At 69.0% G+C, this 115343-nt stretch carries 98 protein-coding genes, 1 tRNA gene and 8 pseudogenes (1 of these 107 running past the window's edge); 49 read left to right on the plus strand and 58 right to left on the minus strand.

The annotated features are described in order from the left end of the window. The 4 genes and pseudogenes from ACFYPD_RS25195 to ACFYPD_RS25210 form a co-directional block, all read left to right on the plus strand. Positions 1-358 (plus strand): annotated as a pseudogene (locus tag ACFYPD_RS25195) (short-chain dehydrogenase); the annotation flags it as partial. A gap of 536 nt (positions 359-894) precedes the next feature. Continuing rightward, a pseudogene (locus tag ACFYPD_RS25200) lies at positions 895-1610 on the plus strand (low temperature requirement protein A); the annotation flags it as partial. 13 nt (positions 1611-1623) lie between these two features. Beyond that, the gene (locus ACFYPD_RS25205; RefSeq protein WP_387118156.1) at positions 1624-2070 is read left to right on the plus strand and encodes a low temperature requirement protein A; all 447 of its coding nucleotides are present in this window, start codon (positions 1624-1626) and stop codon (positions 2068-2070) included. A gap of 251 nt (positions 2071-2321) precedes the next feature. After that, the gene (locus tag ACFYPD_RS25210; RefSeq protein WP_387118159.1) at positions 2322-3485 is read left to right on the plus strand and encodes an aromatic acid exporter family protein; all 1164 of its coding nucleotides are present in this window, start codon (positions 2322-2324) and stop codon (positions 3483-3485) included. A 38-nt stretch (positions 3486-3523) separates the two neighbouring features. Here the strand turns inward: ACFYPD_RS25210 and ACFYPD_RS25215 are convergent, their stop codons facing one another. Beyond that, positions 3524-4171: a TetR/AcrR family transcriptional regulator gene (locus ACFYPD_RS25215; RefSeq protein WP_387118162.1), complete on the minus strand. Its 648-nt coding sequence runs from the start codon at positions 4169-4171 to the stop codon at positions 3524-3526. A gap of 141 nt (positions 4172-4312) precedes the next feature. Between ACFYPD_RS25215 and ACFYPD_RS25220 the strand changes: the two genes are divergently transcribed. From ACFYPD_RS25220 to ACFYPD_RS25240, 5 genes are read left to right on the plus strand one after another with little or no spacing between them, the layout of a single operon-like run. After that, positions 4313-5446: a VOC family protein gene (locus ACFYPD_RS25220; RefSeq protein WP_387118165.1), complete on the plus strand. Its 1134-nt coding sequence runs from the start codon at positions 4313-4315 to the stop codon at positions 5444-5446. Further along, positions 5443-6381 (plus strand): fumarylacetoacetate hydrolase family protein, encoded by a 939-nt coding sequence (locus ACFYPD_RS25225; protein WP_387118168.1) that lies wholly within the window; start codon positions 5443-5445, stop codon positions 6379-6381. Before ACFYPD_RS25220 ends, ACFYPD_RS25225 begins: the two co-directional genes overlap by 4 nt. Beyond that, positions 6378-8261, plus strand: coding sequence for an acyl-CoA synthetase (locus ACFYPD_RS25230; RefSeq protein WP_387118171.1), 1884 nt, complete (start codon positions 6378-6380; stop codon positions 8259-8261). The genes ACFYPD_RS25225 and ACFYPD_RS25230 overlap by 4 nt, the downstream gene beginning before the upstream one ends. Further along, positions 8258-8605, plus strand: a complete 348-nt coding sequence (locus ACFYPD_RS25235; protein WP_387118173.1) for a DoxX family protein — start codon at positions 8258-8260, stop codon at positions 8603-8605. The genes ACFYPD_RS25230 and ACFYPD_RS25235 overlap by 4 nt, the downstream gene beginning before the upstream one ends. Before the next feature lie 4 nt (positions 8606-8609). Continuing rightward, positions 8610-10091 (plus strand): bifunctional 3-(3-hydroxy-phenyl)propionate/3-hydroxycinnamic acid hydroxylase, encoded by a 1482-nt coding sequence (locus ACFYPD_RS25240; protein ID WP_387118176.1) that lies wholly within the window; start codon positions 8610-8612, stop codon positions 10089-10091. Between the two features lie 148 nt (positions 10092-10239). Here the strand turns inward: ACFYPD_RS25240 and ACFYPD_RS25245 are convergent, their stop codons facing one another. The 3 genes from ACFYPD_RS25245 to ACFYPD_RS25255 form a co-directional block, all read right to left on the minus strand. Beyond that, positions 10240-10635 carry an MmcQ/YjbR family DNA-binding protein gene (locus ACFYPD_RS25245; protein ID WP_387118179.1) on the minus strand — a complete coding sequence of 132 codons (396 nt, stop codon included), beginning with the start codon at positions 10633-10635 and terminating at the stop codon, positions 10240-10242. 123 nt (positions 10636-10758) lie between these two features. After that, complete coding sequence (locus tag ACFYPD_RS25250; RefSeq protein ID WP_387118182.1) at positions 10759-11412, minus strand: nitroreductase family protein; 654 nt, start codon at positions 11410-11412, stop codon at positions 10759-10761. Between the two features lie 39 nt (positions 11413-11451). Beyond that, complete coding sequence (locus tag ACFYPD_RS25255) at positions 11452-11994, minus strand: carboxymuconolactone decarboxylase family protein (protein WP_387118185.1); 543 nt, start codon at positions 11992-11994, stop codon at positions 11452-11454. A 284-nt stretch (positions 11995-12278) separates the two neighbouring features. Between ACFYPD_RS25255 and ACFYPD_RS25260 the strand changes: the two genes are divergently transcribed. Then, positions 12279-12923 (plus strand): TetR/AcrR family transcriptional regulator, encoded by a 645-nt coding sequence (locus ACFYPD_RS25260; protein WP_387118188.1) that lies wholly within the window; start codon positions 12279-12281, stop codon positions 12921-12923. A 686-nt stretch (positions 12924-13609) separates the two neighbouring features. Here ACFYPD_RS25260 and ACFYPD_RS25265 read toward each other — a convergent pair. Together ACFYPD_RS25265 and ACFYPD_RS25270 are read right to left on the minus strand one after the other, a co-directional pair. Further along, positions 13610-13987 (minus strand): hypothetical protein, encoded by a 378-nt coding sequence (locus ACFYPD_RS25265; protein ID WP_387118191.1) that lies wholly within the window; start codon positions 13985-13987, stop codon positions 13610-13612. Continuing rightward, positions 13984-14763 carry a class I SAM-dependent methyltransferase gene (locus tag ACFYPD_RS25270; protein WP_387118193.1) on the minus strand — a complete coding sequence of 260 codons (780 nt, stop codon included), beginning with the start codon at positions 14761-14763 and terminating at the stop codon, positions 13984-13986. The genes ACFYPD_RS25265 and ACFYPD_RS25270 overlap by 4 nt, the downstream gene beginning before the upstream one ends. A gap of 412 nt (positions 14764-15175) precedes the next feature. Between ACFYPD_RS25270 and ACFYPD_RS25275 the strand changes: the two genes are divergently transcribed. Further along, positions 15176-15691: a DUF488 family protein gene (locus tag ACFYPD_RS25275; protein WP_387118196.1), complete on the plus strand. Its 516-nt coding sequence runs from the start codon at positions 15176-15178 to the stop codon at positions 15689-15691. Here the strand turns inward: ACFYPD_RS25275 and ACFYPD_RS25280 are convergent. Beyond that, positions 15657-16499 carry a hypothetical protein gene (locus ACFYPD_RS25280; RefSeq protein ID WP_387118199.1) on the minus strand — a complete coding sequence of 281 codons (843 nt, stop codon included), beginning with the start codon at positions 16497-16499 and terminating at the stop codon, positions 15657-15659. The two genes, ACFYPD_RS25275 and ACFYPD_RS25280, sit on opposite strands and share 35 nt — an antisense overlap. A gap of 208 nt (positions 16500-16707) precedes the next feature. Here ACFYPD_RS25280 and ACFYPD_RS25285 point away from each other — a divergent pair, with 208 nt between their 5' ends. After that, the gene (locus ACFYPD_RS25285) at positions 16708-17748 is read left to right on the plus strand and encodes a DUF3644 domain-containing protein (RefSeq protein WP_387118203.1); all 1041 of its coding nucleotides are present in this window, start codon (positions 16708-16710) and stop codon (positions 17746-17748) included. 121 nt (positions 17749-17869) lie between these two features. After that, the gene (locus ACFYPD_RS25290; RefSeq protein WP_387118206.1) at positions 17870-18328 is read left to right on the plus strand and encodes a hypothetical protein; all 459 of its coding nucleotides are present in this window, start codon (positions 17870-17872) and stop codon (positions 18326-18328) included. A gap of 223 nt (positions 18329-18551) precedes the next feature. Here ACFYPD_RS25290 and ACFYPD_RS25295 read toward each other — a convergent pair whose 3' ends face one another. After that, on the minus strand, positions 18552-20900 hold the full coding sequence (locus ACFYPD_RS25295) for a DEAD/DEAH box helicase family protein (protein ID WP_387118213.1): 2349 nt from the start codon (positions 20898-20900) through the stop codon (positions 18552-18554). Between the two features lie 60 nt (positions 20901-20960). Between ACFYPD_RS25295 and ACFYPD_RS25300 the strand changes: the two genes are divergently transcribed. From ACFYPD_RS25300 to ACFYPD_RS25320, 5 genes are all read left to right on the plus strand, one after another. Then, the gene (locus tag ACFYPD_RS25300) at positions 20961-21272 is read left to right on the plus strand and encodes a hypothetical protein (protein WP_387118216.1); all 312 of its coding nucleotides are present in this window, start codon (positions 20961-20963) and stop codon (positions 21270-21272) included. 5 nt (positions 21273-21277) lie between these two features. Beyond that, entirely contained in the window at positions 21278-22426 is a 1149-nt protein-coding gene (locus tag ACFYPD_RS25305; protein ID WP_387118219.1) for a hypothetical protein, read from the plus strand. Further along, complete coding sequence (locus tag ACFYPD_RS25310) at positions 22419-23726, plus strand: hypothetical protein (protein ID WP_387118222.1); 1308 nt, start codon at positions 22419-22421, stop codon at positions 23724-23726. The genes ACFYPD_RS25305 and ACFYPD_RS25310 overlap by 8 nt, the downstream gene beginning before the upstream one ends. A gap of 416 nt (positions 23727-24142) precedes the next feature. Next, the gene (locus ACFYPD_RS25315) at positions 24143-24496 is read left to right on the plus strand and encodes a hypothetical protein (RefSeq protein WP_387118225.1); all 354 of its coding nucleotides are present in this window, start codon (positions 24143-24145) and stop codon (positions 24494-24496) included. Between the two features lie 2 nt (positions 24497-24498). After that, complete coding sequence (locus tag ACFYPD_RS25320; protein WP_387118229.1) at positions 24499-25152, plus strand: nucleotidyl transferase AbiEii/AbiGii toxin family protein; 654 nt, start codon at positions 24499-24501, stop codon at positions 25150-25152. Positions 25153-25379: 227 nt separating this feature from the next. Here ACFYPD_RS25320 and ACFYPD_RS25325 read toward each other — a convergent pair whose 3' ends face one another. The 10 genes from ACFYPD_RS25325 to ACFYPD_RS25370 form a co-directional block, all read right to left on the minus strand. After that, positions 25380-26591, minus strand: a complete 1212-nt coding sequence (locus ACFYPD_RS25325; protein WP_387118232.1) for a TIGR02679 family protein — start codon at positions 26589-26591, stop codon at positions 25380-25382. A gap of 62 nt (positions 26592-26653) precedes the next feature. Continuing rightward, the gene (locus ACFYPD_RS25330) at positions 26654-30814 is read right to left on the minus strand and encodes a TIGR02680 family protein (protein WP_387118235.1); all 4161 of its coding nucleotides are present in this window, start codon (positions 30812-30814) and stop codon (positions 26654-26656) included. After that, positions 30811-32013 carry a TIGR02678 family protein gene (locus tag ACFYPD_RS25335; RefSeq protein WP_387118238.1) on the minus strand — a complete coding sequence of 401 codons (1203 nt, stop codon included), beginning with the start codon at positions 32011-32013 and terminating at the stop codon, positions 30811-30813. The genes ACFYPD_RS25330 and ACFYPD_RS25335 overlap by 4 nt, the downstream gene beginning before the upstream one ends. Continuing rightward, positions 32010-33557, minus strand: coding sequence for a DUF2397 domain-containing protein (locus tag ACFYPD_RS25340; RefSeq protein WP_387118241.1), 1548 nt, complete (start codon positions 33555-33557; stop codon positions 32010-32012). The genes ACFYPD_RS25335 and ACFYPD_RS25340 overlap by 4 nt, the downstream gene beginning before the upstream one ends. A 135-nt stretch (positions 33558-33692) precedes the next feature. Next, positions 33693-34283 carry a tyrosine-type recombinase/integrase gene (locus ACFYPD_RS25345; protein ID WP_387118757.1) on the minus strand — a complete coding sequence of 197 codons (591 nt, stop codon included), beginning with the start codon at positions 34281-34283 and terminating at the stop codon, positions 33693-33695. After that, positions 34280-34717, minus strand: a complete 438-nt coding sequence (locus ACFYPD_RS25350) for an integrase (protein WP_387118244.1) — start codon at positions 34715-34717, stop codon at positions 34280-34282. Before ACFYPD_RS25350 ends, ACFYPD_RS25345 begins: the two co-directional genes overlap by 4 nt. Further along, complete coding sequence (locus tag ACFYPD_RS25355) at positions 34707-35036, minus strand: hypothetical protein (RefSeq protein WP_387118246.1); 330 nt, start codon at positions 35034-35036, stop codon at positions 34707-34709. The genes ACFYPD_RS25350 and ACFYPD_RS25355 overlap by 11 nt, the downstream gene beginning before the upstream one ends. Positions 35037-35162: 126 nt before the next feature. Then, on the minus strand, positions 35163-35651 hold the full coding sequence (locus ACFYPD_RS25360; protein ID WP_387118249.1) for a hypothetical protein: 489 nt from the start codon (positions 35649-35651) through the stop codon (positions 35163-35165). Between the two features lie 29 nt (positions 35652-35680). Continuing rightward, the gene (locus tag ACFYPD_RS25365; protein WP_387118251.1) at positions 35681-36853 is read right to left on the minus strand and encodes a prenyltransferase; all 1173 of its coding nucleotides are present in this window, start codon (positions 36851-36853) and stop codon (positions 35681-35683) included. Positions 36854-37338: 485 nt separating this feature from the next. Then, positions 37339-38466 carry a ScyD/ScyE family protein gene (locus tag ACFYPD_RS25370; protein WP_387118254.1) on the minus strand — a complete coding sequence of 376 codons (1128 nt, stop codon included), beginning with the start codon at positions 38464-38466 and terminating at the stop codon, positions 37339-37341. Positions 38467-38675: 209 nt separating this feature from the next. On the opposite strand from ACFYPD_RS25370, the gene ACFYPD_RS25375 reads away from it, so the two are divergent. After that, positions 38676-38861 carry a hypothetical protein gene (locus ACFYPD_RS25375; RefSeq protein WP_387118257.1) on the plus strand — a complete coding sequence of 62 codons (186 nt, stop codon included), beginning with the start codon at positions 38676-38678 and terminating at the stop codon, positions 38859-38861. A gap of 281 nt (positions 38862-39142) precedes the next feature. Here the strand turns inward: ACFYPD_RS25375 and ACFYPD_RS25380 are convergent, their stop codons facing one another. From ACFYPD_RS25380 to ACFYPD_RS25390, 3 genes are all read right to left on the minus strand, one after another. Further along, a complete protein-coding gene (locus ACFYPD_RS25380; protein WP_387118260.1) occupies positions 39143-40297 on the minus strand; it encodes an NAD(P)/FAD-dependent oxidoreductase in 1155 nt (384 codons plus the stop codon). A gap of 66 nt (positions 40298-40363) precedes the next feature. Continuing rightward, on the minus strand, positions 40364-41236 hold the full coding sequence (gene sigJ, locus ACFYPD_RS25385; RefSeq protein WP_387118264.1) for an RNA polymerase sigma factor SigJ: 873 nt from the start codon (positions 41234-41236) through the stop codon (positions 40364-40366). A gap of 411 nt (positions 41237-41647) precedes the next feature. Further along, complete coding sequence (locus ACFYPD_RS25390; RefSeq protein ID WP_387118267.1) at positions 41648-41857, minus strand: hypothetical protein; 210 nt, start codon at positions 41855-41857, stop codon at positions 41648-41650. An 891-nt stretch (positions 41858-42748) separates the two neighbouring features. Here ACFYPD_RS25390 and ACFYPD_RS25395 point away from each other — a divergent pair. The 3 genes from ACFYPD_RS25395 (at position 42749) to ACFYPD_RS25405 (ending at position 45664) form a co-directional block, all read left to right on the plus strand. Then, positions 42749-43468, plus strand: a complete 720-nt coding sequence (locus ACFYPD_RS25395; protein WP_387118270.1) for a hypothetical protein — start codon at positions 42749-42751, stop codon at positions 43466-43468. Between the two features lie 269 nt (positions 43469-43737). Continuing rightward, on the plus strand, positions 43738-44145 hold the full coding sequence (locus ACFYPD_RS25400; protein WP_387118273.1) for a 2-keto-4-pentenoate hydratase: 408 nt from the start codon (positions 43738-43740) through the stop codon (positions 44143-44145). A 739-nt stretch (positions 44146-44884) separates the two neighbouring features. Continuing rightward, positions 44885-45664, plus strand: a complete 780-nt coding sequence (locus ACFYPD_RS25405; protein WP_387118276.1) for a restriction endonuclease — start codon at positions 44885-44887, stop codon at positions 45662-45664. Between the two features lie 356 nt (positions 45665-46020). Here the strand turns inward: ACFYPD_RS25405 and ACFYPD_RS25410 are convergent, their stop codons facing one another. After that, positions 46021-46488: a hypothetical protein gene (locus tag ACFYPD_RS25410; RefSeq protein ID WP_387118279.1), complete on the minus strand. Its 468-nt coding sequence runs from the start codon at positions 46486-46488 to the stop codon at positions 46021-46023. A 1159-nt stretch (positions 46489-47647) separates the two neighbouring features. After that, positions 47648-48529, minus strand: a complete 882-nt coding sequence (locus ACFYPD_RS25415) for a TauD/TfdA family dioxygenase (protein ID WP_387118281.1) — start codon at positions 48527-48529, stop codon at positions 47648-47650. Positions 48530-48691: 162 nt separating this feature from the next. On the opposite strand from ACFYPD_RS25415, the gene ACFYPD_RS25420 reads away from it, so the two are divergent. The 3 genes from ACFYPD_RS25420 (at position 48692) to ACFYPD_RS25430 (ending at position 51349) form a co-directional block, all read left to right on the plus strand. Continuing rightward, the gene (locus tag ACFYPD_RS25420) at positions 48692-49105 is read left to right on the plus strand and encodes an NUDIX domain-containing protein (protein WP_387118284.1); all 414 of its coding nucleotides are present in this window, start codon (positions 48692-48694) and stop codon (positions 49103-49105) included. A gap of 10 nt (positions 49106-49115) precedes the next feature. Beyond that, a complete protein-coding gene (locus ACFYPD_RS25425; protein ID WP_387118287.1) occupies positions 49116-50372 on the plus strand; it encodes a helix-turn-helix domain-containing protein in 1257 nt (418 codons plus the stop codon). A gap of 443 nt (positions 50373-50815) precedes the next feature. Continuing rightward, complete coding sequence (locus ACFYPD_RS25430; RefSeq protein WP_387118290.1) at positions 50816-51349, plus strand: hypothetical protein; 534 nt, start codon at positions 50816-50818, stop codon at positions 51347-51349. A gap of 911 nt (positions 51350-52260) precedes the next feature. On the opposite strand, the gene ACFYPD_RS25435 is transcribed toward ACFYPD_RS25430, so the two are convergent. Further along, positions 52261-54639 carry a pyruvate dehydrogenase gene (locus ACFYPD_RS25435; RefSeq protein ID WP_387118293.1) on the minus strand — a complete coding sequence of 793 codons (2379 nt, stop codon included), beginning with the start codon at positions 54637-54639 and terminating at the stop codon, positions 52261-52263. 357 nt (positions 54640-54996) lie between these two features. On the opposite strand from ACFYPD_RS25435, the gene ACFYPD_RS25440 reads away from it, so the two are divergent. After that, a complete protein-coding gene (locus ACFYPD_RS25440) occupies positions 54997-55767 on the plus strand; it encodes a FadR/GntR family transcriptional regulator (protein WP_387118296.1) in 771 nt (256 codons plus the stop codon). Here the strand turns inward: ACFYPD_RS25440 and ACFYPD_RS25445 are convergent. The 17 genes from ACFYPD_RS25445 to ACFYPD_RS25525 all read right to left on the minus strand — a co-directional run bounded on the left by ACFYPD_RS25445 (position 55744) and on the right by ACFYPD_RS25525 (position 71616). Continuing rightward, on the minus strand, positions 55744-56403 hold the full coding sequence (locus tag ACFYPD_RS25445; RefSeq protein ID WP_387118299.1) for an RraA family protein: 660 nt from the start codon (positions 56401-56403) through the stop codon (positions 55744-55746). The genes ACFYPD_RS25440 and ACFYPD_RS25445 overlap by 24 nt on opposite strands. After that, on the minus strand, positions 56400-57587 hold the full coding sequence (locus ACFYPD_RS25450) for an MFS transporter (RefSeq protein WP_387118302.1): 1188 nt from the start codon (positions 57585-57587) through the stop codon (positions 56400-56402). The genes ACFYPD_RS25445 and ACFYPD_RS25450 overlap by 4 nt, the downstream gene beginning before the upstream one ends. 70 nt (positions 57588-57657) lie before the next feature. Then, positions 57658-58155: an OsmC family protein gene (locus tag ACFYPD_RS25455; RefSeq protein ID WP_387118304.1), complete on the minus strand. Its 498-nt coding sequence runs from the start codon at positions 58153-58155 to the stop codon at positions 57658-57660. Then, the gene (locus tag ACFYPD_RS25460) at positions 58155-59054 is read right to left on the minus strand and encodes a fumarylacetoacetate hydrolase family protein (RefSeq protein WP_387118307.1); all 900 of its coding nucleotides are present in this window, start codon (positions 59052-59054) and stop codon (positions 58155-58157) included. The genes ACFYPD_RS25455 and ACFYPD_RS25460 overlap by 1 nt, the downstream gene beginning before the upstream one ends. Beyond that, positions 59051-59392 (minus strand): NifU family protein, encoded by a 342-nt coding sequence (locus ACFYPD_RS25465; protein WP_387118310.1) that lies wholly within the window; start codon positions 59390-59392, stop codon positions 59051-59053. The genes ACFYPD_RS25460 and ACFYPD_RS25465 overlap by 4 nt, the downstream gene beginning before the upstream one ends. Then, positions 59379-60377 (minus strand): amidohydrolase family protein, encoded by a 999-nt coding sequence (locus ACFYPD_RS25470; RefSeq protein WP_387118313.1) that lies wholly within the window; start codon positions 60375-60377, stop codon positions 59379-59381. Before ACFYPD_RS25470 ends, ACFYPD_RS25465 begins: the two co-directional genes overlap by 14 nt. A gap of 97 nt (positions 60378-60474) precedes the next feature. Beyond that, entirely contained in the window at positions 60475-60990 is a 516-nt protein-coding gene (locus ACFYPD_RS25475; RefSeq protein WP_387118316.1) for an FAD-binding protein, read from the minus strand. A 308-nt stretch (positions 60991-61298) separates the two neighbouring features. Further along, positions 61299-61916: an FAD-binding protein gene (locus ACFYPD_RS25480; RefSeq protein ID WP_387118319.1), complete on the minus strand. Its 618-nt coding sequence runs from the start codon at positions 61914-61916 to the stop codon at positions 61299-61301. Further along, on the minus strand, positions 61913-62998 hold the full coding sequence (locus tag ACFYPD_RS25485) for an alpha-hydroxy acid oxidase (RefSeq protein ID WP_387118322.1): 1086 nt from the start codon (positions 62996-62998) through the stop codon (positions 61913-61915). The genes ACFYPD_RS25480 and ACFYPD_RS25485 overlap by 4 nt, the downstream gene beginning before the upstream one ends. Continuing rightward, positions 62995-64503 (minus strand): sodium:solute symporter, encoded by a 1509-nt coding sequence (locus tag ACFYPD_RS25490; protein ID WP_387118325.1) that lies wholly within the window; start codon positions 64501-64503, stop codon positions 62995-62997. The genes ACFYPD_RS25485 and ACFYPD_RS25490 overlap by 4 nt, the downstream gene beginning before the upstream one ends. Beyond that, entirely contained in the window at positions 64500-64721 is a 222-nt protein-coding gene (locus tag ACFYPD_RS25495; protein WP_387118328.1) for a hypothetical protein, read from the minus strand. The genes ACFYPD_RS25490 and ACFYPD_RS25495 overlap by 4 nt, the downstream gene beginning before the upstream one ends. A 148-nt stretch (positions 64722-64869) precedes the next feature. Then, a complete protein-coding gene (locus ACFYPD_RS25500) occupies positions 64870-65859 on the minus strand; it encodes an alpha-ketoacid dehydrogenase subunit beta (RefSeq protein ID WP_387118331.1) in 990 nt (329 codons plus the stop codon). Further along, on the minus strand, positions 65856-66800 hold the full coding sequence (locus tag ACFYPD_RS25505; protein ID WP_387118334.1) for a thiamine pyrophosphate-dependent dehydrogenase E1 component subunit alpha: 945 nt from the start codon (positions 66798-66800) through the stop codon (positions 65856-65858). The genes ACFYPD_RS25500 and ACFYPD_RS25505 overlap by 4 nt, the downstream gene beginning before the upstream one ends. Before the next feature lie 1086 nt (positions 66801-67886). Beyond that, the gene (locus ACFYPD_RS25510) at positions 67887-68483 is read right to left on the minus strand and encodes a hypothetical protein (RefSeq protein ID WP_387118337.1); all 597 of its coding nucleotides are present in this window, start codon (positions 68481-68483) and stop codon (positions 67887-67889) included. Next, on the minus strand, positions 68476-70047 hold the full coding sequence (locus ACFYPD_RS25515; RefSeq protein WP_387118340.1) for a hypothetical protein: 1572 nt from the start codon (positions 70045-70047) through the stop codon (positions 68476-68478). The genes ACFYPD_RS25510 and ACFYPD_RS25515 overlap by 8 nt, the downstream gene beginning before the upstream one ends. Beyond that, on the minus strand, positions 70044-70223 hold the full coding sequence (locus ACFYPD_RS25520; RefSeq protein ID WP_387118343.1) for a hypothetical protein: 180 nt from the start codon (positions 70221-70223) through the stop codon (positions 70044-70046). Before ACFYPD_RS25520 ends, ACFYPD_RS25515 begins: the two co-directional genes overlap by 4 nt. 88 nt (positions 70224-70311) lie before the next feature. Further along, positions 70312-71616: a DUF4041 domain-containing protein gene (locus ACFYPD_RS25525; protein WP_387118346.1), complete on the minus strand. Its 1305-nt coding sequence runs from the start codon at positions 71614-71616 to the stop codon at positions 70312-70314. A gap of 687 nt (positions 71617-72303) precedes the next feature. Here ACFYPD_RS25525 and ACFYPD_RS25530 point away from each other — a divergent pair. Both ACFYPD_RS25530 and ACFYPD_RS25535 read left to right on the plus strand, forming a co-directional pair. After that, positions 72304-73362, plus strand: coding sequence for an IS110 family transposase (locus ACFYPD_RS25530; protein ID WP_387118349.1), 1059 nt, complete (start codon positions 72304-72306; stop codon positions 73360-73362). A gap of 509 nt (positions 73363-73871) precedes the next feature. Further along, entirely contained in the window at positions 73872-74210 is a 339-nt protein-coding gene (locus tag ACFYPD_RS25535) for an Imm51 family immunity protein (protein ID WP_387118352.1), read from the plus strand. A gap of 86 nt (positions 74211-74296) precedes the next feature. On the opposite strand, the gene ACFYPD_RS25540 is transcribed toward ACFYPD_RS25535, so the two are convergent. From ACFYPD_RS25540 to ACFYPD_RS25550, 3 genes are all read right to left on the minus strand, one after another. Beyond that, the gene (locus ACFYPD_RS25540; RefSeq protein ID WP_387118355.1) at positions 74297-74626 is read right to left on the minus strand and encodes a hypothetical protein; all 330 of its coding nucleotides are present in this window, start codon (positions 74624-74626) and stop codon (positions 74297-74299) included. A gap of 239 nt (positions 74627-74865) precedes the next feature. Next, positions 74866-76461, minus strand: coding sequence for an MBL fold metallo-hydrolase (locus ACFYPD_RS25545; RefSeq protein WP_387118358.1), 1596 nt, complete (start codon positions 76459-76461; stop codon positions 74866-74868). Positions 76462-77027: 566 nt separating this feature from the next. Next, positions 77028-78218: a PucR family transcriptional regulator gene (locus ACFYPD_RS25550; RefSeq protein ID WP_387118361.1), complete on the minus strand. Its 1191-nt coding sequence runs from the start codon at positions 78216-78218 to the stop codon at positions 77028-77030. Between the two features lie 133 nt (positions 78219-78351). On the opposite strand from ACFYPD_RS25550, the gene ACFYPD_RS25555 reads away from it, so the two are divergent. The 7 genes and pseudogenes from ACFYPD_RS25555 to ACFYPD_RS25585 all read left to right on the plus strand — a co-directional run bounded on the left by ACFYPD_RS25555 (position 78352) and on the right by ACFYPD_RS25585 (position 86518). Next, positions 78352-79725 (plus strand): purine-cytosine permease family protein, encoded by a 1374-nt coding sequence (locus tag ACFYPD_RS25555; protein ID WP_387118364.1) that lies wholly within the window; start codon positions 78352-78354, stop codon positions 79723-79725. Then, positions 79722-80741, plus strand: a complete 1020-nt coding sequence (locus tag ACFYPD_RS25560; RefSeq protein ID WP_387118367.1) for an LLM class flavin-dependent oxidoreductase — start codon at positions 79722-79724, stop codon at positions 80739-80741. Before ACFYPD_RS25555 ends, ACFYPD_RS25560 begins: the two co-directional genes overlap by 4 nt. Beyond that, entirely contained in the window at positions 80738-81988 is a 1251-nt protein-coding gene (locus ACFYPD_RS25565) for a M24 family metallopeptidase (protein ID WP_387118370.1), read from the plus strand. Before ACFYPD_RS25560 ends, ACFYPD_RS25565 begins: the two co-directional genes overlap by 4 nt. Then, entirely contained in the window at positions 81985-83244 is a 1260-nt protein-coding gene (locus ACFYPD_RS25570) for a pyridoxal-phosphate dependent enzyme (protein WP_387118373.1), read from the plus strand. Before ACFYPD_RS25565 ends, ACFYPD_RS25570 begins: the two co-directional genes overlap by 4 nt. Beyond that, positions 83241-84197, plus strand: coding sequence for an LLM class flavin-dependent oxidoreductase (locus tag ACFYPD_RS25575; protein ID WP_387118376.1), 957 nt, complete (start codon positions 83241-83243; stop codon positions 84195-84197). The genes ACFYPD_RS25570 and ACFYPD_RS25575 overlap by 4 nt, the downstream gene beginning before the upstream one ends. Before the next feature lie 1090 nt (positions 84198-85287). After that, positions 85288-85551: pseudogene (locus ACFYPD_RS25580) on the plus strand (integrase core domain-containing protein); the annotation flags it as partial. A gap of 145 nt (positions 85552-85696) precedes the next feature. After that, on the plus strand, positions 85697-86518 hold the full coding sequence (locus ACFYPD_RS25585) for a CPBP family intramembrane glutamic endopeptidase (RefSeq protein ID WP_387118379.1): 822 nt from the start codon (positions 85697-85699) through the stop codon (positions 86516-86518). A gap of 999 nt (positions 86519-87517) precedes the next feature. On the opposite strand, the gene ACFYPD_RS25590 is transcribed toward ACFYPD_RS25585, so the two are convergent. From ACFYPD_RS25590 to ACFYPD_RS25610, 5 genes are read right to left on the minus strand one after another with little or no spacing between them, the layout of a single operon-like run. Beyond that, complete coding sequence (locus tag ACFYPD_RS25590; protein ID WP_387118382.1) at positions 87518-88312, minus strand: amino acid ABC transporter ATP-binding protein; 795 nt, start codon at positions 88310-88312, stop codon at positions 87518-87520. Beyond that, complete coding sequence (locus ACFYPD_RS25595; protein WP_387118386.1) at positions 88309-89274, minus strand: amino acid ABC transporter permease; 966 nt, start codon at positions 89272-89274, stop codon at positions 88309-88311. The genes ACFYPD_RS25590 and ACFYPD_RS25595 overlap by 4 nt, the downstream gene beginning before the upstream one ends. A 5-nt stretch (positions 89275-89279) precedes the next feature. Further along, positions 89280-90200 (minus strand): ABC transporter substrate-binding protein, encoded by a 921-nt coding sequence (locus tag ACFYPD_RS25600; RefSeq protein ID WP_387118390.1) that lies wholly within the window; start codon positions 90198-90200, stop codon positions 89280-89282. A gap of 34 nt (positions 90201-90234) precedes the next feature. Next, positions 90235-91053, minus strand: coding sequence for a deaminated glutathione amidase (locus tag ACFYPD_RS25605; protein ID WP_387118393.1), 819 nt, complete (start codon positions 91051-91053; stop codon positions 90235-90237). Further along, positions 91054-92043 carry a hypothetical protein gene (locus ACFYPD_RS25610; RefSeq protein ID WP_387118396.1) on the minus strand — a complete coding sequence of 330 codons (990 nt, stop codon included), beginning with the start codon at positions 92041-92043 and terminating at the stop codon, positions 91054-91056. It abuts the gene before it with no gap. An 88-nt stretch (positions 92044-92131) separates the two neighbouring features. On the opposite strand from ACFYPD_RS25610, the gene ACFYPD_RS25615 reads away from it, so the two are divergent. After that, positions 92132-93523, plus strand: coding sequence for a PLP-dependent aminotransferase family protein (locus ACFYPD_RS25615; RefSeq protein WP_387118399.1), 1392 nt, complete (start codon positions 92132-92134; stop codon positions 93521-93523). A gap of 78 nt (positions 93524-93601) precedes the next feature. Beyond that, positions 93602-93751 (plus strand): annotated as a pseudogene (locus ACFYPD_RS25620) (IS6 family transposase); the annotation flags it as partial. Positions 93752-94053: 302 nt separating this feature from the next. On the opposite strand, the pseudogene ACFYPD_RS25625 reads toward ACFYPD_RS25620, so the two are convergent. Further along, positions 94054-95013 (minus strand): annotated as a pseudogene (locus tag ACFYPD_RS25625) (YibE/F family protein); the annotation flags it as partial. A 165-nt stretch (positions 95014-95178) separates the two neighbouring features. Here ACFYPD_RS25625 and ACFYPD_RS25630 point away from each other — a divergent pair. Further along, positions 95179-95745, plus strand: a complete 567-nt coding sequence (locus tag ACFYPD_RS25630) for a helix-turn-helix domain-containing protein (RefSeq protein WP_387118402.1) — start codon at positions 95179-95181, stop codon at positions 95743-95745. Positions 95746-95920: 175 nt separating this feature from the next. On the opposite strand, the gene ACFYPD_RS25635 is transcribed toward ACFYPD_RS25630, so the two are convergent. Then, on the minus strand, positions 95921-96799 hold the full coding sequence (locus tag ACFYPD_RS25635; RefSeq protein WP_387118405.1) for an IS3 family transposase: 879 nt from the start codon (positions 96797-96799) through the stop codon (positions 95921-95923). 19 nt (positions 96800-96818) lie between these two features. On the opposite strand from ACFYPD_RS25635, the pseudogene ACFYPD_RS25640 reads away from it, so the two are divergent. Beyond that, positions 96819-98120: pseudogene (locus ACFYPD_RS25640) on the plus strand (IS30 family transposase); the annotation flags it as partial. 2 nt (positions 98121-98122) lie between these two features. Here ACFYPD_RS25640 and ACFYPD_RS25645 read toward each other — a convergent pair. The 4 genes and pseudogenes from ACFYPD_RS25645 to ACFYPD_RS25660 all read right to left on the minus strand — a co-directional run. Then, positions 98123-98473: pseudogene (locus tag ACFYPD_RS25645) on the minus strand (transposase); the annotation flags it as partial. A gap of 171 nt (positions 98474-98644) precedes the next feature. After that, positions 98645-99040 (minus strand): hypothetical protein, encoded by a 396-nt coding sequence (locus ACFYPD_RS25650; protein WP_387118408.1) that lies wholly within the window; start codon positions 99038-99040, stop codon positions 98645-98647. Between the two features lie 269 nt (positions 99041-99309). Then, positions 99310-99939 (minus strand): VC0807 family protein, encoded by a 630-nt coding sequence (locus ACFYPD_RS25655; protein WP_387118411.1) that lies wholly within the window; start codon positions 99937-99939, stop codon positions 99310-99312. Beyond that, on the minus strand, positions 99936-100463 hold the full coding sequence (locus ACFYPD_RS25660; protein WP_355060480.1) for a TetR/AcrR family transcriptional regulator: 528 nt from the start codon (positions 100461-100463) through the stop codon (positions 99936-99938). Before ACFYPD_RS25660 ends, ACFYPD_RS25655 begins: the two co-directional genes overlap by 4 nt. Before the next feature lie 434 nt (positions 100464-100897). Between ACFYPD_RS25660 and ACFYPD_RS25665 the strand changes: the two genes are divergently transcribed. Then, positions 100898-101467 carry a hypothetical protein gene (locus ACFYPD_RS25665; protein WP_387118414.1) on the plus strand — a complete coding sequence of 190 codons (570 nt, stop codon included), beginning with the start codon at positions 100898-100900 and terminating at the stop codon, positions 101465-101467. 525 nt (positions 101468-101992) lie between these two features. On the opposite strand, the gene ACFYPD_RS25670 is transcribed toward ACFYPD_RS25665, so the two are convergent. Together ACFYPD_RS25670 and ACFYPD_RS25675 are read right to left on the minus strand one after the other, a co-directional pair. Then, complete coding sequence (locus tag ACFYPD_RS25670; protein WP_387118417.1) at positions 101993-102475, minus strand: transposase; 483 nt, start codon at positions 102473-102475, stop codon at positions 101993-101995. Next, a complete protein-coding gene (locus ACFYPD_RS25675; protein WP_387118420.1) occupies positions 102454-103032 on the minus strand; it encodes a transposase in 579 nt (192 codons plus the stop codon). Before ACFYPD_RS25675 ends, ACFYPD_RS25670 begins: the two co-directional genes overlap by 22 nt. A gap of 127 nt (positions 103033-103159) precedes the next feature. Between ACFYPD_RS25675 and ACFYPD_RS25680 the strand changes: the two are divergent. Further along, positions 103160-103234: pseudogene (locus ACFYPD_RS25680) on the plus strand (hypothetical protein); the annotation flags it as partial. 136 nt (positions 103235-103370) lie between these two features. Then, positions 103371-103793, plus strand: a complete 423-nt coding sequence (locus ACFYPD_RS25685) for a hypothetical protein (RefSeq protein WP_387118423.1) — start codon at positions 103371-103373, stop codon at positions 103791-103793. Here ACFYPD_RS25685 and ACFYPD_RS25690 read toward each other — a convergent pair. Next, positions 103775-103858: transfer RNA gene (locus tag ACFYPD_RS25690), tRNA-Leu, on the minus strand. The genes ACFYPD_RS25685 and ACFYPD_RS25690 overlap by 19 nt on opposite strands. Before the next feature lie 232 nt (positions 103859-104090). Here ACFYPD_RS25690 and ACFYPD_RS25695 point away from each other — a divergent pair. The 7 genes from ACFYPD_RS25695 to ACFYPD_RS25725 form a co-directional block, all read left to right on the plus strand. Then, complete coding sequence (locus ACFYPD_RS25695) at positions 104091-107141, plus strand: tetratricopeptide repeat protein (protein ID WP_387118426.1); 3051 nt, start codon at positions 104091-104093, stop codon at positions 107139-107141. Between the two features lie 203 nt (positions 107142-107344). After that, entirely contained in the window at positions 107345-109912 is a 2568-nt protein-coding gene (locus ACFYPD_RS25700; RefSeq protein ID WP_387118759.1) for a fibronectin type III domain-containing protein, read from the plus strand. 28 nt (positions 109913-109940) lie between these two features. Next, positions 109941-110936, plus strand: a complete 996-nt coding sequence (locus ACFYPD_RS25705; protein ID WP_387118429.1) for an AAA family ATPase — start codon at positions 109941-109943, stop codon at positions 110934-110936. A gap of 3 nt (positions 110937-110939) precedes the next feature. Then, entirely contained in the window at positions 110940-112148 is a 1209-nt protein-coding gene (locus ACFYPD_RS25710; protein ID WP_387118431.1) for a DUF58 domain-containing protein, read from the plus strand. Then, positions 112124-114469, plus strand: coding sequence for a DUF3488 and transglutaminase-like domain-containing protein (locus ACFYPD_RS25715; protein WP_387118434.1), 2346 nt, complete (start codon positions 112124-112126; stop codon positions 114467-114469). The genes ACFYPD_RS25710 and ACFYPD_RS25715 overlap by 25 nt, the downstream gene beginning before the upstream one ends. 250 nt (positions 114470-114719) lie before the next feature. Further along, positions 114720-115229, plus strand: coding sequence for a SigE family RNA polymerase sigma factor (locus ACFYPD_RS25720; protein WP_387118438.1), 510 nt, complete (start codon positions 114720-114722; stop codon positions 115227-115229). Further along, positions 115226-115343, plus strand: the beginning of a protein-coding gene (locus ACFYPD_RS25725) for a hypothetical protein (protein WP_387118441.1). The gene runs 758 nt beyond the window's last position; only the first 118 of its 876 coding nucleotides appear in the window; the start codon lies at positions 115226-115228; its stop codon lies off the right edge, out of view. The genes ACFYPD_RS25720 and ACFYPD_RS25725 overlap by 4 nt, the downstream gene beginning before the upstream one ends.

Below are 115343 nucleotides of genomic sequence, written 5' to 3' on the forward strand. Positions count from 1 at the left end.
GACCGCCCGCCGTAAGTACGTGGTGAACGTGTCGGCGATGGAGGGCCAGTTCGCCCGCGGCTACAAGGGGCCGGGGCACCCGCACACCAACATGGGCAAGGCCGCGCTGAACATGCTGACCCGGACCAGCGCCCAGGAGATGCTGGCCGACGGCATCCTGATGACCAGCGTCGACACCGGCTGGATCACCGACGAGCGGCCCCACCCGACGAAGATGCGGCTGGCGGACGCCGGCTTCCACGCCCCGCTGGACCTGGTCGACGGCGCGGCCCGGGTCTACGACCCGATCGTCCGCGGCGAACAGGGCGAAGACCTGTACGGCTGCTTCCTGAAGGACTACGCGCCCTGCGCCTGGTGATCAGCGCGCCCACCCCGCAGCCGGCCGCCCAGGCTCAGGCCGCGAATTCTTCGTCCACCATGAGGACATACGCAGAGCCAACGGTCGCGGCCCCCGAACCAACGAGCCTGCAATGGACGAGGCCCTCTGGCACAACGTCACGCGGGGGCCCGGTTCCTCGCCCGGCGACTGAAGGGCGCGGGACTCGAGCTTCAGTGGGCAGGGACCGCTCAGATCGTTCGAGCACGGCGAGGGCAACCTACTGCCCGCATCGCCGGACCTCCAGGCGAACTGCTGCTCTACCTCTTCGGCCGACAGAGGGCAGCACATGTCGAGGTCAGCGGAACCAACGCGGCGATTGAAGCCGTGCAACGCGCACGATTCGGCATGTGACAGGAATCCCGACCTTGGTCAAGGTGTCGGCGGAGATCGGGAACGGCAGGTTTGTCGCCTCCCGCCGCGGATACTCCGCCTCGTGTTTTCTGGCCCGAGGCGTGGGATGGCCGACGCAGGCGGACGCCGTGCGCGCCTCCGGCGGCGAACCCGACTGATGACGGATGGGTGAGCCAGGCGGCGAGCGGCTCGTACCCGAGGGAACCAGTTGGCGCCGGGCAACCATCCTCGAGCTGTTCTTCGATCTCGTCTTCGTCTTCGCGCTCAATCGGATCAGCTTGCGGCTCCTCGAGAACTTCCACTCCGGGGGGCTCGGGTTCAGTGAGTTCGCTGGGACTCTTTTGCTGTTTCTGGGGCTCTGGTTCATGTGGCAGACCACTGCCGCGTTGACCAGCCGAGTGCATCCGGATTCGCGGCCCGGTCAGTTCATCGTGTTCTCCTCGATGGCCGGTGCCACCGTCATGGCGGTTGCGGTGCCGCAGGGGTTCGAGAGCGGGCTCTGGTCTTCGCCGGCGCCTGGGTTGTGGTCCGGCTCAGCCGTCTGTTGGTTTACCTCTTGGCCAGGCAGGTGCGGACCGGCGAGTCCTCACTGCCGGGGTTGCTGTCGCTCGGCGGGAGCACGGTGCCGTGGATCGCGGGGGCGTTGGTGCACGACCCGCTTCTGCGGGGCGGGCTCTGGGCACTTGCGCTGGCCATCGAGTTTCCCGGGTTCGTGGTCGGCTTCAGCCGATGGGCCGGCAAACAGGTCGCGGGAGAGCACCCGGCCGAACGGTTGCAGCAGATTTTCCTGATCAGCTTGGGTGAGGCCGTCTTCGTGTCCGGCCGAGCGTTCTCCGACAGCGACCTCGCTGTCCCGCACGGAGTGGGGTTCGCGCTGGCCTTCATCGGCATCGTTGCAGCTGTGGCGCATCTACTTCTACCGGGCCGGCCTGGTCCTACCCCTGGCCATCACCGCCGCCCAGGATCCGACTCGGCAGTCCGTGGCGGCCGCCCTGACCCATCTGATCATGATCTCCGGTGTGGTCCTCGCTGGTGCCGGCTTCGAGCTGTACATCATCGAGCCCACCGGCCGGCCGGAACCGAATTGGCTCGTTGCCATCCTCGGTGGTCCCGCGCTCTTCCTGCTTGGGCGGGCACCGTTCGAACTGCAGGTTTTCGGTCGGATCTCCCGCTCGCGGTTGGTCGGTCTCCTCGCCTTCGGTCTGCTGGTCCCGGCCGCGTGGCCAGCGCCTCCGCTGGTCGCCGGTGCCGGTGCCACTGTCGTGCTGGCCGGAATTGCCGTCGCGGATGCGCGGCGCGCCCACGGGCGGGCACCCGCGCCACCCACCCCGCTGATGTGACACCCGAGGTAGGCGCACGAAGCCATTCGTCGGCCTACCCAAGGCAGTCGCCGCGCTGCGGTCGAAGGGGTGAGTCACCGCGAGGGCTTGCGTCCGTTGATATCTGAACGCCTGTCCGGCAGCGACAGCGGTCGGCCCTCGCCGAACGGTCGATGTCAGGCGAGGACCCGAGAGGACGCACCCGGACTCGTTCGCGGGGAGAAGGGGTCGGAGGTTTGTGTGGGGAGGGCGGGGGTGGGGTAACCCCCGCCGTGGCTGCTGACCGAGGAGACCTGTCTCGCCGCGACGCCGCTGCCGAGCATGCCAAGGGCCTGGCGGTCAAGGTTCGGCGCAGCGGTGCTGAGGGGGGCAGGCTCCGGCTGCGGCTGTTCGAGATCATCCTGCTGGTCGCTGTTCAGTGTGGGCTCGCCGCCGCGCTGTCGTGGTGGTTGGCGCATGAGGTCCTGGGTCGCCCTGCGCCGGTCTTCGCGCCCAGCGCGGCCGTGGGCACGATCGTCGGCGCTCTCGGTCAGCGCGCGCGACGTACCGCCGAGCTGTTGCTGGGGGTCGGGCTCGGCCTCCTGGTCAGTGATCTTCTCGTGCGTCTCGTCGGCTTCGGTTTCTGGCAGATCGGCCTGGTGGTGGCGCTGTCCATCGCTGTCGCCCTCACGATGACCGGACGCAGTGGTGCCCTGGTAGCTCAGGCCGGCGGTACCGCTGTGCTGATCGCCACGTTCGCTCAGGCCGAGCAGGGCCTCGAGTGGGCGAGGATCGTCGACGCCGGAGTGGGCGGCCTCGTCGGGCTGGTGGTGGTGGCGTTGCTGCTACCGGTCAACCCCATGCGCATCCTCGACCGCGCCACCGCACCGGTCGTCGCAACGCTCCGTACGCAGCTCAGGGAGGTTGCCCACGCACTCGCGGAGCGTGACCCGGACCGCGCGATGCGCGCGCTGGATCAGTTCGGCGCCATGGAACCCGACCTCGAGCGGATGCACGAGGCCCTGGGCGGTGCCGAGGAGGTGGTGACCATCGCACCGGCGCGCTGGCGGCGCCGGATCGATGTCGAGCACTACCGGCGCGGCATCCAGCACATCGATCGGGTGGCCCTCGGGTGCCTGACGCTGGCCCGCTGGGCCGCGACGACGCTGCAGTACGACGAGCCGGTGCCGGAGGAACTCCCCTGTGCCGTGGAGAGGCTCGCCGAGGCGATTCATCTGCTGGCGCAGGAGGCACGGGCAGGTCGGCCGTTCGAACAGACCCGCAACGCGGTATCGGACGGCGCGTGCCTGGCCGGCCGGGCCTACCACAAGGGCCGCAAGCCGTTCTCAGACGCCATCGTGGTCCAGCTCCGCACGGTGGCGAGCGACCTGCTCCGGGCGACCGGCTGTGAGCCGGAGGCGGCCAACCGGATGGTGCGCGAGGCCGCCATCTCCTAGCGTCGGTCGCCGTTCAACCCGGACGGCCGGACACTGGTCTACGGGCGAACGCCGTCGAGGTCGGGCAGCGGGCGTTGGCAGATCGCGTGGGCGTCCCGTGGCGTCAGGCCGAGCATGCGCAGCAGGTCCTCGGTGACCTGGTCGGTCGCCCCGGCGTCGTCACGCTCCGGGTGGTCGTGCAGCAGTTGCCCGAGGCACAGCGCGGCGCCGGCCACGGTCACCATTGCCAGCTCGGGGTCGCCGACGCTGAACCGGCCGGCGCGGACGCCCTCTTCGATGTCGCGCCGGGCTCGCGGCGCGAGTCCCTTGTCCGAGCCGACAAGCGCCAGGCCGTTGTTGAGCAGGACCCTGCTCAGCTCGGGACTGCGGCGGTGGAGGCGTCCGGTCAGCCGGAAGCTCTGGGCAAAGACATGGGCCGGGTCCTCCAGGCCCACGGTCAGCTCGTCGAGCAGGGCGCCGTAGCGCTCCAGAGCGTCCTCCACCGCGGCCTCGAACAGCTGCTCCCTGCTGTCGAAATGGTTGTAGAACGACCCCATCCCCACGTCCGCGGCCTGAGTGAGCTCAAGGATCGGAACGTTGAGCTTCCCGGCCGCGAGGAAGGTCTGGGCCGCGTGCACGAGCGCGGAGCGGGTGCGCGCCTTGCGCCGTTCCAGGCGGTTCGGGACGTCCCTGATCTGCTGCGCCATGTCTGCTCGATCACCTCTTCCAGGTCGCTCTGCACCCACCTTAACCCGCCGATCTTCAGTCATGACGGATTCGTCATCCCACCTTGACTGACGCTACTCTCGTAAGTGACGATTTCGTCATCACCTTGAAAGGAGCGGGACATGATCGACGGGCAGGACCCGCACACGGGTCTGCACAGCGAGCAGGGCGCTCGGCCGGGCGAGCACCCGGGGCGGGCGCGCAACCCGATCGTCAAGGTGCACGACCTGGCCTGGCTGGAGTTCCACAAGCCCGATCTGGAGCGGGCCGAGGTGTTCGCCCGGGCCTTCGGCTTCACGACCTCGCTGCGTACGCACGACGAGCTGCACCTGCGCGGCACCGACCCCGGTTCGCCCTGCGTGCTCATCCGCCGGGCCCCCCGGTCGCGGTTCATCGGCCCCGCCTTCCGGGCTGCCGACCCGAAGGACGTGCTGCGCCTCGCGGAGGCGAGCGGGAGGACGATCGCCTCCCTGCCGGAGAGCCTCGGCGGGGTGGCGGTGAATCTGGTCGACCCGACCGGGACCCGCGTACGCGTCGTCGCGGACACCGACGAGCTTCGCGCGCTGCCTCCGCAGCAGCCACTGACCTTCAACATCGGGCACGACGTGGCGCGGGTGAACGTCGCCCAGCGGCCGGCGCGGGAGCCGGCCAAGGTCCAGCGCCTCGGCCACGTCGTACTGCAGACGACCCGATACCTGGAGACGCTCGACTGGTACCTCCAGCACCTAGGCCTGATCGTCAGCGATTTCCTCTACCACGAGGGACAGCGCGAACGCGGCCCGGTCATGAGCTTCATCCGCTGCGACCGCGGCAGCACGCCCACCGACCATCACACGCTCGCGATGACCCTCGGCCCGGCCAACCGGTACGTGCACTCGGCCTACCAGGTACCCGACCTCGACTCCCTGGCCGTCGGCGGGGAGCACCTGCTCGACCGGGGCTACCAGCGATCCTGGGGAATCGGCCGGCACATCCAGGGCAGCCAGATCTTCGACTACTGGCGCGACCCCGACGGCTTCCTGGTCGAGCACTTCACCGACGGCGATCTGTTCGACTGCACCCTCGAGCCGGGCTGGGCACCGATGACCGCCTCCGGACTCGCCCAGTGGGGTCCGCCCGCCACCAAGGACTTCCTCGGCATGAAACCCGGCCGGGAAACACTCCGCGAACTGCGCGCGGTCATCGGCGCGCTGCGCGAGGACAACGAATTCGACCTCCACCGCCTGCGCGGCCTGATGAAAGCGTTCAACTCATGAGCACCTCCGTCCTGCGCACCGCCGACGCCTGGTGGGTGCTCACCCCCACCGGCGCGGCCAAGGTGCACACCACCGCCACCACCACCGCCGAACTGCTGGCCGACCAGCCGGCGATCGCCGCGGCCGCGACGAGCAGCGACACCGTCGCGATCGAGGACCTTGCGCTGGTCTCCCCCGTGACGGCGCCCTGCCGCGTCGTCGCCCAGATGACGAACTTCGCCTCCCACGTCAAGGACACCAACGGCAACCCCGAAACCGTCCCCCTGACGTTCTTCCGAAAGACCTCGGGCTCGATCAGCGGGCCGTTCGCCGACGTGGTCCGCCCCGCCCACGTCCGCCTCTTGGACTACGAGGTGGAGATCGGGCTGGTCTTCGGCCGCGAGATGCCGGTCGGCACCGCGGTCACCGAGGACAACCTCGCCGACTACGTCGCGGGCCTCGTGGTCACCAACGACATCTCGGCACGCGACGTCCAGCTCCCCAAGACCCAGTTCTACGAGGCCAAGTCCTACCCGACCTTCACCCCGGTCGGCCCCGCGCTGGTGCTGCTCGACGCCGACGAGCTGAAGCGGTTCACCGACCTGCGGCTGAAGCTGTGGGTCAACGGCGAGCTCCGGCAGAACATGACCGTCGCCGACATGATCTACCGGCCGGTGCAGGCGCTGCAGGCGTTGAGCCGCTTCCAGCGGGTCGATCCGGGTGACCTGCTGCTGACCGGCACGCCCGTCGGGACGGCCCTGAGCGCGCCGCCGAAGCCGATCGCCTTCGTAGCCGCGCTGCTGCCGCCCGCGGTGCGATGGAAGATGTTCTTCAAGGGGCAGGCTCGCAACCCCCGCTACCTCGCCGACGGCGACGTCGTCGAGGCAACGATCGCCACGGACGACGCCGCGATCGATCTCGGTCGGCAGCGCACGGTCGTGCGGTACGCCCGATGACCGGGCCCCTGCTGTGGCCGGACTACGCCACGCCCGATGACCTGGCCGCGATCGAGGCAGTTCCGCTTGCGGCCCGGGGTCTGCCCGAATCGACGTACGCGCTGCTCGCGCGAGCGGCCAGCCGCTGGCCGGACCGAACGGCGCTCACCGTGCTGCCGGACGCCGTGCGCTGGCGCGAGCCGCTGCGCCGTACCTTCGCCGAACTGCTGGCGGACGTCCACCGGTATGCGAACCTCTTCCACGATTTCGGGGTGCGGCGGGGTGAAGCGGTCGCCCTCATGTCACCCAACTGTGTCGAGCTGATCACCGCGACGCTGGCCGCGCAGCTCGCCGGGGTCGCGGCGCCCCTGGGCGCGGGCCTGTCGCTGCCACACCTCGCCGAACTTCTCCGGCGATCCGGTGCCCGCGTGCTGGTCACGGCCGGGCCGGAGCTCGCGCCCGACACCTGGGACACCGCGCAGGCGCTCGCCCGCGGCGGTCTGCTCGACGCGATCCTCGTGCTCCGGCCTACCGGCGCGGCGGGTACGCCGGAGCCGCTGCCCGCGGTCGACGGCGTGCGGATCGGCTACCTCGGCGAGCTTGCGGCCGTCGGGGACCCGTCGGCCTTCTGCGGTGACCTGCCCCAATCCGGTGACCTGGCCGCGATGTTCCACACCGGCGGCACCACCGGGGCCCCCAATCTGGCCGCGCACACGCACGCCAACGAGGTCGCCGACGCGTGGATGCTGGCCGCCAGCGCGCTGTTCGACCAGGAGACGGTGGTCTTCGCGGCGCTTCCGCTGTTCCACGTGAACGCGCTCGTGGTCACCCTGCTCGCGCCAATGTTCAAGGGGCAGCCCGTGGTGTGGGCCGGTCCGCTCGGCTACCGCGACCCTGCCCTGTACGGCCAGTTCTGGAAGATCGTCGAGCACTACCGGATCGGCGCCATGAGCGCCGTACCCACGGTGTACGCAACCTTGGCGCAGTCCCCGGTTGACGCCGACCTCAGCAGCCTGCGGTGTCCGATGGTAGGGGCGGCGCCGCTACCCGCCGCGGTCCGGGACAGCTTCCAGGCCCACACCGGGGCAACCCTGGTCGAGGGCTACGGGCTCACCGAAGGAACCTGTGCGAGCGCGCGGAGCTTTCCCGACCTGGCGCGGCGGGGCTCGGTCGGGCAGCGCCTGCCCTACCAGCGGATGCGGGTGGTCGCGGCGGACGGAACCTGGGCGGAGGTACCCGCCGGGGAGACGGGCCTGCTCGCGATCAGCGGTCCGACGGTGTTCCCCGGCTACGTGACCGACCGCGACGAGAACGGCCCGGTCCTGGACGGCCTGGGCAAGCTGGTCGACGGCTGGCTGGACACCGGCGACCTCGCCCGCATCGACGAGGACGGCTTCGTCTACCTCGCCGGCCGGGCCAAGGACCTCATCATCCGCGGCGGGCACAACATCGACCCCGCCACCGTCGAGGACGCGCTGCTGACCCACCCGCGGGTCACCGCGGCCAGCGCGGTCGGACGCCCCGACGTCCACGCCGGCGAGGTACCCGTCGCCTACGTCACCCTCGCTCCCGGCGCCACGGTCACCGAGGAGGAGCTGAACGCCTGGGCACGCGAGCGGGTTCCCGACCGCGCCGCCGCGCCCAGGACCGTCACGATCCTCGATGAGCTGCCCGTCACCGCCGTGGGCAAACTCTACAAACCCGCCCTGCGGGCGGACGCCGTCCGCAGGGAACTCGCCGCCGCGCTCGATCAGATCGCCGACGTGCACGACATCGAGGCCACGTTCGAGGGCAGCTCCATCGTGGCCACCGTCAACGTTCACTCCTTTACCCAGGAGGCAGCCGTCAGGGCGATCCTGGGCCGTTATGCCATTGAATGGCGATTGGTGGTTATCTCATGACGCTCGCTGCGGCCATCCTCGCGGTGCTGCTCGCGCTGGTCTTCCTCGCCCTGGGCACCGCCAAGATTCGGGCCTTGCAACCGATGCGTGAGCTGGCCGCCGAGGCCGGTTTCTCCGTCGCCGCCTATCGGCGCATCGGCCTGCTCGAGGTCGCCGGCGCGGTCGGACTGCTCATCGGCCTGGTCGAGCCGCTGATCGGTGCCCTCGCCGGTGCCGGGCTGTTGCTGCTGCTCGCCGGGGCTGTCGTCGTACACCTGCGCAAGGGCGACGGCCCGCGCAAGTACGCCCCGGCCGTCATCTGTGGACTCCTCATTGCCGCCTACCTCATCCTTCACCTGTGGTGACACAATGAGCCGACCCGCCGTAGTGATCGTCGGCGCAGGCCCCACGGGGCTGACCGCCGCGACGCTGCTCGCCCAGTACGACATCGAGTGTCTGATACTCGACCGGTGGGGGTCGATCTATCCTCAGCCCCGTGCGGTCGCCCTCGATGACGAGGTCCACCGCATCCTGGCGCGCCTCGGGCTCCGGGACGAGTTCGCCGCCATCTCCCGGCCACACAAGGGGCTGCGCCTCCTCGACCGGAGCATGCGGGTGCTCGCCGAGTTCCAGCGGGACACGGCGCAGGGCCGGCACGGGTACCCCCAGGGGAGCATGTTCGACCAGCCGGAGCTCGAGGGGATCCTTCGCCAGAACCTCAAGCGGTACGGCGCCGTCACCCTACGGGGCAACAGCGAGGTCACCGCGGTGGCGCAGGAGGCCGGCGGCGTGCGGGTCGACTTCACTGACACCGTCACCGACGAGCGTGGGTCCGTCCGCGCCGCGTACGTCCTGGGCTGCGACGGTGCCAAGAGCCTGACCCGAGCGGCGATCGGCGCCAGCATGCGGGACCTGAGGTTCACGCAACGCTGGCTCGTCGTCGACGTGGCCACCGAGGCCGAACTCGGGCAATGGGAGGGCGTGCACCAGCTCGCCGACCCGGCCCGCGCCGGCACCTACATGCGGGTCGGGAGGACTCGCTACCGCTGGGAGTTCCAGCTGGCGCCCGGCGAGACCGCCGATGACTACCACGACATGGCCCGGCTGCATCCGTTGATCTCGCGGTGGACCGGACAGATCCCGGTCGCGGAGCTGGAGATTGTCCGCGCGGCGGAGTACACCTTCCGCGCGCAGGTCACCGACCGGTGGCGCGACCGGCGGGTGTTCCTGCTCGGTGACGCCGCCCACCTCACCCCACCGTTCATCGGCCAAGGCATGGGAGCCGGGCTGCGCGACGCGATGAACCTCGCCTGGAAACTCGCCGGCGTGCTCGACGGGGCCCTGCCCGAAACCGTGCTCGACACCTACGAGATCGAACGGAAACACCACGCCCGAGCCATGATCAGGATGGCAAAGCTGATTGGCGCCGCGATGACAGCCGGCGGTGAGGTGGGCAACCTGGTCCGCCGCGCGGTGGCACCACGGGTTCACCTCGTACCCGGCCTCAACGAACTGGCTACAGACAGCCAGACGCCCCCGCTGCGCCGGTCCGACCTGGTGCTTCGGCCACGGCTGCGCCGCACCCTCGCCGGGCGGCTGTGCCCGAACGCGATCCTCGACGGCGACCGCCGATTCGACGACGTGGCCGCGGGCCGATTCGCAGTCGTCACATCCCACGATCCGTCTGCCGCCGAACGAGCCGACATCGAACGGCGTGGAGCAGTTCTCATCACGGTGGAACCCGGCAGTCAGCTACACCAATGGCTGAAGGCAGGTCGGGCGCGGGTGGCCGTCGTCCGCCCCGACGGCGCCGTCCTCAGTGCCGGCCGCCGGCTGCCCGCCTGTCACTGACACGCACCGCGGTATCGGTCGCAATGGTCGCGAGAGCGACCAGCCGGAGGCCTTCTCTTCCCCGGCCACGTAAGGGCGCCATGCGCCGGTGCGGGCGCTGCTCGGATGAGGGGCAACAGCGCTCTGGGCGCGGTCGGCGTCAGCGTGATCAGTCGGCGGAGGGCGGGACGCCGAACCAAGCGGGATTGACGGGACGGCTCTGCTTCGGCAGGCCGGCAACGACGAGGAGGTACGACTCGGTCACGAGATTGTCGACAAGCACGGGCTCGACGTCCGCACCCGCCCGCACCGTGATCCAGTGCTTCTTGTTCATGTGGTATCCGGGCGAGATGCTCGCGTGAGCTGCGCGGTACGCCTCCGCGTCGGTTGGATCCGCTTTCAGGATCACGACGGGCTCGCCGGGCATGGACGTCTGCAGCATGAACACCTTGCCGCCGACTTTCCATACCTCCCAGTCGCCGGTGAACTGGTGTGTGTGCTCGGAGCCGGGAAGCTCGGCGGCGCGGGCCGCGGCTCGATCCTGCACTGCCTTATCAATCTGCATTTTGACCTCCTCGAGGTCCTTAGGGGGGTCGATTGCCCGGAGTCCGTCGAGGAGGTGCGGACGCCGGTCAACCGAGTCGAAGTGAACGGGGCTGGCACCGCGGTCCGATGTCCGCCCCGTCCGTCACATGTGCGTGAAGATCTTCTCCGCGTCGAACCGCGAGACCGGCTGGCGGGAGACCCGAGCCTCGTCGGGGTAGCCGAGCACCATAAGCAGCGTGGTCGTGTAGTCGGTGTCGGTCAGGTCGAAGGCCGCGTCCACGGTCGTGCGGTCGAAGCCCTCGAGCGGCGTCGCGTCCACCCCGAGGGATGCGGCGGCCATCATCGTGGCGCCGACGACGAGGTAGGTGTTCTTCTCAAGCCAGTGGAGCACGTTCCCGCCATAGTTCTCCGTCTGGATCTCCACGAAGTTGGAGGCGCCCGCCTCCCATCCCTTCTGGATCTCCGGGTCGGCGAAGCGCCCGTCGGCGCGCTCCTTCTCGAAGATCTCCTGCAGGTGCGTGTCGGGGATGTCCTTGCGCGTCGTGAAGACGATGGCGTGCGACGCGTTGCGCACCTTCTCCGCGTTGTCTGCGAAGCGGCCGACCAGTGCGTCCGCGAGCTTGTCCTTGCCATCCTGCGTCTCCAGCACGTGGAAACGGTTCGGCTGGATGTTGATCGTCGTCGGCGAGGTGCGCAGGTAACGCAGCAGCTGCTGGAACGTCTCCTCCGGGATCCTCTTGCTCGGGTCGAAGTAGCGGGTGAGGTGCTTCGTGATCAGCTTGTCGAGGTTCAACATCGTGCTTTCCTTCGTTTGAACGGCGGGTGGAGAGGAAAGTCAGGCCGACTGGTGGTCGGCGCCGGGGACGTCGACGACGGTGTCGCTGACGTTGTTGAGGTAGTTCGTGAGCAGGGTGACGACCACGATCGTGACGATCGCCTGGATCTCCGGGTCGATATACCCGACCTCGCGGATCGCTACGAGGTCCTCGTCGCTGACCTGGCCACGCGTCTCGATCACGCGCTGCGCGAACTTCGCGACGGCGGCGCGCTTCGGGTCGCTGGACGTGCCCATGCGGGCGAGCTCAATCTCCTCCGCCGACATACCGCCGAGGTTCGACGAGATGAAACCGTGGAGTGCCTGGCAGTAGTGGCAGCCGTTCGACTGAGAGACCGCGAGGGCGATCGTGTGGCGCGTCTTCGCGTCCAGGAGCTTCGCGATGCTGCCCTGCAGGCCCATCACGATCTCGAGCACGGTCGGGTTCGCGGCGAGCGTGGTGAACATGCTGGGCGCGAAGCCGAACTGCTTCGCGATGGCGTCGAGCGCGCCCTGCGTCTTCGCGTCGATGTCGGCGCGCGCGGGAGCGGTCAGGCGAGACATGGTGATGAACCTCCGGGTGCCCTTACTGGACTATTTAGTCCACTCGCTTGAGTGAACACCATCAAAAGTGGGTTTCCAAGCCCAGTTTGTGTAACGTTGATTACATGCAGGGAAACAACGGGGCGGAGGCAGCCCAGAAGCTCACTCCCAAGGGCCAAACCACGCGCGAGCGAACACTGGCGCACACGGCCCCCGCATGACGTCACTGGACTATTTCGTCCACTCGCTTGAGTGAACACGATCGAAAATGGGTTTCCAAGCCCAGTTTGTGTAACGTTGATTACATGCAGGGAAACAACGGGGCGGAGGCAGCCCAGAAGCTCACTCCCAAGGGCCAGGCCACGCGCGAGCGAATACTGGAGCACGCGGCGGCGTTGATCTACGACAAAGGGGTCCACGCAACCAACAACGAGCTCGTCCGCCGCGCTGCAGGCGTGAGTGGATCGCAGCTGAGTCACTACTTCCCCACCAAGGAGAGCCTCGTCCTGGCGGTCATTGACTGGCAGGCCGACAGCGTCCTCGGCTTCCATCGCAGCGAACGGTTTGCCAGCTTCGACACCGTCGAGGCGTTCCAGGACTGGGCGGACTTCTACGTCCTCTCGGGGCGTCCGTTCGAGGACGGCTGCAGCCTCGGCTCGCTCGCGAGCCAGATCGTCAAGACCGATCTCGACGTACACGACCGGCTCGCGGAGGTGTTCGCGCAGTGGCGCGAGATCTTCCGCGTCGGGCTCGATCGCATGCGGCGACTCGGCCGCATCGACGCGTCCGCCGACCCCGCGCGGCTCGCCGACATGTTCCTCGCGGCGTATCAAGGCGGCATGCTCCTCGCTCAGGTCGCCCGGGACATCGGACCCCTGCAGGACGCGCTCTCTGCGGCGGTTGACCATCTGCGAACGTTCGTGACGTCTGACGACCAGCACATAGGCTGACCCGGCGCATCCGAGCCTCGGGTTTCGGAGCGCGGAAGTAGGTCTGGCGAACTGGTAAGACGACCATGTCGGGCGACGCGAAAGGGCGTCCGCTCTGTTAGCAGAATGAGACGGCTCGCCGACATCCAGCCTCACGAATTCATGGGCCCGATGGCGTGATGGCTGATTGCCGACCCTGACGTAAAGGAGGTGCCGTCCTACCTGGAATGATCTGGATTGCCTAGATCAAGAATCTTCCAGAAGGGCGGCACCTAGCAGGTAAAGCGCACGACATAGACCAGGTTGCGCATGAAGGGCCGCTGCCGGCCAGCCGGCCACGGTCGGCGTGCCCGGCCGAGCGGTGACCGCCACCATGAAACTTTCCGACGGCACACGCTTCCCCCACCGCTACGGCTGCCTGCACCACGGCCGGGTGGTGCAGTGCGTCGCGGTCTTGACTCGCTCGAAAGAGAACACCGCCGCGTGGTTCGAAAAGGCGATCAGCACAACTGGAGAGGGGCTGCGTGCCTTAGGACCTCCCTGGGGACGGGGCGCGCTGGCGGGCAGCGGCGGCAACCCCGGCCAGCAGTGTCGTCTGCCAAATGTGTTGAGGCATGATCGAGCTCCTGAGCTGGGGTGCCTCTGCTCGCGAGTTGTGACACCAGCGGCTCGTGAGTTTTGACTCCATTGATCGGTTCGGCCGTTGATCAATCTCCGCGAGTTTTGACCGCACTTCCATCCGCTGTCGCGGGTTGGTCCGGGTCGGCGGCGGTTTGCAGGCGCAGTCGGGTGAGCGCGAGCATGTCGATCAGCCAGCCAGGGCCGCCGGTGACACCGTGGACGCGCAGAACTGCATCGAGTTCGCGGTGGACCGCCGGGCTGGCGCTGCCGAACCGGCAAACGGTGGCCGGGTCGAGCTCGGCGTCGAAGACGGTGCGGCAGTCGTTGACCAGCCGGCGCTGGTGCAGCGACAGGCCCCGCACCCGCCCGGCGTCGACGCGCATGGTGGTGAAGTGGCCGTAGTTGTAGAGCGGCAGCCGGGCCAGCTCGTCGGCCGCCACGCTCCTGCCGTCGAGTTCCATCATGGTTTGACGGCGCGGGTCGCGAAGTAGCCGGGCAGCCAGCCCGCGGAGGCGTCCGAGTGGTGCGGTGCCTCCTCGAACCCGGTGATGACGAAGCCCGCGGCGAGCTGGCCACCGAGCTGCTCGGCCATGCTGTGGCTGTATTCCAGCGGCGCGTCCGCGCCGAAGAGCCGCTCGCGTTCCTCGGCCGGTACGTGCGTGACGTCGCTGTACGGCAGCTTGTGCCGGACCACCAGCTCGCCGCGCTGGTCCAGCGCCTCGTGGTCGAACAGGTAGACGTCCGGGTTTAGGAAGCCGCACAGCAGCGCCCCACCCGGTCGCAGCACCCGGAAGGACTCCCGCCACACCGGGGCGAGCTCGGGGATGAACAGGTTCGAGACCGGGTTGAAGACGAGGTCGAACGAGGAGTCGGCGAACGCGGACAGGTCGCGCATGTCGCCGAGCATCGTCCGCAGCGGCAGGTTGTCGCGCTGGGCGACCAGCTCGTCCTGCTCGAGCTGGCGCGGCGAGTTGTCCAGCACGGTGACCCGGGCCCCGGCCGCGGCGAGCGTCGGCCCCTGCTGGCCGCCGCCGGAGGCCAGGCACAGCACGTCCGCGCCGGCCAGGTCGGCGGGGAACCAGGAGCGGTCTACGGGTTGATAGCCGATGAGCACGACCGACCAGTCACCGGCCCGCGCCCTGGCGACCGTCTCCGCGGAGATCGGCCGCGACCACTCGTTGCCCTGGTCGACCTGCCGGTCCCAGGCCACGCGGTTGTGCGCCACTGGATCAACACCCATCCGCCCACGCTATCCCGCGCCCCGGCAGTGCCCGTGCGGGCGCCCTGATCATGATCCTCCTTGATCTAGTAGGGGCAAATTCGGCAACAGGTGATCACTAGTGCTCCGGCCGGCCGTAGCTGCGCGACCCAGCCCCGCCCCGGCCGTCGGCTTTCATGCGGCCACAGAACGCCCGCGGCTTCGCCCTCTGTGTGCGCGGCCGTGACCGTCGTTCAGCGTGCCACACGTTGCCGCGGCTGGCTCTCGCTCGTAGCCCGGCAGCATCTCCCGGTCAGCTCGAACTCCCCTCTTCCCCATCCCTCCCAAGCCTCACGGAGGTGTGGACACGAGCGGCGAGCCGTGCAAGATGAGCCGATGTGAGAGTAAACGCTACTTCCGAGCCTTGCGCGCCTTAGCTCACTGGTGTTCGCTTATGCGCCTGACCTCTTCTGAATTATGGAAGGCTAGGGCCGTGACGCTAGTGCCTGATACCAGGGAAGCAGGACTGGTTGGTGTGGGCTATCAGGGCCTGACAGCGGACGAGCTGGTAGAGGTTCTTGTGGCCATGGGAGTCTCACGGCTCGTCGATGTCCGCCTTAACCCAGTCTCGCGGAAGCCAGGGCTCAGCAAGGCTGCCCTGGGGCGCGCCCTGGCCGAGGTCGGGATTGACTACCAGCATCGGCGCGAGCTTGGCAACCCAAAGGACAACCGCGCCGGCTTCGCCGGCCCCCCGGCCGACCTCGCGGTGGCACGCTCAACTTTTCAGCAGCGACTCAGCTGCCCCGAGGCGGATAAGGCCCTACAAGACCTAGCCTCGGCCGGCCGAACTCACCTAGTTGCATTGTTGTGCTACGAGGCAGATCAGCAACGATGCCACCGAGACGTTGTGCTTCGAGAAGCACACAAACGCGCCCCTACCTCTTGGGCCAGTACACACCAAGAACGCTAAACACGTGCGCCCGCTTCGCTTGGTTGCCCACGTAAAAGGCAACGTCACGGTCCGGAGCGCATAGTTGCCCCAAAAACTTGTCTACTAGGGCTTGCCGTGCTGCTTCTTCAGGCAGAGCGGCTAGTCGGTTCCTTTGGAATGCTACAAACTCCCAGTCAAGCAAGCCTTGCCTGTGTCCGCCGCAGCGGCGATCACCGCACCGATATCGGTAGAATCCCTTGAAGCGTGGTGGCTCTAGTGGAGTTCGTTCCTGGGTGCTGAGCAGGTCGAGCTGACGCACATACATGTCTATCTTGTGCTGCTCGTCGCGGCTCCACCCGGGATGTTCCTCGATCTCAAGCTTGCTTATGTCCTGCGGTCGCACGAGCGCCAGGGATTGAGCGTTTGCGTTAGCGCGTGCATTTCGGTTGAGGCGGCACATCGAGTCTTCAACGAAGGGCTCTAGCCATGTTCGTCGCGGCTCCCAAGGCTTGAGATGCCCCTCGGTCTTTATGGTCGCCATTATGGGCTTCCAGCTTTCCCTACGCTGATCTTCCCTGGCGGGCCTCGCGTCGACGCTGATAACGTCGTATTTCTTGAACTTGCCTTCACTCTCAAGTTCTCTGAAGTTGATCGGATAAAGCCGAAGCCAGCCCCGCCGCTGATAGTCCGTACTTAACCCCGCTACGCACACCGTCTCGCCATACCGTTCCGATGGATTAGGTGCCGCCTTAACCGTGACGATCAGTTTCAGTCGCACGAGCTCATCAGATGCCGGCTTGGGGTCGGGGCCAGCTTCCTTGGGGCCAAAGAAGGACATTTGAGTCATGTGCGCCACCACGCTGGTCGCTCAGAGTTACCGTCTCCTGCATGTGGAGTGACAGCTAACCACGCGAGCGTCCGAATCGGAAGGTCGGCGAGGGTTCGTGACCCTGCAAGCCAGACACATCAAGCATTTCACCCGCGTGCGGTCGTCAGCCTTAGAACGGTTGATCGAATAGGTTCGCTGCACCTAACCCGCGCTGTAGCATGCACTTATGGCTCCTCGTCCACGATGGTGGCACCAACTACAGGCCGCAAGGCAGGAGGCCATCCTTGCTGTCGACCTCTATAACCGGTCTGGTCACGAGCGCCAGCTCGAAGCGTTCATCGTGCACATGTCGATCGCTTGGCTCAAGATGCTTCAAGCCAAGTATGACCGAGACAAGATAGACTTTTATGTGCGCAACTCGAAGGGTCATCGACAGCGCACCCGGGATGGGGACTGGGTTACCAAGCCGCTACATCAAATGATGACTGAACAATTCGACGAACGCGATCCCCGGCGGGTCAACCTCGAATTCTTCATCGGTCTTCGCAACAAGATTGAGCATCGACATGAGCGGGACATTGCTACCCTGATTTCGGGCAGAACCCAAGCGTTCATGTTGAATTTCGAGAAGACACTGGTATCCGAGTTCGGCAACGAGGAATCGCTGGGCGGGTTTCTTCGATTTCCCCTGTTCATTTCGTCGATCACAGACGATGCCGTCGAGGCGTTGAAGGCAGTTCGCAAGAGAGTGCCAAGGGGCATCGCAGAGTACATCCAAGACTTTGACGCCTCATTGGAGCCAGAGCTTAGCGACCATCCAAGCTATGACTTCCGAGTATATCTAGTGCCTAAGACCGGAGGTAAATCCACTGCGGACGCCGCGATGAGCTTCGTTCGGATGGAGGACTTGGACACAGGGCAACTCGCCCTGATGGACAAAGTGCAGACGATTATTCGCGATAAGGAGGTGCCAGTATCAGACCTCAAGGGCCTCCTTCCGCGAGAAGTTGCCAAACAGGTTGCGCAACTGCTGGGCTTCCCGTTTAGCGTGAATGACCACAGCTTGGCTTGGAAGTTCTACCAAGCTCGCCCTCCAGAGGGTGACTCCCATCCGGAACGAACCAAAAGCCAGTTCTGCACGTACAATCGAGCCTTCAAGCGTTACGTCTACAGCGAGGCTTGGGTCAAGTATTTGGCCCGCCACTTGTCTGACGCGGATACTTACAAGAGCGTAATTGGTCGCGAGCAGCCGAGCGCTGGACAGTAGCGAGGAGAAGCCTTCCCTCCCCCACGCGCTGCCGGGTTGCCCTCCGAGTGCCGGTCCTTCCGCGGAAACAGTTAGAACGCTTGTACGATGACGGAGTGGGCAAGGATCTGGTGTCGCGCTGGTGGAACGGCACTGCGACCCGCTCGACACCTGGCTGGCCTCCGCCTTCACACCCCACCGGCTACAACAGACGATCACCGCGATGGCCGACGCCCCGCCCCTGGAGCATCCACCCGCGCTTGCCACGGCAGCCCAGGCGATCATCACGGACTGCGACACCAAGCTGGAGCGGTACCGCGCCGCCCTCGACGCCGGTGCAGACCCCACGGTGGTCACCGGCTGGATCACGCAGACCCAGGCCGAACGCGCTCGAGCCGAAGCTGATCTTCACACGCAGCCGGGCACCGGCCCGCGCCGGATGAGCCGAACGGAGATCTCGAACCTCGTGCGAGCGCTCGGCGCCATCGCCGGAGTGCTTCGCGACGCCGACTCCGCCGACAAGCCGAGGTCTACCGGCGACTCAGCCTGCGACTCACTTACGAGGCTGAAACGCAAACGGTGCGCGCTTCAGTGGAACTAAGCGCGCACCGTGGGGTAAAGGTTTGTGTCCGAGGGGGGAGCTGAACCCCCACGATCCGCATCTATGCGCACTCTGAGTGCGCATGCGCTGATACTACATGCCTTGGCTGCGGTAACGGGGACAGCGTGGCGGTTGCAGGCCGGCCTGTCGCCGCCCGGGCCTACGTCGTGCAGTACGGGCGCGCGGCGGAGGGTGGTGGCGAGGTCGAGGGGGTCCGGTGCGCTCACGCCTTGGAGAAGCCAAGTGCTCGGTATCCGGGCATACGGCGTTGAAGTGAGGCGGCGAGGATGGGGGCGGCCGGGTCGTGGTAGTCGTGGACCTCGGCGGCGTCCTTGCCGGGTGCCGTCCGGATCACGCGCCCGGCGCACTGGATGAGCAGCCCGTCGTACGAGATCGGGCCGGCGAGGAAGAGGGTGTCGAGCGCTGGGGCGTCGAAGCCTTCGCCGATGAACGGTGTCGTGCCGATGACGAGGAGGCCATCACCGGCCTTGGCTTCGCCAAGTCGGTCGACGGCGGTTCGCCGGTCGATGGCGCTCATCGCTCCTTGAAGTACGAGCGCCTGATGTCCACGCGCCGCGAGCATCGCGGTAAGGGCGTCGACGTGAGCGACCCGCCGGGTGAGGACGAGACAGTTGCGCCCGCGCGTGAGGGCTGCGGCGACATCGTCGGCGATCTGGGAGTTGCGCGTCTGGTCGAGGGCCAGGCATCGGTGGATCTCGGCGAGTGCGCCCGGTGCGTTCAGGTCCACGTCGCCGGTACGAAACGCGGTCTCGTGGACGTGCAGCAGTCGTCGTGGTCCGGCATCAACCGCCATCGCGGCCGCGATGGTGCCCTGCTCCTCGTCGGTCATGGTGTGCCGGATAGGGCCGACCTGCCAGATGACGAGCTGGCCGAGCCCGTCACGCCGGACGGGCGTCGCGGTGAGCCCGAGCCAGAACTGCGCGGCGATCCGTTTGACCGAGTGCTCGTACGCCGCGGCCGCGAGGTGGTGGCACTCGTCGACGATGACGTGCCCGTACCCCTGGGTGAGTGTGGCGATGTCGTCGCGCCTGGCGAGGGAGGGCAGCAGCGCGATGTCCACCGCTCCGGTGAGCTTGCGCCGGCCGCCGCCGAGCTGGCCGGGCCGGATGCCGAGGAACTGTTCGAGGCGGGCACGCCACTGGTCGGCCAATGCTTTGCGGTCGACGAGCACCAGGGTGGAGGTGCCGCGCTCGGCGATCACAGCGCAGGCCATGACGGTCTTGCCGGAACCGGGTGGGGCGACGAGCACCCCGTCGTCGTGGGCGAGGAGTGCACCGACTGCGGTGCTCTGCCTGGCGGTGAGTTCGGCGGTGAACGGGGCGTCGATTTCGCGGCCCGGGTTTCGCCCGTCGGTGACGGCCAGCCTCGATCCGGCGTGTTCGACGATCGCGGCGATCGTGTGGCGCAGGCCGCGCGGTAGTACCAGACGATCGTCGAGGGTGAGGTCGTAGCCGCGGATGAATCGTGGGGTGTCCCAGGTCGACTTGCGTAGTCGTTGCAGTTCGTAGAATTTCGGGTTGGCCATGGCGGCGGCGTGCTTGAACGTCGCCAGCGCGGCCGGGGTGAGTTGCGCGGCGTCGAGGCTCAGCCCGGCACCGGCTTCCGCGTGCACCACCGGTGGCAGCGCAGGGTTTACTCGAGTGGCATCGGACCGGCTCATCGCGGCGACGTCCGCGCCGGTGGTGGCACGCTTCGCCTGCCCGGCGATGCGTTCCGCGTCGCTGGGGCTGAGCCGGTCCAGCGTCGACAGGAACGCCCACTGGTCGGCGTACGGCTCGAGCGTGCCGAGATCGAGGAACGTCGTCAGCCCGTCCCTGCGGCGCCGGCCCTGCAACGGCGCGGCGATGAGGTTGCCGAAGCCGCCCTCGGGAAGGACGTCCTGGTTGGGAAACAGCCGATCGTACGACCGCAGGTCCATCGACCCGCGCAGCACCATCGCCTCGTGCAGCAGGGCGGTTCCGACGGCCCGCGCCGTCGTCGCCGGGACCACACCGGCGAAGAAGACCCACACGTGTGCGCCGCGACCGGACTGGGAGATCTCCAATGCCGCCGGCACAGCGGTGGCCCGCGCCGCCTTGACGTAGGCCAGGGCGTCGAGCATCGCCGTCGGCCCGTCAAAGTCCGCCACCAAGAAGTGGCAGGTATTGCCAGGCAGCAGCGGGTACAGCCCCATGAACACGTCTCCGACGAGATGAGCGGCGACGACCTGCCCCGTACGGGGCAGGTAGGTAGCGCCGCGCCGGTCCATCCCCTTACGCCAGCCGCCGGCGACGGCCGGCATCCACCCGGCAGCGCCGGTGCGGGCGTTCTCCCACCGCACGGCATACACGTCGACGCGGGCCCGGAACCGGTCGGCGAACAGCGCCAGCTTGTCCGCCACCGGTGAGGCCATCGTGACCAACCCCGGCGCAGCGACCGGCGCGGACAGCTGCTCCGGCGCCGGAGCCGTGTCCTGACCACGCAGTTCGAGCAGCCGTGACAGCCGGGCGTTCTCCGCCCGTAACCGCTGCAGCTCGCGGCGAAGACCCTCGAACTCGTCCACAGAACCCACCGGCCCATCCTCGGGTATCGGGCTCCGAACACCTCGGCACGGGTCCGTTATCCTGCGCCGATGGCATCGAAGCGGAATGCGGCGCTCGAGGCGATGATCGAAGAGGCCACCGTCGACGCGTACGGCGACGACGAACAGCTCACCGGCCTGTTCACCATGCTCGAAGAGCATCTGGCGGTGCCGTTCACCACCACCGTCCTCGGCATGGAGGTAATCGTGCAGAAGGTCGACCTCACCGTCGACAGCATCGTCGCGGTCTGCTCCCGGGGCCGCCACCGGCAGAAGATCGACCTGCTCGACCTGCCGCTGCCCGCACCTGCACCGGATGGCGCCGACTGGATCGACGCCTACCGGCACTGGGCGGGGCGGTAGCCACGGTGAGCGAGTACCAGTACTACGAGTTCACCGCCGTCGACCGCCCCCTCACCACCCGAGAGCAGGCCGAACTGCGGTCGCTGTCCACCCGGGCCGACATCACCGCCACCAGCTTCGTCAACACCTACCAGTGGGGCGACTTCAAGGGCGACACGCGCAAGCTGATGGAGCGGTACTTCGACGCGCACCTGTACCTGGCGAACTGGGGCACCCGCCAGCTCATGCTGCGGCTACCGACGCGCGCGCTCGACCCCGCCACCGTCGCCGACTACTGCGTGGCTGACAGTGCGTCCGCCTGGACCGCCGGCAGGCACCTCATCGTCCAGCTCCACCGGGAGGACGAGGACGGCACCGACGCGTGGGACCTCGACGGTCACGGCCTGCTCGCCTCGATCATCCCGGTGCGGGCCGGCCTCGCCGCCGGCGACCGGCGCCTGCTCTACCTGGGCTGGCTGCGCTGCGCGCAGTCGCTGGAACTCGCCGACGACGAGCCCGAGCCGCCCGTCCCGGCCGGGCTGGGCACGCTCGACGCCTCGCTCACCGCGGTCGCCGAGTTCCTCTGCATCGAGCCTGATCTGATCGCGGCCGCGGCGGCCGGTTCGGCGCAGACTGCCGTCGAGCCGCCCCCCGCGCAACTGCCCTCGTGGATCGCCAGACTCCCGGTCCGGGAGAAAGACGCCATCCTCGCCGACCTGGTCGCCGGCGGCGACGGTCACCTGCGCGGCCGGCTGCTGCGCCGGTACCGCGACGAACACCATCCAGACACGTCCACCACAACTACTCCACGCACCGCAGGCGAACTACTCGCCACCGCCGCACACCTCCGCGCCGAACGGGAACGCCAGATTGCCGAACAGCGCGAGCGGGACCGGATCCGCCGGGAACGGTCCGCGGCGGCCGCCCGGCAACGGCACCTCGACACCCTCGCAGTCGATCAGCCCGCCGCGTGGCAGCGGGTCAACGAACTCATCGCCACGAAGAAACCCCGCGACTATGACACGGGTGTTCAACTCCTTGTCGACCTGCGCGACGTCAGCGAACGCGACGGCAGCACCACACGTTTCCAGCAACGCCTGGCCGAACTACGGACGGTGCACGCACGTAAGCCCAGCCTGCTGGAACGCCTCGACCTGGCAGGACTCGATGCCTGACACCGTCCGGTCGACCGCCGCACAGGCCGAGGCCAACCTGCACGCCGTGCTGCACCTCGTGGCAGCCGGTCGGTTACGGTGCAGCGAAACGACCCGTCGACCCGCCGCCGCGACCGTCACCGCCGTCGCCGAGGTGCTCGACGGCGGAGACTTCTACCCCGCCGAGCCGATCGCGACGTTCGCGTGGCCGCTGCTGCTGCAGGCCGGCGGCCTCGCCGAACTCGCCGGCGGCCGACTCCAGCTCACCGATCGCGGACGCGCCGCCCTCGGTAAACCGGCCACCGCGACGATCCGGCAGCTCTGGCGGTCCTGGGTCACCACCACCGTGCTCGACGAGTTCAACCGGATCGACCGGATCAAGGGCCAACGCGCCGCGAACGTCCTCACGTCGGTCAAGGCCCGCCGCAAGGCCGTCGCCACCGCCCTCGCCGCCTGCCGACACAACGAGTGGATCGCCGTCGATGAACTGTTCGCCGCCATGCGCCGCCGTCGGGAGACCTCACCAACCGTCGCCCGTAGCGAACGCGGGCTGTGGAAGCTGTACCTCGTAGACCCTCAGTACGGCAGCCTCGGCTACAGCGGATTCGCGGACTGGCCGATCCTCGAGGGCCGGTACACCCTCGCCGTGCTGTTCGAGTACGCCGCGCCCCTCGGCCTCATCGACATCGAGTACACCGACCCGGTTGGCGCCCGCACCGACTACCACGGCAACTGGGGCGCCGACGACCTCGACTACCTCAGCCGCTACGACGGCCTGCGCGCCATCCGACTCAACGCGCTCGGCGCCTACGCACTCGGGCTGACCGGCGACTACCAGCCACCCGCCAGCACCACGGAGCCGGAGCGGACCCTGAAGGTTCTGCCAACCCTGGACATCGTCGCCGTCGGCGACCCCACCGCCGCCGACCGGCTCGTCCTCGACGCCCACGCCGAACAGACCAGCGACCGGGTCTGGACCGTACGCGCCGACACGCTGCTCGCCGCAGCCGAAACCGGACGGCCGCTCGGGCAGTTCGTCACCTTCCTGGCGGATCGTGCAATGCACGACCTGCCAGCAGCGCTCGCCGTCCTCGTCGACGACGTGACCACCCGGGCGGCGAGGATCAGCGACCGCGGCCTCGTCCGCCTCGTCGAATGCGCCGATGCGCCCCTCGCGACCCTCGTCGCCCGCGACCCGAAACTGCGCACCCTGTGCACCCTCGTCGGAGACCGCCACCTCACCGTCCCCGTCGAACACGAAACACAGTTCCGCCGCGCACTGCGCGCCCTCGGATACACCACCACCCCGCCAGGAGGATGAACCAGACCGCGACAGCTCAACAGCCACTTCCTCGCAGGGCAGACCGCGTCGGCTGGGGGCTCGATCATGTCGAGCCCGTCCTCGCCGCGACCATCCCCGCGCTGCTGCGGGTTGCCCGCACTGGCGGTCCTCGGCCTGCTCGCCGCTCTGGGCACCCCTGCTGCTGGTTCAGCTGCACCTGACCCGGGAACGCCGCCGGGAGGTTCGCGAGACCGCCCACGCCGAAAGCCGCGCGCCCGAAGCCGAACCCACCGCGTGACGCCGCCTGTAGTGCGGGATCGGCAGGCGAGTGTTCGCCCTTCCAGCGATGACCATCGGGCCGCAGGGCCCATCGCAGGAGATTTTATGGCAGGCAGGTCGATGTCATGCCAGCCGGCGACGCCGCTCGGACGTACGATCTGGATCAGGAGGTAGACATGTCCAGCGGCAATGGCGCACCGCCTGGTTCACGGTACGTGGACCAGCGGCACTTTGTGGTCGCCGCCGCCCTGTCCGACCTGCAGGGTCCGGTTCGCGGTGTGGTGACACTCGACCGGTCGCTGGACTGGTCCGGCGACAGTACCTACGACCTGGACGACGCCGGCGATCTGCAGCTGATGTACCAGACCGTGCTGAACCAGGCCAATTCGGTCGCGGACCTGTGCCGGTGGTTGCACGGCCCGACGCTGCGCCGCTTGTGGCCCAACTTGTGGCTCCCGGCCCGCCTGCGGGCGTTGTGGCAGGCACGCTTTCCCGAACTGACCACGCCACCCCAAACGCTCGCCGGATAGAAGTGGATGAGGTTCACTTCCGCCTGGCGGAGATCGGACTGCGGGTCGCTGCCCGCTACGGGTTCGCGCTGGCCGGCGGCTATGCCGTACAGGCCCACGGCATCCTGGACCGCCCGAGCGAGGACGTCGACCTGTTCACGGCGTGGGAGCGACGCGGCGAGTTCGCCGCAGCAGTGGATGCCGTGGTCGACGGCTACCGGGTCGGCGGGTATTCCGTCGAGGTGACGCAGCAGTTCGACACCTTCGCCCGACTCGCGGTCATCGATCCCGCTCACCCTGAGCATCCGTACAAGGTCGAGCTGGCGGCCAACTGGCGCGCGTTGCCGCCGGTGATGATGGACGTCGGGCCGGTGCTGCACGCCGACGACGTCGTCGCGGGCAAGATGTCCGCCCTCTACACGCGCGCCGAGCCCCGAGACTTCCTGGACATCGACGCGGCCCTCATGACCGGCCGCTACACCCGGGCGCAGCTGTGCGAGTTGGCCGAACAATCCGACGCGGGGTTCGACCGGCGCATCCTGGCAGACCTGTTCGGAATGCTGGAGCGCTACCCGGACCGCCGTTTCGCCGCCTACGGTGCCGGCCCCGCGCATATCAGCGAGATGCGCAAGCGCTTCGCGCAATGGCGGGAAGAACTCATCGCCAATCTGTCCTAGCGCTCGCCGAGAGCACACCCCCAACCGGTCAGCCGGAAATCCACGTCGACGAACGAGCACACCTGCGATAGGGCGAATCGCGGCACGACTGGCCCCGCTCATGACGACGACAAGCTGCCGTAGGCGGTCGCATCACCTCCTGAGCGAGGGGCGGCCCCGACACCGACGGCAGCCGAAGGAACCTGCCACTCTCCCTGCGGTGATCGGCGTTCAGGGCGTTCTTCGTTTCATCGGAGGTCAGCCAGGAGGTTGGGCAGGACGAATTCTTCGTGGACTGCCACGCCCTGCTCCGCCATGACGGGCCCCAGCCGAGGATCCCAGGGGGTCAGCGACGGATTGCCCGTGAGAGCGACGACATGATCGTCATCGAGCCTTTCAACGGCTGCCAGGTAGTCATCGGCGAACATCTGCCACGGTTCAGCCCCGAGGCCCATAACGCGGGCGGCGATGGCAACCCCAGGCCAGTCGAAGTCGCCGTGGTACCGGAGGGTACTGCCCTGGTGAACCATTGTTCGTATCAGTCGGGTTCCGACGATCGCAGGATTGCCAGACAAGCACAGTAGCGGCATCTCGGAACGCGTACGGGCCGCAGCCTGCAATACCTGCGGATTCTCACAGACGGAGATGACCTGTCCCCGCGGCGCCAGCGATGCGGGACCCGCTACATCGAGTTCATGCAGTGTCAGGTGAGTCACGAGTCCCAGGTCCGCCCGGTCTCGCATCATACGCGACCAACCGTCCGTACCCGGTGGACGGATCTGCCACGCAAGAACTGTTCCGGACAGCGAGTCGGTAGCAACCCGCAGCGCTTTCCAGAGCTCCCTGCGGTCGGCCGCGGTCTCCGGGGCCGGCCGCTCAAGAGCATGAGCCGCGGCTCGCAACAGCACGCCAGCAGCCAGCGTGGTCTCGTCGAAGCCGTGCGCAGTGCCGGTAACCTCACTGGCCAAAGCGCCGAGCTCGCGGATGGACTGCGGTCCCTCAGCTCTGTTCAGCAGGATCCCGAGTCCCGCCACGGCGTGGGAGAGGGCGCGGTCGGCGGCATCTGTCCCGGCTCTGGTGAGAATGCCCGAGCGACGCAGGCTGTCGATCCAGTCCGCGACCCACGGCGCATCAGCCAGCCCGGCCTCGGCCAGGGACGAATCCAGCCGCCGCCACACTTCAGCCCACTCCGCCTGGATGCTGTCGCGGGCGCCAGCGCGGTCGAGGACCGGGCGACCGTCGAGGATCTCGATCACGGAGACCAAGCCTCGGCCACCGTCGGAGCCACGCAGCGCCGCATCCAGGTCGGCCAGACTGATCCGACGCCGGGCTCCCGCGGCGACGGTGCGTCCGAGCAGCCCGGAGAGTCGATCCGCACCGACCTGGTCGAGGTTGACGGAGACGGTACCGGTCGGCTGCAGACGGTTGCGTTCCAAGCGGGCGCGGACGGCCTGCCACATCGGCGCCAAGTGGGGCGTTGCCAGGTACTCGCGCAGCTCAGGCGGGAGCGCACCAGGGCCGTTCATGCGGCGCGTAGGAAGTGTCGGGTACGCCCGTCCCAGTGCACGTGCGCGGTGGCGGCTGGTGTTCCCTCTTCGCGGCAAATCTCGTAAATGTCGAGCGAGGGCACTTGGGGAACGCAGCCCCAGAGCGCGTGCCCTGTCATGGCGAAGTCGACGTCGAGGCGGACGAGCAGGCCTAGCAGCTCCGCGATGGTTTGCTCGTCCACCTTGGCGAACGCGTCATCGAGCAGAATGAGCCGCAGCGCCGTGTCGGTGTTCTCGAGGCCGGACAAGTAGGCGTCGACCGCCGCGAACAGGGTCACGTACGACACGAAACGGGTTTCGCCTTGGGAGAGTTTCGCCCGCCGACTGATCCGTCGTTCCCTGCCCTCTTCTGGACCGGTGATGATGACCTCGACGGTGTGCCAGGCGCGGTAGTCCAAGGCGGCGCGCAGGTGGACCGCGTACCCGGCGGTCGGGTCTTTGGTCGCCTCGGCCGCGACCCTGCTGGACAGCAGATCCGTGAGTTCGGTGTCCTGCGCGGCGGTACGCACAGCGGCGGCGGTGCTGACGAGGGTTTTGATCCGCACGATGTCGCTGCCCGCCTCCTCAGCCAATTTCCAGGTGAGGCGGACGCCGATACCGTGGCTAGTTCGGATGGACTTGAGGCTGGCGTTCATCGCGGTGATGAGAGTGGTCGCCTGGCCGAGTCGACGACGCAGTTCCTCCCCTACTTCGCCGAGGACGAACCGGTGGAAGACCTGGTGCTCGCGTTCGGTGAGGGCGGCGCGACCGACCTCGCACTGCCGCTCGATCTCCATCGCGGCGAGGGCCAGCGGTCGGCGGCCGTCGGCGTCGATCAGCTCGAACAGCCGGATGCCAGCCACCACGGTCGCGGCAACGTCGTAGCTGCCGGAGATCTCGCGTTCGAAGGCCTGCTGGGCGCGGAACAGGGCGTTCTCGTCGGATCGGCCCGCGCGCAGCGCCGCAGCGACGGCGGCGGACTCAGCCGCGACCGCTTCCGGCGCGAGGTCGGTGAAGACGTCACCGGGGGCGGCAGTGAACGCCGTGTCGACGATGCCGGGCTGGTTGAGTTGATCCAGCACCGCGGTCACGCGCCGTCCCAATCCGGTACGGCGTTCGCCGGCTCGCGTCGCCGCTGTCTCGGCTTCCGATCCGGCGGTTCCCGCGTCGCGGCTGAGGTTCTGCAGGGCGACCGTGCCTTCCCGAATGGCGTTCCTGATCTTCCTGAGCTGGGTTTCCGCGTCCATGACCTGGCGCTGCACCTCGGCAGCGGCGATACCGACCGCCTCGGTCAGAGCGCGCAACCGCGTCTCGTCGTTCTGCCAGCTCTGCCAAGCTGCGGCCGCGTGTTTCTCGGCTTCGACCCGCCTGCCGGCCAACTTGGTGACGGCCGTGACCGAGTCCGCGTACCGCTGTATGAATTGCGCGACGTCTTTCGCTTCCTCGGTGACCGTGGCGCAATTGTCCGCGGCGGACCGTGCGGCCTCCTGCAGCGCACGCAACGAGTCTTCGTCGGCCGGAAGGCCGAACTCTGCACAGGCGAGGCGGTGCTCGCGGTCCTTCTCGGCCCAGGCTCGGGAGAGCCGGTCGGCCGTGGCTCGCAACCGTACGGCGTCACCTGCCGTCCGAGTGGCCTGTCGAGCCCTTTCCTGGGCCAGGGTCCGCGCCTGCGTCAGCGCCGCGGACCGGGGGGCGGTGCGGTGGTGATCGCGGAGAGCGGTCCGGCGGGATTGCAGGTCGACGCGTTCGGCCTGCCGAAGCGCGGCTTCGTCGGCGAGCCGTTTCAGGTCGCACTCGATGTCGAACAGCCGTTCGGCGCGCGCTGCTGCCCGTGCCGCCGCCCCGATGTGCCGCGCCGCAGGTATGGTGTGCCGGCCGCGAAGGGCACCGTTCCCCCAGCTACCGTCGCCGCCGATCCAGGTGGTGACGGTGGGGTCGTCCAGCCCGATCCGGTCCAGGACAGCCTGAACCGCCACAGCCGGCAGCGGACTGGCCCGGTCGACGACGAGCACGGTAGACAGCGGTACGGGGACCCGCTCCCGTGCCGTTGTCAGAAGCAGGTGGCCGGTGGTGGCGACCAGCCGGCCGGTGCTGTCCACGGTCGCGGTGAGCAGCCCCGAGGCCAGAAGGCCTGCCTCGAGACCGGCGCGCAGGTCCGCGTCGGCTGCCTCGGCGAAGTCCAGGCATCGCCACAACGGCACGCCGTCGGTGCCGGTAACCCAGGTGGGCGCCTCGGGTTCCGGGTCGTGCTCGGCCAAGAGCCTGGCCTGCTCGGCCGTGAGCGCATCAGCCTGCTGCTGTGCCAGATGGTCGGCGTCGCGGAGGCGCTCCAGTGCTCGGTCCACGTGCGCGGTGGCGTCGGTGACGGCGTCGTCAGCCGCCCCGTCCAGCTCTTGCAGGTCGGCCACGTCCGTTCCCTCACCGCAGAGCGCCGTCCGATCGGTGATGATTCGGCGAAGGGCCGGAACCGATGCCCAGTTGACGGGCCCGAGGAGTTCAGCTGTGGTGTGGCTCTCGATCCAATTCCGCCACCGGTCGACGAGGGCGAGAGCCGCGTCGTCACGATCCTCGGCGGCCTGCTCGGCGTCGGAGGTGGCCTCCGTGGCCCGCTCCTCAACTTCGGATGCCTTGTCGGCAGCCTGGTCCGCCTCTCGCCGCTGCTCCTTCAGGGAGCGTGCTTCGATCGCACGGTTGCTCGCCTGCGCGGCACGGGTGCGCGCGAGCTGTCCGGTCCGCTGTGCGGCGTCCGTCAAAAAATTCAAGTTCGCCGGTTCCAGTGCGAGAACGTCGGGAACCGGCGTGTCGAGGATGTCCGGCTCGGCAAGGCGCGAGGTCCGTACCGTACGAGGGGTGCCTGGTCCCGACCGCCGGTCGGCACGCACCTCGGTGGGCAGCTCGTGATCGGTGATGCCGGCCGTGGCCAACCGTTTTCGGGTGTCCCGGAGCGTGGCGGAGATCCGGCCGGCGGCCCGCTCGACATCGCCGGCCAAGATGGCCGTGTCGGCAACGCGCCGCTCCTCCTCGCGGCGCGCTCCGTCTGCGGCCTTCAGCGCTGTGTCGGCTTCGCCGGCGCGGGCGTTCACCACCGCGCCGAGTTGCCCCAGTTCTTGTCCGCTGCGGTAGTCGTCGGAGTCGCGCAACCCGTCCAGGCGTGCTTCGAGGCCTTCGGCCTGCTGGTTTCGTTCCTCCAGGCGCAGCGTGTCAGCGGCGAGCTGCTCCTCGAGCTGAGCGGCGCGGTTCGCGCGCTCGCGCGCGTCGTCCGCGGCCCGCCGCGCTTCCTCGGCGTCGAAGCGCAGGTCCCGCAGGGAGGTGGCGAGCACTCCGGTGACGTATTTTCGGTACGCGTCGAGGAACGTCCGCACCTGATCGCGGGCGGCCTCTAGCCGTTGCTGGTCCTCCCGGGTGCTGGTGAGCCCGTCGAGCTGCTGACCCGCGTCGGTCAAGGCCTCCTCGGACAGCGGCGGCAACGCGTCGGCCAAGATCGCCGGCAGGCGCCCCTCCTCGATGCGGTTGCCGACATCCGGGGAACGCAAGGTGTGCAGCAACTTGGTCAGGCCATCGAACCGCTCACGGCCGAGCTGCCCAGTAAGCCCGAACACTTCGGCGCGTACCCGTTCGCGGTGTTTCTCGGCGACGTCGGTGATGCGTTCCTCGGTGACGAGGTCGGCAAGGTCCCGTCGCGACAGCGGCTGACGATCGGCGCCCAGCAAGCGCAGCTCCGCCCCGACGCGCAGCGGCGTGGTGAAGTACCAGACCTTCGCTTCCTTGGTGCTGACTGCGAAACGGACCAGCGCCCCCAGGGTGAGGAACCGCGTGACCGGACCGCCGGACTCCGCGGATTCTTCATCGCAGCGCAGCTCCAACCACATGTAGCCGAGGCGGTTGGTCTGCTCGCCGGCGCCCGCACTCATCAGGTCCTCCATCTTGACCGACGAGCCCGTACCCATGTTGCGCCGATCCGCGTCCAGCAGGAACGGCAGCAGCATCTCCAAGGCACGGGACTTGCCGGATCCGTTCGAGCCGCGCAGGATCAACCGGCCGCCGGAGATGTCGAAGGTGTTCTCGTAGTAATGCCACACGTTGACGAAGCCGGCACGCGACAACCGCCATCGGTACGGATACTGCCGCAGAGGGGTCCGGTCGAACAGGTCGGTCATGGCATCTCCAGTTCGAGCTGGTCGGCGAGGCGGCGCGCAGCGCGGGTCGGCGGTGCGGATTGAGGGCGCGGCCGGTAACGGGCAGCAGCGGGATGGACGACGATTCCCTCGGAAGTCGGCCGGGCAAGCCCCATGTCGGTGAGGACCGCGATGGCTTCATCGCGCAGTCCGATCGTCTCGCCCCAGGCTTTGGCGTGTCGGTTCGTCAGCGACGCAAGGGTCGCCTCGATCTCAGACCACTTCACCGCCAACCCCGGAACCGCCCGTTCGTCGTCGAGGGTCGCGCTCGCACCGGCGGTCGGCGTACGGGCGTCGATGAGCTCCCCGAGAAGCAGCAACGCGGCCTGCTTGACCCGGCCGCTGCCGGGGAACGTGACGTCGGTCAGGCTGCCGGCCGTGTCGTAGGCAAGGGCGCCCTCGGCCCGGACCTCGAGCGTGAGGCCGAAGTTGTCCGCCAGCACCCGGGTCAGTTCGGTGCGTTCGCGCGACAACACATCTCGCTCGGCGTCGGTGAGGTCCTCACGGCGTACGAGAGGGTTCTCGACCAGCTTGCGTCGCAGGGACCGGCGCGGCTGGTCGGCGGCCTGCGGGTCCTCGGCCAGCAGGTCGTCGACATGCTCCATGCCCGACAGCGGCCGCGCGAGAAGGTGTGGCAGTGCCGCCCGGTGCAGCGTCAGCAGGGCCTCGTCGCGGCGTTCGCCCCAGCCACCGGCCGTCCCGTCGGTTTCCGACAGCACGCCCCAGCCGATCAAATGACCGATCGCGGTCACCAACGCCCGGCGTTCCGGCAGCGTGTCCCCGATCCGGACGCCGATGGTGGCCGCGTCGGACCGCACCTGCTCGATAAGGGCCGAGATGAGGATCTGCTCCCCTGTGCCCGGTGCCAGCAAGGCGGCGCACAACAACGCCAAATGGGTGTACGTAACGGGGGTGAAGGCGCTGCCGTCGGCGCGGCGCGCGGGGCGTGCGGGTCCGTCCGCGCTGATGGGCCCCTTGGTGAGACGCGCAAACGTCGACTCGACAACGAGGTGGTAGCCCAGGGTGGTCTTGAACACGCTGCGCAGAGCCGGGGCATGCAGGCGTACGAGGGAAAGCTCCTCGGCGTGAGCGGCGGTCAGCAAAGGGCGAGCCAGCAGAGCCCTGGCCGCATCCTGCCGTTCCCGGGCCGACTGCGAAGCCGTGCCGGTGGCGCCGCTCATGCCGGGACCGCCAGGCCGCCGCCGGCCGCGTGCAGGCGTTGAGCGACCAGGGCGACGTCATGGATGGTGACGGTGCCATCGTCGCCCGTCACCACGGTGACCTGCCCACGGGCAGGCGTCATCCGAAGCAGTAGGTCGAGATCGGCATCGCTGTCCTCGGCTGCCATGCCGCCCGCGACCACGGCGACGATCAAGCGCGACAGCTTGTCGAGCAGCAGGTCCCGGGCGGCACGGCTCAGCCGGCTGCGATGCAGGGCGCCCACGGCGATGAGCTCGGCCGCGGCAGCCCGCCGGGCTTCGTTGCGTCGCCGCGCCTGTTCCAGCAGGTGCTGGGCGTCGGCTCCCGGATCCGGGACTCGGGAGCTGCGGCCCCGGGCCGACCGGTCACCTCGCTCGCGCAGCGACACCGGTACGTCCACCGGCACGGCGTCCCACCACGACACGGTCGGTCCGGCGGCCACATCCGATTCCTCCGGCCCAATCAGTAGATGGCGCGCCGGATAGGCGCCGAACGCGGCGTCGTACAGGCGGTGCGCGGTCTCACTGTCCGCAGTGTGGAACCAGCCAGCGAGCTTGAGCAAATCGGCGCGGCGGGACAGGCCGGTGCCGGAGGCGGTCAACATCCGGCGGGCGTTGGTGATGAGTTGTCCCAGGGCTTGCCGCGCGGCGGCGCGCAGCTGGTCAGGCCCGGAGCGCGCGTCGCCAGCGCCGTACCAGGACGCAAGCTGCTCCCACTCGTCGCGCGTACGACCGGGCAGGCGCTCAACGTCCGTGCCCATGCCTTCGATGACCAGCACCGGCAGGTTGTCCAGCACGCTGTCGATCAGCTCGACCACCCACAGGAGCCGCTGCCGGATGAGCGGGGCGTTACGGTTGACGTCGGCGCCGATGAGATCGACGTAGTCGAGCAGCAGGCTTTTGAACTGGGCATATTCTTGATCGGCAAGGTCGTAGCGGGTGAGCACGCCCGCCAGGTAGGCGTAGAAGTCGGTGACCGACTCGGTAAAGACTCGATGGTCGGTGAAGACGCTGGTCACCGCGCCGGCGAGTGCCTCGCTGTCGACGGCTCGCCGGGTGTTCGCCACCTGGTCCAAGATCTGTTGCAGGCTGTCGACAATGCGCGCGAGCAGTTCACGCGCCACCTCACGCGCGCCGTCGACAGCTCGCAAGATCTCCTCGGCCTCGCGGTGAAGGCGCCCGCCCAGCTTCGAGACCTGGTATCGCGACCGAGACCGGTGATAGGCAGCGACGGTGGGCACGCGGGTCTCGCGAACCGAGCGGACCAGGTTGCCCCACCCCACCAGCTGCCGGCACCGGCCCTCCACCGTGTCGGGCTCGAGGACGGTGCCCTGCTCCGCCAACTGCGAAGCGATCTCGACGGCAGAGAGGTCGGCGAGCAAGGTTCCGGTGATGACCCGCATGATGGCGATGTAGTCGTCTGCCACCTCGGCAGTCAGGTACGTAAATAGGGCGCGTTGAGTCGATGTGTCGCGCGCGACCCGATGGTCCGAGGCCACCGGCTCGCCGGTCTCCTGATCGGTCATCGTCCTCCCCAGTATGGAGTGACTGCACTTGGCCCCGACGGTAGCGGAGGGTTCTGACATCCTCGTTTGCCGAACCAGTCGATCGAGCAGCCCTGAATATTTGGTGGCGGTACTGGCTTGGTGGTCCAGCAGGCATCACGGACCAGCGCGGTCTTCGGTGGTGGCGAGCGGGTGTGGTTGGCCGGTCATGGCGGCCAGCGCGGCAGCCACCGCGTGCAGGTCGGCCTTGATGTACGTGGTGGTGGCCGGCCCGGTGGAGTCGGTGTGCCCGGCGTAGGCGCGGGCGATGCCGTAGCCGAAGTGCCGCTCGACCCAGGTCAGGGTGGTGTGGCGCAGCCAATGGGTGGATATGCCCTGGGCGGCCACCCACGGCAACCGCTCGCCGATGCGTTTCCACAGGTGATCGTAGCGGCGGCTGGTGATCGCCTGCCCATTGCGGTAACGCAACAGACGGTCGGTGGGCAAGACCGCGCCACGCGCGCGGGCCTGTTCATCGAGGTGGGCGGCGAGGTCGAGGGTGATCGGCTGCCAGCGCAGGGTGGCACCCTTCTCGGTCAGCCGTACGAGCCCGCGGTCGGTGTCCAGGTCGGCCAGCCGTAGCCCGAGCGCTCCACCGCGGCGGCAGGCGGTCTCGGTATGCAGCCGCAGCAGCAGCGCGTCGAGGAGGACGTCGTTACCGCTCCTGCGAGCAGCACGGTTGATCTGTTCGAGCTCGTCGGGGGTCAGCGCACGGCGGTGCTCGGTAGTCGGCGAGGCTTGACCACCCGGTGGGCGGGACTGGCGGCGGCGTCGATCAGCCCATCGGCGATGGCCCGGTTGTAGACGGCGCGAGCGGCGGCGATGACGTGCTCACCGGCGTGCCGGCCGCTGCGACTGTTACGCCGCGACCGGGCGGTCGCGGCGATCTGTCGCTGCATCGCCTCGATGTCGCTGGCGACGACGGCGTCCAAGGGGCGCTCACCCCACACGGCGGCCATGCGGTTCCAGTAGGTGCCATACGTGCGGCGGGCACCCGGCCCGGCTGCCGCGACGACGTGGGGCAGGTACTCGGCGAGGGTCGGCAGGCTAGGACCGGGCTCGGCCTGCAGATCGGCGAGGGTGACGCCCAGATGGGCCAGCAGTTGCCGGGCGGCGGCGACACGGGCGGGATCAGCCGACACGACGGCCTCCGATCACCTGGGCGTGCAGGTCGACCAGCAACCGCGCGACGGTACTGGCCGGATGGATCACCAGCAGGTCATGGGCGACCAGAGCGGCGAGCAGCAGCGACTGCCCGGGCACGATCGCGGACATCTGGCGCGCGCTGGCCGGTAGTGGAAGCTCCCCTCGGCTGCCCACCACGTGCTGCCCCGCCCGCGCCGACGCGATCACCAGCATCTGGTCCTGCGCGTTGATGGCGATGCGGTGGCCCGGCCCCCAGCGCAGCGCGCGCAGCAGACCGCGTTCGGTCACCCGGCCGGAGCGGTCCGGGCGAGCCATACCGATCAGGATCTCGTCCGGTGAGGCGTCTGCTGGCGGGCGTGTGCGGGCAGCGCCGGCATCGGCGCCGGGCGGGGTCGCGGTCGGTCGGAAAGCGGGACCGGAATGAGCGCGCCGATGAGCTGCTCACGGTCGCGGCGGCGAGTTGGTGTCATGGCCGGTCCAACCGGCAACACCCCGCTGCGCGCCGGGGCCCACGTACGGCTCGCCGACGCTCACGATGATGGGTGAGCACAGGTATGCCGGCGCATCGATGCGGAACCGGGTCCGGTTCATCTTCGGTGAAACTCCACCAGAACTGGTGTCCGAGGGGCGAACGAACCATTGCCCCACCGCCGATGACGATCGCCAAGACCTTGAAGCTCGCACGAGTCTAGGTGCTCCGGTGACCTCTTCGAGTCCGCCGAAGAGGTCACCGGCCAGGAAGCCCTGGTCAGCAGGGCTGCCGGTGGGATCTGCGGCGGCCGGCCTGGTAGGCGCGGGCGTGCGTGGCGACGCCTTACCGATGTTGGCGTCCGTGATCGGCTCTCGCTCGAGCCGTACCTCGTCACGCTGCACCGGCACGCCGCCGTTGTCGCGGCGGTCAATGTCGGTGCGGAAGATGGCGAAGGGCACCGCAGGGCTGGCCCTGGTCCTGGGCAATCTCACCCATTGGCGGTGTCGCCGAGGGGCTTGGCGCGGTCGACCCCACGCGGTGTCGTCGCCGATGCTGCTCCCGGGCCGGAATCGACGCTGACCGACGCGCGGTGCGCCATCCATAGGCGGTGGACGAACAGGATCACGTAGCCGGCGAGGACCGCGCCAAGCACGGCCAGTGCGCCCGGGTGGGCGGAGCGCCGTGCCGCATCCAGGATTACGCCGAGCATTGCCGCCGCGACGATCAGTGACACGTGGTTCGATGCCCAGAACACGACCGGTGTCATCCGCCTGGGGTCGAGGTCACGCATTGCGCCGCGGCGGAGCTGCCTGACGAGCCATGCCGATAGCGGCGCGGTAGAGACCATCGCGGCCCAGACCAGCCACGGTACCCAGCCGAGCACGGCGAATGCTGTCAGCATCGCGTACGCGACGGGCTGCGCGCCGACGATCAGACGCACCGCCGGCTGGTAGCCGATGATGACCGGCAGCGTGCGCTTGCCGACCGTCTCGTCCGATCGGCGGTCACCCAGGTTCATCACCATCATCCGTGCCACCTGCAGCAACGCGGTGGGCGCCAGCACGGCCACCAGCAGCATGGGTACGGTGCCCGCCTGAAGCATTACCGCGACGGCCGGCCACAGGCCATTGAGGATCGCGGCGACGGTGATCTCCCCCGCGCCCCGATAGTTGAACTTCAGTGGCGGTGCGGTGTAGAACCAGGCAAGCACAACGGCCGCGGTGGCGAGCACGCGTGCCTGCCAGGACGGCATGACGGCCACCATCAGCGCCGACGCGCTCAACAGGACGAACCCGGCGCCGAGCGACACCACCGGAGCTACCAGCCCGTCCACCAGTGCTCGACTGCCACCGGTCCACGGGGTGAAGTAGACGTTCGCGCGGTCGGCCTCCAGATCGAAGTACTCGTTGCAATAGTGCGTCATTACGTGGACCGTCCACGAGAACAGTTGCGCGACGGCGTACCACCTGAAATCGAACGGGTAGCCCTGGTGTACCGACACCGCCACGGCGAGGCCCACCGGCAGAAGGTTGTAGAGCAGGAAGCGTAGTCGGGCGAGTCGGAGGAAACCGCTCCAGCGAGCCCGGTCATGCCCAATGGAGGACCCCACGGCGGCGTGGCGAGCTCGCGGAATCAGGCGGGGTTCCAGCATCGCGGCCATCGGCGAGCGCCTCCCAGTAGTCGGACCGTGACAGCAAACTACGTGCCGGCGAGAGGATATGGACGCAGTGTGTCGGGAAACCAACTCCGTGCCGCAGTGCGGTGGATGCAAAGAGTGGCGCAGGCAGTCCCGGCCGATGCTCTTATCGGTCGCCGTCGGTGCATCAGCGAAAAGGATCAGTCCCTGCTGATCGTCCGACCTCGATTCGGACCGAACGACAGTTCTGGGACGCGGGATCACGCTTCGCCGTGACCTGGACCTCACAGGATCTGATCGGCCAGGCCCGGAACTAGTGATGGATGCTGTCAGATTGGTCGGCGCCAGGGAGGGACGAGCTCGAATGACGCCGGCCAGCACATGGATGGTTGGGCCCGAACAGGATCACCGATTGCGCAGCCAGGCCCAGAATTTCGAACCGGGACGTGAAGGTCCAGAACGTCTGGGCCTGGCCGCCACTACCAGCCAGCCATAAATAGCTCGCTTAGCTAGTCGCGCACTCGCAGCCGCAGCACCTCGCCCTGACCAACCATCGTGCCCTTGTTGGAGATGTAGATCGTGCCTTCGTGGGCGACCGCCACGCCCGTGGGCGTGACGAGGCCGGCCCGGGCGAGTTCGGTGCGGGTGCCGTCCCGTTCCACCCTGGTCAATGCGCCAGTCGCATCGCCGCTGAGTAGGCCGTTGGCGAAGATCTCGAGGACAAGCAGTCTGCCCTTGTTGTCAAAGGCGATATCGGCGATGTTCGTGAAGCCCTCGGCGAAGACGGTGGGCGTCTGGCCGGGCACGACTCGCCACACCTTCGCTCCGCCGACGGGAAACGGGAATCCGGTTAGCTGGCCGACGTAGAGCGCCCCGCCGGGACCCGTCGTTACTGTGGTCGGCACGAACTGCATCGGGATGCCCGGTCCGCCGAAGGGGTTCGGCGTCGGCGTCGTCGGGAAGACGGCGAGTGTGGAGATGCGACCCTGGCGGTCGAGTCGCAGCAGGTCGTTGCCGCCCGCGTCGGTCACCACGGCGCCATCCCGGTACGGCAGGAGGCCGTACGGATTGCTGTCCGGCCCAGTGCCGGGCTGGTCGCGGTCCGGGTTGTTTGCCGCCTCGTACCCGGCCAGGTCGGCGAAGGCGCTGGCGCCCGAAGGCCCGACCCGCACGGTCTGGCCGATGAGCGCCCCGGCGGGACCCAACTGAGCCCGGCGCTGCGGGTCCGTGCCCAGGCCGATGGTGACGAGCGGGCCTGCCTTGGTCAGCGCGATGTCGTGCGGTCCGAGGACCTCGGACTGGTTCATTGTGCCCAGTGACGGGAGGCCGGTAACGACGCGTTTCTGCTGTCGCCCCCAGACTGCCGTGATCGCGCCCGTGGCGCCGAGACAGAAAGTCTGACCCTGCCCGCCGATGATGCATGGTCCCAGGCCGCCTTTGCCGGCCTCGGCGACGAGCACCACTCCCCCGGGCGCCACAGCCAAACCCCTGGGGTTGTCGAGCCCGGTGGCGACCACCGTCATCCGGTCGGCGCCGCTCTTACTTGTGGCCGCCGTCGCCGCGCTGGGCGGCGACGCGACGACGAGTCCGGCAACGACGACAACAGCACTGGTAACCCGGAGCTTAAGCCTCACCATTGGGTCTCCTCCTGCCTGCTTGGACCATGGCGCATACCTCGGCGACAACTGTCGATGACGCTAACGAGGTTTCGGGTCCTGATCGCTGACGGTGTCGGGTGTACGACCACCAACGCTGCCGGACACGCCGCACGGCGGGCTCGCACTCGCGCCCATATCCGCAGGCCAGCCGACTACCGGTTCACCCGCTCGACCATGGCAGGTGCCAGATGAGGCAGGACCGCAACAAGATCAGCCGGTCGCTTGCCGCACACTTCCGGAGGATGTGGGCATCACACGACATCCGCATCCGGCACCAAAGACTCAAACGCCTGCAGCGCCCTGTCGTCGGCGCACTCGAACTGACCTACCAGCCCCTCGCACTGCCATCGCAGAAGCCGCCCAACGCTGACTGATCACATAGGACTCCCACTACAAGAGCGCCGGAGAAAGCTGGATTCGCCGGTCACGACCGCCGCAGCCGCACATGATCAGGTGCACGCTCATCGGCACGATCGGACGCAGGGTTTCCGCGAGGGTCGGTCGCGGTGGGTCGCGCTCGGTCGGCGGCATGAGCGGATGCCCCTCGCCGATCTCAGATCCTGCGTTCGGCTCCTGCGCCGCCACGTCGCCGGCCAGGCGGGAGCCGGGGAACGCGGCAGCCCGATGAGCCGCCGCGTTCTGTAGGGGTGTGGGTTCACGCCTCGGGGGTTGCCTTCTCCTCATGGCGGGGGAAGAAGGGAAGCTCGATGTAGACGCGGTCGGCGGCGGCGAGGATCTTCGCGGCGTCGTCGACCGGCGGGTGGATGGCGTGGTTGATCCGCTTCTTGACGTCCGCGCCGGCGGTGCCCGAGGCCATAACCCTGCGGTCCCAGCCCCGGGTGAAGACCGCACCGGCGCCGCCGAGGTCCAGGCAGGTGACGTACGGGCCAGGGGTGAAGTCGCGCAGCGGCACGTCGAGCAGGTCGGCAGCCGCGTTGTACCCCGCGACCTTGCCGAGCGGGGTGGCGTGCTGGCAGGCCTGCATGACCGTGTGCTCGGCGTCGAACGCCGCCGCGGCTGTGTCCCCGGCGACGAACACCTCGGGAAGGGCGCGCAGCCGCTGGTCCACCTGCACCCGGCCGAGGTCGTCGAGCTCGTCGGAGATCTGCCGGGTGAGCTCGCTGGCCGTGATCCCTACGGACCAGACCACCGCATCCGCCTCGACCTTGGTGCTGTCGGAGAGGACGGCGTATCCGTCGCCGACCTGCGTCACCGTTGTCCCGAGGCGGCGGTCGACGCCCAGCACGTCCAGCGCCATCTCGATCTCATCACGCGGGCCCGGGCCGAGCTGGTCCCCGACCACCTCCGACCGGTCCACCAGCAGCACTCGGCCCCGTGCGGCCAGCGCGGCCGCGGCCTCCAGGCCGACGAACCCGGCGCCGACGACCACGGCGGTATAGTCCTCCCGGTCGCGCAGATGGTCGGTGAGCCGCCGGGCCCCGTCCAAAGTGTCGATGTCGAAGAGCCGTTCAACGCCGGGCAGGTCCTGGGGCTGAATGAGCTTGCTGCCCGCCGCCAGTACCAGGCGGTCATAGCTGATCTCCTCGCCGTCGGCCACCACCACGCGGCGGTCGGTGTCGATCGTGCTCACCGAGGCCCGCAGATGCTCGACGCCGATCGGCGCGAGGATTCTGCTAAGTTCCACCTTGGCCAGGTCCGGCTCCGGCTCGTACAGACGCGGCCGCAGCACCAGGTGCTCGTTCGGCGCGATGAGCGTGATGCGCAGGTCAGCCTCACCGCGTGCCAGCGCCGCTCCGGCCGCGCCCCACACGCCCGCGAACCCGCCTCCAATGATCACAACGTGTGCCATCTGTTGCCTTCTCTCAGCCTCGCCCCCGGGGATCGGAGGGTTCGGCAGGGAGACAAGATGGCGGGTTCAGATGTGACCGAGGTGCGCGAACTTCTCGGGATTGGCCACTCTCCTGAACGCCGTGATCCGCCCGTCGGCGATCTCCACGGTGTCGAGCCAGACCAACTCGCCGCCGCGGTAGGTTGCCAGGGCCGGACGCCCGTTTACCTCGATGATCTGGAACGCGTCGGGGCGCCTGATCTCGATCTGCCTGACCACCAGCAGGGCGATCGTCTCGGCGCCCCGGACCGGCCTGCGCGCGGCGGTCACCTTGCCGCCGCCGTCGGCGACATAGACGGCCTCAGGGTCCAGCAGCTCGACGAGCTCGGCCATGTCCCCCGCGTCGGCTGCCCCCTTGAACGCCTTGAGCACGCGCTCGGTCTCCGCCCTGGACGCCCTCGGCCGCTCCTCGACGGCGGCGACCCGCGCCCGCGCGCGGGAGGCGAGCTTGCGGCTGGCGGCGGGCGTACTGCCAAGCACCTCGGCGATCCGGCCGAACGGGAAGTCGAAGACGTCGTGCAGCACCAGCGCGACGCGTTCGGCGGGCGTGAGCGTCTCCATAACCACCAGCATCGCGGTGCTCACCAACTCGTCCATGAGCACCTGGGCGCCGGCGTCGGGCCCGGTCAGCAGCGGCTCGGGCAGCCAGTGCCCGACATAGGACTCGCGCCGCACACGCGCCGACTTCAGCACGTTGTAGGACGTACGGGCTGTCACGGTCACCAGCCAGGCCCGCAGATCTCGCACCTCGGACAGGTCTGCGGTGGCAGCGCGCACCCAGACCTCCTGCGTCACGTCCTCGGCCTCGGCCACGGAGCCGAGGATCCGGTAGGCCGCCCCGAAGACCGCAGGGCGATGCGATTCCCAGTCGGCCTCCGCCAACCTGCCGGCCAGCGCCACCCCCGACCTCCCGCCCCCTCAGTGAATCGACCTCCGATTCTAAGGGACGCCTCGTAACCCCGGTGTCTGTCTTTTGAGGACGGTCTGGTCAGGATGCCTGGGTGCAGCCGGAGGCGACCATCGCTTACGCCCGCCCGACGAGCGGCCCCGCACCACCGGGAACCCGCCCACGTTGACGCACGGCGCCGCGACGAACTGTCGCGCCCGCCGATCCACCGCCAGTCCCCGGACAGCGGCGAACGGCGCAGCAGCTGCACCTGCTCCTCCGTGGCCTCCGGCACCAGCGCCCCGGCTACCCACGTGCCGTGGGCGTCCCGCCCGGCCCGCACCACCGCCACGCCGCTCGGCGGCCACCACCCGCGCCTCGTGGTCGAGGCGCAGCGGCAGCCACGGGTCCGGCTCGGCCACGGCTCAGCCTCCCGGCGGTGGCTCGGGGACCACGGCGACCTGCACGCCCTGGACCTGCACACCGCCGTCGGGGCGGGACACCGGCAGGCCGGCCAGGCTGCGGATGAGCCGCTGGACGATCAGCACGTCGTCGTGCAGCTCCAGCTTCACGAAGTCGCCGCCAAGGTCGATGCCCACCGACGCGAAACACTCGCGCAGCTGGGTCAGGGTCACGCTCTCCGGCGTTCCTCCACGTGAACGCGGCGGCCTCGACCCGGTATTCTGCGGGCTCCGCCGCCGACGCACCTAGATGCGTAACGGTGGGACCGTAACCGTCTTGATCGCCGAGCACAAGATCGCGCCGGACGCTGTGGCGGACGGCCCGGCTCAGAGCCGGTGATCCCACGGTGATCCCACGACGGCAAACAGCCCGAGAAACGATCAAGGCCGCTAACCTGAGTTCTGCCAGGTCAGCGGCCCAAAGTCTGTGTCGTTCGTACTGGTGTCTGAGGATCGACACGAACCGACTCCCAACGCGGGCTACACCTTCTCGGCGCCATCCCGCTTGGCTGAGAGCCACACTATTTGGACCAGGCGGGGTCCCGGCCGACACCGAGGCCCATCTCGATGCCCGGCCCTACTCACCTGGCACGCCTATCGTTCGGGGCGGCCACCTAAGTAGGCCGGTTGCTGATCGCCCAGATGAAGCTTTTCGACGGCCCGCCGCCAGGCCGCCAGGCCAGCCCCTCCCAGCGACGGCCGCTTGACGTTCAGCCGCCGGACTATCGATACGTGGCGGCCACGCCGGTCGTGGTTGTGCTCATCGAACCGGTTTCTCATGATCATCGCAGTCCCCGTACATGCGATGCCCGTTGTCTTATTCGCTCACAGTAATCGACGAGGGCGGACGGCGGCAGACCAGAGGATGACAGCAGTCACCCGCCCAGCACGACCGGCAAGGGGTTGCCCAGGCATACCCCGGCGAGCAGCGCGACAACGGTCCCGATGCCCGTGGTCCGGACCGTGATGTCGGCCGTTCCGGCAGGCAAGCCACCGGAGTGGACCGAGTTGACGCACTCCAGAAACAGTGTTCCCACCGCAACTCGCGAAGGAAGGAACGGGTTAGTGAGCATCGGCTTCGGCACTCGTGCGCGGGTCGGCCACATCTATCCGTCGGGTGGAATCTGTGACTATGAGATCCAGATGATGGCACCGGACGGTATCCACTTCCTCACCACGCGATTGCCCTTCAGTCGAACGGGGCTCGACGACGACCGCGCGATGACAGCGGGGATAGAGCAGGCCGCGGCGTTGCTGTCGCATGCCGAGGCGGACATGATCGCGTTCAACTGCACCGCTGCCAGCATGCTTGTTGGAGCCGACGAGGTACGGGCACGGGTGGGCGCTGCCACGGGAGGAATTCCGTGCGTGTCGACGATCGAGGCCGTGATCCAGGCACTGGGGTACATCGGGGCGACACGTATTGCACTCCTCGACCCCTACCCGACCGAGGTTGAGGAGGCAGAGATCGCCTATCTCGCGGGTCAGGGTTTCGAGGTGGTCGATCATGCGGGCCCGGCGTGCTCCACTCCAATCGAGCAGGGGATCATCCCACCCGAGGAGTGGATCGCCATTGCCTCCCGGGTCGACGCCTCTGCCGCCGACGCCGTGCTGGTCAGCTGCGCGGGTACGCAGACCGCGCGAGCCATCTCCGGGATCGAGGAACTGACCGGCCTGCCGGTCGTTACCAGTAACCAGGCGCTGCTGTGGCTGGTGCTCAGGACGCTTCGGATCCACGAGCCGCTTCCCAACTACGGTCGATTGCTGTCCTCGGCTCGCCCATAGTCAGATTGCGCCGCATCCGGCGGCGTACGCCATCGAATGCGCACAAACCCCCGGCGATGCGTTGGAAAGATCCACCAGGTCGAGCTGCGCGGCACGTTGCTGCTCAGGAAACTCCGGTCCTCGTGGATCCGGCTGTACTCGTGCTCATCCATGCGCACAACGAAGAAGAGCGCCGAAGAGCTCGCCGGCAACACGCAAGGCTGCGCCCCGTTCCGGCAAGCGGAACACTCCGCTCGGTAAATGGACGTGTGATCGCCACGGTGTGCAGCATGGACGTCACCCTTGCCGACCCTCGGGCAACGGTCGACGCGGCCGCGGAGCGCCTCCGCACGGCCGCACGTGACCGGATTCCCTGCCCACCGTTGCGCGACCTCATCGACCCCGACGACGTCACCACGGCGTACGCAGTGCAAGAGCGGCTGAGCGAGCTACGTCTTGCCGGCGGAGCCAAGGTGGTCGGACGCAAGATCGGCCTGACGTCCCCCGCCGTCCAGGCCCAGCTCGGCGTGGACCAGCCTGACTTCGGTGTGCTGTTCGACGACATGGCGTTCGCCGCAGGCGCCGAGCTGCCCACCGAACAGCTGCTGCAACCCAGGGCAGAGGCGGAGATCGCCTTCGTCCTGGGAGCGCTGGTGATTCCGGCCCTCGACCGGCCAGGTGGCGTAGCCAGTCCGTGACACTCACGCCTTACTGCTTAGCCCAGTAGCGAAAAACCTCCTGCACCTCGGAGTGCCACGGAACTCCACCGTCGTCAAAGCCCTTGCCTGGGGCGCCGGTATCTGACTTGACCACGAGGGCAGCGAGTGAGGGCTCTCCAGCTTCTATGCATACGTCGGAAAGTTCATCAAGTACCCGCCCCATGTGGTGACTGAGGGAGACACCCGTCATGCCGATGGCCAGGCCTAGCTCCTTGTACGTCACCAGCGAACGCCGACGGGCGGCGAGGATAAGCGCCGCTCGCGCCTGAAAAACCTGTCGTTCTCTAGCTGTCGATGTCACATCGTCATACTGCCTCCGCGGATGCCGGAGGAGAAGGCCTGGAACGGACGGTAGTACGGCGACGAACTGGTCCGCCTGCCCTCGGCTGGACCGGCAGGGGCGGACAGGGTGAGCGCCAGGCGGGAACGGGCGAATTTGCCGGGTCACCAAGACGGCCGTCTGATAATCGGGGGCATGTGGGAGGAGGTCGACGTGCGTGCGTTGGAGGTCTGGTCGACGGCCGGTCCTTGCTGGTGCCCGTCGACGAGGACGGCGTCCCGCCCAACGTGATCGACCAGAAGTGCCTTATGGCAGCGGAGCAAGGAGTGCAGTTCACCATGATGGACCGGCACTCGGCCCGGAAGGGATCTCGACCATGCCCCACAGCAGTCCTCACAGGGGGCGGTCTCCGCTAGCTAGCGCTGCGATACTTCCGGCGTGAGTAGCCTCGACAACTCTTGCGCCCCGGCGTCGCCACCGCCTGCACCGCGGGCGGTCCGATCCTGGCAGGAGGCCGAACACAACGCCGCCGCGTGGATGCGGTACTGGGGCTATGCGGACGCCGTGGCCGCCCCCGGCGGTTCCGACGGCGGCATTGATATCCGGGCAGGGGACGCGCTTGCGCAGGTCAAGTACAAGGCGGCCCAGGTCGGGCGGCCGGAGCTGCAGCTCCTATTCGGCGCTCGGGGCCACGTCACGACCAAGCAACTGATCTTCTTCACTGGCAGCGACTACGCTGCCACGGCCGTCGCGTACGCCGCCGACCACGACATCGCACTGTTCCTTTACGAGCTCGACGGCTCCATGAAGCCGGTGAACGAACTGGCCCGTCGCATCAGCACCATCACGGCGCCAGTGCGGAGCAAAAGCGTCCCAGCCGACTCCGTGCTGTCCGAGAGCGGCGTGACAGTCGCCAGGTCCGCGCTTGGTCGATCACGCTCTATACGATCTGGCGCGGCGAATGCTGGCTCTTCTGAGCCTTTGCCCCCAGGTCTAGGCCGGATCTTGCTGGGGGTCGGGTTATTCATCCTGCTGTTCTGCATCGGGTCGACAGTCAGCGACCCGGTCAAGGGTGCCTTGGCCGGCGTCGCACTTGTACTCCTGGTGTGGGGCGCATCTACAAAACGCTCGCCTCGGCTGCCGGACCGGAGCCGGGACGATGGGGGTCTGCCCCGGTTGTTCCGGCCGGCGGATGGCAGCGACGGCCAGCCGCAGTAGGCCGCTCACGGCCGACCTCATGAACGCAGGACGTTAGCGCCGGGCGATCTAGTCCTGAAGCTCACGGTGCCGGAACTGTTCTCGGCGCTCCGTCCGTATCCACGACCTCGGGCGACTGTCTGACCTGTCTCGATTCTGGTCTCGTTCGCCGGCGTTCGGACCGCTTCGCCCACGGGCGGGGCGTAGCCGAAGACCTACTTGCGGACGCTGCTGTTGGCTGCCGGACATCGGGTCGCAGACCTCGAAAGCATGTGAGGGGCAAACCCTCCGCAGCTTCAAATCCCGTCGCCACCGCCAGTGATCGAAGCGCCCGGGCTCCTCCCGGACTATTCCTCTTTTCACTCCTGGGAAAATCGTCACCTACGCTGACGGCAGTCACCCGGGACGTCGAATCCCTTGAACATCTCGCCGAGGGCGCTGAGCCGGTTGTCGAGCTCCTCGGCGGTCGTCGCGTCGAAGGCAAGCCGGGCTGCCCGTTCGGCGCTCGGCACGACCAAGAGTCCGGCGTCGAAGCGTAGCCGCCATACGACGTCGAGATAGTCGAGCGCTGCTACGAGGCTCAGCGGGGACGTGACGACTGCAGCGGGCTGGGCGGCAGGCTCGAGCCAGGCTCGCAGGCGGTGTAGGTACTCGTCGACCGACGATACGTTGCGGAAGCGACGCACGAATGGTGTGGGCTTCCAGACCTCGTTACCGACGCCGCCGGTGCTCAGCCAAGTCGACGGCTCTCCTCGGATGATCCCGGGCAACAGCCGGATCAACGGCTTGTCCTGAAGACCGAGGTCGCTTAGCACTTCAGGGCCAGACAGGCTCACCTCGATCACGTGCGTCGGCCGTATGGGGCCTTGGCGCGACGGTCGGCCAGCTCGTTAGCACGGCGAGGAACATGTCCACGACGCCCGCATGGGCAGGCAGGTGGGCGAACCCGGCGATCGTTAGCCTGACGGTGCCGTGCGGGGGTGTGCGGTTGCCCTTGCGGATCAGCGGTTTTCGGGCCAGCGGGTGGCCCAGCCGACCATCGGAGATGCTCGGCATCGACCCTAGGACTGCGTCGACGTCGAGCCCCAGATCATCCATGCGTGCTTCGACGTACTGACCGGATCTTCGACCCAAGCGGTACCTACAGGAACCGACTTCAAGGGCCGGTGTCAGACGCGGGTGAGTCGGTGGTCGAGGGCGGGGGCGCGGCGGGGCTGCTGGGGTCACGTGGAGCAGGTCTCTAGTGCGGGGTGCGGTCACGCAGCCACCCCAGAAACCGGCGGTGGAGTAGACCAGCGGGAGCCCAGCCCATGTCCTGGCTCGCAGCAACCATGCAGGAGCCCATGTATAGGGCGAGGGAGATGGGGGCGCGTTCGAACTCGGCTCGCAGCTCGTGGCGTCGTGTGCGGCAGGGCCAAGGGGCACCGCACCCGGCGCAGGTCCAGATCGGCAGAACGGGTCCGTGCGTTGTCATGACGCCTCACCGGGCCAGTGCCCTCGTGTGAGTGGTACCCGGTGTCTCGACCGGCAGGGCGGTCCACAGCCGCACTGGCGCACTGACCTGACCTTCCTCCGTGACCACACCTGCCGGTGTCTACGTTCCATGGCCAGGGTGTAGGAGGCGATCTGCTCAGCTGACCCGATCTCTGATTGCCGCCGGCGGGTCTCCTGGATGATGGCCACGTCGCACTCCTCCTGCTGGTGATCTCATGCTTCCGGCTACTGACAGCGCTTTTGGGGCCGCCCTGGCTGGCCGTTCGCGCGCGGATGTCGGCCGGCGTGGAATCGCCTGACGGCTATGGGCGCCGGTGTCCCGGTTCGCGCATCGCGATCTGCCTGGCCGGCTGTGGGCCTCGCGGCGGGGTGCATTCCGGGCAGCTTAGGGATGCGCCGCAGCTGCGGCACCATTGCAGCGAGCGCTTGAACGTGAGCAGGCCGGCGAGGAATCCGAGCACAAGGGCTGCGCTGATGGCCACGATCGAGGTCAGGTTCATGGCGCGCCTTTTAGGACGCCGGTGTCGGCATTGTTGATTCGGTCCAGTGCTGGGCGGGCGCTGGTGTGCATCCGCAGACCCTGGGCGAGGTCGTGATGTGGTGTCGACGACTGCGGGCGGCTCGCAGGGCGCGGTGCGGAGCCTCTGCTGGGCAGAAACCGCTCGGCAAACGATCGGTGGATAGCGGGTCACCGATGATGCGCAGCATCATGCGGTTGCCGGTGAACCTGGTTCTGCCGTGGAGCCAGCGGTCGTTGAGCAGGAAGTAGCCGTGACCGGCACCTAGGTCGACTGGAATGGTCAGCTGCTGGACGAGCCTGCGAAGTCGATCGATAGACGACAGGAGCATCGGCGAGAATCGTGCAAGCTCGTCGAGGCGAAGCCGGACGGTAATTCGGCCTTCGGTCGTCTGTTCGAACACCGCGCCGAGGTGGCCGGAGCCTCCGCCGAAATACGCCGATCGGGGCATGGACAACGCCGCGAGCATGGCGGGTTCGGTGCGGACGATCTCATCGTAGAGTTCGCGTCCGTCCACCAGGTGACTGCGTCCACCGGTCTGCGCCGGTCGTAGACATGCCAGCATCAGGACGCCCGGTGGCCGGCATACGGCCGATCCTTCGGTGTGGGGCCAGAGCTGGCGATCGGTGAAGCCGGCGAGGCTGGTTCTTCCGTCTTTGGACGCTGGCCGCCGGGCGATGGCCGTGACCCCGTCGGAGTCGCTGTCGCGGTGCGCGCGGATGCTGATCAATGACCGGGCCGCACGGAGCAGATGGTTCCGTTCGATTCCGCCCTGGAAGATCGTGATGCCGTGCGTGGTGAGGCCATTCAGGATGCGAGCCGTGCTGTCCGGGTCGCGTAGATCTACGTGGGGCAGGTCGTTAAAGTCGCGCATTTGGTCACCTCCGGCGGGGTCGCGTTGCCGCGTTCACCATGGCTGCACCTACCGCAGGCATCAAGTGACGGATTGTCAACGCGGAGCCGCCCGGTGCCGAGCCAAGACCGTGCTACGTTCCGGACGGTCTAGAGCCTTGCACCAGTGGAGGGAAGCCGGCCGATGAGCTACCAGCCGCACCTGTTCCCTGTCTCGGTCAAAGGCGTCGTGGTCCGCGACGGCCGCGTGCTGTTGCTGCGCAACGAGCGCGACGAGTGGGAGCTGCCGGGCGGGAAGCTGGAACTCGGTGAGGAACCGGCGGAGTGCGTAACCCGGGAGATCCTCGAAGAGGTCGGCTGGGCGGTAACCTCTGGCCCGCTGCTGGACGCTTGGCAGTACCACATCCGCGACGACGTCGATGTCCTGATCATCACGTACGGCTGCCACGTCGGCGCCGAGGCTGACCCGGTCGTCAGCCACGAGCACAAGGAAGTCGGCCTGTTCACGGAGGCCGAGGCCGCGGCGCTGTGCATGCCCGACGGGTACAAGAGGTCCATCGCGACCTGGTACGCCAATCTCAGTACCCGGATCATGTAGGCGACCGACGATGCAGTGCGGCGGTTGCGGGGCGAAGGTCGGCCGCCGGGGCACGTCGCCGTTGTGCCCGGCTTGCCATGCCATCGCCGGTGCCGCCCTGCCGGTCCCTGTCCGGCGCCGTGGCGGCTCGGCCTTGTGGTTGTGGACCAGTGACACCGCACGGGCGGCGTTGGCCAGCGGCGATCTCGCGGCCATCATGCGCGCCTACCGGGTCGCGACTGGTGTAAGCCAGCGGCGTCTAGCGGAGTTGCTCGGCTACGACGCGACCTACATCTCGATGATCGAAACGGGGCGGCGGGAGATCAGCGATGTCGCGGCCCGGCTACGTATCGCCCGCCACCTCGGTCTGCCTGCGCACACGCTCGGGGTAAGCGACCCCGACGACGCCGACTTCACCGCGATGCTCCAGTTCGGCGAGTCGACGATCCGCCTCGCCGCGATCGCGCGACAGTCCGGGCACGGCGCCGACGCCGTCAACGAGCTCTGGCCGCTGGTCAGCCGCCTAGAGAGCCGCGTCGCCGACGGGCATGTCGAGCGGGAGGTGATGCTCCTGCTTGCCCGTGCCCGCGCCGAGCTCGGCGTCTCACTCGGCTACGTCTTGCCCGAGGAACGACTCGTCAGCGCCGCCCGATGGACCGGCCGGGCGCTGTGGCTGGCCGAACACCTCGACGACCAGGACCTGCTCGCCTTCACCCTCCGAGTACACGGCAACGAGCTGCGCAAGGTCGAACGGCATACCGCCGCCGTCGCCCGACTTCAACGCGCAGTGGAACTTGCGCCTGATCTCGACCGAGGTGCCGGCCTGGTACAGCTCGCCCGAGCCACCGGCGAACTCGGCGACCCCGCCCTGTTCGACCACGCCATCACCATCGCCTGGCGACTGGTCGACGCCAAACCCGGCACAGGACTCACCAGCCTCCATGCCCTCCACGAAGTGCACCTGCGCGGGCTGGTCCAAACACACCGACCCGACCTGGCCACCGAGCTGCTCGATCGCCACCGCATGTCCATCGCCGCCATACCACCCCAATGGCAGGCGATCCTCCAGGTCACCACCGGCGAAGTCCTTCTGGCCCGCGCCGACACATCCCAAGCTGAAACGGCGTTCCAGGCTGCCATCACCATCGCCGAGGAGCACCGCCTACCACACCAGATCCAGCGCGCCTTCCGGGCCTGCACATCGCATCTCCCCGCTGTCGGAGAGCTCGCGCGCCAGGCGCTGGAAAGGCTCCGCATCCCCGAGTCGGCCGGCAGGCAGGCCCCATAATCCGCATTGTTGGGCGCCGCGGGGATTTGCTGGTGGGCCGCCGCCGGTGGGCCGGCACGCCAGCAGCCAGGAGCAGCACAGCGCGGACAAGCCATGCCGTGCGGCGGAGCACCCTTGTCAGCAGGTCGACACCACGTCGGCCGCACCTGGTTGGTCGACCCAACCGACCTCGCGTCCACTGCGGCGAGCCGAGTCCGCTCGCCCTGTGCCAGAAGGGCAGTCCCCGCCGTCCCGATCTAGGCAGACGCGCTCCGGCCGGCCAGAGTTCCTCCATGAGCGACCACACCTCGGTCATCCGTCCGACCGCTGGTTCCTTTTATGGCGGTGTCATAGATTGCTGCCTCTCCGCCCATCTCGAGAGGTGAGAAGGGCATCGACATCCAGAGGAACGAAGAATGGTGCATGAGTCCGCTCCGCCCCCGCCGCCGGACCAGCCGCCGTCCGTGGGTGAACCCGTCGGAGGCGGGCCCGTTGAAGGTTGGCCTGCCGCGACGCCGACCGCACCGCGACCGGTCCGTGAATGGATTGTGCTGGGCGCCGGCCTCGCCGCCATCATTGGCTCGTTTATGCCCTGGGCCAAGATCAGCGCACCGATCCTCGGCACGATGAGCGTGTCCGGTGTCGACGGCTCGGACGGCTGGATCACTGCTGGACTCGGCCTCGTGATGACCGTCTACGCCGGGTTGACCCTGCGGGGCCAGCGGATGCCCATCGCCGTGCCGGTCCTTGCCGGTCTCTCCGCCCTCGGATTGCTCGGGATCGGGGTGTGGAAAATCGCCGAGCTGCAGTCGAAGGAGGCGGACATGCGGGCGAGCATGTCCGGTAGGGATGATCCTCTGGGCATCGGCAAAGCGATGAGCGCCGCTACCCAGATGAGCGTCGGCTCCGGGCTCTGGTTGCTCACGCTCGCGGGGCTGCTGGGCGCCGCCACCATCGCGGTGGTCATGGTTAGCCGCTACCGCTCCGCCAGCACCTGACGAGGTTGGGGGCACCTTCGCCTGCGGCACGCTTGTGCACCCGCCAGATTCAACCCGGGGCGGGAGCTAATTCTCCGGCCCCGGCTTGTTGTGCTAGCGCCCACGGATGCGCCACTACTCAGAGGCAGGAGGCGGCGGACGGGTCTCCGACGTCCCTGCTCCCAAACTGCTCCCAATTTATGGGGTGACAACGGAGAAGCCCGTTACCGGTGGCTCCGGCGACGGGCTTCCTACCTGCGTATATCGATGGTGGGCGATACTGGGATCGAACCAGTGACCTCTTCGGTGTGAAACAGGACGCTGCACCGACTCTGACCTGCGGAAACGAGAGGCCGCAGGCAGGGGTGGGTGCAGTTAGCTGCTGTTCCGTGCGGTTGGATGCCGTTCGGAGCCGTTCAGGACACCCGGTTGCTCCCAACCTGCTCCCCCAAACCGGGCGCCACGTCGGGCTTGCGACCGCCGGCCGCGGCCGTGCCCGACCCGCAGGTCGCCCGTCAACTCAACGCCCGCAACCAGGTCCAGTAGCGACGGCTGCGGCGGACGTTGACGTGCGACAGCCAGCCCGCCCGTTCCCAAGATGCTCTCAGCCGACCAATCGACGGCAGGAAGTCACCCTCGGTTGACTCTCCGCGCTCATGCGAATGGGCACCGCCGAAAGCTCGCCCCCCCCAGTCACCAGTGTTGGCTCCCCCATCGTCGCTCGCCGCCGTCCTCGGCGAGGGTTCGCAGGACGGTTCCGTGTTCAGCTCGTGGGCGGGCCGACGGGTGAGCGGGTGTCTGTGGCGGTCGCGATGGCGCCGGCGCAAGGAGATTCGTACATCCCGATCGTGTCACCGAGAGCCAGGTGCCGCCACCGCGACGGCGTGAGCGGTGTCAGCCTGATCCGGCGGCTACCGCTGACTGACTTTGCTTCAGCGTCTAAGCAGGTCAAGAGACGCTTCCACGATGGCGTCCCGGTCCAGGCCGTGCAGCTGGTAGGCATCCTCGAGACTTGTCGACTGGCCGAACTGGGACACGCCGAGGCAGGCGATCGGGTCGCCTCGAAGAGCGGCCAGGAAGGACAGGGTGTGCGGGTGCCCGTCGAGGACAGTCACCAGAGGGCAACGCTGGGAGGCCGAAAACAGGGCGGATAGCACGTCGCCTCTGCTGGTGCCGAGCGCGACCGGTTTCCCACCATTGTTTTGCCAGGCACGGAAGACGAGGTCCGGGCTGGTCAGGCACACCACACCGGCGTTGACGCCCAGCTCGGCCAGGCGCACCGCGGCCTCCACCACCTCCGCCATGACGGCTCCGACCCCGACCAGGGTGACGTGCTCGTCGGGGTCGTACGGGGTGATGCGGTAGCCGCCCGAGATGGCCGACCGGCGCCGCCGCTCGAGGAGGAGCGGGTCCTCGGGGTGACGCGCGAGCGTCTGATCCAGGGGCCTGGTGGAGAGGCGGAAGTACGCGGACTCGCCATCCGGTCTGCCAAGCCGCCCGAGGGCTTCCAACAGGCACCACTCCAGGTCCTGGGCGAACGCCGGCTCCCAAGCGGTGCAGCCGGGTTGCTCTAGCCCGATGGATGGGGTGGTGATGGACTGATGCGCCCCTCCTTCGGGTGCCAGCGTCACCCCAGAGGGGGTGCCGATCAGGATCGACTGTCCACCCGCGTAGATGCCGAACGACCAGGGCTCCAGGGCCCGGTTCACGAACGGGTCGTACATGGTGCCGATGGGCAGCAGCGGCTGGCCTGACCGGCTCCAGGTAGCCCCGAGCTCCCCCAGCAGCCCGACCAGGTTGGTCTCGGCGATGCCCAGCTCGATGTGCTGGCCCTGAATGCCCTCGACCCACTTGAGGAGCCGTTCGGCGTCGTCGGCGAACCAGTCGCGGCGCTCGCCCACGGACCAGACCCCGGTCTGGTTGATCCAGCCGCCGAGGTTGGTCGACGACGCGACGTCGGGGCTGACCGTCACCACCCGCGCGGAGGCTTCCGGGGCCGCCCGGCGCAGGTCGAGCAGGAAGCGCCCGAGCGAGGCCTGCGTCGATACCCTGCCCTGATGGCGCCGTCCGAGCGACGTGGGCAGCTCCGGTACGGTGGCGGTCACGACCTCGGGGCGGCGGAGGCGCTCGGCGACGCTCGCGCACAGCCGGGCCTCGGGGGATTCGTCGGCGAAGGGTGTCCATGGGTCGCTGGCGTCGACGCCCAGGCTGGCTGCGAGTTGGGCCATCTGGGCGGGCTTCAGCAGTGCGGAGTGGTTGCTGGGGTGGCCCTCGGTCGGCAGTCCCCACCCCTTGATCGTGTACGCGAAGATCACAGTGGGGCGGTCGAGGTCGGCGGTCCGGTAGGTCTCGGTCAGCAGGCCCAGGTCGTGTCCGCCCAGGTCGCGCACGGCGGCGGCCAGGTCGGCGCCGGAGAGGCCGTGGAGCAGACTCCGCATCGGCGTACTGGCAGGGTGCTCGGACAGGAGCCGCTGGTGGACCTGCTCGGCAGGGGTGCGCAGCAGCCGCTGGTACTCCTCATTGCTCATGTCCTCTAGCCGGAGCAGGAGGTCCCCTCCGCCCGGCTGGTCGAACAGTGCCTGCAGGCGCCTTCCCCACTTACAGGTGAGCACCTGCCAGCCGGCCGACGCGAACATGCCTTGAAGTCGGGCGATCTGCATGTCCGGCACGACCCGGTCCAGCGACTGCCGGTTTAGGTCGACCACCCACAGCAACTCGCCGAGGCGCGCGACCTGCGGGTCGGCGACGGCCTCCCATACGGCACCCTCATCGAGTTCGGCGTCTCCGAGCAGGCTGATCCACCTGCCCGCCGCCGACGTGTCGGGGAACCGGGCCCTCAGGTAGCGGTGAGATATGGCGGCCCACAGGGGCGCTGTGGCACCGATACCGACGCTGCCGGTGGAGAAGTCGACGAGGTCCGGGTCCTTCGTCCGGCTCGGGTAGCTCTGCAAGCCGCCCCTGGTCCGCAACGTCGGCAGGTACCGCCGGTCCAGGTCGCCGAGCAGATAGTTGATCGCGTGCAGCACCGGGGAGGCGTGCGGCTTGACCGATACACGGTCCGTCGCCGTCAGCTCGGCGAACCACAGGGATGTCATGATGCCGACCATGGAGGCACTTGACGCCTGGTGCCCGCCGACCTTGACCCCTGAGGGGTTGGGGCGGCCGTTGTTGGCTGCGTTGACGATTGATGCGGACAGCCAGAGGACTCGCCGTTGGACCGCCTCCAGCGTCTGCTGCTCCTCGGGGGAGAGAGCTATCGAGGGGTGGGGATTGGCCACGCGGGGTGCGGGGGCAGTGAGGGCATCAGACATGGGAACTCCGGTCCGTACAGATGACTGCGGGAAGGGCCGGCCGAGCGCGCCCGGGTACGCGCGCTTCACATGACGCAAAGGGTCTCTCCGCCTTCCGAACTCTACCGGCATCCGAGACTTTTGCACAAGAGACTTGGTGACTTGAAATACTGTCCGAGGAGGCGGACGGGGTAGACCCGGGAGCGAATTGACCAGGTGAGCTAGTAACATGCATCAACACGGGGAACCAGACAAACGGAGGGCTCGTTGACCATCTCTCGTAGGCCGCCCGTCTCGGCCGCGACCAACTCCCGCTCCGGCGCGGACTCACCGGCCAGCACCCCCTCCGCGGCCGCTCCCCTCGTGGCTCGGACCAAGGTGTCCGACGCCATCATCAAGGCGCTCCGCATGGATATCGCCTCCGGCCGGCTGGAACTCGGCGCCAAGCTCCCCACCGAGCGGGCCCTGGCCGCCCACTTCGGAGTGAGCCAGCCGACCATCCGGGAGGCTGTCCGCGCGCTAGAGGTGATGGGCCTGTTGGAGAGTCGACACGGCAGTGGTGTCTACGTGACGCGAAGCACCCGCGACTTCGTCACCAGCACCCTGGAGACCCTCCTGCAGATGGAACGGGTGCACATGCTCGACGCATTCAACGTGCGGCGGGTCCTCGGGATGTACTCCGCCTCCCTTGCGTGTGAGCACGCCACGGACCGTGACCTGAAAGCCATGCGCGATGCGATGACGCGCTGCGACGAGGCGCAGGACGTCCAGACAATCGCCGAGAGCATCGTGGCGTTCCAGGTCGCTTTCTCCGCGGGCGCCCACAACCCACTGCTGTTCGCGCTGGAGACGTTCCTCATACGGATGCTCATGCAGTTCCAACTCATGGCGAACGGCCGCAAGGGCAAGCGCTTCTGGCGCAAGCAGGCTGACTACTTCGCGCCGCACCGACACCGGATGCACGGCATGCTCGAGGCGCACGACCGTGACGGCGTCCTCGCCGAGTGGGAGGCCTACCTCGACGACCAGTTCACCCTGTTCTCGACTGATCCCAACCTCGCCGACGTCACCCTGTCCGACCCGGACTCCATCCGGACGGTCGACGAGATCGTCCTCAATATGCCCTCATACGGGTTCACCGCCGACTAGCGCCGCGCTCCCCCGCCCCCCAATGCCGAGCAGATCCAGCAGCGGGACGCCCTGCTCAAGCTCACTGATGATGCGCTCCTCACGTGCGCAACGCCGAAGAGCGCTCGCCACGACACGGTCGACCTCGGCGTCCGGGACGATCACGACTCCGTCCGCGTCGCCAATGACGAGGTCGCCATGGTGCACAGTCCTGCCCGCAACCCGCGCCACCCCCGCCGGCAAAGAGCACGACTCGTCCGACTTGCCCACGCCTGCCACCGACAAACCGGTCGCGAATACGGGGAACCCCAGCGCCCTGATCTGGCGCGAGTCACGGACGTCCCCGTCGATGACGAGACCAGCTATTCCCCGAACCAGCGCCGCCCGTGTCATCAACTCCCCCCAGTAGCCACGTCGGCGAACGCTGCCGACACTCGCCACGAGGACGTCTCCGTGGCCAGCTGCGGCCAACGCCTGGTGGAGCGACCAGTTGCTACCGCCGGCGCACACGACCGGCACCGCCCTGCCGACCAGCGTCCATTCCGGATCCAGCGGCTTGATCCGGCTCGGCAGCGCCGTCACCCGGTCGGACGCCTCGAAAACAGTAGCGGCGCCGAGCCCGGCGAGGGGTGACTCCGCCCCGGACGGCCCGCTCACGATCGCCCAACCGGAGGAGTTCGCTCAAGGTGCGTGTCCCGATCGCGCACGTCCTGCTCCAGCAACCACGGCCGGGACGCGATCAGCCCGGCCACGGTCTGCGGTACGAGCAGGACCATCATCATGATGAGCAAGGGACGCCAAGACCCGGTCTGCGACGACAGCCATCCGGCCACGATCGGGACGCCACCGGAGAGCAGGTAGCCGAGGCTTTGGACGAACGCAGACAGGGAATCGGTGCCGGCCGAGGTCAGGCTCCGCGTGGTCAGCAGCGAAAGCATCAGGCTGAAGGCCCCGGACGCGATTCCGAGCAGGGAGACCCACAGCACTGTGAGGTGGCCGGTGTGGCACGCCAGGCCGATGTAGCCGCCCACGTAGCAGAGCATCAACCCTGACGTCGTCATGCGGTGGTCGTCGCGGCGGCGTTGCACGGCCGCCACCACGAAAGCGACAGGCACGCCGAGCGCGCTCAGGAGCGCCAGGAGCCAGCCGGCCTCTGCCGGTGTGTGCCCCGCGTCCTGCAGGATCACCGGCAACCATCCGAACAGGACGTACGCCTGCGCCGACTGGAACGCCCAGAAGGCCACCAGGGCCCAGGCCCTGCCCGACCGCCATGCCCTGACCCCGTCCGAGGGGCGTGGAGCGTGGCGGGAGCGCCCGGCGGCGTGGGCGGCGACCAGCCAGGGGAAGAGTGCCAGCGCCCCGACGGCCGACCAGACAGCCAGGCCGGCGCGCCACCCGCCACCGATGGTGTGTCCGGCGGGTACGGTCAACGCCGCCCCGGCCGAGGTGCCGAGCGCGATGAAGACACCGAAGAGTGCGCTGACCGGCCCTGCCCGGTTCGGGAAGTACTCCTTCAGGAGCCCGGGAAGCACCACGTTCGCGACCGCGATGCCCGTCAGCGACAGTGTGCTCGCCACCATGAACACGGAGGGCAGTGAGGTTATCGGCCGGATCGTCAACCCGGCCACCAGCATCGCCAGGGAAGCGGCGACGATCTTCTCGTGGCTGAGACGGCGCATGAGCGCGGGCGTGACGGCGCCCACCAGGGCGAAGCAGAGGACCGGGAGTGCGGTTAGGAGACCGGTAGCGGTTCCGGACATCCCCAGGTCGTGCCGCACCTCCTCGAGAACCGCTCCCAGGCTGGTGATCGCGGGTCGGAGGTTGAGACCGACCAGCAGCACGCCGAGGAAAACCAGGGCGGCCGCCCTGCGATCAGCAGAGCGAGGCCGCCCATGGTCCTCGTGTCGCAACTCAGGTCACGAGTTCGAGCTGCGTCGTGATCTCCACGCAGCCGCCTATGCTCTGCGCAACCGGGCAGAACCTGGTGTGGGTTTCGTGAGCGCGGCGCACCGCGGCCTCATCGACTCCCTGCGAGAGCCGCAACCGGTACCGGATCTGGATGCTGCGGATGCGGATGACGCCACGCTCGGCGACCAGTTCCCCCTCGCCGTCCGCCTGCAACTCGCCGTCGGTCGTGCTCTGGCCGACGGCGGCCAGGCGACCCCCGAATGTGCCGGTGAGGCACGCGACCGTTGCGCCCACGACGTAGTCGAGGGTCGTGGCGAGCGGGGTGAACGTGCCCTCCGGGATCTTGTAGTGGTCCGCCACCGGCCCGTGGACGCCCATCTGGACCGGTTCGGGCGTGACCGGCAAAGTAACGATCTTCGCCCGGCCAGGCGCGCTGGTCACGGAGACGACGCTCGCGCCGATGCTGGTGCGACCCGGCTCGGCCTGCGGTTGGATGCTCATCAGCTCACCACCACCTTGTTGGACAGCTCCCCCACGGGGGGAATGACAGTGCGAAGGACGTCCCCGGGCTCGAGGTATCCCGGCGGATCCATGAAGTGGCCCACGCCCTCCGGCGAGCCCGTCACGAGGATGTCCCCCGGAAGCAGCGGTACGCAGGAGCTCACCGACGCGATGATGGAGGGGATGTCGAAGACCAGGTCGCTCAGGTCCGAGTTCTGTCGAACTTTGTCGTTGACGTAGGTCTGCAGCTTGACCTCACCGAGGTCGGGCAGCTCGTCGGCGGTGAGGATCCACGGGCCGGTCGGCAGGAACGTCTCGAAGGACTTGCCGCGGAAGTGCTGCCAGTAGAAGTCGACGTCCTCGCCCTCACCGGTCTGCACGTCTCGGGCGGTGACGTCGCTGCAGGCCATGTAGCCGGCGACATGGTCGAGCGCGTTCTCCGGGGAGACGTTGCTCGCGGCCTTGCCGATCACCACGGCGAGCTCGGTCTCGTAGTCCAGCTTGCGTGACTCTGGCGGACGCCGGATGGGGTCGTTGGGACCGCACAGCGACGACACCGCCTTGGTGATGAGCATCGGGATCTTCGACACGTAACCGCCCGTGTGGCGGGACGCCTCCTTGACGTGCGAGTGCGTGTTCGCCCCAACCGCGATGATGCTCCTGGGGCGGGTCACAGGCGGGCCCAGGCGAGTGTCTGACAGGGGCAGCGAGGCCACGGCGGCCACGGCCGCGTAGCCGGCCAGCTCGTCGCGCAGCACCGGCAGCAACCCGAGGACGGCGTTCATGTCACCGACGACCCCGTACCGCGCCAGGAAAGGCGCTAGGGGAACGTACCGGTCGTCAGCCACGAGAAGTCCTGGCTGTTCCGCGCCTGCGGGGCCGAAACTGATCAGCTTCATGCGCTCTCATCCTTCGATTGGCTCGAGGCGGCGGGCAGGGCGGTCCTGTCCACGTCGTGGCGGAACTGCAGGGCTGCCGGCCGCACCCGTACGCCCTTGACGGCGACGTCCTCCACGGCCATGCCGAGCTGATGGACCAGTTCGGGCACGACCACGTTGTGGACGCAATTGGCCCGGAACATGCACCGCCCACAGGAGCCGATCAGGCTCACGGAGATGCGGCCGTCGGTGACGTCCGTGATCTCGACGTCGCCGGCGTCGATGTTCAGCAGCGGACGCACCGCCCGGTTGAGCACTCCCTGGGCGCGGATCGCGAGGTCCTCATCATGCGGCTGCATTGGCCAGCGCCTTCTGCGGCATGCCCAGCAGGCGGAGCATGTTCCCGCCGAAGATGTTGGCCCGGTCCTCGTCGGTGATGGCGGGGTAGCCGTAGCCGTCCTGCAGTTCCTCAGGGATCTGGAAGTCCCACAGCACCTCCAGGAGTCGCTGCGGGTTCTGCCACAGCGGGGTCTCGGATCCCCACAGCAGCTTCTCGCTGCCGGCGTAGTAGAGGACCTTGCCGATCCGCTGTGCGGTGGGGATGGGCGCGATCAGGATGCTGTTGATCCACGTGGAGGTGGCCAGGTATACGTTCGGGATGCGGGCGGCGATGAGGATCGTCTCGTCCTCGTAGGGCACTCCGAGGTGGTGCACGATGAAGTTGATCTCGGGGTAGCGCAGCGCGGCTTCCGCGACGTCGTGCGCGTGCAGAGCGCTCAGGGGTTCAGGACCCATCGGGTTGCCCTTGTGCACTTGGACGAGATTGACCCCGAGGTCGAGCATGCGCTCGAACATCGGGTACGCGATGTGCGGGTCGTCCATCGACCATGACCGGCCCCTGCTGTGGGCGTTGTAGAACTTGATCGAACGGGCCCCGAGCTCTCCGATCTGACGGTCGATGTCGTTCATGGCGCCGGCTGTGCCGCGCAGCACCGGGTCGGTGCCGCCGCAAAAGATCACCTTGTCCGGGTAGAGCTGGGCGAGCCGGTATTGCTTCTCGACCACGTCGAGGCCGTCCCGGTAAAGCTCGAACAGCGGCACCGTCTGCACCATTGCGTAGTCGATCTGGGAGTCGGCGTGGAACAGCATCTCGCCGATCCGCTCCGGCGACCAGTCGATAGCGAACTCGGAGTACGTGGGGGGCTTGTCGACGCCGCGCTTGGCGAGCTTCGTGAGCCGGAAGATGTTGTTCTGCGCAATCCTTCCGTCTGTCTCGATGACGTTGTCCTCACGCAGGTTGTGAACGTGCACGACGCAGTCGAAGATCGTTTGCCCTGCCCTCATCGTGGTGCCCTCCGTGGGTGTCCGGCGCGTCTGTTGACCGCTGGGAACGCTTCTTCAACCTACAAATGCGTGAGGCGCGCGTCAACAGGTGACTTGGTCAATTACGGTTTGCTGGCCGTCGACGCGGCCCATAACTAGCAGGGCCCGAGCATGGGCGCCCTCTAGCGCCGCCCTGCCGTTGATCCGGCCGCCCACCATGCCCGTCAGCTCGCCGGCCGCGTAGAGGCCCGCGATCGCGCGCCCGTGCGCGACGAGGACCCCGGGCGTGGCCGTCGGTGCGGATTCCGCCCAGGTTCTTCTGGACGAGCGGGAAGTACTGGATGGCGTGGAACGGCCGCCGCTCGATGGCTCTGGGCCCCGCAAAATTCCGGCGGTGCTCCGGGTCGACCTGTCGCGGTGCACGCGCGGCAGCGTTGTAGCTGTCAACTGTGGACATCAGGAATCCAGGGGGCAGACCGACCTCGGCTTCGAGCCCCGAGATGGTGGGCGCCGTCCAGTAGTGGGCGGAGGTCGCGGTGAACTCGTCCACGACCCAGGGCGGGGTCCGATCGGAATCGTTGACGGACTCGCCGATGCTCCAGTAGTCGTTGTCCAGCAGGCGTATTCTGGCCAACTCCCGGTCGTCGAAGATCCCCCAGCAGGTGGCCCCCGGCTGCCCGAGCAGGGCGGGTGTCCCCGTCGCGCCTCCGCGCCGGTCCTCGCCGTGGAACCTCCGGCCGGGAGGAGTTCACCCACACCTCGTCAACCAGACCGCGGACCCGCCAGACCGCGCGATCCTGACGTGTCGCGCGGGTCGGGCGTTCCGATCGGATAGCACCAGACGGCGTCGAGGTTGGTTGTTTGGGCGCCGACGTCCAGCAGCAGGTCCAGGCCGGCGCCGACTGAGCCGGCGATGCCTCCGCAGAGCCATCTCGGGACTGTTCAGAGCCGGGGAACGAGTGACTCGAGCCTGTCGGGCGATGGTCTGCCAATCCCCCGGTGGCGACGACGACCGCCCGACACCGGACCCGCGTGCCGTCGGCCAAGCCGACCCGAGAACCCGGCCAGCAGCGGTTTCGATGCTGGCGGCCGGGGAGCTCCGCCTGACTTCGCAGCTGGTCCGGCTGACTTCGTCCACCATGCGGTCGACGAGCGCCTGGCCCGCTCCGGCGGGTCGGTGCCAACGTGGCTGGCTGTTGCCCTCGTGAGCGACGAGTTCCACCCATTCGACTCCCAGCTTGGCGAGCCAGTCGTACACCTCCCGCCGGGCCGAGTGCAGGTACGCCTCGGCCCACCGCAGGTCCACGTCGGGGCCGCCCCAGGACGTGCCGTCGCGGCGTCGTCGTCGATCCCGCGGCTGCGCTGAAGGTCTGTGCCGGCGACGCAGATGCCGCCGCCGCTGATCCGGGCGGCGCCGCCGAGGCTGTCGCTAGACTCGATGAGCAGCGTCCGGGCCCCGACCGAAGACGCCTCCAGCGCTGCGGCGAGCCCTGCGATGCCCGCGCCAACTACCACTACCTCGTACAGCGGGGCCGGCCGGTCGCGGATTAGCTGACTCATACGGCGATCAGGTCCTTTTCGACGGACGCCAGGTCGCCGGCCCCGCACAGGGCCATGGCCCGGACGAGCTCCTCGTTGAGTTGCCGAATCACGGCTGCGACGCCGTCGCTACCGGCCACGGCGAGACCGAGGAGCGGGGCTCTGCCCACCATGACGGCGTCCGCGCCGAAAGCGATCGCCTTCAGGACGTGGTCACCGCGCCTGATACCGCCGTCCACCAGGACGCTCACGCGTCCAGCGACAGCCGACACGACCTCCGCGAGAGCACGGGCCGGTGGCACTGTCCTATCCAGGTGCCTACCTCCGTGGTTCGACACCACGATCCCCTTGACGCCCGCGTCCACGCAACGCCGCGCGTCATCGCCGCGCAGGACTCCCTTGACCACCATGGGGAGTGGTGAGCGGTCGACCAGCCACCGCACGTCGTCGACGGACTGTCGGATCGGCCGCATCGCGCCTCGTCGCGGGTGGTAGCCGGTGACGAACACCGGCTGGCCCGGCAGGTTCGCTAGGACGAGGTCCTGCGGGAGCTCCGTGGCGCGTTTGCTGCCGGTCGGGCTGTACCCCATGACCACCTGGTCCACCGTGAGGACGACCGCACGGTACCGGGCGGCGGCTGCGCGGTCGATCAGCTCCCCGAGCCGGTCACGGGGCAACTCGTGCGGCAGCTGGAACCACCGCGGCGAGTCCGGAGCGGCGGCCGCGACCTCCTCTAGGGAGATATTCGAGTAGGCGGACAGCGTCATGATCGACCCGGCCTGCGCCGCCCCCCTCGCGGTGGCCGCCTCGGCCTCCGGGTGGAACAGGCCATGGCCGCCCGTGGGCGCGACCACGATCGGATTGCTCGCGGCCGCACCCAGGACGTCGCATGAGGTGTCGACGTGACTCAGACCGGAGAGCACATGCGGCCGTAGGCCGATGTTGTCCCAAGCTTCGATGTCCCCGCGGAGGCTGCGCTCCGCGCCGGCCCCGGCCAGCGCGAAGTCGAGAGCACCGGGGCTGAGGACCGCGGTCGCCCGCTCGACCAGAGCGTCGAAGTCGACGGGGGCCGACGCCCCGCCCACGCCGGCCGTGTCGGTCATGAGAGTACGCCCTCCGGCTCGTGACCTGGGGTCACGCCCGCCTTCTCGGTGGACGTGTCCACCGCTTCACCCGCCCTGCGGGAGACGCCCTGCGTGAGCAGGGAGACCACAACCGTCACGGCCACGTTGGCCGCGAGCGCTATGACCGAGGGCTGCGCCATGCCGAACGGGGATGCGACGGCGTACTGCCACATCAGCGTCAGGCCGATGCCGACGACGAGCCCGGACACCACGCCGGCCTTGGTCGTGCGCCTCCAGAAGAGGGTGAGCAGGAAGATCACGCCGAACTGCGAAAACAGGCCCAGGACGACGCCGACGATGTCGAAGATGACCTTCGGCTGACCCGCAGAGACCAGCAGCGCGACGAACGCGGTGAGCAGCATCATGACACGGCCGACCTGGACACTCCTGCGTCCGCTCGGATCCGCCGAGGCGCCGGCAGCCGGGTTGAGACGGCGGTGGAGCGGGGCGTAGATGTCCTTCATGAAGACGTTGGCGACCGTCAGCATGTGCATGCTCGCGGCGGCGATCGACGCGCCCCAGACATTCACCACGAACAACGGGATGAGCCACTTGGCGTGGCCCTCGAGGCCGAGCAGGATCGCACCGTCAGTCTTCTTCACGCCGGGCACGAGAATGTTCAGCGCCATGCCGGAGAAGAGGAAGGCGAACGAGGTGAAGCCGAGGGTGGCGCCCATCAAGATGACCGCCTGGCGCAGGTTCTTGTCGTTCTTTGCCGAGAACATGCGGTGGGACCGGTCGGGCAGGCTCACGATGGACACGGCGATCGTGATCAGCCACGGGAGGAAGATCAGCAGGCCGCTGTTCGTGGATGGGATGAACTGGTAGCTCTGGCTTTCGGGTGCCGAGATCAGGTCGAGGGGACCGCCCGCCGCCCACACCAGGCCGCCGACCAGCAGCAGCAGGAAGGCCAACAGGATCATGCCGTGCCACACGTCGGTCTGGGCCACCGCCCGCAGACCGCCATACAGCGTGTACGACAGGGCGACCACCAGGAAGAGCACGACGCCGACGTTGTAGTTCAGCCCGGTGTACTTGGCCATGGCGGAGGACACGGCGATGGGCAGCACGGCCATGTAGACCATCAGCAGACCCACCGTCATGATGCTGGACGCCAGCGACAGGGTCTTGCTGCCGAAGTAGTGGCCTAGGAACTCGGCCTGGGTCTGGTAGCCGTAGCGTGCCCCCAGCCGCCGCAGTCGCGAACCCATCAGCCAGTACAGGGCCGGCCCGAAGACCGCGTATCCCACGGCGTAGCCGAGGAAACCGCCCTTGAGGCCGTAGAACTGGCCGATGGTCCCCAGGAGCGCCGCTCCGGTCGCCGCCGACGAGAATACGGAGAGGCCTTCCTGCTTCCAGTTGAGCTGGCGGTCGGCCACGTAGAACGACTCCGGGTCATCGCGGGTCTTCTTCCCGGCAAGGAAGCCGACGGCGAGGATCACGCCGAGATATACGAACAGCAGCCCGTAGATCCAGATGCTCATGACTCGCCTCCGTCTACGTCCGCGTTCTTGATGTCCTCAGTCATGGCCCAGTTGCTTGCAATGCCGGCGACGACGGCCGTGACGACCAGGACGGCGAGCGAGAGGCCGGGGCGGTTGAGAACCGGGTTGAATGGCAGGCTTATGATCAACAACGCCATGAGGGCCCAGAGCCCCATGGATAACTTCATCCTCGACGACCTCATCGACGACTCCTTCATATGGCGACGGTGAAAGCCCGGGTACGGTGCAGGGCCGACCCTGATGAATGACTGGCATTGCGTCTTGGTGCGGGAGGGATCTTTTGCAATGTGCACCCGGCCGCCCCGGGGTTAATGGCTAGCGGCAGTCACGGCTGCCGGGACATGGCTAGCGTTCGGCGAGGCCGAGGAGGCAACGGGCGGCGGCAACGATGTCCGGCGCGACAGGCAGGATCTCTGCCTCCATGGCCGCACTGTAGGGATGGATGGCATCGGGCATGGTCACCCGCGCGCTGCGTGGCGGCCGTACAGCCCCCGTCGAGACGCGCGCGATGATCTCAGCGGAGACGCTGCCCGTCATGGGCGACTCCTCCGCCACGAGCAGTCGGCCGGTCTTTTGGACCGAGCGCTGCACGGTCGCCCAATCAAATGGTCTGATCGTCCGCGGGTCAATTAGCTCAACCGAGACGCCCTCGTCGAGGAGCTCCTCGACCGCCCGTTGGGCTTCCTGCCTCATCCAGCCCCACGCGACCAGGGTTAGATCGCTTCCCGACTGGACAACCTCGGCCACCCCGAGCGGGATCTCGAAATCCTCACTCTGCGGAACTGTGCCCTTGACGTCGTACAGCCGCCGGTGCTCGAGGAAGACGACAGGATCGGGGCTACGCAGTGAGGAACGCAGGAGTCCGGCGGCGTCCGCCGGCGTGCCGGGCACCACGATCGTCAGGCCGGGCGCATGGTGGAGGAATGCCTCCATGCATTGCGAGTGCTCGGGACCCAGACCCCCGTTCGCGCCCATGCACCCCCTGATAGTGATAGGAAGTTCGGCCGGTGCCCCCTGCTGGTGGCGCCATTTCGCGATGTCGTTGATGACTTCGTTGGCAACCGCGAGCAGGAAGTCCGCGGAGTAGATCTCCACGACAGGTCGCAGGCCACCCAGAGCGAGCCCAAGGGCCGCTCCGAAAATCGCGTTCTCCGAAACCGGGGTCTCGATGACCTTGGCCGGCCCGAACTCGTCGAACAGACCCTTCGCGACACCTGCGGCCCCGAGTCCACGGACAGTCTCCCCCAGAAAAACCGTGGGCGACCTCCTCAGCTCACCCGCCAGGACTTCGGTGAGGGCCTCTCGCGCAGTCATCTCCCGCATGTCGCCGCTCATGCGACCACCGACTCTGCCGACCAGGTCGCCGCCGGCGCCTCTTGAAGGTCTTCCATGGCTTCGAGGAACGTCCGCTTGACGCCGGCGGAGATTCGATCCAGGTGGTCTTGCGGCACGCCCCGTTCAAGCAGTCGCGCATGCGTACGGACCAGCGGGTCACGATCCCGCCATGCCTGGACCTCGTCGCCGTCTCGGTACTCCTCCTGGTCCCACCAGATGTGTGGACTAATGCGGTAGGTCATGGCCTCGATCACCGATGGTCCCTGTCCCGATCGTGCGCGCTGCACCGCAGCGCCAACCGTTCGGATGACCGCCTCGGTGTCGTTGCCGTCGATCTCATGCACCGGGATGTCGAACCCCTTCCACACGCGCGTCATCCTCCCTTCGGGGTACAGCCACTCTGTGCGAGAGGAGAAGGACCATCCGTTGTTCTCTGCGACGAAGACGACGGGCAGGCTCCAGAGGACTGCCATGTTCAGGGCCTCATAGAGCGGCCCCCGCGCACCGGCAGCTTCTCCATACAGGCACACGACCACCTTGTCGGCGCCTTGCAGGCGCGACGCCAACGCCAAGCCGACGGCCAGTGGGAACCTGGTGCCGAACACGCCTTCACGGCCAGGAACGCCCAGGTCCGGGCGGCATACGTGCATGACCCCGCCCAGGCCGGCGTTCGTCCCGCCGACGCGCATGAACATGTCGCGGAGGATCTGCTGGACCGGCACTCCCTTGGCCAGGAGGCTCGCATACCCGCGGTGGGTGTAGATCAGCTCGTCTGTGCCGGCTAGTGGCGTGACCGCACCCACTGAGACGGCTTCCTGGCCGACGCCGGCGTGGAAGTGCGGCACCGCTTCACCGGCGCGCAACATCGCCTCGCAGTGCTCGTCCAGGGTCCGACTGAGCAGCATGAGCCGGTATGCGCGCTCAAGCTCGTCGATGGGCACGGCCGTTGGTGTCTCCAAGATCAGACGCCTCGCTCTCTCTAGCCCACCTATTCACCAGGTGACTTGGGGAGAGTGTCGTGCAGGTCACAGTTGATGTCAAGGCTTGATGCGCCAGCTCCCTGGCGGCGCCCGCGATCTGGTTCAGGACCATGAACCTCTGCGCGACGGGTTTCCCGAAGGCATCCGGTACCGCCGGGACGACGCAAGCCCGAATACTTCGGGCTCGCCGAAGTGCTCACAGCGCAGGAAGCCCTGTTCAGAGCGTCGCCGGTGAGATTCGAGTCTCATTCGTCGGGATCCATGCCGGCGCCAGCACGGGAGCGCCCAAAGCCATACGTCGATGCATCAAGATCTTCTTGAGTGGCGTCAGCGGCCCCAGGACGACAGCCGGCACCAGCCAGGCGAGTAGCAGTGAAGCCTGACCACTTCGGTCTTCTCTGGAAGGTCACGCCGACCCGCTCGCCCACATCACCGCAGGTCAGAGCCCTCGGCTCTATCTAGAAGTCGGTGAGCACTTCGGGCGCGGTGACCACTTCGCCAACCTGCACCCAACCTGCTCCCACTTGCAAGGCCAGGCCATGCAGCAGCTCCTTACCGCTGTGACCTGCGAATACTTCCCTGCCAGGGGACATAGAGTGCTGTCGACTGCTGCGCAAAACCGCGGAGCACTCCGTGTGAAGCAGGACGCCGCATCGACTCTGACCTGCGGAAACGAGAACGTGCAGGTTGTGGTGGGTGCAGTTGGACGCCGTTCAGTGCCGTTGGAGGCTGTTCAACGCCGTTCAGTGCATCCGTCTGCTCCCAACCTGCTCCCCCAAGCTCGGCACGAGACCGCCGGCAGCTGATCAGCGAGCAGGGTCCCCCGTCGCGCAGGCCGGTGCCCGTGTGGGCACCGGACGCGCCGTCTCAGGCCCTCGGCTGCAACGCGGTCACTGCCTCGAAGGCACCGCATTCAGCCAGCTCCCAAACCGCTCCCTGGGGCACCCGACACTGCCGACCCGGACCTGTTGGTGCGCTAGGAATGGACGGTGCGCACGACCCGGGCTATTGACCAGCCAGTGGTTTGTTCGATCCGGGCCGAGCCGGTCATCGGCGAATCGAGATGCGCAGCCATCGGGGACTTCCGGACGGGCGCACCCGTACCTCGTCAAAGCCCGCGTCGTCCGCCTCGCCGACCTGGACCAGCCTCGTCACGAAGTCCTCGAAATCCACCGCGGAGACCTTGTCGCGAAGCTCGTCCGGCAAACGCTCGTACAGTGCTTCCGCCGGCCAGGGGTAGACAAGCTGTTCGGTGGTCGTGCTCAGGCGCAGGTGCAGAAGGAGCTGCTGATCCTGCTTCGTGAGCCTCGCCTTTCGAATATCGAAGAGCAGCGGCATCACCTGTGGGAACACGAAACCGGGAAGCTGGTCCAAGCCCTCGTGCCACATGACTCCAGCGATCAAAGCCGATGCCACCGCGAAACGGGCCACGGTGCCGCTCAGATCGACCGTCCAGCCGCCCGGCCGCATCTGCAGTCCGCGGTCCGGGTCGAGCGTGCCGAGAACGGCATCCTCGCAGGCCTCCCAGGCGTCGGGTTCGAGCGCCGGATCGATGCCCGTGACCTCGGCCCAGAAGCGGCGGATGTCGTCGGCGCTGAGGGCTTCCTGGGGCAACGCGTCGACCAGCGCCTGATCGCTACTCATTCGATGGCTCCTCACGTTCGTCGAATGCCTGGAAGTCGAAAGTCGGCTCCTCCGCCAGAAGATGACCGATAGTCATCGACAGCAGCACCTCATGACGGTCGGTCAAATCGTCGTCGCGTTCGGTTCGTTCCCTGAGGTGGACATGGCTGTCCAGCCACACCTCGAAAGCTGCGGCGTATGCCGGGGTGACCAGCGCGATGTGCAGGCGCGACGTCGCCCCCGCATCGAGGTGCAATTGCCACACGAGAGCGATGACCGTCCGGCCGGTCGCCTGATAGCGGGCCAGAGCGTATCGGAGCCGGTGGCTGTCGCCGGTCAGCCACAGCCGCAGATGCCGGGTCGGTGATAGGTCGACCAGAACGGTGCTCCGGTCCACGGTCAGCAGCGGGCCCCACCGCTCCCGGACCTCGTCGTCGGACAGCGCGGCCATGCTGATGCTGGTCACCACAGGGAGGCCGACGGCTAGGAAGTCGGCGGGCGCGCGCCCGGTCACGTCGAGCAGGACGACCCTACGGCCGATGTCCGCGACGCTGCTGCGCAGCAGTGCCAGGTGGCGACGGTGCGGGATCGGGGCTCCGTCGAGGACGTACGCGGATCGAACGCGGGGGCTCGGGCGGATTGCCAGGAACAGGTGGCGGCCGGCACCTCGCCCGGACACCAGCGAACTGATGGGGGCTTCAGCGTCGGCGACGGTGGCCGGAATGACCGCCCGCAATCTCAGCTGTTCGCTTTCCATCGAGCGCAGTACCACGTCGGCATCGGTCTGGTGGCCCAGGCTGCTCGCACTCGCCGGGACGAGCCGGATCGGCCTGTCGATCGTTTGGATGGCGTGCGCATGGAGTCGTTCCACATGTGCCAGCTGGCCCTCGTACGGCAAGGTCGGGCACCCCGCCTCGGTCAGAAGTTGCGCACAGCGGTCGTAGAAGACCCGGTTCACCTCCTCCCAAGCATCGTCGTCCTGGTCGGCGTAGTCCCGGACCGTGTGCAGACCGGTGTCCCGGGGCACGGTATCCCAGCCGTGGGTCCGCAGCCTCGCCGTCAGGACCCGCAGACGGTGGTCCGGACGTGCCGTACGGGAAAACGATGCCAGCGTCATCCGCTCCAGTGGCACAGCCGGATCCGCGGCGATCGTCTCTGCGATCGCAGACGGCTGCATGCATGAGCGGTACAGCGCGTTCAGGGCGTGGATGAGGGTGTAGGGATCATCGGTCAACTGGAGCCGCTGCCGTGCACGGTCAGCGTGCGCGGCATAATCGGGATAGCTGGCGCGCAGTGACGGCAGGGCCGGTCCGGCGAGTTGCTCAGTCATCCAGGCGGCGAACTCCTCGTGGGTCCGGACGGCGCCGGCGAGCAGCGTGTTCGCCTGCTTCAACCAGCCCCGCTCGCCGGAGGCGTCGGCTACCGACCACAGCACCTGTACCAGCAGGCCGTACATGGTGGTGAACTGCAACCGGTCGTGCCAGGTCTCGTGGATGCTGGTGAGCCGGTCGGCCTCGACGACCTCGCCCTGAGACAGGTCGATCACCCATCCCGTGCCGTGGTAGCGACCGTGGGCGGGGGTCACGTCTCCTGCCAGGTGTGCTCGCCGGCGAGGTTGCCGATGGCCAGTTCACCGTCGACGAGGTGCGGCACAACGCGCCGGACCGCGGCGACGGAGCTGCCGACCGCAGCCAGGTCAGGCTGCAGACGCTCACCCGAGCGCCGATGCACGTAACTGACGAGGGCCTGACCGGCGGTCATGCTGCGGCTGCCGCGATGGCGAGGCGGCGGGTGCGGGTGGTCGTCAAGGTAGCTGCCCAGCTTCGGTGTGCAGCCTCGATCGTCGCCATCATTGGCCCTTGGCCTGGGTCAGGCTCTGCCGGTATTCGAGCGCCTCGGGAATCTCTTCGTACTGCAGCAGGCTGCCTGTCAGCTCGAGCAGGTGTTCCTTAGCCTCTTGAGGGGTGGCGTAGAAGAACTCACGTCGCTGGTTGATGAGGTTGACTCGGCGGTCGGCCAGGCGGGCGTGCATCTTGGCTTCGATGCCGACGGCATCGTCGGAGAAGAACAGGGCGTGCACGTCGAAGTTGAAAGGTACGGAGGCGTCGCTGAGTTCCCTCACCCGGTCGAGCGGGTCGAGGCGCCGCGTCATGCCGATCTTCACCATCTTCTCCCCGAACGCCCCCAGGTTGGAGATGACGTACACGTAGCCGGCGCGGACGTTGGCCGCCCGATAGTCCACGTCCTCGATCGCGGTGTCGATCTGCGCCAGCCGCTCCTGCATCTGGGCGGCGCCATCGACGTCGCCCTTGGCTTGCAGCGCGGCGAGGGCGTTGGCGTAGTGCTGGCGCTCCTTGTCGAGGCGGGCGCGCTCGCGTTCGATCTCCTGCTGAACCCGTCGCTCCTCCCGCAGTCGCGCCTTCTCCTCCCGCTCGCGCTCCTTTTCCTCGGCGACTTTCGCTTGGTAGTCAGCCGTGAGCTCCAATTCGCGAACCCGCAGTCGGTGGTAATCCTCCGAGATGCGGATGTGCATCGTCTTGCCCAGCTTGGCGATGGTCGCGGCCACCTTGCCCAGGCGCTCGACGGCTGAGTCCAGCTTGTAGGGCTTCAGGCCGCGGACGAGGTTGTCCGCCTCGGCGTTGTAGGCCCGCAGCATCAGCTTGGAGAAGTCCCGCAGCATCACCCGCCCCTCGGCCGCAGAACCGTTCACCGTCCAGCCAGTCGCGGCCAGGACCGCTCCGCCTTCCCGCTTGGTCATGCTCTTGATCTGGCCCTGCAGCCCAGCCAGAGCGGCCTGGTAGGCGACCGCGTCCGACAGGGGATGCCGATACTCGTAGACGCCGGCCTCCTGCAGCAGCGCCGTCTCCTCGGTCACCACGACCTGCTGACGAAGCTCACACAACCGGCGATCCAGATCCGCCTTCTGCGCCTGAGCCGCCGCCGCCTGCTCCGCGATCTCGCGCCTCAACCGCTCTCGATACTGCTCCAGCTCCACCGCCGGCAGCACACCAAGACGGGTCATCTCCACACGGAGCCGCTCCAGCTCCGCCCGCAGATGCGTCACCTCCGCAGCCAACTCGCGCGCTTTGCCGCGCGCCCCGAACAGCGGAATCTCAGAGTCGTCGGCACGTGGCGTCGCGACGGAGGCAGGCACGGATGCAGGCACTACAGGTACGGCGGGCGGCGGCTGCTGCGCGACCGGAACCGCAGGCGGCGCTTCGGCAACCCACAGCTGCCATCCCGGCGGTGGAGGACCCCACGCCGGATCCGGCTTCCACCCAGGGCTAGGCACCCAACCCGCCGGCGGCGTCGGCCAATTCGGCGGAGCATTAAAACGGTACGCCACAGATCAATCCCCCACGTGTCACCCATGAACCGCCGACGCTAGCCCCGCAACCGCATCTCAACATCGATCACTCAGCCAACAAGTCCCGCCAACAGGACCCACCCCGGTACCCAACCGCTCACCCACAGTCAGGTACCCGACCAGAACGATGCAACGAACAGGGCCACGACCGGGAGACCAGCCCGGCCAGCGACCGCCCCGAACAGGTCCCCTGCGCAAGGTCGACGTCCGGGGAGCACCGACCAATACGACCTCGCCTGACAGTGAGGATGTACGTGAGTCCCGTACCGGTCGGTCTGACCCATCGCCTGACTGACTTCGGGTCCTTGAGCGGATCTGTCGACCGCGCCGGTACGGGACTCGTATGCACTCACCGGACGCGGCGGTTGTGACCTCATAGGAGCCTGGCCAGAGGCCCCGTCACTGTCTTGTCCATCCTCGCCCGGCTGGTGCGTGCCGCCCCTACCGGTCAAGGAACAGGACGGACACCCCACCATGACACAGCAACTCGTCGAGGTCACCGGCGGTGTGGACACTCACCGCGACACGCACACGGCGGCGGCGGTCGACGCTGCGGGCCGGGTGCTCGGCTCCGCTCAGTTCGAGGCCACCACTGCCGGATACGCGGCGTTGTTGGGGTGGCTACGCTCGTTCGGCACCCTGGTGTTGGTTGGCGTCGAGGGCACCGGCGCCTACGGCGCGGGCCTGGCCCGGCACCTACGCGCTGCCGGGATCCGACTGGTCGAGGTCGACCGGCCGGACCGCAAGACCCGCCGGTGGCAGGGCAAAAGCGATCCGGTCGACGCCGAGGTCGCCGCCCGCACCGCCCTGGCCGCCCGCCGCACCGGGGTGCCGAAGGACCGCGACGGTCAGGTCGAGGCGCTGCGGAACCTGCGCGTGGTCCGGCGCAGCGCCGTCACGGCCCGCGCCGACGCCCAGCGGCAGATGAAGACCCTGATCGTCACCGCGCCCGAGCCGGTCCGGGCTCGGCTGCGCCGGCTACCGGTCCGCGAGCTCGTGGCCACCTGCGCAGCGGCCGCCCCGCAGCTCGGCCAGGCCAGCGACCCGGGCATCGCCGTCGTGATCGCGTTGCGCAGTCTCGCCCGCCGTCACCAGCAGCTGACCATAGAGATCACCGAGCTGGAGCAGCTGATCGGACCCCTGGTCACGGCGATCAACCCGCGGCTGCTCGCGGCCAAGGGCGTCGGCCCCGAGGTCGCCGGGCAACTGCTGGTCACCGCCGGCGACAACCCCGACCGGCTACGCAGCGAGGCCGCGTTCGCCATGCTCTGCGGTGCCGCACCGCTACCTGCCTCCTCGGGCCGCACCCACCGGCACCGGCTCAACCGCGGCGGCGACCGCCAAGCCAACTGCGCCCTCTGGCGCATCGTGATCACCAGGATGGCAAAAGATCCCGCCACCCGCGCCTACGTGCAACGACGCACCAAAGACGGCCTGAGCAAAAAAGAGATCATCCGCTGCCTCAAACGCTACGTCGCCCGCGATGTCTACGCCCTACTCACCCAACCCGATGATCTTGAAGTGGCCGCTTGACAACCATAGGACATAGCATCCACTTCAGCCCGCGCAGGACGCCGCACCGCCTCCGACCTGCGAAAACGCAGAACCGCAGGTAGGGGCGGGTACCGTTGAGTGCTGTTCGCCGCCGTTGGATGCAGTTGACTGCCGTTCAGCGCGCCCGGCTGCTCCCATCCCGCTCCCCGATCCTCCTGTCCACGGTGGGCGGCAGATGCGGATGCGTCACCGGAGCTGGCTTCGCAGCGAAGACTATGGTGACGGCCTGCTCCTCGGCCAATCCCTCCAAGCAGCAGTCGTGGAGCGCCCTACGGTGCTCGTCGAGGAACGCCTCGAACCGTTGCGAGCCGACCGACCGATGGCGTCTTTGGCGGACGGGGCCGGTGAAGGGCATGCGAAGCATCCCAAGGCCCTCTCCAGGAGCAACCTGGCTAACGTGCCAACCGGTCATCGGTGTTCGTTGCCATCGATCAATCGAGACTCGTCAGCTGCTTGTGCTCGCCGGACCGCCCTGTCAAGATCCCTGGATGGCTCTCGTAGAGGTAGCAGAGATCGCGCCGGGTGAGTACTCCTTGTCGTTGGAAGCAGGGACTACCGACGTGGATGACCTGATCTCCGAACTTGGCCACGAGCCCAACGGCTACTTCTGGGAAGGGATCGTCGAGCTGCTCGTCATGACCGAGGCCCCCACCCTCGAAGGTCGCGACTTGTCCGATCCAGAGGGCGGAGCCTTCTACGCCACCAGCAACGATCGAGGCGCGCTTGATGACTTAGCTGTCCTGCTCGGTGCGGTCGCGGCCGACGGAAATCGTCTGCGGCACCTCATGGAGTACGCCAAGACCAGTGGCTTCGAATTTGACGATTGAGCCGCTACGGTCGCAGCGAGCGGGCTGATCGCCGCGACCGGTGACACCCCACCTCGGCGCATTCACCGACAATCCGCTCCCAGGAATCAGCGATGCAGCTTGCCGGGACAATGCTCGGCAACGTAGCCGATCTCGCTCCCTTCGGTGACCATTGGTTCGCCACCTGCCAGGGGCACCCCGACGTACCAGGCCCAGCAGTTGGAGTCGCCCGCCTTGCGCAGATCACGAGCCTTGTAGTCAGCCTCTGTTCCGAAAACCTTGCAGAAGGCCGCTTTCTGCTCCCGCAGGAAGACCTTGACACACTCGCGGCCGACGCGCTCTAGCGACTTCAGGTCGTTGCTCCCAGCGACCAACTCGACGTTCGCTTGCCCACCCTTATTCTGCTTGTTGACCTCGTTGCTGCGTACCATTGACATGCTGAAATGCAGCTCGGGAGGCGCAGTCGTGGGTTGAGCCGACCGAGTTGCCGGCACGCTGACGGACGGCTTCACCACGTCAAGGGTTGGGGACGCAGGCTCGGCCGGCGAGCCCGATCCATGCCCGGGCTGCTCACCGCACCCACTCATCCCGAACAACGCCAACAGCGGCACCATGAACGCCGCAAGGAGCAACCGGAGAGAGGGATGTCGCATGAGACGAATGGTGCCACGACCTGTCAATCCCCCGAATCGTGGAAGACTCCGTCATGTGGGGGGGGGGCGTAGGCCCGGGAGAGGGTCTGGGGCGGGGAGCCGAGTGCTGTCGCCGCGAGGCCGTGAAGTCTGCAGAACTTCGCGATCCTCTTGGTGAAGTTGTGGAAGAGGATGACGCGGTGACCTTCACTTTCCAGGGTTCGGATTCCGTCGGCCAAGGCCGCCTGATCGGAGTGGCCGGTCCAGGGGGTGGTGTCGACTCCTTCATCTTCGAGGCCGTCTAGAAGATCGACACGCCCGACCGTCAGGATCGCTGAGCCCGGTCGAACGGCGGCGCGGCCGTACTCCTCTGGTGTGAGGAACCAGATGGTGTGTCCTTCGGGCCGCGGGTCCCCAGTTTTGAGCCAGTAAAGCCATCGGGACTCCCCCCAGGCGCTCATCGACTTGCCGTACTGCCCGCTCAACAGCGGATCGAGCGAGTCCAGCCGCCGTCGGATGAAGGCATCGTGTAACACCTGGAACAGCGGCTTGACGCGTTCGGTGACGGCGAAGTTCACCCGGTTGCGTGCCGTGCCTGAGGTGACGGTGTGGAAGACATCCAGGTAGGCATATAGGAGGTGGTCATGCTGTGCCAGCACAACGACATCGCGGCGGGTCGACTCCTCCGCCACCCATGTGGCCGGGGTCGCCTGCGACGCGCCCTCCTCGCGGCCGGCCATCGTCCCGTCCAGTAGAACGGTGGACTCCCTGCCATGCGGGATTGTGGCAAGCAGGTCCGCCATCGCATCGTGTCGCGAGCTCTTAAGCACAATGTCACCGGTATACGTCAGGCTCCGGCCACCGTCATCCAGGACGTAGCCGACGGAACCCGGCATATGGGGGACGACCACGGGAGTGACCGTCAACTGCTCCCCGAGCCGATAGACGGTGCCCGGCTCGAGCCACGTGATCGGGTTGGCGCCAGCGATCGTCTTTAGCCGCCGCTGAGCCAGGAGGTCGACACCGGCAGCGGCAGGCATCGCCACGGGAAGGCCTACAAGGCGGCCTTCTTCGAGACCGCCGATGTGATCGCGATGGTGATGGCTGATCAGCACGATCCGGTCGGTGTCCACGCGTAGGTCCTCGCGGCCGAACCCAGAGTCCAGCAGCAGGCTAGAACCGTCGGTCATGGTCAGACGGATCGCCGTGCCGCTGTCGGAGCCGCTGCCAGCAGCCGCGACGCTTGCCATGATGGCGTCGCTGATCAGGGGGAGGTCAGAAGATGGCGGGAGCACGCGAGCAGCCTCAGGACTGTGCAACCGTTCACCCTGGGGCAGTGGGTACCAGCCGCATGCAGCCACACACTCGGGAGCTTGCCGGTAGAGGGCGTCACGAACGCGGTCGTTTGAATCGGTCCAGCAGACGGCGATGGTGTAGCGAAACTGGCCGTTCATCCGAAAGTCAATAAATCGGACATGCTGCACGGCGCCGAATAGATCTCCGAATACCGCTTCCATGCGGCTCAGCGCCGCAGGGCCCGGTCGGACCACGCCGGCTCGATGGGCGGCGAGGATCTCCTTGGCCCGGGCCTTGGGGCCGAACCAAGGCTTACTTGTCACCTCGAAAGTCGCGTTTGCCATGGCCCCTCTCCCCACGAACGTGACGGAGAGCTTAAGGCCTGGCGCTTTTGGCCTGCGCGGCGTCCCAACGCTGCGGCGGACCAGGGACGGCCCCGATCTCGGCGTGCATGGGCGTCCGAGCCAGGTCGGCCAGGGCCAGGGGGTCGCATTGGCTGGCGATAGGCGCTTCGATCACGACCCTGTGAAAGAATTGAGTCCTCGCCTTCCTCCCCGACCGACGACGTTTCACGCTGTCTTGCGCCCCGTGTGTGCCCCACCCAAGCCCGAGCAGGCGTACTTCCTCCAACGGCGGAAGCCCGTCCCGATCATTCCCCCACCTACCGCACCCAACCTCGCTGCGGGGAAGGGCCCGAGCTGCTTGACGTATCCCAAGACGACCATGAGTGCGGTCCCTGCCGCAATCACGCCGGCAGCAAGCAAGGCAATGTAGAGAAGGGGGCGGGCACGCACCCATCAGTAAAGCAGGCCATCCAGAACGCCCTGTTCCTGCGTCAGACGGCTCCGAGAACGGTGGTCGGCGCCAGCCAGGCGGGCGAAGCAAGAGCTGGGATGGCGACTACCGGAGGCTAGAGGGGAGGCGCGAAGACGCCGAGCGCCCGGGCACGCAGCGCCATCAGCACATCGGCACGCACGAGGTCCGCCGGGCCGGACACCTGCAGCGCCTCAGTGATCTGGCGCATACGGTAGGTCACGGTGTTTTCGTGTACGTCGAGCGCTGCCGCGGTGGCCCGGGTGGACAGGCCGCACCGCAGGTAGGTGGCCAACGTCTCGATCAACTGCGGCCGCGCCAGGATCGGGCCGAGCGCGCTGTAGATCACCTGCCGCGAATCGAGCGGGTTCTCCAGCAGCAGGACGTCGGCGGCGACGGCGGCGAACTCGACGACGGCCGGGCCGGAGGGGCGCCGGCGCGCGACTTCGAGGGCGGCGATGGCCTCGCGGCACGAGCCGGCGACCTCCGCGAAACGGGGCCGAGGCAGGCCGACGCCCACGACGAAATTGTCGTGCTTCGACCGTTGCACGACCCGCGCGAGGATGTCCGTCAGCCCGGGTACCTCCGGCGTGACGATGACGACGAGGTCGCCACGCGACCCGACCACCGTCCGGCTGCGCAGCCTCGGTCTGATGGCGTCGAGCACCAGCCGCTGAGCCCGTGCCATGCGGTGGGGGTCGTCGTCACGGACCACCCGTAGGGCCAGGGCACGGTGCTCCTCCTGGACCGCAACTCCGACCAGCCGTGCCCGGTCCTCGATGGCCACGGGGTCCAGGGGCTCCGCACCGGTCAGCCGCGACACGAGGTCGGTGGCGATTTGCTCCAGGTGCGCCGCCACCTCGGTCCGGGTACGCCGGTAGGCCTCCGTCGACGCGACGGTCAGCCCGTCGATCGCCATCGCGAGCTGGCGTGCGACGTGGCGATGTTCCTCAGCCAAGAGCGGCGGACCGAAGGTCGCTATCCGGAAGAGGACCTCCCGCTCGGCCCTGTGCCAGGAGGTCACGACGGCCTCGATCGGCACGCCCTGGATCGCGCGCCTCTCCCCCAACTCTGCAGCGGTAATCAGCTCCTCCTGCAGCGGGGCTCGCCGCTCGGCAACGGCGAGCAGCAGGGCTGTGATGTTCGGGATGACGACGCTTGCCAGGTCATCCAGCTCCATCCGGTCTTCGTCATAGCCGGGCAACTGACGCCAGACGTCGCCGACCAAAGCGCGGGCGATGTCGTCGACCTGGCCGGAAAGGATCCGTGCCCTTTGTGTCACATCCACAAGAGCTCACCGCCGTTCTTCCGGTTAACCCATGTAGCGCTGGCCACCACCTTCCGAGAGTATGTGCGGAATCCCTAACGACGACCAACCTCGTCGAGGGCTATCCCCCGTCGCGTGATTCCCGGAGAGTGCGATGTCCGTCAAGGAACCGATCCGCACGAACGAACCACGAGTCCGTACGACTGAGGGCAACATCGCCGAAACCATGGAAGACCATGCTCTCGAAGCCGTTCCCCGGTCGCAGCGCAAGCCCCTCCTACAACTGATCATGGTGCAGGTCGGCTGGAACATCAGCGTCAGCAGCTTCCTCGTCGGCGGCGTCATCGGCGCCGGCACCACGTTCGGGGAGGGCATGGCCGCCATCGCCATCGGCAACCTGGTCCTCGCCGTCGTGGCCTCGCTGATCGGCATCATCGGCTTCCGCACCGGGCTGACGAGCTATCTCGCGTCGCGTGCCGTGTTCGGCACCTCCGGCTCGGTGCTGGTCTCCATCGTGCTCGGCATCGTGGCCATGGGCTTCATCGGCGTGCTCATGGACACCTGGGGCGGGGCGGTGAACCACCTGATCCCGGCCATCCCGTCGTCGGCGTTCGTCATTGCTTTCGCGCTCGCGATCCTCACGACAGCGATCTTCGGCTTCAAGGGACTGCACCGGTTCTCCGCGATCGCGGTTCCGGTGCAGGTGGCGATCGGGCTCTTCGCACTAGTGCGCATCGGGAACCTCGACGGTGGCTTCGGTGAGGTGTTCGCCGCACAGCCGGCCAAGGCGATCGGATTCCCGGCGGCCGTGAGTTTCGTCGTCGCGACCTGGGTCACCGGAGCGGCCCTCGTGTCGGACGTGCAGCGCTACGCATTGCGTGCTCGTGACGTGATCATCTCCTGCTTCCTGAGCTTCGTCATCGGCGTCGGCATCTTCGAGACGATCGCGACCGTCTCGGCGATGAAGGTCGGCCAGAGCAACTTCGTCGTCGTAATGCAGGGCCTTGGCCTGCTGGCGCCTGCCGCAGTCCTGCTGTTCCTCGCCCTGTGGAACACGGCGGACAACAACATCTACTCGGCATCGCTCGCCTTCACGTCGGCCTCCAACCTGCTGAAGCTGCGGCTGACCAAGCCGGTCTGGACCGTCGTGGCTGTCGTGATCGCCGTCGGGATAGCGTTCCTCGGCCTTGCCGACCAGTTCGGCGAGTTCCTTGGCGTGGTCGGAGTCGTCGTGCCTCCGTTCGCGGGCCTGCTCATCGCCCACTTCTGGGTCCTGCACCGCCGCGATGACGCACGGGTCCTGCAGAATGTGCCGGCCGTGCGCTGGGAGGCGGCTGCCTGCTGGATCGCCGCCGCGCTGATCGCCTGGTACGGCGAGTTCCTCCTGGCGAACGCCATCGAGGGCCTGGTTGCAGGGTTCGTCCTCTACACGCTGGTCGGCCTGGTGAGTCGGCGCATACGCGGCGGCACTCGCCCGCGCGACAGCGCTCCTACTCACAGCCGTGCCGCAGACGCTGTGGAGGCATGATGCGGTTCGGGTTGGGGGTGCCGACCGGCACCGAAGGGCTGATGTACACCGTCCCGTACGCGGACATCGACCAGGCTGTCGAGCTGGCCCGCGCGGCGGAGCGCCTCGGGTTCGAATCCGTCTGGGGCAACGACCACGTGACCACCCAGCGGTACGTGCGCGCGGACTTCGACCAGCCGCCCCGCTACTACGACGTGTTCGCATACCTCAGCTATGTCGCCGCGGTTACCACCAGCATCCGACTGGGTACAGCGATCATGGTACTGCCCTTCCGGCATCCCGTCGTGGCCGCCAAGCAGGCGGCGACGCTGGACCAGCTGTCACACGGGCGGGCGGTACTCGGCGTCGGCATCGGCGCCTACCGTGAGGAGTTCGAGGCGATGCACCCGGGGACGCACCTTCACCGCGGGCAGCACGCGGAGGAAGCGATCTCGGCACTGCGGCAGCTGTTCACCGAACGCAGCGCCAGCTACCACGGCAAATGGGTCGCGTTCGAGGACGTGGAGAGCTATCCGAAACCGTTCCGGGGACACCTGCCCTTGTTGTCCGGCGGCAACTCGGCGGGATCCCGCTCCCGGGCGGCGAGGTTGGCCGACGGCTGGTTACCCGCCTGCCTGTCGGTGGGCGAGGTGCGATCCGGCGCGCGGCTGATCCGCGACGAGGCCGAGCAGCACGGTCGCCAGCTTCCGGGCGACTTCGAGATCGCCCTACAGGTGGGCGTGAGCGTCGCCCCGACCCGGGAACAGGCCCGGCGCCGGTTCGAGTCCTCCCAGATATTCCGCCACCTGCTGTCCCTGTCCAAGACCACCCTCAAGGATCAAGGCGTCGACGACCTCTTCTCCCGCAACCTCGTCGGCACCCCACAGGACGTCGCGGAACAGGTCGAGGCGTACCGGGAGGCGGGTGTGACCACCATGGCGGCACTGCTGTTCGCGGCCGATTCCGTCGAGGAGACCATCGACGCGATGGCGCAGTTCAGCCAGGAGGTCATCGCACCGGACGGAGTGTCGTCATGACGATGGTGTCGAGCGGACCGCGGGTGGCCGAGGCGGTCACCCGAGCGCTGCCACGCGCCGAGGTCCCACCGTGGCCGGACGTCGACCTCCGGGTGCTCGCCCGGGAGCGGCTGGCACGGCTGCGGGCAGGCCTGGCGGGCGCGCCCTACGACGCGCTCGTCCTGACCCAGCCAGAGAGCGTGCACTACGTCACCGGGTACCGCAGCGTGCCGGGCCAGGTGTTCCGCGCCCACCGGATCTCGGCCGTCGTCACCGGGGACGATCTTTGGGTGGTGTGCGCCGCCTCGGACGCACCGGCCGCCGCCGACTGGGGTGTTCCTGTGGACCGGCTGGTGCCGTTCGGGCGGTTCTACGTGGAAGCGGGACAGGCTGTCAACGACAACCACGTCCAGATCTCCCGCATGGCCGACCGGCACTCCGACCTTCCCGCCGCGCTGCGGTCGGTGGTTGGTCGTCTTGCGGGTGGCATCCGATTCGGGCTTGAGGACACGTCGGGTCATCCCGAACTCGCCGAGGTGCTCGCTGGCGCCGACGACGCCACGGCTGTCGTCACGGCGGCCCGGTCCATCAAGCTCCCCGGCGAGGTCGCCATACTGCGGTACGCCGCTCGGCTGTCGGAATCGGCGGTGCGGGCGGCGCTGGTGACGGCGGTACCGGGCGTCACGGAGCGGGAGCTGGCGGCGGTGATCGCCGCAACGATGGTGGCCGGCGCAGGGGACCCCCGCTTCGTGGTCGCCACCACGGGCGAGCGGAGCGCCCTCGCCGACGCCATGCCCACCGACCGCCGGTGGCAACCGGGCGAGGCGGCCCGCTTCGACGTCGGTTGCGTGGTCGAGGGTTACTGGTCGGACATCGGTCGCACGGCGGTGCTCGGTGAACCCGACGATCGCCAGCGGCGGGTGTACGCCGCCGTGCACGCGGGCGAGCAGGCGCAGCTCGAGCTGGCGCGACCCGGCGTCACCGCCGCGGAGCTGTTCCGCGCCGGGTTCGACGCGACCGGCGGCCACGTGATGAGCTACCGCCGGCAGCACTGCGGCCACGGCATCGGCCTGTCCATCTACGAGCCTCCGGTGATCGCCCCGGACATCGACGTGCCACTTGAGGCGGGGATGACCTTCTGCTTCGAGACGCCGTACTACGAACTCGGTTGGGGCGGCATGATGGTGGAGGACACCGTCGTGGTGACCCAGACGGGGATCGAGATGCTCTGCTCCGGTGAGCGTGAGCTGGCGGTGGTGCCCGCATGAGCCGCTACGACGGGCAACTGGCCTGTGTGCGCTGCGACCGCCGCTACCTTGCCCCCTCCGTCGCCCTGATCGGCGGCGGCTGCCCGCGGTGCGCCGATGAGGGTGTCCCCGCCAACATCCTGCCGGTGCTCGACCTCACGGGGATGGATCACCTTCCGGTCGACCTCGCCCAGCCGGGCCTGTTCCGGTACCGCGCCATGCTGCCACTCGCCGCCGATACCCGGCCGGTCAGCCTCGGCGAGGGCGGCACGCCCCTCGTCGACCTTCCCCATCTGGCCGAGCGGTCCGGGGTGCGGGGAGTGTTCCTGAAGGACGAGAGCCGCAACCCCACCTGGTCCTACAAGGACCGGCTGGCGGCGGTCGCGGTGAGCAAGGCTGTCGAGGTCGGCGCCGGCACCGTGGTGGTGGCCAGCACCGGCAACCACGGCGCGGCCATCGCCGCCTACGCGGCCCGGGCGGGGCTACGTTGCGTCGTGCTCACGCTGGCCTCGGTCCCGGCGACAATGAAAACCCTGATGCAGTCGTACGGGGCCGACGTGGTCGCGCTGCAGCACCCGGCCGATCGGTGGTCACTCATGCGGGAGCTCGTCGCCACCCGCGGGTGGATGGCCATGTCGGGGTTCGCGAACCCGCCAGCCGGATCCAACCCGTACGGCGTCGATGGCTACAAGACCATCGCGTACGAACTGGTGGAACAGCTTTCCCGCCCGCCGGACGTGGTCGTCGTCCCAGTCGCCTACGGCGACGGGCTCTCCGGCATCGGCCGGGGGTTCGCCGACCTGGCGGCAATCGGAGTGATCGAACGTGTTCCGCGCCTCATCGCGGCCGAGCCGTTCGGGCCCCTGGCCGCCGCGCTCGCGTCGGGGGCGTCCGTCGCCGGTCCGGTTCCCGTGCAGCCGTCGGTGGCGTTTTCCACCGCCTCCCCGTTCGGCAGCCAGCAGAGCCTCGCGGCCCTTTGGGCGAGCCACGGTGCGGCGTTCGCGACCCCAGACGACGAGGAGATCATGGCGACCCAGCTGCAGCTCGCCCAGGAGGCTGGCGTGTATCTAGAGGCCTCGAGCGTGACGGCGGCCGTGGCGCTGGGCAGGGCAGCCGCCGCCGGAGTGGTGTGCCACGAGGACACGGTCGTGATCATCGGCACCTCCACGGGGCTAAAGGACGTGGGCGCGACGGCCGCCCGGCTGCCGGATGTCGCGGTGATCCCACCGTCGGTCGATGCGCTGGATGACGCGCTTACGGCGAGGACCACGACGTGAGGCTGGCCTTCTCGATCTCCGGGCACCGCGACTCAGCCAGCGCGGTACGGGCCGCCATCGCGGCGGAGGCGGCGGGATTCGACGACGTGTGGTTGACCGAGGACTACCTGGAGCGTGGAGCGTTCGCCCTCGCCGGGGCGGTCGCAGCCGCGACGTCGCGGGTCCGCGTCGGCATCGGGGTGGTGAACCCGTGGACGAGACACCCGGCGCTGACCGCTATGGAGTTCGCCACCCTGGATGAGATCAGCGGTGGACGCGCCGTGCTCGGACTGGGCGCGAGCAACGAGCACTGGATGTCCGACCAGCTCGGTATCCCGTTCCAGCGGCCGCTCGCCCGCACCCTGGAGGCGGTGGCCGTGCTGCGGCAGCTCCTCACCGGCGCGCAGGTGAGCTTCGCCGGCGAGTTCTTCCACGTGGACACCCGACTGTCCTTCACGCCGGTGCGCCCCGATCCCCCCATCGTCCTCGGGGTCAAGGGTCCCCAGGCCATCGCCCGCGGTGGCAAGCTAGCAGACGGCCTGCTGCTGTCCATCCTCGCCGGGCCGAAGTACGTGCGGTGGGTACGCGAGCAGGTCGGCCCGGGTCTGGAGCTGTCGGCCTATGTGGGGATCGCGGTCGACGAGGATGCGGCGACCGCACGGGACCGGATCCGGCCCATGGTGGCGCGCTTCCTCGGCGTGCACGGCGAGCACATCATCACGCGCCTTGCCGGCGTGGAACCTGACGTGGCGGCGAGCCTGCGCGAGGGCTGGCATCGCGGCGTCCCGCGCACAGATCTCGTCACCGACGACCTGCTGGACGCCGTGGTGGCCGCCGGGACCGTGGCCGATGCAGCCCGGGCTTTCGACCGCCTGGAAAAGGCCGGGCTGGACGTCGCGGTGGTGCGAGACGACCCGGCCGTCGAGCCGAACGAGACGCTGCGCGTGTCGGACGCGGTGGTACGGGCCTGGTAGCCACGTCGCGCCGGACGCGCCACGGTCGCTGTTAGGGCGGAGCCAATGCGCCCAGAAGGTTGCGCCCGGAGCCGGCGTGGTCGGGCCGCCCCGACCGCCGAGGCTCGGATGGCTCACGGCTGGCCGTGCGCACCACGCCCTCCGCCCAGCGGCGCAGCCATCCGGGACGACCCGCTGTGCGAGCAGCCTGACCGCTTCGGGTCCGCCGAAGAGGTCACCAAGCAGGAAGCCCTGGTCAAGGCGGTGCGACTGAGATTGATCTTCCGGATAGCAGGACTGCTCGGGAGGGAGAGACGGGCGCACCCAGCGACGGACACCTATCGCCCGGGCGCATCGGCGGGACGCCCCAGCCGTCGACTTGCTACCTGAAGCTGCTCAGCGCGCTGCTGGCGTCGGGGAGGTGAACACTTCGATCTTCTCTGGGAGGTCACGCCAGCCTACTCGCCCACATCACCGCAGGTCAGCGCGCTATTCCGCGTCCGACTGTGGTGAGCACTTCGGGGCGCGGTGACCACTTCGCCGACCTGCACCCAATCTGCTCCCAGATGCAAGGCCAGGCCGTCCAGCGGCTCCTTACCGCCCTGACCTGCGCATACTCCCCGGCCAGGCGACATAGAGTGCCGTCGACTGCTGTGCATACGGCTGAGCACTCCGTGTGAAGCAGGACGCTGCCCCGGCTCTGACCTGCGGTAATGAGAAGCCGCAGGTGGGGGCGGGTGCAGTTGAGCGCCGTTGCGTGCTGTTGGATCAGTTCAACGCCGTTCAGTGCACACGGCTGCTCCCCACGTGCTCCCCGACCCCGGCGCGCGACGTGGCGTCGCCCGGTGCCTTGGCGCTTCGCCTCGGCACGTCTTTAAGGAACAGCATCGAGGCTGACGTTTACTCAGCGTGACCGGCGTGCTGAGACACCACGCGCACGGTCGGCGGCAAGAGCGGATGTTTCATGCTTGCCGGAGTACCAACGTCGACGGGCCGCTGTGGCGGTCTACTCGCCTGCGTCTGCGTGGGTGAGTAGGCGGGCGGCCAGGGCGCGCACCTCGGCTCTGAGTTCGGCGGGCCGTTCGATGGTGAAGGGAAGACACCGCCACGCACGCCTCGGACGAACGCGTACGCGGAACGCTTCGTGCGCAGCGTCCGGGCCGAGTGCACCGACCGGGTCCTTATCTACAACGAACAGCACGCCGGCACCGTGCTGCGCGACTACGAGGACCACTTCGTCCGGCACCGGCCCCACCAGAGCCTGGAGCAGCATCCACCCGACTACGACCCCGACGCGGTCGTCGCGATCGACAAGCCGATCCGGCGACGCCGCGTCCTGGGCGGCGTCATCAAGGAATATCGTCGAGCCGATTGATCCGCCAGGCAAATCTCCAGCACACAGCCTTAAACAGAGTTTTGGCACGGTACAGGCCGGAATGATTCGGCCGAAGCGGGGTAGCCGGCGCCGTGATACGGCGGCGAGGCGTGGACCTGACTCGGGTGAAGGAACAGAGGGTGGCATGACGCCGCCGTCGAACTCGCGGCACCTCCTGCCGGCGGACAGCCGACGCCTATCCGTGGTCGCGTTCGTCGGCATGGTCGTCGCCTACCTGGTCGTGCTCCACGGGCTGGCACTGACCCTGACCAGTGGCCTGGAAACGAGGTACGCCGCGCCTAGAACGCTGAACGAGATGTGGCGCAGCATCACGGTTCCGGAGGCGGTCTCCGTCGTGCTGGTGATCGCGGCCATCTCCTGGCTTCGCTGGTGGCCGCCGGTCTTGCGGGATAACCATCCGGTCCAGCGCTGGGTCGTGGTCGTGCCCATCGGCATGGCGACCTGCGCTCTCATCGTGACCGACTACGGCGCCCTCGCCACCAAGGGCGCCACCTTCACCCTGACACTCCTGCTCTCCGCACTGCTGATCGGCGCCAGCGAGGAACTGATATTCCGTGGGCTCGGGGTGACCGTGTTCCGCTCCACCGGGTTCACCGAAGGAAAGGTCGCCCTGTGGTCCACGGTCATCTTCGCCCTCGCCCACGCCACCAACCTGCTCACCGTAGGTGCCGTAGCCTTCGCCCAGGTACTGACCACCATGGTCGCCGGCTACTTCCTCTACCTCATCCGACGCCGCTCCGGCGGCATCACCGTGCCGGCCATCATCCACGGAATGTGGGACTTCTCCCTCATCTCAGCCCAGGTAATCCCGGGCAAGCCCCACCTCCTCTCACTCCTGGCCATCGTCACCATGGCGGTCCTGGCCATCGTCGTACTGGCACGCCGGCACCACATCGAACCAGTCACCGCCCAGCAAGGAACACGTACACGGAGATCGCGTCGGTAGTGAGCAGCTGAGTGCAGCCGAGCGCCGCGCAGTTCTTGGAGTTGTCGCGAGGGTTGGGCACGGGCAGCCCCGCCTTGTCGAACGCTGCCACCACCTACTCGGCAGTTGGACCCGTGGTCGCAGGCTTCGCAGCCGAACCCGCCACAGCAGCGGTCGCAGTGCTCTGCTTTGCAGCAGGCGCCGGGATGTTGGTGGTGCCGGAGGAACAGCCAGCCGCGGCAACCATGACAACGGCGGCCACAGGCAGCACCAGTGAAGATCGCAAAGTCACGGCTGGCAGTGTGCACCACGTCTGCCGCCAGTAGCGCAGCGGGGCGAGACGACCTGCTGCGGGAGCAGCTGGACCTCTTCGGATTTGTCGAAGAGGTCACCGAGCAGAAGGCCCTGCTCAGGGGATTTGCCGTGGGATTCGAGTCTCAGCTCCCGGGATCCATATCGACGCCACCACGACGGCGCCCAGAGCCATGCGTCGATGCAGGATGCCCTCGTGATTGGCGTCAGCGGGCCGCGGGACGACAGCCGGCACCGACCAGGCGGGGAGCAGCGAACCCTGACCACTTCGGTGTTCTCTGGGAGGTCACACCGACCCGCTCGTCCACATCGCAGCAGGTCAGCGCACTATTCCTTGTCGGACCTCGGTGAGCACTTCGGACGCGGTGACCACTTCGCCGAGCTGCACCCAACCTGCTCCCAAATGCAAGGCCAGGCCGTCGAGCGGCTCCTTACCGCTTTGACCTGCGGATACTCACCTGCCAGGCAACATAGAGTGCTTTCGACTGCTGCTCAATATGGCTGAGCACTCCGTGTGAAGCAAGACGCTGCACCGCCTCTGATCTGCGCAATTGTGAAGCAGCAGGCGGGAACGCATGTCGTTGGGCGCCGTTGAGCGCCGTTCGATGCAGTACAGCGCCGTTGAGTGCACCTCGCTGCTCCCAATCTGCTCTCCCCGACCGCCGCCCACCGATTCCCGGCGGTGGACGGCGGTCACTGAGCTGGGGCTCAGGCGGTCGACTGTCCGGCTGGGAGGAATCGTGAGAGGAAGGCCCGGGTACGCGGGTTGGCAGGCCGATCGAGCACCTCGGCGGGCGTGCCGCTCTCGACGATCGTGCCGCCGTCCATGAAGACGACGCGGTCGGCGACCTCGCGGGCGAACGTGATCTCGTGGGTCACCACGATCATCGTCAGCCCGTCCGCGGCGAGGTCCCGCATCGTGGCGAGCACCTCACCGACCAGTTCCGGGTCCAGCGCGCTGGTCGGCTCGTCGAAGAGCATCAGCTTGGGGCGCATGGCGAGCGCCCGGGCGATGGCCACGCGCTGCTGCTGGCCACCCGACAGCTGGCGGGGGAACGAGTCCGCCTTGTCCGCCAGACCGACCTTGTCGAGCAGGGCACGCGCCCGGGCGAGCACCTTCGCCCTGGGCTCGCGCAGCACCCCGACGGGCGCCTCGATGACGTTGCCGAGCACCGTCAGGTGCGGGAAGAGGTTGAAGTGCTGGAACACCATGCCGATCTGGCGCCGGGTCCGGGCGACGCGCCGCTCGGGCAGCCGGTGGATGCGCCTACCGCGCTGCTCGTACCCGACGAGCTCGCCATCCACTGTGACGGAGCCGCCATCGATGCGCTCGAGGTGGTTGACGCAGCGGAGGAAGGTGGACTTTCCGGAGCCGGATGGGCCCAGGATCACCACCACCTCGCCGGGGTGCACGTCGAGGTCGACCCCCTTGAGCACCTCCAGCGGCCCGAACTGCTTGCGTACTCCGCGAGCCGACATCAGCGGCTGGCTGGCAGCGGTCATGACGGCACCTCCACCCTCGGCACGGCCGGCTTGCGACGGATCTTGAGGACGTCGCGGTAGCGGGTCGGTGCGTTGCGGTTGCTCCCGCGGGCGTAGTGCCGCTCGATGAACGACTGCCCGACGTAGAGGATCGACGTGATCACCAGATACCAGACGCACGCCACGAGCAGGAGCGGGATCGTCTGGAAGGTGCGGTTGTAGATGGACTGCACGGTGTAGAGCAGGTCGCTGAGCGCGATCACGCTCACCAGCGACGTCGCCTTGAGCATGTTGATCACCTGGCTGCCCGTGGGGGGCACGATGAAGCGCATCGCCTGTGGCAGGACGACCCGGAAGAGGGTCCGTGTCCGGCTCATGCCGAGCGCCTGCGCCGCCTCGGTCTGCCCCTGGTCGACCGACATAAGGCCGCCCCGGACGATCTCGGCCATGTAGGCGCCTTCGTTCAGCCCGAGGCCGAGGATCGCAGCGAGCAGCGGGGTGATGAGCGCGTTGGTCTCCCAGTGCGCGAACTCGGGCCCGAACGGAATGCCGATCGACACCCGCGGCATCAGCGCCGACATGTTGAACCAGAAGATGAGCTGCACCAGCGCCGGCACCCCGCGGAAGAACCAGATGTATAGCGCGGCGAGGGACCGCAACAGCCAGTTCGTGGAGAGCCGGCAGACCGCCAGCAGCACACCGAGCATGATGCCGACGGCCATCGCGATGACGGTGAGCTTCAGCGTGGTCCACAGGCCGCGGCCGACCGACTCCGTGTTGAAGTACTGGAGGACCACGTCCCATTCGAAGTTGGGGTTGGTCACCAGCATGTGGATCAGCTGCGCGGCGAGGACGGCGACCACGACGGTCGCCACCCACTGCAGCGGATGCCGCTGGGGCACGGCATGTGCGACGTCGACCGGCTCGGCGGTGCCGGCGACGCCATCGCCGGCGTCCCGGGTAGCCGGGGCGTTCGTGGCCATGGTATTCACCCCTTGCTGCCGGCCAGATTGACGCCCGGCTTGTCGAGCTTGTTGCCGTCGAGACCCCACTTCGCCATGATCTTGGCGTAGGTGCCGTTGTCGAAGAGCTCCTGCAGGCCGGCCAGCAGCACGTCACGCAGCGCCGAGTCCTTCGGCACGACCGCACCCTGGAAGAGGTCGTCGAAGCCGTTCTTCTGCCCGACCGCGGCGAGCTCCAGCTCACCCTTGGACTGGTCGACGAAGTAGGTCAGCGGGGCCTGCGAGGAGAAGAAGGCGTCGGCGCGGCCGGACTTGACCGACAGGATCGACGACGGCTGGTCCTTGTACGACTGCACCTCGATCGCCGGCTTGCCCTCGGCGGTGCACTTCTGCGCCTGGTTTTTGATCACCTTTTCGGCCGAGCCGGCGGCCATCACGGCGACCCGCAGGCCGCAGGCGCTGTCGAGGTCCTTGATCTGCTTCGGGTTACCCTTCGGCACCGCGAAGACGACGAACTCCTGCACCCAGTCGACGAAGTCGTTGTCGGTCTCGCGCTCGGGGAAGTCGCCGATCGGGCCGAGGGCGAAGTCGTACCGGCCGGCCTTGATGCCGGTCAGCACGCCGGAGAGACCTTCGACGGTCACGTGCTCGACCTTGACGCCGAGCACCTGGCCGAGCGCGTCGGACAGGTCGGCGGCGGCGCCGCTGAGGTCCCGGTTGCTGCCGACGATCTCGTAGGGCGGGAAGGATCCGCTGTTGACCGACACCAGCTTGCCGGCCTGCTTGATCTTGTCGGGCAGCTTGTCGTGCAGGGCGGCGTCCTGCTGCTGCGTGGCGCTTTCGCCCCCGCCGCCCGGCTGAGCCTCGGACGGGTCCTTGGCGCAGCCGACGAGCGACAGCGACAGCAGCGCGGACACGGCGGTTACCGCGATGGTGGTACGGCGCATGGTGATAGTTCCTCTTATCCCAGGGTTGCTTTTGTCAGCCGGTCGTGGTGGCGAGCGACCGGGTCGGGGTGGGGTCGACGGAGAACCGCCGGTTGTCGAGCACGGGCAACCGCCGCCGGGCCTGGGCCAGCCGCTCGGCCGACACCTCGGCCCAGAGCAGGTCCGGCTCCTCGGCGAGGCGCCCGACCACGACGCCGAGCGGGTCGACGACCATCGAGTGACCGATGTTGCGCGGGCCGCATTCGCCGCACGCCGCGACGTAGACGGTGTTCTCCAGGGCACGCGCGGCGACCATCAGCTCCCAGTGCCGCTCCTTGAGCGGTCCGCGGACCCACGCCGCGGGCAGGACGAGAACGTCGGCGCCGCCCTCGGTCACGAGCAGCCGCGCCAACTCGGGAAAGCGTACGTCGTAGCAGGTCATCAGCCCGACGGTGTGCCCGGCGCAGGGGAAGGTCACCGGCGGGTCGTCGGCGGGGATGACGTTGTCGGACTCCTTGGCACCGAACGCGTCGTACAGGTGCAGTTTGCGATAGTTGGCGATAATCTGTCCGTCACGCAGCACGACGAGGGTGTTGTACGCCCGGCCGTCCGGTCCCGGCTCGTGGACACCGGCCACCACGGTGACCTCGGTCCCGGCGGTGGCTGCGGCGAGACCGGTGACGAACGGCCCGTCCAGCGGCTGGGCTGCGGTACGCAGCCGGGTGAAGTCATCGGTGAACCGCGCCAGCACCCCCTCGGGCAGGACCAGGAGGTCGGCCCCGCCGACGGCGGCCCGCTCCACCAGGGCCGTGCACTGGGTGAGATTGACCTGCCAGTCCTCGCTGGCGGCGAGCTGGCCCAACGCGAGGCGCATCTACTCCACTCCCATCTCAATGGCGATCTTGGTGTACTCGGGGAACAGCACGTCCGGGTCGATCGGCGACTCGGCGATGCCCTGGGCGTGCAGTTCCGCGCAGAAGGCGCTGATCATCGAGCGGTTCGCCGCGAGGCCGTGCGGCATCCAGTCCGGGCCATAGCGCCGCTCGGTGCCGTCGATCTCGGCGAGCGCCCACGGCGTCGAGTCGGCGTGCTTGCGGTAGCTGGCCCACCACGCCTGCTGCGATGCCCGCAGCGCCGTCATCAGGTCGGCGAGCAGATCCGGCCGCGCCTCGACATGCTCCCGCTTCACGGCGATGAGGTGGATGCCGGGGATGAACCCGACCTCCTCGCCGTAGCGCACCTCGGCCGCGCGGTAGTCGCGGTACAGCGGGCGCAGCGGCGTGTCGTCGCGATGGAAGCCCGGCGGCATGAACGGCGTCATGATCCCGTCGAGCGTGCCGTCGAGGAGCCCTCCGACGAGGGACTCTCCCGGCTCGGCGAGCCGTACCCACGGCGGTGGCGCCATCCCACCCATGCGGTCGCCGCCCGCCGCGTCGGGGGTGAGCGGCCCGACCATCCACGCGACGCCGGTGAGGTCGACGCCGGCCCGGCGCAGCACGGCGCGGGTCCAGGTGTTGCCGGAGTCCGGCCAGCCGGTCAGGCCGATCCGGGCACCGGCGAGGTCGGCGGCGCCGGCGGCGGGGCTGTCCTTGCGTACGAGGATGCAGCGGTGCCGGAACCCGCGCATGACGAAGGCGGGGATGCCCACAAGCCGGTCGTCGCCGGCCGCGCGGGCCAGGGTGTACCGGCTGAAGGAGGTCTCGCCGGCGTCGAGACCGCTCTCGTCGAGCAGGTCCGGGGTCACCGCGAGGCGCGCGACGCGCACGTCGAGCGGGGGTGCCCCGACCTCGCCCAGCGCGAGCGGCACCAGGTGCGACCAGGGCCGGACGCCGAGGCGGAGCGGGGTGTGGAGTGAGGTAGCCATCGCCGGCAACGATAAAGTTCAGACACCTGGCCGACAATAGTAGTTTTGTTACTGTTCATTCTTCTCACGATGTGGTGAACTATCTGCCATGACTCCCCCGCCACCGGCCACCCCCACCAGCGACCTGGACCCGCAGTGGCTGGCCGCGCGGATCGAGGACCGCAGCGCCCGGGGCATCGCGGCGACCGTCGCCGCGCTGATCCGCGCCGGCGCGATCCCACCCGGCACCCGGCTGCCCACCGTGCGCGCCCTCGGGCTCCAGCTCGGCGTCAGCCCCGCCACCGTGTCCGAGGCCTGGTCCCTCCTGCGCCGGCGCCGGTCGGTCGCCGGTCGGGGGCGCGCCGGCACCATCGTCACCGGCCCACCCGACGTACCGCACCCCCGCCGCTTCGAGGAGGTCGGCCGGCACGGCGACCGCCTCCTGCATGATCTCCGCCTCGCCGTACCGGACACCGCGCTGCTACCGCCGCTGGACGCCGCGCTCTCCGCGGCGCTGCGTGTCGGGGAGCTGAACGAATACCACCGGGTGCCGATCACCGAGCGCCTCGCCGACGCGGTCCGCCCCACGTGGCCGTTTCCGCCCGCGGGCCTGCTGGCCGTCAACGGCGGCTTCGACGGTCTGCTGCTGCTCTGCCAGGCCCTGGTCGTCACCGGCGACATGGTGGCGGTCGAGGATCCCACCGCGCCACGACTGCTCGACATCCTCGACGCGGTCGGCGCCGAGGTGATCCCGGTCCCCTGCGACGGGCGCGGTCCCCGGCCGGACGCCCTAGCCGACGCGGTACGCCGTAAGCCGGTGCTCTTCATCTACCAACCGCACGCCCACTCCCCGACCGGGCACAGCGTCGACCCGGCACGTAGCGCGGAACTCGCTGCCGCACTACGCGGCTCGGAAACCCTCGTGATCGAGGACGACGGCCTGGCCGACCTCGCCCCCGGGCCGGTGCAGACGCTCGGCACGGTCCTTCCCGATCGGGTGGTCTTCCTCCGCTCGTACTCGAAGTCACACGGCCCCGACCTGCGCCTCGCTGTCCTCGGTGGCGCGGCGGCACTGATCGAGCGGGCGCGCGTCTATCGGACGTTCGGCAGCGGGTGGACCAGCCGCATCCTGCAGAACTGCCTCGCCCACCTGCTCACCGACCCGCACACCAGCGCGCTTGTCACCGAGGCCGGCGAGATGTACCGAGCCCGGCGGCGAACGCTCGCCGCGGCGCTGGCCACCCGCGGCGTACGCACGGGCGGCACCGAAGGATTGAGCCTGTGGATGCCCGTCGAGGATGAACGATCCGCACTGGTCACACTCGCCGCGCACGGCGTGGCCGTCGTTCCGGGAGGCCGCTGTTTTTCCGGCCCGCACAAGCCTTTCCTCCGCGTCGCGACCAGCCGGCTCCACGAGCATGTCGACGAGGTGGCCGACCTGCTCGCCTTCGCCGCATTCGAAGAGCACGACCGCGGACAGCCGACCAACATACGGGGGTGACCAGCGTCGCCATCAACGACAGCCACGCGGTGCGCGGGATTTGGACGGATACCGGTGAAGTCGGCTCGCGCACACCCGATGCTGTCTCCGAAGTCGGCGTTCGCCGGGTTCCGGCTTCCGCCCGAGGTGATCATGGTCGCGGTGCGCCGGCATCTGCGGTTCAATCTGTCCTATCGAGACGTGGAGGAGCTGCTGGTCAAGCGCGCCGTGGAGGTCGATCACGTCACGTGCACACTGATCACCAGACAGCCCTTGGTTTGCATTCTTCTTCCCTAGACAAGAGGGATGATCGATCAAGGGCTGTCCCAATGACCAGCCGGGTCGATGCCACCGCCCAGCAGGTTAAGGGGTCAAGTTAGTGCTTTGACCACAGCCGTTGGCCGGTTGATACCGGTATCACCAACGCCGGCCCCGAAGGCACCAACGGCGTGATCAGGATCCCCGTTCCGAGGCTTATCCCGAAGCCGTTGCTGGACACCGGTGCAGTCAGCTTGCGAGCGCCTGCTTACCCCGAACGCCCCGCACCAGTGTCACCATTCGCGGTCCGCGCCGCGATCGAGGTCCTCCCAGCTGCTTCCTGCCGCCCGACCCGGTGGTCCATCGCCGGCGCGCCCGGCGCTCAGCGCCTCAAGGGCCAGGTCTCGGTCGATTACCGACCGGCGGCCAGCTGAGCCGGCTGCGGTGGCGGATGCGGGCACTCTCGTGCCGGCCCGCGTGGTGTCGCGTGCCGCCCGTCGTCCGGCGGTGGTGACCACCGCGGCCAGTCCGGTGGTCAGCGGTACGGCGGCGATCAGGCCGAGCGTGGCCACCGCGCCGCGGACGATCTCCTGGGCCAGGAACTCACTGGTGAGGATCTGGCTCACCGGCCGGGAGTCGGCGACGAGCAGGAGCAGCAGCGGCAGCGAGGCACCCGCGTACGCCAGCACGATGGTGTTGACCGTGGAGGCGATGTGCGCCCGGCCCACCCGGGTGGCGGCCCGGTAGAGCTGGCGTCGGGAGAGCGCCGGGTTGGCGTGGGCCAGCTCGGTGACCGTGGCGGCCTGGGTGACGGTGACGTCGTCCAGCACGGCCAGCGAGCCGATGACGATGCCGGCCAGCAGCAGGCCGTGCAGGTCCACGTCGCCCTGGAACATCGACAGGGTGGTCGCGTCCTCGCTGCCGAAGCCGGTGAGATGGGTGGCGGCCGTGACCAGGGTGCCGAGCACACCGGTCAGCACCAGGCTGCCGAGCGTGCCGAGCACGGCCACCGAGGTCTGCGCCGTGATCCCGTGGGTCAGGTAGAGCACCACGAACATGATCAGTGCGGCGCCCACGATCGCCACCAGCAGCGGCGGCTGGCCGGCCCCGATCCCGGGCAGCACGAAGCCGAGCAGGACGGCGAAGCTCGCCACCAGCCCGCCGAGCGTGGCCAGCCCGCGCCAGCGGCCGAACGCCACGATCGCCACGGCGAACAGCACCGCCAGCCAGACCAGCGGCGTGCCGCGCCGGTGCCGGTTGGGCTGCCCGCGTCTCCTCGGCGACTTGACCTTCAGCGATAGGTGAGCGTGGATCACTAAACCTGTCGCTGGTACGGCGCGGGATGTCAGATGAAGCTCGGCCGCGTCGGTGCAGAACACCTGCCCGTGGCCCCGACGGACGTAGGAGGTCCGAGGCCAGTGAGTCTTGCCGTTAAAGTCGCTCTTCTCGCGACGAAAGATCTTGGGAAGAACGAGCGGGCCGTGGCTATCGCCATCGCTGCACACGCCAACCACGAAGGTAAGGCTTGGCCTTCCGTCGCCACCATCGCCAACTACGCCGGCTGCTCGGAGCGGACGGTGCAGCGATGTCTCACCAAGCTGGTGCAGCTCGGCCGCCTGGCCGTGTCCAAGGCCGCCGGGATCGCCACCCGCGTCTACCGCCTGGTCACCGGAGACGGGCTGACGGGAACCGCCTCTGGGGTGACAAAGCAGCAGGGAGGGGTGACAGATTCGGCCAGCGGGGGTGACAGACAGGGTGTCACCCTAAGCTTTGAAGACCAATCGATGAAAGACAGGCGGGCACCGGTTCGCGACCGGTTCGCTCCGCAAAGGAGGCAGACCCGCTCTCCGGGTTGCGCCGAGCGTGGCGGCGCGGCGCCGCCGATGACCGGCGGCGGCCGCCGCTGCTCGCGTCCGGGGCACATCGGCCAACCTGCCGGCAGGTGCATTCCCTGCCGCTCAGAGGCGATCGAGCGCGGGGCATGATCGCGACCCATCGCTTATGTCATCGCGGGCTTCCGCGGTCAGCGGCCGTAACGACGGCTCCGCGTCGGCGAGCTGATCGGTCTTCGGCTGGACGAGCGCGGTGCACCATGAGACAGCGAGAAGTCGGCCGACGTAGCCGGCGAGGGCTTCGCCCAGGCACGGTCACGTCGGTGACTCATGCCGACCCCTGGGTCAGACGTCCGTCTTGGTCGAACCCGGCTCGGCCGCTGGTCACCGCGACGTGCAGGCCGTACCGGAGTAGCTTGTCGACCTTGTCGGTGCGCCGCCGGTAGCCGAGGCGCTCCAGCCCGGCGCGCAGCAAGCGCTCCTCGTCCATGCTTGGCACGCCGTGCAGAACGTGCACGAACGCGTTGGCGGCCTCCTCGGGTGGCACGTCCTCGAACGCCCGATCGTTGCTCGCCTGGGTGACCCGGTACGCGCGGTAGGTCTGCGGATCCGTCCCCTCGGGCCAGGCGTACCGTCCCACGGTCGGATGGCCGTACAGCCGGCGGGTGTCGACGAGCGCGAGCACGGCGAGGCGCCGGTCCTCCCGGGTCCGCAAGAAGCCGAACCGGGCCAGGGCCAGGCGGGCGAGCCGGTGCTGTTCGACGGGTCCCTCGGCCGCGATGATCTCCCGCAGCGCCTCCCGGACGAGCCCGCGTACCCGCTGGTCGGTGGCGAGCAGGTCGAGGTCGCTCTGGTCGCCGAGCGGCGTCGGGGCGTACGGGACGAAGGGGCTGACTTCGATGGCGCCGGTCGCCGCCTGCGGCGCGCTCGCGACGGGGGCCGGCGCGTAGCCCAGTTCCTTCTGGATTCGGCGGGTGTTGTACCAGCCATCGATGTAGGCGAAGATCGCATCCTCGGCCACGTCGCGGGTCCGCCAGGACGTGCGGTAGACGAGTTCGATCTTCAGCGTCGACCAGAAATTCTCCATCAGGGCGTTGTCGTAGCTTTCGCCGACGGAGCCCATCGAGGGCAGGATTCCGTTGTCCTGTAAGCGTTCCGCGAAGCGGAAGGACGTGTAATTGGCGGATTCAACCGGTCGTCGCAACACCTAGCGGAGAGGTGGAGCGATGGCTTATGGCCCGGGGCAGAAGCGGGTTCGGGAGTATCGGGGGCAGATTCCTTCGCCGGGGCGGCCGACGGTGGCGTGGCGTGAGGACAGGGTCAAGTTCTGGGCTGCGATCCGGTCAGGTGTGATGACCGAGGATGCGGCCGCGGTGGCGGGTGTGTCGTCGCCGGTTGGGTTCCGGTGGTTCCGGCACGCTGGCGGCGTGAATCCTGCGTTGCCGCCGACGGTGTCGGGCCGCTATCTGTCGCTCAGCGAACGAGAGGACATCGCTCTGTCGCGGGCGCAAGGCATGGGCGTTCGGGAGATCGCGCGCCGGCTCGGCCGGGACCCGTCAACGATCTCGCGGGAGTTGCGGCGCAACGCCTCGACCAGGACGTACCGGTTGGACTACAAGGCTTCGATCGCGCAGTGGCATGCGGAGCGTCGGGCCCGCCGGCCGAAGACCGCGAAGCTGCTGGCCAATGAGCGGCTGCGGCCGTACGTCCAGCAGCGGCTTGCGGGTGCGATCCGGACCGCGGATGGCCGGCTGGTCGCCGGCCCGCAGGGCCCGCAGTGGAAGGGCCGCAACAAGCCCCACCGGGCCGATCGGGCATGGACTACCGGGTGGAGCCCGGAGCAGATCTCCCGCAGGCTCAGGGCCGAGTTCCCGGAGGATGAGTCCATGCGCATCAGCCATGAGGCGATCTACCAGGCGCTCTATGTCCAGAGCCGTGGCGCCCTCAAGCGCGAACTCGTCACCTGCTTGCGGACCGGTCGCGCGCTTCGTGTTCCCCGCGCCCGCGCGAGGCAACGCGCGTGGGCGCACGTCACGAGCGACACGCTGATCAGTGAACGTCCCGCTGAGGTCGCGGACCGTGCCGTCCCGGGGCACTGGGAAGGGGATCTGATCATCGGGTTGCAGCGATCCGCGATCGGGACACTGGTCGAACGGACGACGAGGTTCACGATGCTGGTCCACCTGCCTCGTGAGGCCGGCTGGGGTGTGATCCCGCGGACGAAGAACGGTCCTGCTCTCGCCGGCTACGGGGCGATCACGATGAGCAAAGCCCTCGCCGAGACGATCATAAAACTGCCTGAGCAGCTGCGCCGGTCGCTGACGTGGGACCGCGGCAAGGAGTTGTCGGCGCACGCACGCTTCACGGTCGAGACCGGCGTCCCGGTGTTCTTCGCCGACCCCCACAGCCCCTGGCAACGCGGCACCAACGAGAACACCAACGGCCTGCTGCGGCAGTACTTCCCGAAAGGCACCGACCTATCCAGATGGAGCGCCGACGAGATCAACGCCGTCGCCCACGCCCTCAACAGGGCGCTGATCTCACCGTGGGTCAGGCCCTTCGCCGACAACGACAGCACCATGTCGTCGACCCCAGACAGGCGCCGCTGCCGCTTGCGCACGATCTGCGGCTCGAACGTCCCGGCGGCGTCGCGTGGGACCCGGACCTCGACCGGCACGACGTCGGTGAGCACCGTCTTGGTCCGGCTGCCGTTACGAGTGTTCCCGCTACCCCGACCCGCCGGGTCGTGCCTGTCGTAGCCGACGTGGTCGGTGATCTCCCCGTCCAGCGCGGACTCCAGGACCCGCTTCGTGAGCTGCTGCAGCAGCCCGCCCTCGCCGGTGAGCTGCAGCCCATCGCCACGAGCCCGATCGACCAGCATCGCGATCAACTGCTCATCCGTGACCGCACCGGCCGGCTCGGCGGCCGACTGTCCCACGGTGGTCTCGGTCGTCATCTGGCGTCTCTCCCTTGATCGGTCGATCAGCCGTTATTTGTACAGTCCCGTACGGCGTCCCAACCTTGCGCAGCCTTCTCGTCGCCGGACCCACGATCAGCGCCAGGACCGGTACTCCCGCCAGCACCACCACCGCCAGCGGCACCGAGATCCGCAGCAGCAGGCCGCGATCACTATGTACGCCAACACCACGCCGACCCCCGGCCCGGTCGCGGTGAGGCTTCGCCCGATCGTCCACGCGTCCCCTCCTCCGATGGCCACGACCTCGCCGGTGCGGGCGCGCCGCTCCAACGTGGCACCCAGACGGACGGCGTGCGCGTTCACCACCGAAACCGTCCGGAACGCCGCGTCCATACGCACCCGTGTCATCGTGCGGTGCCGCGAGATGCTCAGGCCTGCCAAGACGCCACCGACCACGACCAGGACCGCCGTCCAGCGCAGCACCGCGTCCCGATCGCCGTCCGCCAGGCTGTCGACCGCCCGGGACAGCACGTACGGAGGCTAGGCCAGCCCGACCATCCAGGCGGTGCCGAGCGCCGCTCCCAGCGTCAGCCGGCCGCGCTGCCGAGAGATCAGCCAGGCCAGGTACGACCACGGGCCTCGGGTAGGCGGGTGCGACGGCGACACAGCGCGATGACCCATACGGTACCCAAACACACGTCGAGGGCCTGGCCGCCTTGGGGGGCGCCGCGAGCCAGCTCGTGACGGTCGGCGGTCCCCGGCCTCGCGGTGAAGGATTCCTTGCGATGGTCGACGCACGGTCAGCGCGGCGCTTCCGTGAGGTGACGCATGCGCGACCGTCCCCATGCCTTGCCCATCTGAACGACGATGGTCAGCATGATGGCGAGGAGCACGACGGAGGCCACCGGGACGAGGTCCAGGGGCAGCGTGTAGCTCATCACCACGCGGGCCGCGGCGTCAACGAGGAAGGCCAGTCCGAAGCCCCAGGTCATGCCCCGCATGGCCCCACGGAAGGTCTCGCTGATCTCCCAGGATCGGTGCCACGCCTCGGCCGCCGGCTGAGGCATGAAGCCGACGGTTCCCGTGAAGACGAGCGGCCGTGGCCAGAGCAGGGACAGCAGGAACCAGCCACCCACGACGCCTGTCAGGTAGCTTTCGCGGGCCATCAGCAGCCGCGCATCGGCGGTCATGAGGCCGACTGCGGTCCCGACGGTGATGAGCGCAAGCGAGAACAGGCTGGTCCGGGAGACGCGTCGTTGACGGAGCAGGCTGGCGCCCAGGCGGAGCATTGGCAACGCGGCCCCGGCGAGGAGGGCGGTCCAGATGGCTGCCCCTAGAGTGCGGAGGACGTAGTAGGACGCGAGCGGCACCACGAGGTCGAGGAGAAGGAAGCCGGTGAATGCGGCCGGACCGCTTCGCGTTGTCTTCATCGGGACTCCTCGGTCTGCAGGGCGCGTCGGGCGATGGTGATCAAGTGCTCGGCGTGGCTTCGTGGATCAGCTGTCGGGTCGCAGGCGGCGCGGGCCGCTGCGGCGTCGATCGAGGCGCGGATCGTCACGGCTACGACTCCTGCGTCTACCCCCGCGAGCTCACCCGCCGCCTGCCCTCGCTCAATCAATTCCCGCAGGTGAGCGGCCAGGGGATCCTCGCCTCCCGGGACCCCCTTTGGGGGGCGCGTGTTGGCCGCTACCTCCATGACCGCGCGCACGTGTCTCGGGTTCTCGGCGACGAAGGCCAGGTTGCTCCGGATGTATGCAGTGAGCTCGCCGATGACCGAGTGGCTGTCGCCGACCGCTGTGGAGATCTGCTCCCCGGCGTCGCGGTAGAGCGAGGCCACCACCTCATCCAGCAGATCCTTCTTGCTTGGAAAGTGATAGGTCACCACCCCCTTGCTGACCCCGGCGCGGCGGGCGACCTCGGCGATCGACGCTCCTGCGAATCCCTGCTCGACCAAGGCGTCAACGGCGCACCCGACCAACTGGGCTCGCCGGGCAAGACCGCCAATGGAGGGCTTCGACGATGGTGTTGTACGCACGTACAAATATTAGCTCGCTCGTACGACTACGGCAAACCCGCACCTCCCAGCTCCTTGTCATGACACGGCGCGGACGGGGCAGCTACGCCCCTGCCAGTACGGTTGCTATCCGGCGCTCTCGGCAGCCGCGCCAAGGCCATCCACCACTACCGATCCGCCACTGCGAACCGGGGGCAACTGCCGGCAGGGCGCCCGGGGCCATTCTCGGAATTCTGGGCGAATGCCAGGATGGGGCCATGAGCGCGGGGGAATTGTACGGGCGAAAGCCCGAGGAGTGTCAACGGCGCCCGAAAACTGGCTCTGGCACACATTTTGTGAGTCGCGCTCGTCGGTAGTTGGGGTTGGGTGCCGGGATGGAGGTAACTCCGGCGTTGCTGCCGCACCTGATGGGTCAGCGGTTGGAAGCGGTGGTGGTCCGGGGCGTCGGGGTCAGGATCGATGCGGCGACACAGACGGTGCGGGCAGGGTGTAATGCCTGCGGCACCTGGTCGACCACTGTGCATAGTCGCTATGTGCAGCGGCTGGCCGATGTCAAATTGGGTGGTCACGGGGTGCTGGTCGCGTTGACGGTCCGCCGGTTCACCTGCGCGAACGCCGGATGCCCGCGGCAAACGTTCGTCGAGCAGGTGCCCGGTCTGACTCGTCGGCATGCCCGTCACACCGTCTTGGCGGCGGGCGACCTGGAAGCGGTCGCGGTGGCGTTGGGTGGTCGACCGGGCAGTCGGTTGGCGCAGCGGTTGGCGGTGTCTCGGATGACGTTGATCCGGATGATTCGGCGATGCCGATCCGTCGTCGGTGACGCCGACGGTGCTGGGCGTGGACGACTTCGCCCGCCGTCGTGGCCACCGCTACGCGATCCGCATCTCTTCTTCCTCAACCTGTTGATTGAAAGAACGAGTGAAGGCGCGTTACGTGGACGGTAAGCATTGTGCTCACCGATAACTGATTTAGCGCTCGATTCGAACTAAGCTCGACTCTGCACGTGTCATCCCCTCTGCCGTCGACCCGCCCTCCTGGGAGCGGGCCGCCGCCCGGCCCGCCACGTCATCCATGAAGGAGCGGGGCCGGTCAAGGGTGGGGTTTTGAACCGTTGACACTTGTTTTGCCCGTCTTCCGGGACGGCTTCGGGCAGGCGTCTGCGCGGTGCCGGGGTCAGGGCTGGGCCGCAGGCCCACCCGATAGGGCTTGGCCTTGACGCCGGTGCCGTGGGTGCCATCGTGGTGATGCCGGAAGTCGGTGTTGTGGGTGTGGTCGCGTCGCCAGGTTCCGACTGCTGTCGGTGGGGCAGGCCGGGTTCGGCTGCCGGTCATCCATTCGCCCCGCCTGGGTTGGGGGGCATGGTGGTGTGCGACCGTGACCGGACGGGGTCAATCAAGCGGGCGGCCTCGCCGTCGGCCGACGGGGGCCAGACGTGGCACGACCACGCGTCCGGTCACGTCCGAACCTGCTCACGCCGCCGCCCGGGCCGGGGCGAGGGCACGGATATGCCCGTCGCGCAGGCCGTAATAGACGAGGGCGAGCAGCTTGCGGGCCACCGCGACGGTGGCGATGTTGCGTCCACGGCGCTCGGCGATGGCCGCCCGTCGGGAGACCAGCCATCCAGCGCGGTGCGGAACGCTGTGGGCGGCCTCGACCGCGGCCCACCGCACCAGGGTCGAGCCCTGCTTGGTGATCCGGCCCCGGTGCACGACAAGGTCGGACTCGCGGTGCCGCGGGGTCAGCCCAGCCCACGAGGTCAGCTGCGCCGGGCCGGGGAACCTGTCGACTTCGCCGATCTCGGCGACGAACACCGCCGCCAGGACCGGTCCGACACCGGGGATGGCCTGGATCGCGGTGTAACCCCGGTGCCCCGCGAGTCTGGCCCGGATCGGCCCCGCGAGGGCGTCGACCTCGAAACCGACTGCGTCGATCAGCCGGCACAGCGAGGACACCCGCCCCCGGTAGGCGCCATCCAGCGGTGCCCGGGCGAGTAGTTCCCGCCCGCCAACGCGCCGAACAGATCCGAGACAGGGATGTGCACGCCCTGTTTGGCCAGCACCGCGTGCACCGATGCCTTCAACCCGCTGCGCAGGGCCACCAGTCTGGCTCGATACCGCACCAGCTCCCGCAACTCACGCACCGCCGGCGGCGCCACGTACGCCTCCGGCAACCTGCCCATCCGCAGCAGATCCGCCAGGTCGGCCGCGTCACGGGCGTCGTTCTTCACCCGCCGGTAGGCGAACCCCTTCACCCCCAACGGATGCGCCAAATGCACCCGGGCACCGGCCGCGGTCAGCACATCCACCGCCCAGTACCAGCCATAGGTGGCCTCCAGGACCACCTCCGGGTCCGGGCCGGCCTTGGCGATCTCCAACCCGAGCGCGACCGGGTCGTTGTCGATCCGCACCGTGTCGAGCTTCTCGCCTGCCTCGCTCATCCGCACGATCACCGACCTGCGCCGGTGCAGATCGATACCCACGATCTGCCGGCCGTCGTACTCTGCCTGCATGAGGGGCCTCCTTCGTCGTGAGACGTGAGCACCCCGAGCATCCCGCCCGGGACCCACGAGGAGCGAGGCCCCGCTCCTTCATGCCATCAAGCAGCGCACCCGCAACCCGTACGTCTTCCGCGGCCTGATCTACTGCGCCGCCTGCGACCGGCGCATGCAGGGCCAGTACAACCACGGGGCCGCCTACTACCGCTGCCGCTTCCCCCAGGAGTACGCCCTCGCCAACCAGGTCGAACATCCAAGCAACGTGTACCTGCGAGGACGCCCTCACCGACCCGCTCGACACCTGGCTGGCCTCCGCCTTCACACCCCACCGGCTCCAACAGACGATCACCGCGATGACCGACGCCCAGCCCTTGGAGCATCCACCCGCGCTTGCCACGGCAGCCCAGGCGATCATCACGGACTGCGACACCAAGCTGGAGCGGTACCGCGCCGCCCTCGACGCCGGTGCAGACCCCACGGTGGTCACCGGCTGGATCACCCAGACCCAGGCCGAATGCGCTCGAGCCGAAGCTGATCTTCACACGCAGTCGGGCACCGGCCCGCGCCGGATGAGCCGAACGGAGATCTCGAACCTCGTGCGAGCGCTCGGCGACATCGCCGGCGTGCTTCGCGACGCCGACTCCGCCGACAAGGCCGAGGTCTACCGGCAACTCGGCCTGCGACTCACTTACGAGGCTGAAACGCAAACGGTGCGCGCTTCAGTGGATCTAAGCGCGCACCGTGGGGTAATGGTTTGTGTCCGAGGGGGGACTTGAACCCCCACGCCCTATACGGGCACTAGCACCTCAAGCTAGCGCGTCTGCCATTCCGCCACCCGGACCTGCTCGTCCAGCCTAACCTGTCGGCCAAGGTGATCTTCGCACCGGTTCGGCCGGCCCGGCGGGCCGCACGGGGCATTACTGTACACGGCCCGGGTGGATCATGCACATCGCCGCCACCCCGCGGAGTTTCCCCAGCTCAAGGCACTGGCGCGGCCGCGGGCACCGCTGCCGCGTACCGGATCCCGGGGCCCGGGTAGCGAGGACCCGGCGATTCCGGGCAGCATTGCTCCCGTGTCCCACCCCTCCCCCCTGACCGCCGCTCAACACCAGGCCCTCGCGCTGCGCTCTGCGGGTGACCTGGCGACCGCCCGCCGCCTGCTCGCCGACGCGATCGCGGCGGCCCGACCGGCGTACGGGGAGGACCACCCCGACGTACTGGCCACCGGCCACCTGCTGGCTCGCCTGCATCGCGAGGCCGACGATCCGGCCGCCGCCCGACGGGTGCTGGAAGAGGCGTACGCGGCCGGCGAGCGTCGCCGCGGCGACGCCGACCCGCTGATGCTCGCGCTGAGCTTCGACCTCGCCGGCGTGGCGGAGGAACTCGGCAACCGGCACGAGGCCCGCCGCAACTACACCCGCGTGGCCACCGCAGGGCCCGCCGTGCTCGGTCCGGACCACCCCGCGGTACGCGCAGCCCACCAGTACCTCGGCGGCTCCGCCGCCGCTCCCTTCCCGCCCGGCCCACCTCCCGGCGGCTCGGCCGCCGCTGCCGGCCCGCAACCCGACCCGGGGGCGCTGTCCGGGCCGACCATGTCGCTGCCCGCCGTGCCGCAGCCGTACCCGCCGCAGCCCGCCCCGCCCCGGCCCGGCGCACCCGCGGCGCCCGCTCCCGTCCCGCCGGTGCCCGGCGCCGAATGGGCACCACCGGCGGCGCCGGCCCGACCGGCCGCCTGGGCGCCGCCCACCTCCGGCCCGGCGGCGCACCTGCCGCCGCCGCCCGCCTCCGGTCCGGCGGCGCACCTGCCGCCGCCCCCGCCCGTTCCGCCGGCGCCGACCAGCGCCGCTCCGGCCTCGGCCCCGCTGCCGCCGCCTCCGATCATCCCCCCGCCCATGTCCGCTCCCCCGACCCCGACCTCGGGGCCCGGCGCACCCGCCGGCAGCGCGCCGAGTGGCTGGGCGGCCTCCACGGAGGCGACGACGCGGTTCACCGCACCGCCCGTCTCCGGCACGGCCCCAGCCGTCCCGCCACCGCCGGGCGCTGCGGTGCCGACGGCACCGGGGGTCACGCCGGTCGCGCCACGCCCCCCGGTCGCCGCCCCGCCGGGGCCGGCGCCGGTGCCGCCTGCTCGGCACCTCACGCCGCACGCCCCCGGTGCGACACCGCCCGCCCGGCACGTTTCGGCACCGCCCACGCAGACCCCGCCGCCCGCGGCGCGCCCGGCGCCGCCCGGGATGCCGTCGGGGCCCCCGTACGGCGTGGTGCCCCCGGTCGCGCCGGCGCCGGTACCGCCCTCGTCGATGCCGGTCCCTGCCGCACCGCAGGCTGCCGCGGCGCCGATCCCGTTGCCGCCGGCACCGGTCATTCCGCTGCCGGCCCGACCGGTCTCGACGCCGCCCGCGCCCGCTGCGCCGGCCGCACCGGTCTCCGGCGTGCCCGGACCGTCGGTTCCGCCCGCCGGGTCGGTCCCGCCGGCTCCGCTGATGCCGGCTCCGACGTCCGCCCCGCCCGCGTCCGGTGTGCTACCTCCGCCCCCACCCATCCCGGTTTCCGCCCCGCCGGTGCCCACCGCGCCGGCTGCGGCACCCATCCCGACCCCGCCGGCGGCCACACCGGCGACGGTCGTTCCGCCACATCGGGCGCCCGGCCAGCCGGCCGCGGGCGGCGAGCCCGGCGGGGGCGACACCCCAGCTGCCCCGGCGCCGGGGTGGGACAAGCCGACCATCCAGGTGCAGCAGATCGGCCCCCTGCTCCGGGAGGAGGCCGAGCGGATCGCCGCCTCGCCGCCGGGCGCGGCCGCTCCGGTCAGCAGCCCGCCCGTCAGCGCGCCCCCGGCGGGCAACTCGCCCGTGAGCGCGCCGCCGGCGAGCGTGGACCCGGTGAGTGCGCCCCCGGTGAGTGCGCCCCCGGCGAGCGGTCCGCCGGTCAGCGGCGCGCCCTTCCCGCCGCAGCCCGTCAGCGGCCCACCCATCAGCGGGGCGCCCCTTCCGCCGACCGTCGATGGTCCCGCGTCGCCTCCGCAGGGAAGCGCCGTGCCGCCTCCGCCCTCGCCGGTCAGCGCTCCCCCGGCCGGCGCCGTACCGGGCACGGGCACGCCCTTCGCCACCCCGCCGGGCAGCAACCCGCCGTTCAGCCCACCACCTGCCAGCGCGCCCTTCAGCGCACCACCCGCCAGCGGCCCACCGTTCAGCGCACCACCCGCCAGCGGCCCACCGTTCAGCGCACCACCCGCCAGCGGCCCACCGTTCAGCGCACCACCCGCCAGCGGCCCACCGTCCGGGACAGTGCCACCGGCCGGATACCCGGTCAGTGGCCCGCCCGGGTACCCGCCGCCGGTGAGCGGGCCGCCCGCCTCGGCGCCGGTCAGCGCCTCGCCCGTGCCGCCGTGGGGGATGACCGCGCCGCCGTGGAGCAGCGCCGCCCCGCCGCAGGCCCTCGACCGGCCGGGCGATCCCCGTCCCGAGCCCGTCGTGGACGAGCCCGACACGGTGAACCCGGACCCGGACCCCGCACCGGAGAGCGGGGAGGACACGCCGCGACCGCTACCGGTCTACGACGGGTTGCTGGACTTCCCCGAGTCGCAACAGCCGGCCCCGGAGCCGTACCCGAGCCAGGGGGCCTGGCCGGCGGTGCCGCCGGCGTTCCACCAGCCGGCCGCGTACCCGGCGGCGGAGGAGCCGGAGTCGCGCGGCCGCAACCGGACGGTGGTGGCCCTGGTGGCGGGCATCGTGGTGGTCGTGGTGGCGGCCGCCGTCGGTGTGGGCGCCGTGCTGCTCAACCGTGACCCGGCGCCGCCGCCCGCGCCGGCGCCGACGGCGGCGAAGCCGAAGGTGAGCGGTCCACCGCCGGGTGAGCTGCGGTTGCAGGACGACACCACCACGATCACGGTCACCTGGACCGACCCGACGGGCGGCGGTGTGCCGTTCGTGGTGGCCGGCGGGCGGGCCGGGCAGAAGTTGGGGGTGATGGCCACGGTGGACGCCGGGCAGACCCGCTACACGGTGAACGGGCTGAGTCCGAAGCTGGACTACTGCTTCACGGTGCTGGCCGTCTACTCGACGGACACCTACGCCACCTCGGGTCAGGTCTGCACCGATCGGGAAGGTGGCACGACGCCGAACTGAGCGGCGCCACGACACGCTCGGTGTCCACAGGAGGACGGTGCGGGTTTCACCGGTCCTGGGTGGCCCCTATGATGGCTCCCGGCTCTGGGGAGGGTCGACCGCGCGTGCCGCCCTCCCCCACCGACGCGGGGAGGCAGCCGCCAGTGACCACCATCGAGAGCGTCACGAGCACCGGGCCGGAGACGGCCCGCCCCCGGTCCCGGATGCGGGGCGGGCTGGTGACCATCGGCACCGTGGCGGCGCTGCTGGCCGCCATGGGGTTGACCGTGCTCGGGCTGGGGGCCGCCGACAACGCGGTGGCCAACTACGACGCCTCGTCCTGGTTGTGGAGCACCAGCCGCAGTGAGCTGGCCCGGGTCAACGGGGTGACCGCGCGGGTGGACACCCGGATGGAGGTGCCCGGCGGGCGTCGGCACCAGATGCAGGTCGCCCAGACCGACCGGCTGCTGATCCTGCGCGATCTGAACACCGGTCAGGTCAGCTCGCTGGACCTGGCCACCCTCCAGATCACCGCGACCACGCCGACCGCGCCGGGCCTCGGGGTGAGCGTCGCGCTGCACGAGGACGCGGCGTTCGTCGTCGACGCGGTGCAGGGCATCGTCCGGCAGCTCGACCCGCGGTCGCTGACGCCGGTGGGCGAGCCGGTGCGTTACCCGCCGGGCATCACGGGCGGGGCGTTCGACGGTGCCGGCAAGCTGTGGATCGCGGTGCCGAGCGAGGGCACCGTCTCCGCGGTCACGGCCGCCGAGCTGCCAGCCACCCCGGGCACCGCGCCGCCCGCCGGGCTCAGCCCGAAGCGGGTCGAGACGTACGAGGTGGCGGAGCCGGCCCACGAGCTGGTGGTGTCCACGCTGGACGAGGGGGTGGCGGTGCTCGACCGCACCTCCGCCTCGCTGGTCACCGTGCGGGCCGGGCAGACACAGCGGGCCAACCTGACGATGACCGCCCCGGGCAGCCTGCCGACGCGCACCACCGGCCCGCAGGTGCCGGTCACGGTGAGCGGTGAGCGGAAGGTGCACGTGGTCCGCGACGCCGCCGAGGTGCAGCGGTTCACGGTGCCCGGCGCGGGTGGGGAGCTGAGCCCGGCGGTGGCCTGGGCGGGGCGGTTCTACTGCGCCGACGAGACCACCGGCACGGTCTACTCGTTCGACGGGAACGGGCAGCTCGTCGACACCATCAAGGGGTCCGGGCGGCCCGGGCCGATGGAGCTGGAGGTCCGCGAGAACCATCTGTTCATCAACCCGCCGAACTCGTCGACGGCGCAGGTGGTGGACGACCGGAACCAGGTGCGCGAGGTCAACAAGTACGCCAACGACGTGCTCGGCGGTGACCCGCCGCCGGTTGCCCCGCCGCCGCCCCCGCCGAAGAAGCCGAAGGTGGGCAAGCCGGGTGCGCCGCGCGCGGTGACCGCCGCCGCGGGGAACGCGTCGGCGCGGGTGAGCTGGCAGGCGGCCGCGTCCAACGGCGCTGAGATCACCAGGTACGTGGTGGAGGGCGCCGGCCAGCGCCACGAGGTGGGCGCGAACCAGCGTGCCCTGGAGATCACCGGGCTGACCAACGGCGAGACGTATACGTTCTCGGTCCACGCGGTGAACGCCAAGGGCGACGGGCCGGCCCGGAAGAGTAACCCGGTCACGCCGACCGCCGCCGTGCCGGACCCGCCGGCCAGTGTGACGGCCGAGGCCCGGCCGGACGGCACGGTGCTGGTGAAGTGGCCGGCGGCGAACGGCCAGGGCAACACCGTCACGAAGTACGCGGTGACCGCCAGCTCGGCCGGCGCGACGGCCCCGGCCGGCGAGTCACCCAAGACCGAGCTGGTCATCCCCGCCGGTCAGCTGGAGTACGGCACGCAGTACGCCTTCACCGTGATCGCGGTGAGCGACAAGGGCGCCGGCTCCAAGGCGTCACCGGTGAGCAACACGGTGGTGCCGTTCAACGTGCCGAAGGCGCCGACCGAGTTGCAGGCGTCCACGGTGGCCGACCAGCCGGGCACCATCGCGGTGCAGTGGGCGCCGGCGGTGGACAACGGCCGTCCGGTGACGAAGTACGTGGTGGAGGCCGCCGGGAAGACCACCGAGGTGACCGACGTGCGGACCACGATCGGCGGTCTCGGCGACGGGCAGAACGTCACGGTCAAGGTGAAGGCGGTCAACGAGGCCGGCCCGGGTGCGGAGGCCAGCAGGACGGCCCGCACGGTGGCGGCGCCCCGGGTGACGATGACCGGCTCGTCGGCCGACGCGACCTCGGTGACGGTGACGTTCACCGTCGACGCGGGCGGTGGCCGGGCGACCTGCACGGCCGCCACGGGCGGCAAGACGGCCAGCGGGAGCTGCTCCAGCCTGCGGGTGACCGGCCTGACGCCGGGCACCGCGTACACGGTGACGGTGACCGCCAGCAACGCGGCCGGCAAGGGCACCGGCAGCCGGGCGCAGAGCACCGACGCGCTCTACGGCATCGCGACGTGCAACAACGGTCCGGACGGCGACCAGCGCACCTACTGCGACCGGGAGGTGCCCGGGGATCGCAATGGCAACGAGATCTTCTTGGTGCCCGAGCAGCTCAACGCCAAGCAGGTCGGGTGGGCGAAGCCCGGCACCCGGTTGAAGGCCTATTGCAAGAAGCAGGGTAAGAACGTCGACTCCTGGATCTACAACAACCAGAAGCAGAGCACCTGGTGGGTGCAGGTCGAGTACTCGGGCAAGAACTACATCCCGTGGGCCTGGCTGAACCTGGAGGGTGGCGACAACATCAACCTCCTGCCGACCTGCTGACCGCGCCGCATCGAGGAGCACCCCGCACGTGAACACCCACGAACCGCTCACCCAGCCGGAGGTGCAGGGCTTCGCCGCCCTGGCCGCCCGGCTGGCCGAGAACGTCAACGCGGTCGTGCTGGGCAAGCCGCAGGTGGTCCGGCTGGCGCTGACCGCCCTCTTCGCCCAGGGGCACGTGCTGCTGGAGGACGTGCCCGGGGTGGGCAAGACGACCCTGGCCCGGGCGGTCGCGGCGACCGTGAAGGGCCAGTGGCGGCGCATCCAGTTCACGCCGGACCTGCTTCCCTCGGACGTGTCCGGTGTGACGATCTTCAACCAGGCCAGCCGGGGCTTCGAGTTCCACCCGGGGCCGGTCTTCGCCAACATCGTGATCGCCGACGAGATCAACCGGGCGTCGCCGAAGACGCAGTCGGCGCTGCTGGAGGTGATGGAGGAGCGCACGGTCACCGTGGACGGCGTACGCCACCCGGTGCCGCAGCCGTTCCTGGTGGTGGCCACCCAGAACCCGGTGGAGATGGACGGCACCTACCGGCTGCCGGAGGCCCAGCTCGACCGGTTCCTCGTGAAGCTGTCCGTCGGCTACCCGGACGAGGCGGTCGAGGTGGAGGTGCTGCGCGGCGCCACCCTGCGCTCCCCCGATTCGCTCACGGCGGTCACCGACACGGCCACGGTCGGGGAGATGGTGAAGATGGCCCGGCGGGTGCACATCGCCGAGCCGCTCTACGCGTACGCGGTGCGGCTGGCCGCGGCGACCCGCACCCACCCGCAGGTGCGGGTCGGGGTCAGCCCCCGGGGCGTGATCGCGCTGACCCGGGCGGCGTGCGCGTACGCGCTGATCGACGGGCGGGGCTGGATCATGCCGGAGGACCTGAAGACGCTGGTCGAGCCGGTGTTCGCGCACCGGCTGCTGCTCACCCCGGACGCGCAGGTGCGCGGGGTGACCCCGGCCGACGTGCTGCGCCAGGCGGTCGCCTCGGTGCCGGTGCCGCTGCCGTCGGGGCAGCCCGCCGCGGTCCACGGGTGAGCGGTGGGGATCACCGCCCGCGGTGTCGGGCTGCTCGTCGCCGCCGTCGTGCTGCTCGGCGTCGGTTTCCGGTACGCGTACCCGGAGCTGACCGTGCTCGGCGCGGCGGCCGGTGTCGCGGTCGGGTACGCCCTGGTCACGGCCGCCTGGCGCCCGCGGCTGACGGTCGAGCGGGTGGCCGACCCGGACCGGGTGGCCCGGGGTGAGCCGGCGGCCATGGTGCTGACCGTGCGCAACACCGGGCGGCTGCGGGCGGCGAACCTGGTGGCCGAGGACCGGTGCGGCGGCCGGCTGGTGCCGGTGCCGCTGCTGCGGCTGCGTCCGGGGCGGGACACCGAGGTGCGTTACCCGGTGCCGACCCGCCGCCGGGGGGTGGTGCCGGTCGGGCCGCTGCGGGTGACCCGGCGCGACCCGCTCGGCCTGGTGGCGCTGGCCCGCGCGTACGGGGATCCGGTGCCGGTGTGGGTGCACCCGCGGATCCATCCGCTGTCGGCGGTGCCTACCGGTGCCGGTCGGAGCCTGGACGGGCGCACCGACAGCGTGCCGCACGGCTCGATCACCTTCGACTCGCTGCGCGAGTACGTGGTCGGCGACGAGTTGCGCCGGGTGCACTGGCGGACGAGCGCCAAGGTAGGCGAGCTGATGGTGCGGGAGAACGTGGACACCAGCCTGCCCCGGCTCGTGGTGGTGCTGGACAACCGGGCGGCAGCCCACCCGGATCGCGACGCCGGGGTGGCCGAGTCGTTCGAGTCGGGGTGCGAGGCGGCGGCGTCGGTGGTGGCCGCCGCGACCCGGGAGGACCTGCCGGTGAGCCTGCTGCTGGTCGCGCCTCCCACCGAGGAGCCGGCCGGAACTGCCGACGGCTCCAGGTCGCCGCGCGGCGCCGGACGCGCCGAGCTGGAGTTGTCGCACGGGCCGCTGGACCGGCTCGCCGCCGCGGAGCTGGCCGACGGCGGGGAGGACGTGCTGCGGACCGCGCTGGGCCGGCTGCGGCAGGACCGGCTCGGCGACACGCTGGTCTTCCTCACCGGGCCGGGCGCCCGCGGCGATCTGGGGCACGTGGGCGCGCTGCGCCGCGGGTACCCGTCGGTGGTGGTCGGGATGTTCGGGGCGGCGGAGCCGACGGCGTCCGGCGCGGCGGGCCTGGTGGTGGTGGACGCGGCGGACGGCGCCGAGTTCGCCGCCGAGTGGGACGGGATCCGCCGGTGGTGACCGTGACGCCGCCGCGCCCGGCGGTCGAGGCGCCGGCCGGGCCGACCGGCGGCGCTCCCGGTCCCCTGGCGCGGGTGCTGCGGGCCGTGCCGGTGCCGCTGGCGCTGATCGTCATGATCGCCCTGGCCGGTGTGGTGCTCGGCCGGGTCTATGCGGATCCACTGCTGACCCGCCTGATGGCCGGCGCGGCGGTCGGCTCGGTGCTGGTGAGTGTGGCCGCCCGGCGGCTGCCATCCTGGCTGGTGGCGCCGCTGTCGGTGGCGGCCCTGGCCGGCTGGGCGCTGCTGTCGCTGCGGTTGGCGGCCGGCCACGCGGCGCTGCCCGGCGGCCTCGGCGAGGTGGCGGCGGACGCCGCCCGCAACGCCATTCCCCGGCTGCTCACCGCGATGATCCCGGTGGAGCCGGCCCCGGACACCGTGCTGGTCCCGGTGGTGGCCGCCTGGCTGGCCGGGCTGGCCGCCGCCGAGGTGGCGCTGCGGGCCGGCCGGGTGCTGCTCGGCTACCTGCCGCCGGTGCTGCTCTACGCCGGCGCGCTGTACGTGGTCGGGCCGAACGCGGGCCCGGCGGTCGGGCCGACGGTGCTGTTCGCGGCGGTCGCCGCCGTCGGCCTGGCGGTGCCCGGCGGGCGGGCCGACCCGGCCGGCGCCGACCCGATCGCCGGCTTGGCCCCGGCGGTGCGGGCGGCGGTGCGGCTGCGGCTGCTCGCGGCGAGCGCGGCCGGGGTGGCGGTGATGGTCGCGCTGGCGGCGCTGCTCGCCCCGGTGGTGGCCGGCCAGGTGGACGACCGGCCGGTCGACCCGCGCCGCTACGTCGAGCCGCCGCAGGTGGAGTCGCTGGACGAGAACCCGCTGATCCGGATCTCCGGGTGGGCGCTGAACCCCGACCAGAAGCTGCTCGACGTGCGCACCGAGGCGGGCGCGACGGACGCCGCGCCGCCGCGGATCCGGCTGGCGGTGCTCAGCGACTACGACGGGGTGACCTGGCGGGTGGGCGCGACCTACCGGAACGCGGGGCGGATCCTGCCGGCCACCGAACCGGCGGCGGGCACCACCACCGACCCGGTACGGCAGGAGATCACCGTGGCCGACCTGACCGGGCGGCTGCTGCCCGCCGTGCCGACCCCGCACGAGGTGACCGGCGCGCGGGTGGCGTACGACCCGGCGACCGGGACGCTGATCCGGCCGGAAGGGCTGGCGCCGGGGCTGCGGTACACGGTCGCCTCGGTCCGGGAACGGCCGGACATGAACCTGATCAGCACGGCGAACGTGCCGGCCGGCGACGCGGTGGCCCGGGTGCTGCGGGTCGCCGACGGGGCCCCGGAGCAGATGCGCCGGCTGGCCACCCAACTCGCCGAGGAGAACGGCGCCCCGTACGCCCGGGCCGCCGCGATCGCCGACTTCCTGGCCGAGCACTACCGGGTGACCGCGGACGCGCCGAGCGGGCACGCGTACCCGAACCTGGCGTTCTTCCTCTTCGGGCCGCGCAACGGCGGCGGGCAGCGGGGCACGTCCGAGCAGTTCGCGGCGGCGTTCGCGGTGCTGGGCCGGCTGGCCGGCCTGCCCACCCGGGTGGTGGTCGGCTTCGAGCCGAAGGCGGACGGCCCGGTCCGGGCGGCGGACGCGTACGCCTGGCCGGAGGTGCTGTTCGAGGGCGTCGGCTGGGTGCCGTTCGACCCGATGCCGCGCCCGCACGAGGAGCCGCGCCCCGTGGAGGAGGACTTCCGGCCGAAGCCGGAGGACCCGCCGCCGTCCGAGGTGCCCGCGCCCACCGTGGAACCCACGGCCACGCCGCCGTCGGAAGCCGGCCCCGACCGGCGCGGTGGCCAGGCCGGGCCGGGCACGCCGGTGCTGGTCGGCGGCGGCGTCGGGGCCCTGGTGCTGCTGGTCGGGGTGCTGCTGCTGGCCCTGGCCGTGCTGCGCCGCAAACTCAGCCGCGGCCGGTTGGGCCACGGCGACCCGGGCCGGCGCATCGCGGGCGCCTGGCGGGAGCTGACCGACGCGCTGCGGCTGGCCGGCCACCCGGCCGGCGCGGATCTCGCGGCGGCGGAGGTTGCCGAGTTCGCCCGGCGTACCCTCGCCGAGGCTCAAGCGGCCGACGGCGGCCCGGTGGACGCGACCGCGGACCAGCCGGGCGGGGCGGTCGACGAACTGGCCGCGCTGCTCAACCAGGTGGGGTTCGCCCCCGGCAGCGTGACCACCGAGCAGGCGGAGCGGGCCGCGGCCCTGGCCGGGGAGTACGTGTCAGCCCTGCGCCACGCGCGCGCCCGGTGGCGGCGGCTGCTGTGGCGGGTGCACCCCGGTCCGCTGCGCTGGCGTCGCTGACCTGCGAGGGCTGGCGCGGACCACCGGGCCTCGTTCCGGGGCCGACGCGTCGGTTGAGCGGACGCGGATGTTGCACCGTTCTTCCGGGATCCGCGGTTACCTCCTGTGGCCGGCCGTCGTGGCGGCACCGACGCCTCCCCGCCCGGCCGGCCCGGGTCGGGTGTCGCGCCAGGAAATGTCCTGACCGGCGGTGCAACCCCCAGCGCCCGACCGGGCGTGACTATCCCCGACAAAAGAATCGGAGGCTGGCATGGGTGACCGCGACGCGGCGTTCGCGGAGTACTTCGCGGCGAGATCGGATGCGATGCGTGGTACGGCGTACCTGCTCTGCGGCGACTGGCACCGGGCGGAGGACCTGGTCCAGAGCGCGTTCACGAAGCTCTATCTGGCCTGGAACAGGGTTTCCCGGCACGAGGTGCTCGACGCCTACGTACGGCAGATCCTGGTCCGGACCTTCCTGGACGAGCGGCGGCGCGGCTGGTGGCGGCGGGAGCGGGTGGGCGGGGAGGGCGCGGAACGGCCGGCACCGCCGGAGTCCCCGGAGAACCGGCTGGTGCTGCTCCAGGCGCTCGCCGCGCTGGCGCCGCGCCAACGGTCGGTCCTGGTGCTCCGTTACTGGGAGGACCTGTCCGTCGAGGACACCGCCGCACTGCTTGGGTGCTCGGCCGGAACGGTGAAGAGCCAGGCCGCCCGGGGCCTGGAGAACCTGCGGGAGCTGGTGCAGCCCGCATACAGCACGATCGAGAAGGGGGAACGGTGAACGGCGAAGAGCTGCGCGAGGCACTGCGTCACGAGATGGCCGGCGTCCTACCACCGCCGCCGCTGGACGCCGCCACCGCGCTCGGCGCGGCACGGCGCACCCGGGCGCGACGGC

The organism is Micromonospora sp. NPDC005299 (assembly GCF_042872345.1).
Classification (GTDB): domain Bacteria; phylum Actinomycetota; class Actinomycetes; order Mycobacteriales; family Micromonosporaceae; genus Micromonospora.

Bases quoted from the DNA above. Each gene is read 5' to 3' on its own strand.
- ACFYPD_RS25215 (WP_387118162.1), bottom strand. From the start codon at position 4,171: ATGGCGCAGCAGATCAGGGACGTCCCGAACCGCCTGGAACGGCGCAAG.
- ACFYPD_RS25220 (WP_387118165.1), top strand. From the start codon at position 4,313: ATGATCGACGGGCAGGACCCGCACACGGGTCTGCACAGCGAGCAGGGC.
- ACFYPD_RS25225 (WP_387118168.1), top strand. From the start codon at position 5,443: ATGAGCACCTCCGTCCTGCGCACCGCCGACGCCTGGTGGGTGCTCACC.
- ACFYPD_RS25230 (WP_387118171.1), top strand. From the start codon at position 6,378: ATGACCGGGCCCCTGCTGTGGCCGGACTACGCCACGCCCGATGACCTG.
- ACFYPD_RS25235 (WP_387118173.1), top strand. From the start codon at position 8,258: ATGACGCTCGCTGCGGCCATCCTCGCGGTGCTGCTCGCGCTGGTCTTC.
- ACFYPD_RS25240 (WP_387118176.1), top strand. From the start codon at position 8,610: ATGAGCCGACCCGCCGTAGTGATCGTCGGCGCAGGCCCCACGGGGCTG.
- ACFYPD_RS25245 (WP_387118179.1), bottom strand. From the start codon at position 10,635: ATGCAGATTGATAAGGCAGTGCAGGATCGAGCCGCGGCCCGCGCCGCC.
- ACFYPD_RS25250 (WP_387118182.1), bottom strand. From the start codon at position 11,412: ATGTTGAACCTCGACAAGCTGATCACGAAGCACCTCACCCGCTACTTC.
- ACFYPD_RS25255 (WP_387118185.1), bottom strand. From the start codon at position 11,994: ATGTCTCGCCTGACCGCTCCCGCGCGCGCCGACATCGACGCGAAGACG.
- ACFYPD_RS25260 (WP_387118188.1), top strand. From the start codon at position 12,279: ATGCAGGGAAACAACGGGGCGGAGGCAGCCCAGAAGCTCACTCCCAAG.
- ACFYPD_RS25265 (WP_387118191.1), bottom strand. From the start codon at position 13,987: ATGATGGAACTCGACGGCAGGAGCGTGGCGGCCGACGAGCTGGCCCGG.
- ACFYPD_RS25270 (WP_387118193.1), bottom strand. From the start codon at position 14,763: ATGGGTGTTGATCCAGTGGCGCACAACCGCGTGGCCTGGGACCGGCAG.
- ACFYPD_RS25275 (WP_387118196.1), top strand. From the start codon at position 15,176: ATGCGCCTGACCTCTTCTGAATTATGGAAGGCTAGGGCCGTGACGCTA.
- ACFYPD_RS25280 (WP_387118199.1), bottom strand. From the start codon at position 16,499: ATGACTCAAATGTCCTTCTTTGGCCCCAAGGAAGCTGGCCCCGACCCC.
- ACFYPD_RS25285 (WP_387118203.1), top strand. From the start codon at position 16,708: ATGGCTCCTCGTCCACGATGGTGGCACCAACTACAGGCCGCAAGGCAG.
- ACFYPD_RS25300 (WP_387118216.1), top strand. From the start codon at position 20,961: ATGGCATCGAAGCGGAATGCGGCGCTCGAGGCGATGATCGAAGAGGCC.
- ACFYPD_RS25310 (WP_387118222.1), top strand. From the start codon at position 22,419: ATGCCTGACACCGTCCGGTCGACCGCCGCACAGGCCGAGGCCAACCTG.
- ACFYPD_RS25315 (WP_387118225.1), top strand. From the start codon at position 24,143: ATGTCCAGCGGCAATGGCGCACCGCCTGGTTCACGGTACGTGGACCAG.
- ACFYPD_RS25325 (WP_387118232.1), bottom strand. From the start codon at position 26,591: ATGTGGCAGGCCGTCCGCGCCCGCTTGGAACGCAACCGTCTGCAGCCG.
- ACFYPD_RS25330 (WP_387118235.1), bottom strand. From the start codon at position 30,814: ATGACCGACCTGTTCGACCGGACCCCTCTGCGGCAGTATCCGTACCGA.
- ACFYPD_RS25335 (WP_387118238.1), bottom strand. From the start codon at position 32,013: ATGAGCGGCGCCACCGGCACGGCTTCGCAGTCGGCCCGGGAACGGCAG.
- ACFYPD_RS25340 (WP_387118241.1), bottom strand. From the start codon at position 33,557: ATGACCGATCAGGAGACCGGCGAGCCGGTGGCCTCGGACCATCGGGTC.
- ACFYPD_RS25355 (WP_387118246.1), bottom strand. From the start codon at position 35,036: ATGGCTCGCCCGGACCGCTCCGGCCGGGTGACCGAACGCGGTCTGCTG.
- ACFYPD_RS25365 (WP_387118251.1), bottom strand. From the start codon at position 36,853: ATGGCCGCGATGCTGGAACCCCGCCTGATTCCGCGAGCTCGCCACGCC.
- ACFYPD_RS25370 (WP_387118254.1), bottom strand. From the start codon at position 38,466: ATGGTGAGGCTTAAGCTCCGGGTTACCAGTGCTGTTGTCGTCGTTGCC.
- ACFYPD_RS25375 (WP_387118257.1), top strand. From the start codon at position 38,676: ATGAGGCAGGACCGCAACAAGATCAGCCGGTCGCTTGCCGCACACTTC.
- ACFYPD_RS25380 (WP_387118260.1), bottom strand. From the start codon at position 40,297: ATGGCACACGTTGTGATCATTGGAGGCGGGTTCGCGGGCGTGTGGGGC.
- ACFYPD_RS25400 (WP_387118273.1), top strand. From the start codon at position 43,738: ATGGACGTCACCCTTGCCGACCCTCGGGCAACGGTCGACGCGGCCGCG.
- ACFYPD_RS25415 (WP_387118281.1), bottom strand. From the start codon at position 48,529: ATGCGCGACTTTAACGACCTGCCCCACGTAGATCTACGCGACCCGGAC.
- ACFYPD_RS25420 (WP_387118284.1), top strand. From the start codon at position 48,692: ATGAGCTACCAGCCGCACCTGTTCCCTGTCTCGGTCAAAGGCGTCGTG.
- ACFYPD_RS25425 (WP_387118287.1), top strand. From the start codon at position 49,116: ATGCAGTGCGGCGGTTGCGGGGCGAAGGTCGGCCGCCGGGGCACGTCG.
- ACFYPD_RS25435 (WP_387118293.1), bottom strand. From the start codon at position 54,639: ATGTCTGATGCCCTCACTGCCCCCGCACCCCGCGTGGCCAATCCCCAC.
- ACFYPD_RS25455 (WP_387118304.1), bottom strand. From the start codon at position 58,155: ATGAGCATCCAACCGCAGGCCGAGCCGGGTCGCACCAGCATCGGCGCG.
- ACFYPD_RS25460 (WP_387118307.1), bottom strand. From the start codon at position 59,054: ATGAAGCTGATCAGTTTCGGCCCCGCAGGCGCGGAACAGCCAGGACTT.
- ACFYPD_RS25465 (WP_387118310.1), bottom strand. From the start codon at position 59,392: ATGCAGCCGCATGATGAGGACCTCGCGATCCGCGCCCAGGGAGTGCTC.
- ACFYPD_RS25470 (WP_387118313.1), bottom strand. From the start codon at position 60,377: ATGAGGGCAGGGCAAACGATCTTCGACTGCGTCGTGCACGTTCACAAC.
- ACFYPD_RS25480 (WP_387118319.1), bottom strand. From the start codon at position 61,916: ATGAGTCAGCTAATCCGCGACCGGCCGGCCCCGCTGTACGAGGTAGTG.
- ACFYPD_RS25485 (WP_387118322.1), bottom strand. From the start codon at position 62,998: ATGACCGACACGGCCGGCGTGGGCGGGGCGTCGGCCCCCGTCGACTTC.
- ACFYPD_RS25490 (WP_387118325.1), bottom strand. From the start codon at position 64,503: ATGAGCATCTGGATCTACGGGCTGCTGTTCGTATATCTCGGCGTGATC.
- ACFYPD_RS25495 (WP_387118328.1), bottom strand. From the start codon at position 64,721: ATGAAGGAGTCGTCGATGAGGTCGTCGAGGATGAAGTTATCCATGGGG.
- ACFYPD_RS25500 (WP_387118331.1), bottom strand. From the start codon at position 65,859: ATGAGCGGCGACATGCGGGAGATGACTGCGCGAGAGGCCCTCACCGAA.
- ACFYPD_RS25510 (WP_387118337.1), bottom strand. From the start codon at position 68,483: ATGAGTAGCGATCAGGCGCTGGTCGACGCGTTGCCCCAGGAAGCCCTC.
- ACFYPD_RS25520 (WP_387118343.1), bottom strand. From the start codon at position 70,223: ATGACCGCCGGTCAGGCCCTCGTCAGTTACGTGCATCGGCGCTCGGGT.
- ACFYPD_RS25530 (WP_387118349.1), top strand. From the start codon at position 72,304: ATGACACAGCAACTCGTCGAGGTCACCGGCGGTGTGGACACTCACCGC.
- ACFYPD_RS25535 (WP_387118352.1), top strand. From the start codon at position 73,872: ATGGCTCTCGTAGAGGTAGCAGAGATCGCGCCGGGTGAGTACTCCTTG.
- ACFYPD_RS25540 (WP_387118355.1), bottom strand. From the start codon at position 74,626: ATGTCAATGGTACGCAGCAACGAGGTCAACAAGCAGAATAAGGGTGGG.
- ACFYPD_RS25545 (WP_387118358.1), bottom strand. From the start codon at position 76,461: ATGGCAAACGCGACTTTCGAGGTGACAAGTAAGCCTTGGTTCGGCCCC.
- ACFYPD_RS25555 (WP_387118364.1), top strand. From the start codon at position 78,352: ATGTCCGTCAAGGAACCGATCCGCACGAACGAACCACGAGTCCGTACG.
- ACFYPD_RS25560 (WP_387118367.1), top strand. From the start codon at position 79,722: ATGATGCGGTTCGGGTTGGGGGTGCCGACCGGCACCGAAGGGCTGATG.
- ACFYPD_RS25565 (WP_387118370.1), top strand. From the start codon at position 80,738: ATGACGATGGTGTCGAGCGGACCGCGGGTGGCCGAGGCGGTCACCCGA.
- ACFYPD_RS25570 (WP_387118373.1), top strand. From the start codon at position 81,985: ATGAGCCGCTACGACGGGCAACTGGCCTGTGTGCGCTGCGACCGCCGC.
- ACFYPD_RS25585 (WP_387118379.1), top strand. From the start codon at position 85,697: ATGACGCCGCCGTCGAACTCGCGGCACCTCCTGCCGGCGGACAGCCGA.
- ACFYPD_RS25590 (WP_387118382.1), bottom strand. From the start codon at position 88,312: ATGACCGCTGCCAGCCAGCCGCTGATGTCGGCTCGCGGAGTACGCAAG.
- ACFYPD_RS25595 (WP_387118386.1), bottom strand. From the start codon at position 89,274: ATGGCCACGAACGCCCCGGCTACCCGGGACGCCGGCGATGGCGTCGCC.
- ACFYPD_RS25600 (WP_387118390.1), bottom strand. From the start codon at position 90,200: ATGCGCCGTACCACCATCGCGGTAACCGCCGTGTCCGCGCTGCTGTCG.
- ACFYPD_RS25605 (WP_387118393.1), bottom strand. From the start codon at position 91,053: ATGCGCCTCGCGTTGGGCCAGCTCGCCGCCAGCGAGGACTGGCAGGTC.
- ACFYPD_RS25610 (WP_387118396.1), bottom strand. From the start codon at position 92,043: ATGGCTACCTCACTCCACACCCCGCTCCGCCTCGGCGTCCGGCCCTGG.
- ACFYPD_RS25615 (WP_387118399.1), top strand. From the start codon at position 92,132: ATGACTCCCCCGCCACCGGCCACCCCCACCAGCGACCTGGACCCGCAG.
- ACFYPD_RS25655 (WP_387118411.1), bottom strand. From the start codon at position 99,939: ATGAAGACAACGCGAAGCGGTCCGGCCGCATTCACCGGCTTCCTTCTC.
- ACFYPD_RS25665 (WP_387118414.1), top strand. From the start codon at position 100,898: ATGGAGGTAACTCCGGCGTTGCTGCCGCACCTGATGGGTCAGCGGTTG.
- ACFYPD_RS25675 (WP_387118420.1), bottom strand. From the start codon at position 103,032: ATGCAGGCAGAGTACGACGGCCGGCAGATCGTGGGTATCGATCTGCAC.
- ACFYPD_RS25685 (WP_387118423.1), top strand. From the start codon at position 103,371: ATGACCGACGCCCAGCCCTTGGAGCATCCACCCGCGCTTGCCACGGCA.
- ACFYPD_RS25700 (WP_387118759.1), top strand. From the start codon at position 107,345: ATGCGGGGCGGGCTGGTGACCATCGGCACCGTGGCGGCGCTGCTGGCC.
- ACFYPD_RS25720 (WP_387118438.1), top strand. From the start codon at position 114,720: ATGGGTGACCGCGACGCGGCGTTCGCGGAGTACTTCGCGGCGAGATCG.